This is a genomic window from Granulicella mallensis MP5ACTX8 (genome assembly GCF_000178955.2).
In the GTDB taxonomy this organism is placed as follows: Bacteria; Acidobacteriota; Terriglobia; order Terriglobales; family Acidobacteriaceae; genus Granulicella; species Granulicella mallensis.
On record NC_016631.1, the window covers coordinates 3,389,297 to 3,504,639 of the forward strand.

Below are 115,343 nucleotides of genomic sequence, written 5' to 3' on the forward strand. Positions count from 1 at the left end.
GCCGGTAGCTGAAGTACAAGATCACCAACAACGTCAGAATGAATCCAAAGATGGGCAACAGATAATGGGATACGCCCAGGACACCCAGGGGAATCAGAAGGGTCATGGCCGCTTCCGGTCCATATGCCGCACTGGTAAGTCCATCCAGCCCGAAGATCGGGACTCCTGCCGCTACGCCAATGTGCTCGTCGTGTTCGGCACTGGTCGCTAGCGGTTTTCCAAACAGAACATCAAAAATGCTCATGCCTCACTAAACCTCGGGTGCCCGCAGGGCACACCGATAAATATCCTACGCTAGGTTGTCAAACCGCTTGCATACGGAAACAATTTTTATCGGCTTTTATTCTGCAGATCGCCCCCAGCAGCCCCCAACTCTCCTCAAAACCCAGGCTTTTTTGAACCATCGAGCGGTTCGGCGATAATCCTATCTATGCCGACTCTCTACGACCTCCCGCTCACGACCCTCTCCGGCTCCCCCACCACCCTCGCCGACTTCTCCGGCAAGGCCCTGCTGATCGTCAACGTCGCCTCCCGCTGCGGACTTACCCCCCAGTACACCGATCTCGAAACCCTCTATCAGCAGTTCAAGGACAAGGGGTTCGTAATCCTCGGCTTCCCCGCCAACGACTTCGCAGGCCAGGAACCCGGCTCCAATCAGGAGATCGCCAAGTTCTGCTCAACTGACTATCCCGTCACCTTCCCCGTGTTCGCCAAGATCGCCGTCACCGGCCCGGAACAGCACCCGCTCTACGCCGAGCTCACCTCGGCCGCGCCCGAGCATGTCGTCAACGACGCAGGCTTCCGCGGCAACATCTCCGGCTACCTCAAGTCCCAGGGCCTCCCCGAGCCCGCACCGCTCCCCGCCGTCCTCTGGAACTTCGAAAAGTTTGTCGTAGGCCGTGACGGCACCGTCATCGCCCGCTTTGCCCCCGACATGCTCCCCAGCGATCCCCGCATCGTCAGCGCAATCGAACAAGCCCTGTCCAATTAGGACAGGGGGAGGCTGCGTCCCAGCCTGCTCAAGTTACGTCTTCTTTTTAACACTGAAAATTTGTTGCTTCAGAGAGGATCACCTGCACCATGCTCACCAGGACCTTGCTCCTTGCGTCTGTCTTCGCTGTGGCGTTGCCCGCGTTCTCGCAGACACCTATCCGTATCACCGCAGACCTTACCGAAGCCCCACGCAAGCTCTACCACGCGGAGATTGACCTCCCGGTCAAGCCCGGACATCTCACCCTCACCACCCCCCAGTGGATTCCCGGCAACCATCGCCCCACCGGCCCGGTCGAGGACATCACCGGCGTCGTCTTCACCGCCAACGGCAAGACCCTGCAGTGGCGTCGCGATGACGTCGATCTCTACGCGTTCCATCTCGAGATTCCCGCCGGAGTGACAAGCCTCCACGCGCACCTCGACTGCATCGTGCTGGCTCGCGCCTCGGACAAGATCGCCGTCCTCGAGTGGGAGAAGCTGCTGCTCTACCCCGCCAACGTTCCCGTAGCCAAGATCTCCATCCAGCCCAGCGTCACCGTCCCGGCCGGATGGGGCATCGGTACGGCACTGCAGCCCACCGGCAACTATGACCCCAACGCCAAGGTCGGCGGAACCACGGAGTTCCACGCCACCACGGTGGAGCAGCTGGAAGACTCCCCCGTCATCGCCGGTGAATACTTCCACGAGTTTGCGCTCGCCCCCGAGGTCACGCCGAAGCACTACCTCGACGTCGTCTCCGACGAGCCCAACGACTCCAACCTGCGCCCCGAGTTCCTGCAGGAGGTCTCCAACCTCGTCCGCGAGGCCGGTGTTGCCTACAACTCACGCCACTACAACGTCTACCACTTCCTGCTGACGCTCTCCGACGTCGCCGGCGGTGAAGGCCTGGAGCACGGCCAGTCCTCCGACAACGGAGTCGACGAGCTCGCCTACTCCGACGCACACCATCAAGCAGGGGATGCCGACCTGCTCGCCCACGAGTTCACCCACTCCTGGAATGGCAAGTATCGTCGCCCCGACAAGCTCTACCAGACCAACTTCTCCGCCCCGGAAGTCGGCGAACTGCTCTGGGTCTACGAGGGCATGACGCAGTACATGGGCAATGTGCTCGCCGCACGTTCCGGCCTCAAATCCCAGGCACAGTACCGCGACAACCTGGCCGCCTCGGCCGCTTCGCTTGACTACAAGAGCGGCCGTAACTGGCGCTCCACCGACGACACAGCACTCGCCGCCAGCGTCCTGCGCAGCAACAGCCCCGTATGGTCCAACTGGCGCCGTGGGCAGGACTACTACCAGGAAGGCGAGCTGCTCTGGCTCGACGCCGATACGAAGATCCGCGAGCTCACCAACGACCAGAAGTCTCTCACCGACTTCTTCCACCTCTTCCTCGCGAAGGGCGGCAACACCGGCCCGTCGATCGTGACCTACAACCGGGCCGAGATCATCGCCGAGCTGAACGAGGTGGTGAAGTTCGACTGGGCAGGCTTCCTGCACGAGCGTGTTGACCTGGTAAACGAGCATGCCGACTTCGCCGGGATCGAGCGCGGCGGCTACAAGATCGTCTATCAGGACCACCCCTCCGACACCGAGCACATGGGAGGCGGCAACCGCCGCTTCTCAGGCCCCAACGTCTGGTACTCGCTGGGTCTGCGTCTGAATGCTGAAGGCGTGATCTACGACGTACGCTGGGGAGGCCCTGCGGACAAAGCCAAGCTGGCCCCCGGCCAGAAGCTGATCGCCGTCAACGGCCACGTCCTCAGCTCAGAAAGCCTGCACGAGGCGCTCGTAGCAGCCAAGTCCAATACAACAGAACCGATCCACTTCCTGATGCAGACCGAGAGCTACATCAAACCAATCGACGTCGACTACCACGACGGCGAACGCTTCCCGGCAATGGTCCGCGTCGAGGGCACAAAGGACTACCTCGACGAGATCACCTCGCCGCTGACCAAAGCACCTGCCGGCGATGCCGCCAGCAAGTAACAACCTGACTGAATACCACCCGGGTGCCCCATCCTCGACGCGCGTTCTTTGCGCGGCAGGGTGGGGTATCGTTTGCGGTAGCAAACGACCGCTCTCCTTCATTTAGGCACAATCGCCTCACCCGCACTCGAACATTTGCGGGCGAAACGGTGGAGTGGTGAGATCCAAGCTCACCCCACTTCACCTACTCCCCTGCCGACACAACGCCCCTCACGGCCTCAGCGATCACCCCATCCGCCGTCTCACCCAAATCCTTCGAGTCCAGCAACGACTCCATCGCCCGCCCAATCAGCAACAGCAACGGCGCAGGCCCGCAGGCAAGCCCAGCCAACTCCGACAGCCTGCAAGCCGCATAACTCTGACGCGGCGTCGCCGCCTGCGAGATCGCACAGCACGGCGTGTTCGCCGAAACGCCCGCGGCAGCAAGCTCCCTCGAAATCCGTTCGGTATCCCGGCCCGGCATATAGAGAACGAGCGTAGCGTCCTCCGGCAGCGGCCCCGCCCAGATCGGCGCAGCCTCTGTCTTATCCGCCGCATGATGTCCCGTGCAGAAGATCAGTTTGGATGCGCTCTTGCGATCCGTAAGCGGCAACGACAGCGCGGCTCCCGCAGCAAACGCCGCAGTCACGCCGGGCACCACCTCAAAGGGAATCCCCGCCGACCGCAGCGCCGCAATCTCTTCTCCCGCACGCCCAAAGACCAGCGGATCGCCGCTCTTCAGCCGCACCACGGATTGGCCCGCCTTCGCCGAGTCGATCATCAGCGCATGAATCCCGGCCTGGGTAATACGCGGCCGTCCACAACGCTTGCCGACGCTGGTAATCAGCGCATGGCGATGCACTAGCGCCAGCACCTCATCCGGCACAAGGTCGTCATGGAAGACGACATCCGCCGACTCCAGCAGCCGCAGCGCACGCACCGTCAAAAGCTCCGGATCACCCGGCCCTGCGCCCACAAGATAAACAGTTCCCTTCACCGCCTGGGTCATCACAAAATCTCCTCAGCAGAAAGGAATCCCTGTTCCTGCGCGTGCTGCCGCGCTCTCATCCGCGATGGACAGCCGTCATAGCCGCAGACTTCGCGCTGCGCCAACTCATGCAGCAACAGCTTCCGCGGCTCGCCAATCGGTTCCACCGCCGTCACCTCACGCCGCAGACGGCCAAGCTCCGCCAGCCAATCCCCGGTATCCAGCGGCAACTGCGCGTTGATCTCCTTGCGCAGCCGCTGCGCCAGCGCGGGGCTCTCGCCGGCAGTAGAGATAGCGATCTGCAACTCGCCGCGCCGCACCACCGATGGAAAGTAGAAGTCGCAGAACGGAGGATCGTCGACCGCATTGCAGAGAATATCCGCCGCATTAGCCTCGGTAAAGACCGCACGATTCACCGTCGGCGTTGCCGTAGCAGCCACAGCAAGAAACGCTCCAGCCAGATCGCCAGGCGCATACTCACGCCGATGCCACTGAAGCTCCCCCGCCTCAGCCCACTCTTGAACGCGCGGCAACGCCTCGGGAGCGATGACCGTAACCCGTGCCTCGGCAAGCAGAAGGCTCTCAATCTTCGACTCGGCGATGAGGCCCGCGCCGACGACGACGCAAGGCCTGGCCGTAAGTTTGAGGAAGATCGGAAAGAGACTCATCGTTGCATCCTTAGCCTACGTTCGCCGGAACACGGCCCGGCGCGGGATCGCGCTCGACCGCCGAAACCACCGCTCCCGCAAGCTGTGCCCGCAGATCCTCATCGCTGGTCCTGCGGAAGTAGCTGCGCAGACTCTCACCCTCCGCACGCGTCGACAGATACCCACGCAGCAGACGTTCGATAGCCTCCGGGCAGTCCTCTGCCGTAGCGCGATAGCCGATCTGGCGCGCAATACCAGCATATTCGCCCACCGCCCCGCCGACGCAGAAGTAGTAGGCATCCACCATCTTGCCGTCCTTCTTGATCTTCTTGCCCTCCAGGCCGAGGTCCGCGATCCAGCTCTGGCCGCAGCTATTCGTGCAGCCCGTCACATGCAGCCGCAGCTGCTGGTCGAACTCCGGAAGGCGCTCTTCCATCTCTCCGACCAGCCACTTCGTGAAACCCTTGGTCTCGGCAATCGCCAGCTTGCAGAACTCCGTACCGGTGCAGGCCACGGCGCCGCGATAGAAGACCGTCGGCTCAACCTGCAGGCCCAGCCCGGTGATCTCCTGCACCAGCGCGGGAATCTTCGCATTCGGAATGTTGACCAGCACAATGTTCTGTCCGATCGTGGCGCGCAACTGGCCATCGCCATAGGTCTCGCTCAGCGAAGCCAGCGAGTGAAGTTGATCGGCCGTAAGCCTGCCGTTCAGTACCGTCGCTCCAACGTAGCTCAGGCCTTCCTGCTTCTGGCGATGCACGCCAACGTGGTCGCGATAGAGATCCTTCGCAATTGGCCCTTCCTCGCACGGATCGAACTTGAAGCCCAGCTTCTCTTCGATCGCCGCCAGCATCGTCTCCGCGGTCCAGCCATTGCGCATGAACAGGTACTTGATGCGCGCACGGGTGCGGTTCTCACGCAGCACTTCCTGTTCGCGGAAGATCTCGCAGACAGCCTTGACAGCGTCATAGGCCTTGTCTTGCGGGATAAACGCATTCATGCGCACCGCGAGATGCGGCTCGGTCGAAAGGCCTCCACCGACGCGCAGGCTGTAGCCAATCTCTTCCTTGCCATCCTTCACGCGCTTCAGCGCAGTCAGCGCAACGTCGTTGATCTCCGGGTAGCTGCACCAGAGCGGGCAACCGGTCACCGTAATCTTGAACTTGCGCGGCAGGTTATAGAACTCCGGGTTCGCCGTCAGCTTGTGCGCAATCTCCACCGCCAGCGGAGAGGCATCGATCAACTCATCGGCATCGAGCCCGGCAAGCGGGCAGCCCGTCACATTACGGACTACGTCACCGCAGGCGCCCTTGGGAGAAAGCCCAATCGCCGTCAGCGCGTCGACAACCTCAGGCAGCGACTCGATCGTAAGCCAGTGCAACTGGATATTCTGGCGCGTCGTAATGTCGGCGATGCCCCGCGCATACTTCGCGGTGATATCGGCGATCACGTGGAGCTGCTTCGCGGTCAGCATGCCGTTGGGCAGGCCGATGCGCATCATGAAGTACTCGCTGGCCTTCCCCTCGCCGCCGACGCCGCCGGTCACACCGACGCCATCGCCCTGCGTGTAAACGCCCCACCACTTGAAGTACGTCCCGGTCCACTCCGGCAGTACGCTGTCGCGGCCTTCACTGGCAAACTGCCGCACCTCATCCCAGGCATTCCAGGGATTCTTCTCACGCTTCAGGCGTTCGACCTTCTGGGCTTTGGTCTCTTTGGGCGCGGCTACGGGCGTCGCGGGGGTTGCTGTGTCGCTCAAGTCTGTTCTCCAGGTCAGGAATCAAAGCAAAAAGGCCCACGAAGCTTTTCGTGGGCACTTAGGGAAATCGTCAATCTGTGCTCGCTATCGAGCAACCAATATCGACGCCCCGGTGCCGGGGCAAAGACAACAGGTTGCGATGCGCGAAAAGCTCATACCACTAAGGGTAACGGGAATGAGCGCTGGAAGCAAATTCTGTCTGACCGCCGTCTGGCTTTTGTCTTTGCCGTTGCTTTTCTGGTTTGTCATTCCCGAAGGGAATCTGCTTCTGCTTCTGCTTCTGCTTTTGCTTTTGCTCTTGCTTTTCTGGTTGTCATTCCGAGCGCAGCGAGGAACCTGCTTCCTCCCGTTCTTCCCCAGCACCGCCACCGCTCTACCCCAACCGCGCCTCTGCCTCTTTCGTCGCCTCATAAATCTGCTCAAACGACTCAATCGCGTACAGCACCTTCTGCATATTCCCGGTATCGACTTTCTCTTCCAACACCTGCTCCAGGTTGAAGTCCCGAATCTCAAGCCCGGCAATCCGCTCAACCACCTGCGTGCACTCCCCATGCGACGAGATCAACCCGCTGCCATAGACCTTGATCTCGCCCCGCTCGCGAATCACACCGAACTCCACCGTGAACCAGAAGAGCCGCCCCATGCGCTCCAGGGCATCCGCACTCGTCAGCGCCGCGCAGACCTTGCCATAGTGCTCCAGAAAGTCCGCAAAGACCGGGTGCGCATGCATCGGCACATGCCCAAAGACGTCATGGAAGATATCGGGCTCCGGCGTGTACTCCATCGACTCCCGGCTGCGAATCCACGTCGTCGTCGGAAACATGCGCGCGGCCAGCATCTCGAAGAAGGCATCGGCCGGCAGAAACCCGCTCACCGGGGTCGACTGCCATCCCGTACGCGGCTGCAGCCGCTTGCTTACCGCCGTGAGATCCGGCAGTTGATCGGCCTGCAGCCCAATCTGGTGGAAGCCATCGAGGTACTCCGCGCAGGCGTGCTGCACTAACTGCGGCATGCGCCGCAACACAAGTTCGCGCCAGATATCATGCTGCTCCGGCGTGTAGCCGGCCCAGTCCTGCTGGATGAGAAACGGTTCTGCGGCGTGAAGCTTCGTGGGGGTCGGAATAGCGGCTACGGACATGAAAACTCTCCTGCGAACCCCGAGCAACCCGGCACCCCTTCAAGGTGCGCCAGCGCTGTCTCCAGCTCGACCCACTATAAGAGCAGATAAGTTAACGAAAAGACAAGCCCAGAGACATCAGACCGACGACAGATCCGCGCCCCTGGCCTCCCGCCCAAATCCCGTCGCCAGAGCCACCAACAGCCCCACCAACAGCACCGTCAGCGCCATTACCGGCGTCAGCCGTCCGTCAAAGTAACGCGAGGCAAGCGCGGCCTGGAAGTGGCCATTCTGCGACGAAATAAGATTGCCAAGCTGATACGCCAACCCCGGAAAGAGTGCCCTTACCTGCGCCGGCGCAAGCTCATTCAGATGAACCGGGATGATTCCCCAAGCTCCCTGCACCATGAACTGCATGACAAAGCCGCCCAACGCGAGCATCGCCGCCGTATGGCTCCACGCCCAGAGCGGGATCACAGGAATCGCCAGCAGCGCCGCGATGATGATCGTGCGCCGCCGCCCATAGCGCTCCGAGAGCGCACCACAGCAGATGCCTCCCAGCAGCGCGCCGATGTTGCCGATGATCGCCACCATCGAAGTCGTCTGCGGCGTCAGGTGATGATCGTGCTTCAGAAACGTGGGATACAGGTCCTGCGTTCCGTGGCTGAAGGACGTGAACGCCGTCATCAGAAGAACCAGAAACAGAAACAGCGGCATGTGCTTCAAGATCTGCTGGAAGACCGAGCCAAGCGAGTGCGGCGCAGTCCCAAGAGATTTGCGGCGGCTCGCCTCCCAGGACGGCGACTCCGCCACACCCGAGCGAATATAGAACACCAGCAACGAAGGCAGTGCACCGATCAGGAACATCACACGCCAGTTGGTCAGGTACCCATGCCCATGCAGATGCGGAAAGACCAGCCCATAGACCGCCGCCGCCAGCAGGTTCCCTGTCACATAGCCCTCCTGCAGAAGCCCTGAAAAGAACCCACGGTTCTCCGCAGGAAGCGTCTCCAGCGCCAGCGCCGCGCCCACACCCCACTCACCACCCATAGCAATTCCGAACAGCGCACGAGTGATGAGAAAGATGTGGAACGTAGGCGCAAAGGCCGAGGCCACTTCAAAGACCGAGAAGCAGATGATATTGATCATCAGCGTAGGCCGCCGCCCAAACCTCTCTGCCAGCAGACCAAACAGCAGCGCACCCAGCGGACGCATGCAGAGCGTCCAGGTCAGGCTATACGCCACCGTCTCAAGGTTGACGTGGTACGACGCCGCCACCGAGTCCAGGCAGTACGTAAGGATGAAGAAGTCGAAGGCATCAAGCGTCCAGCCAAGAAAGCATGCCGTAAAAGCACGGCGCTGCGTAGTGGTAAGGGAACGGAAGGGTTGCAGCAGCGGCATCGAGCGTCCTCAGGAACCTGTCTAACAACTTACCCTAGCTCTTGTCTATGCTTCAGCTTTTCTTTCTACCTCTACTTTGCCTTTATCTTTGCTTCTGCCTTTGCTTTTCTGGTTGTCATTCCGAGCGCAGCAAGGAACCTGCTTCCACCCGTTTTTCGCCCGTACCACCACAGACGTTTATGTAGCCGCTCAAACACAGCGCGCGCCCCCCGGCGCTTCAGCGTCGGGGCGACGGAGGCAGGTCTCGGAATCAGGACAAGCAAGCCCCGCGCTCTTCCAAGAAACCCCTGTGGTCATCAAGAGCTTTTCCATTCTTACATCTTGACCACGCTGCTTTGTCGGTGTTGCAATTCACCTGCAACAAGGCATTTCCAACCTCGCTACACAGAGTGTGTTGAAAGCTGTCACAAGCCTGTTGATGACCTCAAAGGAATAGCGAATCGCCCATGCCGAAGAAACTTGTTCTCACAATCTTCGTACTACTCTTCGAGTGCATTCCCGCCAACTCTCAACAGGCCTCGTCCACGCTCAACCAAAGAGAAGAAATTAAACTCTCTTCCCTGCGTTCTGAATTAATCAGTTACCGCGCCGTCACCGGCTATGGCGAATTTTACGTTCTAACGGGTCCCAATCAATACACAGCTGTGGACCTCGACGGCCACACGCATGTAGCGCTGGATACATCCATGGTTCCCGGAACGATTACCAGGGACTCCTCAGATCTTTTCGTAATCAATCTGAGCCCGGTGCCCGGCCGCGGTGTCTTAGCTACAGTCAACTGGAACGAAATTCACCCTCCCGGGCAAACAGATCAGCGACTCCCCGACACCCGCTCGGGGATACTGCGCTTTGATGAACATGGTCAATACAAGGATCTCATCGAACTACCTGATACCGGCTTCAGTCCGGCGAAGGTGGCTCAATTCAGCAACTCAGAGGGCTTCCTCGCAATGGGGTACGACGAGCACGCCAGGCTTCATGTCTCCTTACTCGATGCTCGCGGCCAGATGAAGGTGCTCGACATATTGCCCTGGCTGAACTCCGAAGCAAAGCCAGCCTCTGGACCCAATAGAACGAGTGACATAAAACAGGCTTCCGACAAACAAATCAACCAGGCTGCGATGGATGCGGGTGCCATGCAGATCGTAAGCGGAGATGACGACTCCATCTACCTCTACAGCCCCCAATGGGGCGCTAAATTCATCTGCGTGCATCCTACCGGAACGGTTTCGGAGATCAAGATCGAGGGCAAGTCCGATACCGCCTCAGAGATGTTTCCTCTGGCCATGATCGTGGATCATGGCAATGTCTATCTCGATCAGGCGGCGCTGCCGACGAATGTCCCTGAAAAGAAAAATGGACTTAACCATTTCGTGCTCAACGCCTACAACGCGGCAAATGGGGCTCTATTGAAAACGTATAGCCTCGACACCCCCTTCGCTGGCACTCCGGTAGCGTTAGGGCCTACGGACCTGTACTTTCTGAACGCAGCAGTAGTATCCGGGCAGCTCAGCTTTTCCTTAATCCGTGCGTACCCATAAGACGATTCGAAGAACTAACCCCCTCCCCAAACCAACCCCGCCGAACTCCCAACCCACGTCCTATCGCGATTATGATCGACTCCCATCATCAACCCGCGCCCCATCCTCACCAGGCTCATCATCGGCACCATGCTCTTCCCCTCCGGCCATACATACAGAATGCGAACCTCGGGCTGCGTCGGCCCTTCGGGAGTCTGAATCACGGGCTCAAAGTGCATCCGCTGCTGCAATAGATAATTGTGCCGCTCAACAGGCGGCACAGCCGCAAGATCGGCATCCGTCGGCGCAAACTGAATCCCCTTGCCCGCAAACGAATACAGCGGCTTGAACACCCACTCGCTGCGATCCTCCGGCAACCGATCTCGTCCCACACCCGCATACCAGTCATCCAGAAATATCGCCGGCGGCACCGTCGGATGGTCCAGGTGCGGCAGCGAAAACTTGCTCACCCGGAAGTACCAGTTCGGATGCCCCGCCCACTCCACCTCAAGCTCATCGCGGTAGTCGAAGGGCAACACAATCCCCTTCCGCTCCAACTCATCGACAATCACGCGGTTATAGATGCGATGGATCGGAACCAACTGCCCCGTGCTCTCCTCACGATAGAAGAGCTTCTTTCCCTGCTTGATGAGCTTGGCGACGTCCACCGTCTTGATCCCCAGCCGCTGCTCATGGACGCGAAAGTCCGGCAGAGTCTTCTGGATCTCCGGTGCAATCTCTGCCAGCACTACATTCCGCGGATCGTGCCTGCCGACAATCACCTCACGCAGCAGCGACCAATAGCCCGTCTCGTCCAGCCCCCCGAGGAAATAACGAAGCTCGCGATCCAGCCCATAGACCTCGATATATGCCCGCGACAACTCCGCCTGGTAACCGAAGAGCGAAGGAAACGCCTGCATCTCCACCAGCTTCGGCTGCATCCGCCCCCACTCGTCGCGCACCAGTCCGAAGTCGACAGCCATGAAATGCGGATGTGCATCCTCGTGTGGCACGCGATACGCCGCAGGAACCGTCGCCGCCGAATCCCGCATGTAATGAACATTGCCCAGCAACTGCGAAGTCAGCTCAACACCCGCATGCACCATGCGCTCCATCAACTCCGAAGAGAAGAAGCACGGCGTCTCGGCCACACGAAACTCTATCTGTGTCTGCGTTCGCTCGTTCAGCCGCTGTAACAACTCGGCATACTTCGCCTGCGTGAAGCGCGCGTTGAAGTCACTGCGAAAAGGCTCGATCATCAGGTTCAGCTCAGCTTACATCGCAACGACAAATCCAGAACAACCCTACTCACAAAATCGTCATCCTGAGCGAAGTCACTCGCGCACTTTGCGAGTGACGCAGTCGAAGGACCCCGAAACCTTCCATCCCGCCCAAACCGCCGGCACCTTTCCAACCTCAACCACCCCAACCGCTGCTGCCGAAGACCGCCACTCTACGCAGCAACGAGAAACTTGCCTTCACGCATGATCTGTTCTTCTCCCTCGTCCCCGCCCAGCCAGATATTGAACGAAAGCCCCACCACATCGATATGCGTCGTCGACTTCCACGGAGCTCCAGTGTGGTTTCCATAGGGATCGCCGAACGCAATATGAATCCCCGGAAACTTCTCATCCTGCAGAATATTTCCGATCACCTTCGAGACTCCAATATTCGTTCCGATCGCAAACTCACCCACACGATCCGAGTTCTCGTCGGTATGCGTATAGCTCCAGAACTCGCGCTCCAGCTCCTTGTTCGCACAGGAGACCGAAGTGATGCGGTTCTCGCTGATCTTCACCGTCAAGGGGGTATCGCGCAGAATCCCATACCGCGCGCAGAGAAAGTCCCCAACCACACCATCCACAACGAAGACGCCGTTAACCTCGCCAGGCGCGGTGAAGCACTCGCCACCCGGCAGATTGCCCCACTTCTCCGTGCTGATGATGCCGGAGGTCTTGAACCACTTATAGCTCGGGTTTAACTCCGCGCGGATGTCCGTCCCCGCAGCCGTCGTCGCCCGGACGTAAGTCGCCTTGCGCACCTTATCGAGCACCACCTGGCTCAGGCGGTCGACCGCATTGAAGTCCGCTCGCATGCCCTCCACCATCACCTCAGGGGTAATGTTCACCATGTGTGCATGACGCATGTGGCGACGGTTGACGACATCGGTCATCTGCATGCGGCTGAGCAGCTCATTCGGCTGCACCTGCACGGCGAAGATGCTGACCTGAGAACTCTCCATATCAGCGAGAACTGCCTCCGGCATCCCCTTCAACGGGCGCGGCGCGATGCGATCGACGACAAAGGCATTCCAAGTACATCCCGCATGATCGAGCTCGCTGGCAAGCGACGCCGCAATCTCCAGGCAGCTCTCATCCGTAATGAGAGTGACCTTCTCCTCAGGCTTGATCTTGAGACAGGTGACAACCGCATTGCGCGCACCCGGGGCATACTCAGCCGGAAAAGCAACGGCGCGCAGATCAGTCCCCGCAGTGGGCGCTACTTCAGTTTCGATAGCCTGCAACGTATCCAATGTCTTCATTTCTTCACCCACCATTCACACAAGGATAACGTGCCTATGACGGCTAGAACCCATCTATTTTGTAGAATTATGGGCATTTTATTTATAGAACGCCGGGCTGTTTTTACACTCAACGCCGTAACTGCTTTCCCTTCATCACCGTTGTTTGTTTTTCGTCGTTGTCGTCATCGCCGTTGTTTGTTTTTCGTCGTCATCCTGAGCGGTACGCGAAGGACCCCCGCATTCGCAGCGCCACAACAGCGCAGGACACCCCGGACATCCTTCGCCTGAAGCTTCAACTGTACTGAGTACAACCTACCTCCCGAGCCTGTCATTTCGACCGACCAACGGGAGTGGAGAAACCCCTGTATTCACAACTGCGTGTACTGCCAAAGAAACCAAGGGAATGCTGTACTCCCTGGCAAAGAAGCCTGTCGTCAGCCGCAAAGCGTGCCCTTGCTCCAGGCATCGCAAAAATAATCGAGCGATTCCCCAACCCATCCGTCCTCTCTGATAGAGGATCGCCCATCGGTATGACCAGACACAGTGTGATGATCGGTCTTTCTAAAACCTTCTGCCTCGCATCCTTGAGTCTCCTCACCCTGGTGACAACTGCAACAGGAGCACAAAGTACCCCGCAGGCGGTACCCGCTGTGCCGAAGACTCCTGCCGTCTCCACAACACCCTGGCGGCAGAGAACACTTCGCTTCTCCGAAGTGAAGCCCATTCTGGGTCTCCCCAAACAAAACGTTCGATCCGCTGCCCATTGTTCGGAGGATGGCACAACCTTCGTCGCTGTCAATGCTGAATCCACATTGCCTGATTCGCTGGCGGTACCTGAACTTTTCAGGGTCTCTCCAAGCGGTGAAGTCTTAGACATTCACCGAAAGATTCCTTTGGAGTTCACAGATATCTCAGTCAAAGACTTCTTCGTCGCCGAAGATGAGTTAGTCACACTGCTGGAAGCGGTGAAGCGCGACGAGCACGACGAGACGGCCGCCCCACGCGAAACCAGTTATTTCCTCTCGCTCTCAGATCATGACGGCGGCAATGAGAAGCTGCTGCAGCTCGACCTGAAATTCAAACCGCTCAAGGTTGCGATGTTTGGCCCCGGCGACTTCATCGTGCTGGGTTGGGATGAGATCAATCTGCAACCTGTGCTGGTTCTCCTCAAGGACGATGGAACGATCCGCCACTTCATCGATCTTGAGGATCGCTCTCACTCCGATCCTTACGCGACCTATGGATCGCTAAAGGAGGCCGAATCCTCTGCCACGGTTCGTTCTGATCTCGCGGTTCTGCAACGAACGCAATTTGTGCCCTACGGCAGTCAGGTCTTGCTTACCTATCCGGGCACGGCAAGGTCCATCCGCGTACTCAGCCCCGTGGGAGAAGACAGATCCATCCCGGTTGAACTCCCAGGAGGATTCGTCCTGCATGATGTTCTGGTCTCAGGTGCGCGCTACCCCCTGGTCCTGCGCGCACAAGTCATGGAAAGCTCCGGGCACTCTGCTTCGGCGGAAGCGAGCACCAAACCGCGACAAAGGCTATTCGAATTCGACGCTGTTCACGGCTCGTTGCTGCGGGAATTTCTGTTCGATAAACCCAACGTTGACGAGGTAACGTGCGCCGCAGCCTCAAAGCTTACGTCCATCTTTCTCGATAGCATCGCCAGCCCAACTCCTCCCGCAACGAGCCCGGGAGGCCAGCCGGCAAAAAGTGACGATGCAACCCAGCTGGTAATCGCTACCGCCACTCGCTTTCCATAGGAAATACGGAGAGGGCACTATGGTGAGTCGTTAATTTGTTGAAGAACCAGCATTACCCCATAGCGCGAAGCGCAAACCGTGACGCTTTAGCGTCGCGGGGCGGAGGGAGCCGTAGCCTTTAGGCTACGGAACAAGTGGCCAAGCAAGAATTGGGCTTTAGCCCCGGGCCTTTTGTCCGCAGCCGAAAGAAGGCCCGGGCCTAAAGGCCACATCTTTGCTAAGCCTCTATTTCCGTAGCCTAAAGGCTACGGCTCCCTCCGTCTCCCTGACTCTAAAGCGTCTCGATTTACGCTTCACGCTACGGGTAACGCTGGTTCTTCAACGAACTAGAGACTCAGCACACTAGCCTCTTCGCTACCCGGCTCTTCGCGCAGGGTGGGCGCCTTTCTTCGTTAGGCCAGCATCTCCGATGAAGATTTATACCTTGCGGTTCAAAGTGCTACCAACCGACTGCTAATCTATCTTGGCTCGGTCCCTTTCTCTCTATCTGGATTCGGCCCCTGTTCTGCATAAGCTGTACGCATAAAACCACCGTTCCGGTGTGGGAGAATTTCGTGAGCAACCATCGTCTATCTTTTTCGTCTGTGGCCACCGTACTGAGCGTGGCTTTTGCTCTGGGGCTGAGCGGCTGCTCGGCAAACTTCGGGGATGTCTCCAGTGCCGCAACGCAGACCGCGATGCACATTCAAGGCGTGGTTCATGGCGGCCAGCAGCCGCTCAGTGGCGCGCATGTCTATATGTATGCCGCCAGCACGGCAGCTTACGGCGGCCAGGGCATCGCCCCCACCTCCGGTGCTGCCGGCAATGCGTCGACCTCGCTGCTGACCGCCGCGACGGGAAACCCGGCGGATACGAATGGGAACTTCTACGTCACTACGGACACCTTTGGCGACTTCGCTATCAATGGGGCGTTCGCCTGTACTTCCGGCCAGCAAGTCTACCTCTACTCGACCGGCGGCGATCCGCAGTTGGCCGGAACAGGAGTTGCCGGCACGCCGAATCCCGCCGCCACGCTGCTGGCGGTGGTGGGCGACTGCGCCAGCTCGGCCTTTCCAGGGGTTACGTCCATATCGATGAATGAGGTCACCACGGTCGCTGCCGCGTATGCGCTGGCGGGTTTTGCCACCGATCCCCTGCACATCGGCGCTCCCAGCGCCGTAACGGGCCATGCACTCTCCGGGACCGGCCTGGCCAATGCGTTCAATACCGCGCTGAATCTCGTGAACCAGACCAGCGGCGCTCCTAATCCGACCTTGCCCCTGAACAGCAAGGCCGTCGTTCCCGTGACTACGATCAACACGGTGGCGAACATCCTGGCCTCCTGCGTCAACTCCAACGGTGTCAGCTCGTCGGGATGCAGCACGCTCTTCGCCAATACAACGTACGGCACGGTACCCGGAGACATAGCCACGGCGGCCATCAACATGGCCCAGCACCCGGCAGCCAATCTCACCGCCCTGCTCAATCTCGCCACCAACGCCAGTCCCTTCCAGCCCTTCCTCAGCGCTCCCAAGGACCTGTCCCTCGGGATCAACTACACCGGTGGCGGCGGACTGAACCACGCCTTTGGGATCGCGATCGACGGCGCGGGCAACGCCTGGGTAACTGATTTGGCAGTTGACTCCGTGACCAAGATCTCCCCCGCCGGAGAGTTCCTCTCCGGAACCAACGGCTATACCGCCGGCGGACTGAACAATCCCATAGGGATCGCAATCGACGGTACGGGCAATGCCTGGGTGATCAATGGATTAGATGGCGCCGTAGTTGAACTCTCCAGCACCGGAGCAATCCTCTCCGGGACAAACGGCTATACGGGCGGCGGACTGACATCGTCAAACGCAGCATCTTGGATCGCGATCGACAGCTCCGGCAACGCCTGGGTGACTAATTTCCAGGGTTCGTCCGTGTATGAAATCTCCAGCGCCGGAACAATCCTCTCCGGGACCAACGGCTATAGGGGCGGTGGCCTGGAAACCACAGGCGGGATCGCGATTGACGGCTCCGGCAATTCCTGGGTGGTAAATGAAGAGAGTGACTCCGTGACCAAGATCTCCAGCAGCGGGACAGTCCTCTCCGGGACAAATGGCTATACGGGTGGCAGCCTGAGAGTCCCAACGGGGATTGCGGTCGACAGCTCGGGCAACGCCTGGGTGGCGAATCAAGAGAGTGTCGCCGTGACCAAGTTCTCCAGCGCCGGGACAGTCCTCTCTGGGACAAATGGCTACACCGGCAGCTCCATAGATGAGGCAGCGGGAATCGCGATCGACGGTTCGGGCAATGCCTGGGTAGCGAATGCTGGAGGCTCCCTGATTGAACTCTCCAGCACCGGAGCAATCCTCTCCGGAACCAACGGCTATACGGGCGGTGGCCTGAACGTCCCATTTGCGTTGGCGATCGACGGCTCGGGCAACGTCTGGGTGGGAACCGAACAAGGTAACCCCGTGACCGAGCTGATCGGCCTTGCTACCCCCGTGATTACTCCGATCGTTGCCGGTCTGCCCGCTATCCCAACAACGGACGGAACCAGCAACCTGGGCACACGCCCGTAGCTTCTTCGTGGTGAGTCATTCGTTCGTTAAAGAACCAGCGTTACCCCATAGCGCGAAGCGCAAACCGTGACGCTTTAGCGTCGCGGGACGGAGGGAGCCGTAGCCTTTAGGCTACGGAATAAGGGCCAGGCAAGAATTGGGCTTTAGCCCCGGGCCTTTTGTTCGCAGCCGAAAGAAGGCCCGGGCCTAAAGGCCGCATCTTTGCTAAGCCTCTATTTCCGTAGCCTAAAGGCTACGGCTCCCTCCGCCGCCCTGACGCTGAAGCATCAGGGAACACGCTTCGCGCTGTGCTGAACAGACCATCCTTCTCTGACGAATTAATGACTCACCACTCACTCCAGGCATGGGCTGGAAAAGCATCGCACAGCGCTCATCGATCTCCCTACAACCCAACCTTCGTCTCGGCAGCCATATAGTCGACCACCGCCTTCAAATCCCCGGTCTCCCGAAAGACACGCAACTGCCGGTCAGCCCCCGAACCCTGCTCCAGCATCGTGCGAATGTAACCAATGGCATCCCGGCACTGGAGCTCATCCAGCACATCGTCAATGAACGCGAGATACTCCAGAATCAACTCCTTCTCCGGCACCTCCTGCTCTTTGCCGAAGTCGATGAGCTTCCCCGCGAGCCCGTAACGCACCGCACGAAACTTGTTCTCCATCAGCAGCGCACGCGAGTACTGGCGAAAGTCCAGATTGCGCTCGTGAAGCTGCCAGAGCTTCGCCGCCGTTGCCTGGATCAGCGCGGCAATCGCAATCGTCTCCTCGGCGCGCAGAGGGATATCGCACACCCTCACCTCGACCGTATTGAAGTACGGATGTGGACGCACGTCCCACCAGATCTTTTTGGCGTCGTCGATGCAGTTGGTCTTGATCAGCAGGTTCACATAGTTCTCGAACTCCGAGTAGCTATTGAACGTATCCGGAAGGTTGGTGCGCGGAAAGTTCTCGAAGACCTTCGCGCGATAGCTCTTGTAGCCCGTCTCCATACCCAGCCAGAAAGGAGAGTTCGTCGAGAGCGCCAGGATGTGCGGCAGAAAATACCGCAGCGAGTTCATGATGCGGATCGCCGCCTCTCGGTCTTCAATCCCCACATGCACATGCAGTCCGAAGATCAGGTTCGACCGCGCCACCAGCTGCAGATCTTCCACGACCTTGGCATAGCGCGGGTCGGGATGGATCTCCTGCGAGCGCCAATCGGCAAAGGGATGCGTCGCCCCGGCAACCAGCACCAGCCCATGCTCTTCAGCAAGACGAATCATGTTGCGGCGAAGGTCGTAGATGTCCTCCCGCGCCTCGCCGATATTGCGGCAGATGCGCGTTCCGACCTCGATGACCGACTGATGCATCTCGGCCTTCACGCGCTCTTCAAGCCGCAGCTTCCCCTGCGCCAGCATCTCCGTCGCAATATGCGAGCGCAGATCGCGGGTCACAGGATCGATGGTCTGGTACTCCTCTTCGATTCCCAGCGTGAAGGTCGGTCGCATGATTCAACCTCTGGCGAAACTAGATATTGCTCACAAGTCGAACACTGAGCTTACCGCCGTTTTTGGCCAGCGTCACTGTCACCTGGGACTCACTGAAGCCTGGCGATAAAAACTGCAGGTAATGAACTCTCGTGTTCTGCTCCGAAGAGATCGAAAATCGTCCCTGTTCATCCGTCTTGGACATCATCATGCAGCTCTTGAAACCGCGCGTGCACTCCGCGACGATCACATCGCCCATCGCCTGCCTGGCCCCACCTGCGTCCTCGGAGTAAACGGACCCGCTCAGGTTCTCGGCCCGCTGCTGCGTGTCGACCGTCTTTGTCTGACCGAAACAGGAAGCGCTCATCGCGAGCAGGCAAGCAGTCCAAAGTCCCGGCATCCACATCGTGCGTATCGTCATTGATTTCCCTTCGTTACGGCCTTTTTCGCGGCCACCTTCTTCGCTGGAACTTTCTTCGCAGCACTCTTCTTTGCCAAAGCCTTCTTCGCGGGCTCAGCGCCCAGGAAGCTCGACCAGCGCAGATCCTTCATCGGCTCCCCGGCCAGCTTCGCCTTCTTGATCGCGAGCTTCGCGACATGGTCCACGATCCACTCGAAGCTCTCTTCTCCCACCGCATGCCGGTCGGCATCGGGCGCGGGATTCATGAAGTCGATGGCGTACGGGACGCCATTCTCCACCGCAAACTCAACGGTATTCAGATCATAGCCAAGCGCGCGGCAAAGCTTCAACGCATCCTTCTTGACCCGCGCCAGCAGAGCCTTTGGATACTCCGGCGGATCGAGTACATAACGGTGCGCATGCTCCCGGCGCGGATCGTACGTCATGATCCGCACGTCCTCCTGCCCAACGACGTAGCAGCGGAAGTACTCCTGGAACTTAACCTCTGCCTGCAGCATCATGCAGAGGTCGCGCGTCTGGTCGTAGGCATGGAAGAACTCATCGCGATTGTGGACATGGTAGACATCGCGCCAGCCGCCGCCGTCGTGCGGCTTCAGGAACGCCGGAAACTTTACATACTCAAAGACCGCATCCCAGTCGAGCGGGTACTGCAGGTTGCGCATGGAGCGTTGATTGGTATCCGGCGGATAGTTCTTGTGCGGCAGCAGCACCGTTCGCGGCACGGCAACGCCAAGCTTCTCCGCCAACGCGTAGTTGAAGAACTTATCGTCAGCCGACCACCAGAACGGATTGTTGATAACCTCCGTCCCCGTCAGCGCCGCATTCTTCAGGTACGAGCGATAAAAAGGAATATCGTGCGATATTCGGTCGACGATGACGGCATAAGAACTGCGCTTAGCCATCTCAATCCCCCCGATCTCGACAAATTCCGCCCGAATGCCCTCAATCTCCATCGAGTTGATGCGCTCGACCAGAGCCCCCGGAAAAGTGTTTTCCATCCCAAACAACACGCCGATCTTCTTCACTGCCATATCCGCAATCCCCCAGAACCGATTGTCTTCGTTTATAGATAAACCTGCATCATCCTCTGCCACCAGGGCCAGTCATGCTCAGCGTTATCGCCCCACACATCGAGCCGCACCGGAATGTTCTTCGCCCTCAACTCCGTGGCAAGCCTTTCGTTGTCGTTCCAGCAGTGGTCGTGAACACCAGTCGCCAGAACATACGTGTTATGCCGCATCCGATCCAGATAGCCCGCGTCATGCAGATTCGGCAGATAATCCAGCGGCAGGTTGAAGTAGCAGTCCTCGTCGTAATAGCCACGCAGGAAGCCCTTCATATCGAACGCGCCACTCATCGAAAGCAACCCTGAAAACAGATGCGGATGCCGGAACGCAATATTGGCCGCGTGATAGCCGCCCAGGCTGCAGCCCAGCGATACCAGGTGAGGCTGATGATTGCGTTGCCGCACAAACGGCACAACCCCTTTCAGGATGTACTCCTCATACTGCATATGACGCGCAATTCTCCATCGTGGAGGTACGTCGCGGTTGTACCAGCTCTCGGCATCGACCGAGTCCACGCAAAAGAGCTGCAGCTTCCCGGCTTCGATCTTGTCCTGCACGGACGCCACCATCGCACGATCTTCAAACTCATAGAAACGCCCGCACGAGGTTGGGAACACAATCACCGGCAGACCGTCATGCCCGAACACGAGCATCTCCATCTCACGGTCTAACTCACCCGAGTACCCCTTGTAATATTCCCGTTTCATGAGCAGGCCCTCTGATACTCTGAGGCCTTACTTCTACACGAAGGTTGTGTTTTAGATTTGAACGATTCACTCATTGCTGTCTCTCCCGACTTCATGCCTCTTCCGGCGGACGATTTCGGCCTGCGTTTTGAAGGCGCCTCTACAAGCCCCGACGGTGCCCTGCCCTACGACCTTGACAGCAATCCGCGCTATCGCGTGCTCCGCGGATTTCACTCGCGATTTCTGCCCGATGACCGGGATATCTCAATCTATCTCCCGGAAGCGTATCGCACGGAGCCCCGGAGACGCTTTCCTGTCTTTTATTTACACGACGGCCAGAACCTCTTCGATGGCCGCACCTCTTACGCTGCCAACCGCACCTGGCGCGCCCACACTACCGCCGACTGGCTTACCCGCCAGGGCCTCATCGAGCCGGTCATCCTTGTCGGCATCGCCAACACCGGTGCTCGCCGGATCGCCGAGTATACTCCGACACGGGACGCCCGTCTCGGAGGCGGCGAGGGCACGCTCTACGGCCGGCTCCTGGTCGAGGATCTGAAACCCCTGATCGACCGCCGTTTCCGCACATTGCCCGACGCTGCCAATACGGCTCTCGGAGGTTCATCGCTGGGCGGCCTCATCACGCTGGTACTCGGCATGAAGTATCCGGAGGTCTTTGGAAAGCTCGCCGTACTCTCGCCGAGCGTCTGGTGGGACAACCGGAGCCTGCTGGCGCTGATGAACCCATCCCAACCCAAGCAGCACCTTCGTATCTGGCTCGATATGGGCATGTCCGAAGGGCTGCGGCACCTGCGCGACACCGACCTGCTGCACCGGCGGCTGGTACTGCGCGGCTGGCAGGATGGCATCGACCTCAAATACCTGCGCGTTCCCGGCGGAGTACACGACGAGGAAGCCTGGGCAGCGCGCTTCGACCAGGTGCTAAAGTTCCTGTTCCCTGCGGTAAAGTAGGTCTGCTCTTGCCTTTCCTGCTGCTATTTCCACAGGGAATCGGCTTTTGATTTTGCTTCTGAGGTTCCGTTCGAGCTTCGCCCTGTGCTTTTCCATTGCGGATTTGACTGAAATCCGAGATACTTAGGTGTTCGGACTTACACGTCCGCCGGCTGTGTCGATCGAAATCCACGGCTTCAGCGGCCAGCCCTGAACGACATTCGAGTTTCTTGAGAGGATTTACCCCTGTGTTGATGATTCGTTTGGCGCGCGTTGGCGCCCGCAAGCAGCCCCACTATCGCGTTGTTGTTATCGAGAAGGACCGCGCACGCAACGGTCGCTCCATCGAAGTGGTTGGCACCTACAATCCCCGCACCAATCCGGCAAGCGTCGATCTCAAGAGTGACCGCATCGCTTATTGGACCAGCAAGGGCGCTCAGTTCTCCGAGACCGTCGGCAAGCTCGTAGCTAAGTACAAGCCTGCCACCGAGTCGGCCGCCGATGCGTCCAAGCCTCTCACCCCTGCCGTTGCGCCGACCGTTGCTGCGGCTGAGCCAGTCGCCGAAACCGAGCCAATTGCTGCTGCATAGCAATTGGTGCGATATTTGTCGCACACGTCGACTTCCCAGAGGTGACTGAGTGACCGAAAAATCAGATCCCAATCCGAACAATAGCGCTATCTCAAACATGCAGTCCCTGATGCTCGAGATAGCACGAGCGCTGGTAGATGATCCCGAAGCGGTTCATGTTGACGCGTCCGATGCCGAGGGCTCCACGGTGCTTCGCCTCCGCGTGGCCCCCAACGACATTGGCAAAGTAATCGGAAAGCAGGGCCGGACAGCCCGTTGCCTGCGAACGATTCTTGGTGCCGCCAGCATGAAGCACCGGCATCGCTTTTCGCTCGATATCATCGAAGCGGAAGGCGACAAGGCCGCCCATGTCGAGTAATCCTCAGGTTCTGTAGGAGCAATGACGGATTACTCGCAACAGGACCCTTCAAAACTGGACTCCTCCTCCTCTTCCAAATGGGTCGCAATCGCTTCCATCCTGCGTCCGCAAGGACGCAAGGGTGAGGTGTTGTCCGAACTCCTGACAGATCTCACGGACCAGTTCCATGAGGGCCGTCTCGTAACGCTCGCTAAAAAAGATGCGGTACATCCCCTTCCCAGTACTGTGCCTGTAGCACTCGAAGGCCATTGGCTCCCGACCGGCAAGAATGCCGGCCGCATCGTACTGAAGCTGGCAGGCTGCGACAGCATCTCGCAGGCCGAGCTTCTCGCTGGCCAGCAGGTGATGATTCCCGCAGAAGAACTTCCAGAACTCGAGGAAGATACCTTCTACGTCGCCGACCTGCTCGATTGCACGCTGTTCAACGGCGAACAGCCCGTCGGCAAGATCATTGACGTGCAATTTGCCACGACCCCCGATGGCAAAACGCGCCTTCCCGATGCCGCTCCCCTGCTGTGCGTTGAACTCTCCGGCAGCACAGAGGAAGAAGTGGAACCTTTGTTGATTCCCTTCGTTCGCGCCCATCTGGAATCCGTCGATGTCACCGCAAAACGTATCGTGATGCATCTGCCGGAAGGGTTGATGCTAGAGGAAGACGAGTAGAGTCCTTCCTCTCTGATCCTCTACACGCTAGTCTTTACACTCTGTCTTTCTCATGCGCTTCGACATCGTCACCATCTTTCCAGAGTTCTTCGGCGGACCGCCCAACAATGGCATCCTGGGCCACGGCATCCTCGAGCGCGCCCTGCGCATCGGGCAGGCAGAGGCCCATACCCACGATCTCCGCAGCTTCACCTACGACCGCCATCGCACCGTCGACGACCGGCCCTTCGGAGGCGGCGAAGGCATGGTGCTCAAAGCCCAACCCATCTTCGAGTGCGTTGAATCTCTGGGCATCGCTCCCAAAGCCGAACGCGACACAACGCGCGAGTCCGTCATCCTGCTCTCCGCCCAGGGCAAGCGATTCACCCAGGCCACGGCCCGCCATCTTGCCAAGCTGGATCGCGTCGTCCTGATCTGCGGACGCTACGAAGGCGTGGACGAGCGCGTCAGCCAGCTGCTCTGTGACGACGAGCTTTCCATCGGCGACTACGTGCTCTCCGGCGGCGAACTCGGCGCGGCAGTGATCGTCGATGCCGTCGTCCGCCTGCTGCCCGGCGTATTGGGCCACGCCGACTCCTCGAAGTACGAAAGCTTCGGCGAGGGCGACGAACCCACCGATACCATGACCGAAGATGGCGTCCCCCGCTCCACCCACGGCTCTGGAGGCCTGCTCGACTACCCTCATTACACGCGGCCATCAGAGTTCCGCGGCACGACGATTCCCGAGGTGTTAGGCAACGGCGACCACAGCGTTATCCGCAAGTGGCGCAGGCAGGCGGCCCTCGCGAAGACGCTCGCCAATCGGCCCGACCTGTTGCCTTCAGCCGATCTCAATGACAATGACCGCGCGTTTCTGAACAAGCTCGGATTCAATCGAAAGCATTGAATCCGCTCTAACTCCACCCCATGTCGTGTACCTCACCCAGGGAGTCCTGGCGATCAGGCAGATAAACTGCTGATTTGGAAAGCGGTGTACATAGGGGACGGCCCACCCAATAACGAGGGGCTCCGGAAAAACAGGAAGAATGTGTTTGAAGCAGGGTCAGCCCTCTGCTAGACTCTGCTCGTCAGCCAGGAGCCATCATGCGACGACTCGCAATACTGCTCGTGATCACCTCCGCCACCTGCCTCTCCGCCTTGCAGGCGCAAAGCGCTCCTGCCCGCGGGCCTGACGGGAGCATGCGAACCATCACTCCAGGCATTGAGGTGCTCCCTTATCTTAACCGCCCGTTCTCAGGAACAGACACCATCGTGAAGACTCTCTCGATCGAGGGCGGAGGAACGATCACAACGTCCGAGACGTCAAAGATCGCACGAGATAGCCAGGGACGGCTCTATCGCGAACGGCATCACTTTGCAGCAGTGGATGTCGATCCAGAGAAGACACTCTACGAGTTCTACGTTCTTGATCCGATCGCTCATACGCATACCGTATGCACCATCGCGACTCATCAATGCACGCGCACAAGTTACCATCCGCGGTTTTCGTATCCAGTACAGCCAACCGGCGCCTTTGACGCAGGACGGCGTTTCCTGACAAGAGACGATCTCGGACAACAATCGATCGATAATCTCCCGGCGATCGGAACCCGCGAAATCACCACCATTGCCCCGGCAACGGTAGGAAACGACAAGGAGCTTAGCTTGTCGCGAGAGTTCTGGTACTCGCCTGATTTGAAAACGAATCTCTCTGTCATCCGGAAAGATCCGCGCGAAGGAACTCAGGCCATTCATCTCAACGTGCTATCGCGCGATGAACCCGATCCCAGCATCTTTGCTGTCCCCGCAGGCTACACTGTTCAGGATGACCTGCAGGTAACGACATCCTCCAACTGACCTGTGGATTTCCCTCTGCAAAATCGCGCAATTCGTGTAAACTGAATCCTGCGACTTTACGAAGGAATCACATCATGTCTATCCATCCGATTATGCAGAAGCTGGCTGACAAGCTCCAGCGCACCGACCTCCCCGAATTTGCTGCCGGCGACACCGTTCGCGTACAGGTCAAGATCAAGGAAGGCGACAAAGAGCGTCTTCAGGCGTTCGAGGGCATGGTCATTGCCGTCAAGAAGGGCCCCCAGGGCAGCTTCACTGTTCGCAAGATGAGCTTCGGCCAAGGCGTCGAGCGTATCTTCCCTTACAACTCGAAGGTTGTCGACAAGGTCGAAAAGATCCGCTCCTACCAGGTGCGCCGCTCGAAGCTCTTCTACCTGCGCGGTCTGCGTGGCAAGGCTGCCCGTCTGCGCGAGGTTGAGCGCAGCAAGTAAGATTTTCACCACGCTTCCCAAAAAGCGGCGGCCCTCGGGTCGCCGCTTTTCGTTTGCTCACAACAAAAATCCGCTAAACTCGAAAACAACGATGTCGGCCCTTTTCCAAATTCCAGTTCCGCCCGGCGTCACCAAAGCCACCGCCAAGCAGCAGATGCTGAAGCAGCTAATCTGCAGCGATGCCCCGGAGCAGGCCTTGCGCTACCAGGGGTTCCAGTCGATTGCAGGCGTCGACGAGGTCGGACGCGGCGCGCTCTTTGGCCCGGTCGTCGCTGCAGCAGTGATTCTGCCTGAGAAGACCGGCATCCTCGCCCGGATGGGACTCAAGGACTCCAAGCAGCTTACCCGCGAAGATCGCGAGCGCCTCGACCGCAAGATTCGCACCATGGCATTGGCCGTCGCCATCGCCGAGGTCGACGCCGCCACCATCGACCGGGTCAACATCTACCAGGCCTCGCGCATGGCTATGCTGATGGCCGTACAGCAGCTTGGAATCGCCCCCGACCACCTCATCATCGACGCCATGCGAATCGACCACCCCTGCCCGCAGACCAAGCTGTACTACGGCGATGCATTGTGCCTTTCCATCGCCGCAGCTTCGGTCGTTGCCAAGGTATATCGCGATGGATTGCTGCGCGAGTTCGACACGGTGTATCCGCAGTACGGCCTCGCCTCTCACAAGGGATACGGGACGCCGGAGCATCGCAGGGCCCTCGTCGCGCATGGCCCCTGTGAACTCCATCGCCACACCTTCGCCCCGGTTGCGGCTGTTCGACCGAAGGATGTGCCGAAAGACAGTATCGAACCCCGCGAGTTATTCCCTGCTGACGACAACACACTTTTACAGGAGGAAACATGGGCCTGAGGCTTCTCTGTGTCGTCGCACACCCTGACGATGAATGCTTCGCCTTTGGTGGTGCCCTGGCCCTTGCAGCTGCACGTGGCGTCGAGACAAGCGTCATCTGCCTTACGGACGGACAGGCTGCCACTCATCGCGGCTCTGCCACCAGCGGCAAGGAGCTCGGGGCAATGCGCCGTGCGGAGTTTGTGGCCTCCTGCAAGGTACTCGGAGTCGCGCACTACGAGTTGCTCGACTATCAGGACGCCCAGCTCGAGTTCGCAAACCTCTCCGAAGTAGCCGGAAAGCTTGTCGCTCGCATCCGCAGCTTCCGTCCGCAGGTGGTCATCACCTTTGGCAGCGATGGCGGATTGAACACGCACCCCGACCACACCGTGGTCTCTGCTGCTACGACTGCGGCGTTCCACTGGGCAGCCTCTGCGAAGCGCTATCTCGAACACGGAGAGTTGTACCAACCGCAACGGCTCTATCACCTGTCGACGAGCTACTTTCTGCCGGATCGCCCTTCCCCCATTCCTGCTCCCTGGACAGTCACGCTCGACATCAGCTCCGTCTTCGAGCGCAAGCAGGAAGCCTTCCGCGCTCACGCCTCGCAGGCCCCGCTGATGGAACGCACCAAGCCTATCTTCGAGAAGTACGGCAACGAAGAGTACTACACGCTGCTCGCCTCGCCCGTGCCGCAGCCAGCGCGGCAGTCGACTGATCTGTTCGAGGGCGTTGCAGAAATCTAACGATCAGAAGCCCTGAAGCGAGAAGACAGACGAGGTCGGAATGAAGAGAACTTTCTCCGAGAAAGCCATTGAGATCTCGCTCCTCTTTGCGCTCGTCGTACATGTCATCGCACTCTTCACCATGGCGGGCCTGCTCTTGCCCGGCGTCCCCGGCTCCGGCCTAAAAACGGTCGATCTGCGCGCCGCCTATATCGCCACGCATCCTTGGCGATGGCACCTCGGCTGGTTTCCCTGGCATCTCTGCGCGCTATCGGATCTAGCGGTCTCCCTCGCACTGTTACGACTACGATGGGTACCGAAAGCGCTGTCGGCACCCACACTGCTCCTCACATTGATCGCAGCTGCCATTGAACAGTATTTCGAGACGTTCTGGGATGTATTGGGGCCGCACCTTGCCGCTGGCGGGGGAGTTGCCTATCTCGGATTCGAGTCCAGAGTAGCCCTCCCGGTATCGGTAATAGCCGCCGTCCTCTACGCGGTCATGGCGATGGGCTGGAGTCTGTGCCTGTCCCGCTCAAGCACCTGGACGAGGACGTTGACCGGGCTCTCCGCCGTGACCTGGACGCTCCTCCTGCTCTCTTCTGCATCCCAGCTACTGCCGTCCGTCTACCGTCCTCCTACCGCTCTAACAGACGTGGGCACCGAGGTTGGTTTTGTCCTGATGGTGCTTTGGTTCCTGCTCGCGCTGAGGGCCATGTTGCGTCTCACACGAGTCACCGAGCATTAGGGGCATGGCAGAATGACCACCTTCACAAACCGAGCGGCTGGATGCCCGCCTTTCCTAACGCAACTGAAACTCCGGCGCGCCCATCACCAGCGCCGTTAACAGGTTCAGCGTGTCCGTCGAGTTCGCATTTGCGGGCTGTTGATCGATTTGTTTATCGATGAGCTGATTGGTCTGCGCCGATACCGGAGCACCGATCATCGTTCCTTCCAGCACGCGGAGCACAATATCGACTCCTGCCGGACCGGCTACAGCAGGCGCCTGCACCGATGCCGAGACCCCAACGAACCGGGCGTCCCCATGCGCTGCCTGTGCCGGGGTGCCTGCCGTCTTGGGAGCCCCACCGGCAAAGCTGCCCGCACCCGTCGGTGTCAGCAACCCCATCGCCAGTAGCTTCGGAGCGTCGAACTTCTGATTGGCGAACTTGCCATTCGTCAGTTGGTAGGCAAAGTTCAGCCGGTCGACCAAGGCGGAAGAGTTCATCCACTGATCGGCTGTCAGGTAGTAGCCCGTCGGAGGTAGCGCATAGTACATCGGCATCCCCATCGTCTTGATCGTGTTCACCAGTGCGCCAGGGTTTTGCGGCTCCGTCGCCGTGGAACGGAAGGCCGACGCCACGAACTCCACCGGGGTCTTCACCTTGTTGTGGAAGTACTGCCGCGAGTTGAACTCAGGCGAGGCGATCAGTTCGCGCAACAGGCTCTTGATATCTCCATTGCTCGATAGATATACCTTCGCCAGCCGATCGACCAGCGCGGGCGGAGGAGTATCCGCCACAAAGTGCTGGGCCAGCAACAGGCTGATGAAGTGTGCCGTCTTCGGGCTGGACGCGAGAATGTTCAACGCGGCAATGCCCTGCTTCATGCTGTCGTCGCTGGCTACGGTCTTGCCTGGCACAGACGTCGCGCTCGCTGACGCCTTTGCTACATTGCCGTTGTCGTCGATTACGTAGCCGAACCATGTCTTCGGTCCGGGCTCATGGCGTTTGGGATCGAACAGAAACGGGCCGCCCTGATTGGGGCGATCCACGCCCCACCCTGTCAAAATCGCCGAAAGCGCCGTCACGTCACTCTGCGTATAACCGCCGTTGACGCCGACCGTGTGCAGCTCCATCACCTCGCGGCCATAGTTTTCATTCAGCCCTTTGTTGCCCTTCTTCGAGTTTGGGTTCTGCGGATTCACCCCATTAGCAATAGAGTCGGGTCCAATCGACAGCCAGTTGTCGAGGTAAACCATCATCGCCGGCGACTTTGCAGTCGCCATCAGCAGATCGCGAAAGTTGCCCAGCGCATTCTTACGAATCACATCGCGCTCATAGCTGGTCGTGTACCACTCGTCAGAGTCCTTGGCGATGTAGACGTTGAAGTGATTGAACCAGAAGTCGGTCATCACCTCCTGCAACTGCCGCTCCGACAGCACATCGCGCAGGATGCGAGCCTGCGCCAGTTCACTACCGATGTTGTAGGACGAGTTCACCTGCGGCGACATGGCATTGAACGTCTCACGCTCTCTCGGCGTGAAGTCCGCAAAGAGCAGATCGTGCAGGTTGCCGCTTAGATTGCCGTTGGCAGTAAAGGCGATGCGGTCTTCGACCGGCATCTTGATCAGGGCAGCCATGCGCTGCTGCTTCGGCAGAACCAGCAGGTCTCCGGCGATCCGTGTCGCCGTCGCCTGGTCGCGTTTCTTGCGTTCGGCCTTCTCCGCATCCGTAAGCTCTACCTTGGGCTTCACACTGCCGTCAGGGTTCTTCTGGTCGCGCTCCTGGAGCAGCTTGTAGACCTGCACCTCATACACCGCGTTTAGCAAAGGATCGACAGGATACGGCACCTTGCCGTCGGCAACTGGGCCGATCTGCGCGCGGTCCGGAAAGACGGTAATCATCTGCGTGGTCGGCATGGTCAGCGTCGGATAGACAGCCAGCCTCTTGTCGAGCACAGGATCTTTGATGGTCTCGGGGCTCATCTGCTGAGCCAGCCATTGACCGGCGCCCATCGCGACCACCTGGTCGACTTCCCCGGGCCGTGCGCCGAACGTAAACCGGTCGAGCATCTGCTGTACCCGCTCACGCTGCGAGAGCGGCGTCAGCACGACAGACTTTATAGGAGGATGGGCGACAGACACATGGGGCTTCTGCGCAAACGTCTTCGCGGCCTTCTGCTGTGCCGGGTCCATCTGCGGGGTGTCGTCCGAACTCTGCATGTCCGGGTTTGCAGCCTGAGCTGGAGACATCTGCCGTTCTGCGGGAGCCATCCCCTGTCCACGCACAGCGACCGTCGGACCGCCGAGTACAAGACCGAGAAGTATCATCCGTAGTGTCATCGTCCGGAAACCCTCAACCCTAGCTTAGACCCGTTGGGCTATGCGGAAGTTGTGTTTTTAGTGGCGTGACACGGCTCTTCTCGATCGCTACATACGAACTTCAGATCCAGAAGGTCCCATAGCCGACCGAACCGCAAACACCAGGCACCCGGCAATCGCCACGACGACAGCCAACAGGACCTCACGATGAAAGTTCGGCCGCGACACCACGATATAGCCGAAGCCCGCAAGCGCAAAAAGAGGAGGCAGCGGATAGAGCCATAGCCGGAAGGGCCGTGGCATCTCAGGACGGCGCAGACGCAACAGCATCACCCCAATATGCTGCAGTACAAACTGCAGCAGGATGCGCAGAACCACCAGAGCTGCAATGACATCGGCGAGCGAGAAGAAGCAGCACACACAGGCAATCGCTCCCAGCACGAGAAGCGACACATGCGGAAACCGTCGCGTCGGATGCAGCCTTCCAAACGCAGCAAGGAAGTTGCCATCGCGGGCCGCCGCATAAGGAATCCTCGAATAGCCCAGCAGCAGCGAGAACACGCTGGCGAAGGCAGTCACCATCACCAGGAGAGCCGCCAGCTTACCCAGCAGCGTCGCGTCATGCGCTCCCAGCGACGGCGCATAGGCCACCTGCATAAACTGCGACAGCAGAGCCCTGCGAGCCTCGAGGTTCTGCGCCGCGAGCAACTGCGGCGCACCGATCACCGACAGCACGCTCGCATTCAGCGCGAGGTACAGCATCGCAACGATCCCGATCGACAACAGCACAGCGCGCGGAATCGTTCGCCCTGGGTCGCGCGCTTCCCCACCGAGGAACGTCACGTTGTAGTAGCCCCAATAGTCGTAGGTTGCAATCAGCATCGCCGAGCCAAGCCCTCCAAAGAACGCTCGGTTCGGCACAAAAGCGTGCGGAGGAAACGCAAACACCTGCGCGATGTGCCCGTGCATCAATCCCACCACTACCGCCCAGGCGATGGTCACGAGCACCGCCGACAGCAAAACGATCGACAGCACACGCACCTTCGCCAGGTTGCGATACAGCAGGATCACGGCGAGCACTACCGCGGCAATCGCGACAAAGGTCGTCGGCCCAACACTGAACACCGCGCTGTATCCGGCTAACCGCAACGTGTGGATCACGGGGGACACAGCCAGCCGTGGCACGAGGTACGTCGCATACTGGCTCAATCCGATGCAGCCGCTGGCCACCGAAAGCGGTGCAGAGAAACAGAGCTGGAAGAGAAACAGGAAGCTCAATAGACGGCCCAGCCGGCCGCGAAACATCTCGCCGAGATAGTGGTAGGTTCCTCCGGCCTCCGGCATCGCAGCGCCCAGTTCCGCCCATACCAGCCCATCGCACACAGCCAACAGCGCGCCGAGAATCCAGCCCAGCATCGCCTGCGGCCCGCCCATGGCTCCCAGCAGCAGCGGCAGCGTAATGAACGGCCCAACCCCGATCATGTCGAGCAGGTTGAGCCTTACCGCGCCGCTAAGCGTGAGCGTTCTTTCGAGCTTCGGTGCAGCGGTCTCCATTTTGCCGAGTGTATCGCGTGAGGGCTGGGTTTGCTGTTGCCTGTTTTTCGTCGTCATCCTTCTATGAAGAGAGGCGTAGTTGTCCAGGGGTATTTTGCGAACAGATTGCGTACAGACTTCTATTCGTGCTCATGGCACACAAGGGAGATTCGCTTCCCGGCCGCTCCATCTGAAGATGTCCTGTTGGGCTGGCTCCGAGGGACAGAGGATGAGCGAGCTGGCCGGGCTACCTTGCAACCGTCGCAAAATACCGTAAAGTTTTTTATTTCCAGGCGTTTTGTTTTTGCCTGATTTAGTCTTGTCGAGCGAAGATGGCTTCGTCGAAGCAGAGGCCATGGCGTAGCAGGGCCCAGAGGGCTGTGAGCAGCTTGCGTGCCAGTGCGATCAGGGCGACCTGCGCGGGTTTTCGCTGTTTGAGCTTTTTCAGCCATGCCCCGGCTGCGGGGGAGCGCCGTGCGGCCACCTGGGCTACCTGCAGCATGATCCATCGCAGCGTTGCCGATCCATGGTGTCCGATGCCGCCGCGCTTGCGCTTGCCCGCCGACTCGCGCACGCTGGGGGTCAGGCCGGCATAGCTGGCCAGCGCACGCTTGGTGTGGAAGCGCTCGATCTCACCGATCTCGGCCAGGATCACCATCGCCGAATAAGCCCCGATGCCGGGCATCGACTGCAGCCATCGGGCGCGTGCATCCTCCTGTGCCATCTTCTTCAGCGTTCTCTCCTGTTCCAGGATCGCGGCGTTCATCTGGTCGACCACCTGCAGCCAGACCTGAACTACCACCCGTGCCGCCGGGCTCAGGGCAAGCTCCGCCAGCCACGCCCGCCCGCGCTTGCCGAACACATCCGCAACGGGCTTCAGGAAGCCCTCCTGATGCAGCACCGCCTGCAGCTGGTTCTTGGCCTTGGCCCGCTGCTGGCCCAGCGTGATCCGCAGCCGGGTCAACAGCCGCACCTGCTGGGTGCGTTCGTTCGCCATCCAGGCCTCGGGCAACAGATCGGCCCGCGACAGATGCGCCAGGGTCTCGGAGTCCACCTTGTCGTTCTTCAGACGCGCACTCGCAATCGCCTTCATCCGCTGCGGATGCACCATCACCAGCCGCTCGGCTTCGGGCTGCACCGCGCGCGAACGCCGGCCAAAACCCGCTCGCCTCCACCACCACCTGCCGCGGCCCAGGCACCTGCCGCAGCCACGCCCGCAACGCCACTCCTTCGTTCACCACCTGCGACTGCTTCAACCTCTTCCCACTTGCATCTACTGCCGTCAAATAGCAAAATCGCTGATGTAGATCTACTCCTACGTGGGTCTGCATGGCGTATCTTCCTCCGGATGGATTATCTGTGCCTCGAGCACGTACCAGGAAGGTACGCCGCTCTTCATACCATCTGAGCGGTACGCGAAGGACGGTGGAATCAAGGTTGAAGTGCAACGGGTGAGAGATTACTGGAGAACTGTGACCAGTATTTGACGAAGTCGAAGGTTCCTTCTGGGAGGAAGAGTTCAGCGGGAGCTTTCCAGCCGAGGGATTTTCTGATTCTAACGTTGAGCTTCCAGGCGATTTCATCCAACTGATCTTGAGAGAACGCGGACAGATCTGTTCCGCGGGGCAGGTATTGTCGGATCAGCCCGTTGGTATTTTCAGAGATGCCGCGTTCCCATGGGGCATGGGGATGGGCGAAGTAGACATCGACCCCTGTCAGCTCGGTAAGGGTCTCATGGTGAGCCATCTCGGTGCCCTGATCGTAGGTCATGGAACGGCGTTTCTGGCTCTCGAAGCGGTTGAGGATCTTGGTGAAGGCCTGGGCGGTAGTGGCGGCTTTTGCGTTGTCCAGCTGCACCAGGGCGACGAACAGGGTGGTCCGTTCAACCAGCGTGCCGACCTGGGAGCGGTTGCCCTTGCCGATGATCAGGTCACCCTCCCAGTAGCCTGGAATCAGCCGCATCGCCACTTCGACCGGTCTCTGATCGATCAGGGTCATGTTGGGGATTGCCAGGTTACGCCTGTCTTTTTTTGCAGATCGCGATCTTCGCGCCTTGTGCCCATGGCGCAGCAGATCCAGCACGACCGAGCGGAGTTCCCCGCGGGGCATGGCATAGAGCGAGGTGTAGATGGTCTCGTGGGAGAGCCGCACCGGTTCGGGCATACGAGCCAGTGTGCGCTTGATCTGCGTCGGACTCAAGCCTTGGCGAAGATGGTCCAGCACAACCATCCATAGCGCGTTGCCCGGTTGCAGCCTCCGCCCCACAGGGGGTGAAGACCGCAGACGCCGAGCTCGACGTTCCGCCTTGGGCGCAAGATACCCGCTGGCAAGAAGCTTCTTCAACCCCGGCGCCCAGCCGTTGCGATGAAGCTCACGCATGATCGTCGACCGCGATCGACCTAAACCAGCCGCTATCAACGATGGCCGAATCCCCAAACTCAACTGCGTCTGGATCAATGCTCGCTCCGTGTACTCCAAATGCTGATACGACATAGGCAACTATCTCCTGTTCGGAAATGTTGCACTTCAACCTTGATTCCACCGACCCCCGCATTTTGTATCGCCACAGGCCCAAAGCGAAAATCCACCAATGTTAATGCCGCGTCTGTGCTACCTCAAACGCATGTCCCCATCCAAGACGCCCGAGCGTGATCTCGTGGGCTTCACCCATGCCTCGGTGCCCCCGCGAATACGGGGGTCCTTCGCGTACCGCTCAGGATGACGACGAAAAACAAACAACGACAAAAACAGACAACGGCAAAACCAGCCAACCGCACAATTGCACGAAAGGTCCCACCTCATGAGACGCTATTCTCATGAAGCTAGTCGCGTCTCTCGCCACCGCACTCTGTCTCCTGACGGCTGCAATCGTACAGTCCTCGAGTCAGACACCAGCCTTCAACGACCCCGCCAACCTTCGCGGTGAACGTGTCTCCCCGCGCGATGGCCGCGAGCTGCCTGTCGACCAGGGCGCGCGCGGCCTGGAGCAGCTACTCCGCAGACTGAATACCCGCGCCTCACTGATGCTGATCGTCGCGCACCCCGATGACGAAGATGGCGGCATGCTCACGTTCTACTCGCGCGGCATGGGCGCCCGTGTCGCCATGCTCACGCTAAATCGCGGCGAGGGCGGACAGAATGCCATGACCGGCGACTTCGAGGACGCGCTCGGCCTGTTGCGCACGCAGGAGCTGCTGAGCGCAGACCGTTACTTCGGCGTCAACCAGATGTTCGGCACCGAAGTCGACTTCGGCTTTTCAAAGACCAAGGAAGAGACCTTCGCCAAGTGGACGCACGAACGCGTGCTATACGACGCCGTACGCGCCGTGCGCCTGTACCGCCCGCTGGTGGTCGCGAGCGTCTTCATCGGCGGCGTCACCGACGGCCACGGCCACCACCAGGTCTCGGGCGAGATCACGCAGGAGGTCTTCAAAGCCGCCGCCGACCCGAAGGTCTTTCCCGACCAGATTGCAGAAGGCCTGTTGCCCTGGGCTCCGCTGAAGGTCTATGCCCGCGTCCCCATGCAGGCCATTACCTCCCAGGGCCTCTTCGACTACGCAACAGGCCAATACGCCCCCGCACGCTTCACCAACTACGTCACGGGCGAGGTCACTACGACCACCCCCTCGGCGGATGTCGTAGTGCACGAGGGTAACAAGGACAAGCTCCTCGAAGACAAAAGCTACGTTCAGTTCGCGCGCATCGGACTCGGCCTGCAGAAGTCCCAGATTGGAAACGGCATGCGCATGCCTCCGGCAGGCGTGTTCGACATCGGCTACCATCGCTACGGCTCACGGCTCGATGCGGCCCACCAGAAGGCCCACGAAGACAGCTTCTTCGACGGCATCGACATCAGCATCGAAGGCATCGCGTCACTGGCTCCCGGCGCCCCTCCCCTGCTTCGGTCAGGGCTCGCGAAGCTTAGCGCCAGCATAGCGTTCGCCACCTCCCGCTTCGATGCCGCAAACCCCAGCGCCATCGCTCCACAACTGGCAGACGCATTGCAGCAGGACGACACCCTCCTCTCCACCCTCGAAGCGGCTTCCTTTGGGAATGCCGATGAGAAAGCCAGCGTGCTGCATGAGCTGCGGGTCAAACGTGTTCAGATCAACGATGCCCTGACGATCGCACTGGGGCTCACACTCGACGCCACCACCAGTGGCGCAGACCAGACCGCAGGCTCCGCTGTTGTCGTCCTCTCCAAGTTGAGCACGACAGTCTCCACGGACCCACTGTCTGTCACGCGGGAATGGCTTCGGAGCGGAGATTCCTCCTCATCCCATGCCTCGACCCAGCCTGAACAGAGAGAGCAATCGGAGAGATTATTCTCAAGCACAACAGACGATGTCCTTCCCGATGTTCCGGGCCATGAGAGCATTCCCGACCTCACCCTCGACCGCCCCGTCACCCGTTCGCTGCACGCCACGCCTCGCGACACAACGTCTCCCACACGCCCCTACTTCTTTCGAGACTCCATCGAGACCCCGGTCTACAGTCTTCACAACCCGACACTTCGCAATGCCCCTACAGACCCACCAGCACTGACTGCCTGGGCGACCGTCAGTTTTCGCGGTGCAGCCGTTCAGCTAGGCCGTATCGTCCACGATGGCTCGCAACCGCTGAACCTGGTCCCTGCCTACAGTCTCTCGCTCTCAGCCCATGCACAGGTGGTCCCGCACGCTGAGTCAAAGGTCGCACTTACGGCCTCCCTGTCCGCCTCCTCTGCCCCGCAGAAGGCGATGACCCTGCCCGTATCTATTGGCAATCATCTCCTGCACGCGCAAATCGCACAGGTGTCCGTCCCAGGACAGGCTGACTTTCACTTCGTTCTCTCTTCCGCAATGCCTGACAGCACCACTCTCGATGCTGCCGTCACGTCCGCGGGAGTCAAGTACAGCGAAGGCTATCGCACGATAGGCTATGGGGATCTCCCACGAACTAACTACTTCACCCCTGCGTCCGACCGGCTCGTCCCAGTCGATCTCAAGCTCCCGGCACACCGCCGCATTGCCTATTTGCCCGGCACCGGCGACGATGTTCCCGAGGCCCTCACTTCAATCGGACTCAAACCAGAAATGCTCGCCGTCTCCGATCTCACCGCCGACAGGCTCAAAGACTTCGACACCGTCATTCTTGGCGTTCGAACCTACAACGCTCATCCTGACCTGCATGGCGCCCCGACCCAGGTCTTGCTCGACTTCGCCCGCAACGGCGGCAACGTCATCGTGCAGTACCAGACGTACGAGTTCACGGAATCCGATGCGCCCTATCCGCTCACGCTTGACGGTAGCGCGGAGAAGGTCATCGATGAGACAGCCCTTGTCCGGCTTCTCGACGCAAGAGCCCCATTGCTTACGACTCCCAATCGCATCGAATCAGCCGACTTCGATCACTGGATCGAAGAACGTGGCCATGGATTTCTCGAGAGCTGGGACAAGCACTATACCGCGGTGACCGAAACCCATGACCCAGGGCAAGAACCTCAACGCGGCGGGTTAGTGACGGCGCAACTGGGGAAAGGCCATTGGACCTACTGTGCTTTCGCACTCTACCGCCAACTGCCCGAAGCAGTTCCCGGCAGCTATCGCCTGTTCGCCAATATGCTTGGCCTTGCAGATCAACAGTAGTTCTCTGCCTTTGCTTTTCTGATTGTCATTCCGAGCGTAGTGAGGAACCTGCTTCCTCCCGCTCTTCGGTCGAACGGCCAGAGAGATTGGCCGGAAACTGGGTCTGGCAAAGAGCAAACAAAACGGCCTCCTTTCCAGGAGGCCGTTCAGCGTACGAACCACAGTTTAGTGGTGCGTCGTATGGTGGACAGGAGCCTTAGCAGGCGCCTTCTTGGGAACAACAGCTGCGTCTGACATCGTGATCAGCAGCGGCGATTGCGTGTAGGAAGCATAGGTTCCAGTCAGCGTGATCTTGTCGCCAACCGCAGGCACCGTCTTCAGAGGTGTTGCAAAGTTGAAGGCGAAATCAGCCGTCTTGCTCTGCACCGCATCGTCCGATACCGACACCTGCAACTGGTCGGCAGTCGCAGCAACCACAATCGTATCCGGGAACTGGGTTGACTTGCCCTTCACGGTGCCGAAGACCTTGTCTGCATCTTCCGGCTTGCCGTACTGGAGCACAAACTCCTTGTCGCTGATCGCCAGAGTCGCCAGATCAGGCGTCGTGGCAATCAGGTTCGCTACAAGATCCGCAGGCTTGGGAGCAGGCGTAATCGTTGTTCCCAAATCCGCCGGAGGCGTCAGGCTGGTCTTCACCAAGGCCTGCAGCTTGTCATAGCCGTCTTCTTTGCCGTGGTACTTTTTGTAGCAGTACGTCGCTGTCGGCTGGATCTGCGGTGCAAAGGTGCCCGCAAACGCAGCGGCACGCGTCGCGTACCAGGCGCAGTTCAGGTAATCCGGCGGTGTCGAGTTCATGTAAGACGTCGCCAGGAAGAATACATCCTGCAGCACGGGGCCAGGGGTCTGCGTCGCGTCCTGAGCGCCAGTGATCTCGGTATTGATCGCCGTGATCGCGTCCGCATAGTCCTTCTTGGACATGTCATCATCGGCGATCGCGCTTTCAAAGGTAACTGTCGCCTGCGACTTCAGCTTCTGGAAGTCGGCATCCGCCATATTTTGCGGCTTGGTGGCAGTCAGCCCCGTCTGGGCAAAACCAGCAGCCTTGTCGAGTGCAGCGGTCTTCGCTGCCGGATCGGTCAAAGCATCCGCCGCCGTCCGGCGCAGATAGGTTTCGAAGGTCAAAGCCGGAAGATTACTCGGATCGACCTGCAGCAGACGATCGGCGGCATCCAGCGTCTTCACCGGATCGTTGGTTCCGCTGTAAGCAAACATCAACTTCTGAAGCACATCCTGCTTTACGGCAGAGTTCGGATAGGCCTTCAGATAGGCCTCAAACCCGGCTGCTTTAGCGGCTGGGGTGGCTGCGGTGTCGGCATCGTTGTAAGCCTTGTACTCATCTGCCGACATCTGGACCTGTCCACCAGCCTGGCCTGCAGCAGGGGCAGGAGTGGCGGCTGGAGCGTCCTGCGCAAAGCAGGGCTGTATCACGGTTGCTGCGCCGGCTACTGCCAGCAAAGAAGCAAGTACGACCTTCTTCATAGAAAACTCCCTCAGTAAGCTCATCTTTACGATTCGTTTGATAAGACGCGGGTTGCGCCGTTAGACCGCGCCCCCAGGAATATTTGGAGCTTACGGTGGATGATGCGGATTATAGAAATGCACACGCCCTTACACAAGCTGCGGTTGCCTACTCCGCAAAGATAATGCCAACGTACAACAAAACGGCCTCCCTTCCAGGAGGCCGTTCAGTGTGCGAACCACAGTTTAGTGGTGGGTTGTATGGTGGACAGGAGCCTTGGCAGGCGCCTTCTTGGGAACAACAGCTGCGTCTGACATCGTGATCAGCAGCGGCGATTGCGTGTAGGAAGCATAGGTTCCAGTCAGCGTGATCTTGTCGCCAACCGCAGGCACCGTCTTCAGAGGTGTTGCAAAGTTGAAGGCGAAATCAGCTGTCTTGCTCTGCACCGCATCATCAGATACCGAGACCTGCAACTGGTCGGCAGTCGCAGCAACTACAACGGTGTCCGGGAACTGGGTCGACTTGCCCTTCACGGTGCCGAACACCTTGTCTGCATCTTCCGGCTTACCGTACTGGAGCACGAACTCCTTGTCGCTGATCGCCAGAGTCGCCAGATCAGGCGTCGTGGCAATCAGGTTCGCCACCAGATCCGCGGGCTTGGGAGCAGGCGTAATCGTTGTTGCCAGATCAGCAGGTGGCGTCAGGCTGGTCTTCACCAGCGCCTGCAGCTTGTCATAGCCCTCCTCTTTGCCGTGGTACTTCTTGTAGCAGTAGGTCGCTGTCGGCTGGATTGCCGATGCATACTGTCCCGCAAACGCTGCGGCACGCGTCGCATACCAGGCGCAGTTCAGGTAATCCGGCGGGGTCGAGTTCATGTAAGACGTCGCCAGGAAAAACACATCCTGCAGCACAGGACCAGGGGTCTGCGTTGCATCTGCCGGGGCGCCAGTGATCTCGGTCTTAAACGTCGTGATCGCGCCCGCATAGTCCTTCTTGGAGATATCGTCATCGGCGATGACGCTTTCAAAAACTGGCGTCGCCTGCGACTTCAACTTTTGAAAGTCGGCATCCGGCATATTTTGCGGCTTGGCAGCAGTCAGGCCCGTCTGAGCAAAGCCGGCAGCCTTGTCGAGTCCAGCGGTCTTCGCTGCCGGATCGGCTAAAGCATCCGCTGCGTTCCGGCGTAGAAACGCCTCAACGTACAGCGCCGTGAGATTGCTGGGATCGACCTGCAACAGACGATCAGCGGCATCCAGCGTCTTCACCGGATCGTTGGTCCCCTGATACGCAAACATCAACTTCTGCAGCGCATCCTGCTTTACGGCAGAGTTCGGATAGGCCTTCAGATAGGCCTCAAACCCGGCTGCTTTAGCGGCTGGTGTGGTTGCTGTATCGGCATCGTTGTAAACCTTGTACTCATCTGCCGACATCTGGACCTGTCCGCCAGTCTGGCCTGCAGCTGGAGCAGCGGCTGGGGCATCCTGAGCAAAGCAGGGTTGCATCATGGTTGCAGCGCCGGCTACTGCCAGCAGAGAAGCAAGTACGACCTTCTTCATAGAAAAACTCCTCGGTAAGCCCATCTTTACGATTCGATTGATAAGACGCGGTTGCGCCATTGAAACCGCGTCCCCAGGAATATCCGGAGCTTACGGTGGATGATGCGGATTATAGAAATGCACGTGCCCTGACGCAAGCCAATCCCCGAATGCCTCGGAAAAAGGTACTTCTTCACTCTATAGAACCAGCACCTGTAATACGAATCATCCCGATTGTCCGGCAGCGCTATTTTGCACCTTAAGCACTACATAACGGGATAACGGACTCCTTATCCACAATATCTCGTCTCAGGCGTATTGATTCGGCAGGTTTCGCCGCATACGATTCGACAAGCAGCCCAATCGCCGCACTGTTCCTGGTTGCTTAAATTTCGTGTACTTTTGACGTCCTTCGTAGGAGTTACCGCCCGTGCTCAAGCTGAAAAAAGTTCAGATCCTCGGATTCAAGTCGTTCTGTGATCGCACGGAAGTGCAACTCACCGGCCAGGGCATCGCAGCCATCGTCGGCCCCAACGGCTGCGGCAAATCCAACATCTCGGACGCTATTACCTGGGTACTCGGCGAACAGTCCGCAAAGTCTCTGCGCGGCATCAAGATGGAAGACGTCATCTTCGCCGGAACCCGTGACCGCAAGCCCACCGGCATGGCCGAGGTCTCGCTTACGCTGGTCGACCCCGAAGTCTACGACGGCGCAACACTGGCCGAAGGCGAAGCCGAAGTCTTCAGCGACGGCCCTACCCTCGTTCCCATGCCCGCTGGCGATTGGGATGAGTCTGCTCTGCGCGAACAGATCGCGCAGGAGACCGAAGACGCCGTCGCCGAGGCCCAACCCGGCACCACCTACGAAGCCGAAGCCCCGGTAGCCAAGAAGACCGAAGGCGCGAAAGCAGAGGCCACCCAGGGAGAGCCTTCGAACAACGTCGTGCTCAAGATTCGCCGCCGCAAGTTCGGCCGCGCTCCCATCCGCGCCGGTGAGATCACCGTCACACGCCGCCTGTTCCGCACCGGCGACTCCGAGTACCTGCTCAACGGCAAGATCTGCCGCCTGAGCGATATCAAGGACATCTTCATGGGCACTGGTCTCGGCGGCGAAAGCTACGCCATGATCGGTCAGGAGCGCATCGGCCAGATCCTCTCCTCCAAGCCGCTGGATCGTCGCGGCATCATCGAAGAGGCTGCCGGCATCACCCGCTTCAAGACCAAGAAGCGTCTCGCCGAGCTACGCCTCGAGAGTGCCAAGCAAAACCTCTCTCGCGTGAACGACATCTTCGAAGAGGTCACGCGTCAGATGGCCGTGCTGAAGCGCCAGGCCGCCAAGGCAGAGCGTTACGGCGCGCTGCGTGACGAACTGCGCGGCAAGCTGCGCGTCGTCCTGGCGAGCCGCCTGACACAGATGGACGCCGAGCAGTCCGCCACCGCAACCGAGATTGCGCGCCTCGCTGGTTTGATCGACACCCAGGCGGCGGAACTCGAAACCATGGATTCCGAGCACTCAGTCGGCGTCGCTCGCGGCTATGAACTGGACAGCCAGATTCGCGAAGCCGGTTCACGCGCCAACCAGAGCGCGGTCGAGCTCGAACGCATCACCGCCCGCTCGGCCTCCAACGCCGACCGCATCTCCGACCTGGCCCAGAGGATCACCTCCGGCAACGACGATCTCGAACAGGCGCGCGCGCAGATGGCCTCGCTCGCCGGAGAGCGCGAGCAGCAGCGCAGCTTCCTCGAAAATGCGACCTCCGAGTCCACCGCCTCGCGCGATGAGGCCAATGCGCAGCAGGCCCAGGCCCACGAGGCCACACGCAACGTGCTCGCCACCGAGGCCCTGACCGAAAACCAGCGCCGCAGCGCCATGCAGGTCATGCAGCGTGCGAACCAGTCGCGCAACGAACAGGCCCAGGCGGAAGCCGCTCTGGCCGGTCTCGAGAACGAAAGCGAGCGGCTCGTCGGAGAGTCGGAAGCAGCACGCGCCGAGCTGGAAGCCCTAAGCTCCCAGCGCAACCAGATCAAGATGTCGTTCGAAGGCGTCACAGAGCGCCTCAAGAAACTTGAAGCGGATATCGTAGAGCTTCGCCACACCCTGGAAGCCCGCCGCATGGAGGAGACGCAATCGCGCCGCCGCGGCGACGAGCTGCGCGCCGAGATGGCGACGCTCATGGGACGCCGCGGTTCGCTCGAAGCGCTGATCCGCGAACACAGCTACTCCACCGACACCGTGCGCAACATCTTCCGCGCCAACGCCAAGCGCGATCAGACGGGCGGCCTCGTACCCGTCGGCACGCTCGCAGACTTCCTGGAGGTCGACGGCCAGTACGAGAACGTCGTCGACGAGTTCCTGCGCGATGAGTTGAACTACATCGTCGTCAAGAGCTGGGACGCCGCCGACGAAGGCGTTCGCATGCTGCAGTCCGACGTCGCTGGCCGCGCAACGTTCCTCGTTCATCCCAACGATGCCCAGGCCAACTTCCCCCTCGCCGAAGGCATGCTCAGCAAGGCACTCACGGAGAACTCCGGCGTCGTTCCCTTGCGTGACTGCATTCGCGTGCTCGACGGCTTCGGCCGCTCGCTCGAAGTCATCCTCCCCAAGCTGCGCGAGGGCTTCGTCGCCCCCGACAGTGCAACTGCCCGCTCACTGGCACTCTCCAACCCGCAGGCATTCTTCCTCTCGCCCACCGGCGAGACCTTCCATAACGTCACCGTCACCGGAGGCCGTCCGCGCGCCCAGGGCCCACTCGCCCTCAAGCGCGAACTGGCGGAAGTACAGGCCAAGCTCGAAGGCGTAGAAGCCGAGCTCGCTAGCAATGAACAGGCCACGCTTGCACTGACACGCGAGATCGCCGAGTCGACCAGTGTGCTCGACTCCAAGAACCACGAGCGCCGCGATGCGGAGCGCGAGAGCGCCAACTCCGGCGCTGCCCTGCGCCAGATGGAAGGCGAGACGGCTCGCATCGAACGCCGGTTGCAGGAGTGGCAGCTCGCCGCAGGACGTAACCAGGACACCCGCCAGCAGAAGCAGGACCTGATCGCCCGCAAGCAGGAAGAGACAGCGAGCTTCGAAGCCGATCGCGCCAGGATCGAGCAGCAGATCGCCGAACTTACCGAGAAGATCGCTGCGTTGCGCGCCAACCGCGAAGAGCTTCAAGCCGCAGCCAGCGCCGCAGCCGCCTCTCTGGCCGGACTCGAAGAGCGCCGCCGCAACGCCAACGCCAACTTCGAGCAGACCAATCGTCTCTACGAAGGACAGGCCCAGCGCATCGCGCAGATCGAGCAGCAGATCACCAGCGCTGCTTCGGAAAAGCAGCGCCGCGAAGAGGAGACGGCTTCCCTGTCCATGCAGCATGAAGGCCTCACCGAGACGCGTGCCCAGGCACTCGCCGAAGTGGAGACCCTTACAGCCGAAGCCAGCGGGCTGCGCGTCGCGATGACAGAGTTAGATTCCCGTCTGCGCACCCTGCGCCACGAGACCGAGGCCTTGCGCGAGCAGCGTGCACAGCTCTCGGCACGCGCCGCCAAGCTCACCTCCGATCTTGAGCATCTCGAAGGCACCTGCATCAACGATCTCTCGGTCGAACCTGCGACCCTGCGCGAGGATGCCACCATCGAGCGCATCGAAGCCGAGGCCCTGCACACCGAAGACGAAGCGGCACGCGCCCTCAAGCAGCGCCTCGAAGCCATGGGTCCGGTGAACATGATGGCCCTCGAGGAGTACACCGAGACCTCCGAACGTCACGGCTTCCTGGAGACGCAACGCAAGGATCTGCTCGACTCCATCGAGAACACGCAGGCCTCCATCAAGGAGATCGACGATGTCTCGCACCTGAAGTTCGACGAGGCCTTCAAGATCGTCAACGAGAACTTCTCGACCACCTTCACCAAGCTCTTCGGTGGCGGCCAGGCCATGATGAAGCTGACCGACGAGGCGAACTCCTCCGAGAGCGGCATCGACATCATCGCCTCTCCTCCGGGCAAGAAGCTGCAGAACGTGCTGCTGCTCTCCGGCGGCGAAAAGGCCCTCACCGCCCTGTCGCTGCTGGTCGGCATCTTCCAGTTCCAGCCCGCGCCCTTCTGCGTGCTCGACGAAGTCGACGCTCCGCTGGACGAGACGAACGTAGGCCGCTTCGCACGGCTCATCGCGGAGATGTCTGAGACGACACAGTTTGTCGTCATCACCCATTCCAAGCGCACGATGGAGCAGGCCGACGTGATGTACGGCGTAACCATGCAGGAGCCTGGCGTCTCGAAGATCGTCAGCGTTTCGCTGGGCGGTCGCTCCAAAGGGCGCGAGGCACGCACGGCGGCATAAGTAACGAAAGAAAAAGCAACAGCAGCCTTTGTCGCTGCTGTTGCTTTTTTGTTGTCATTCCCGAAGGGAATCTGCTTCTGCTTTTGCCGTTGCTTTTGCTCTTGCCTTTCTGGTTGTCATTCCGAGGCGAAGCCGAGGAACCTGCTTCCTCCCGTTCTTCGCTCGCACCTCCCAATAACCATGCGGTTCAATGCCATGTAGCGATGGAAGATACCGTGGCGACACAAGCACCTCTCCGCTCGAAACAACAAACTCCAGAAAACAACACCACCATCTGCTCTATCATCTTCCGATGAACCCACTCGACTGGCTGCTCGGCATCCTGCTCGTCTACTCGATCACCCGCGCCGCGATCCAGGGCTTCTTCCGCGAGGCCTTCGCGCTGGGCGGCCTCGTTCTGGGCTTCCTGCTGGCTTGCTGGTACTACCGCGAGGCGGCGACCCATCTCACCGGCCTCATCAGCTCGTTGCCGCTCGCGCAATTCGCCGCATTTCTGCTGATTCTCATTGCCACGATGGTGATCTCCAGCCTGATCGGCAAGATGCTGCGCAGTACGGCCTCGGCCGTGGGGCTGGGTTTCTTCGATCGCCTGCTGGGAGCGCTCTTTGGCCTGCTGCGCGGCTGCCTGCTCGGCACAGCGCTCCTGATGGCTTTTACCGCTTTTTTGCCCACCGCGCCCTGGATTTCAAATTCAAAGCTCTCACCGTATTTTCTTCGCGCCGCGCATGCTGTATCCTTCGTCATGCCCTCAGACCTTAAGTCACGTCTTCACGAGGGCATTGAGCGCATCAAGCATAGGGCTCCCGATTGGATCAAATCCGCTTCCCTGCCGCACACTGATTAAGAACTTCAAAGTTCCCTAGACCACACAAGGAAACGCCGCGAGTGAAACGCGATCTCGACAACCTCGTCCTCCAGATGCACGATGCAGGCATCGCCTACGCCGATGCTGTGCGGGAATTTAAAAAGCGCTACATTCTGGAAGTACTCGCGCGCCATCGAGGCAACCAGTGCAAGGCCGCCGAAGAGCTGGGCATGCACCGCAACACCCTCAGCCGCACGCTCGTCGAGCTCGATATGGACTCCACCCAGATCAAGAAAGGTTTGCGCCGCCCACCTCGGCCTGTGCGTCCTGAACGCTCCCCGCTGCAAATTGTCTCCGGCGGACGCATTTCCGGGGGACGATAGCTCTTTTCGTTCGTCTAACTTCCATCATGCCAGGCCACAGCCATCGCCACAGTTCGCGCCGTCTCCCGTCGAACATGGCGTGCATTGCAGGACTCGGCCTCTCCGCACTGCTGTGCGCGGGGGCCTATGCGCAGGACGCGTCCAGCTCACCGGCCAGCACGCCCGCAGGCACCCTAGCAGCACGGCCCACAACGCCTGCCGCTCCGTCCACAGCCAAGCGCCCGCCCATCTCCGAAAAGCAGGCACGCCAGGCTGACGATGCCTACCTCGAAGGCGCAAGACATATAGAACATAATGATTTGGCCGCGGCCGAACAAAGTTTTGCGAAGGCCGTGGCGCTCAATCCCGAAAGACAGGAATACGTACTTTCGCTCGCCGTCACGCGTGAGCATCGGGTCTCTGAGCTGGTACAGTCGGCCGCCAAAGCACGTCTTATGGGCGACGATCAGCGTGCCGCAAGCCTGCTGGCTGAGGCCAAGGCCATCGATCCGGGAAACAACATCGTCACCCAGCACTTCGATTTTGACACCGCCCCCCAGCCCAGGGTCATCGACTCCTCCCATCTTCCCGGCGGTCATGCCGGAGCCTCTTTCGGCGGTCCTATCGAGCTGCAACCCGCTTCAGGAAACAAGAGCTTTCATCAGCATGGCAGTGCGCAGGATGTGATTCGGGCAGTCTATAGCGCCTTTGGTATCACTGTTACCTTCGACGACTCCTTCACCAGCAATACCCAGATAAAGTACGACCTCGACAACGTCAACTTCGCAGACGCGACACGCGTCCTCAAGGAGATGACGCATGTCTTCGTCGTCGCCGTGCAGCCACAGGCCGCGCTCGTTGCGAAAGACACTGCGGAAAACCGCGACCGCCTCGTCCCCCAGATCGAAGAGACGATCTACATGCCCGGCGTCAGCAGCGAAGAGATGACCGAGCTCGCCAACGTTGCCCGCAATGTCTTCGATCTCAAAAATGTTACGGCAAGCCCCACCGCCGGCGACATCCTCATCCGTGGCGATGAGGGAACGCTACGCCTTCTGAACGCAACCTATGCGGATCTCCTCGACGGCGGGTCCGACGTCCTGCTGGACATTCATCTGTACGAGGTCCAGAAAAGCAACACCAAAAACGTAGGAGCGCAACTGCCTACCTCTGTCGGCGCTTTTCCGGTTGCCTCCGAGGCGCAGAACTTGATCAGTCAGAACCAATCGCTGATTCAAGAGGCGATCGCCGCCGGCCTGCTGGTCTTGACCGGCAATCCAGGCAAGGACGCGCTGTCTGAACTCGAACTGCTCATCGCCTCCGGCACCGTCAACGCCTCTCAATTCACCAACCTTCTTGGAGTGCTGGGGCACTTCAGCGGCCTGCCGCTGGCGGGCGTCTTCCTCGGCTCCAACACCAATCTCAACCTGTCTCTAAACGCCAGCGACGCACGCACACTCGACGACATCCAGGTCCGCGCCAACGACAATCAACCTGTCAACTTCCGCGCCGGCACACGCTATCCAATCACAACGTCGACCTACAGCTCCGGTGGCTCGAATAGCCTGCCGTCTTCCCTCGCCGGCGTTAATGTGGGCGGGACAAACCTCAACACGCTGCTCCAGCAATACCTCGGAACCTCAACGGTGACAATCCCGCAGATTCAATATGAAGATCTCGGTATCACCGTAAAGACCACTCCAAGAATTCTGCGCTCCGGCGACGTCCGCCTGACCCTGGAGTTGAAGATTGAAGCGCTCGGCACCGGCTCTAACGACGGCATTCCAATTTTGACAAATCGTTCGTTAACCTCGACGATCACCGTCCCTGCCGGCAAAGAAGCGCTGCTTGCCAGCGAGATCTCGCGCGACGAATCTCGTTCCATGTCGGGGATTCCGGGACTCAATGAAATACCTGGTTTTCAGGGTACGAATGAGGACAAGGAAGTCGATACCGATGAATTACTGATCACTATCACACCGCATATCGTACGTGCCGGCGACATGCGTATTGCCAGCAAACGTCTTGCTGTGGAACACACGGCAAAACCTTCACAATAGGCTTTGCATTCTTAGTGCAACCTCGGCTATACTTGCTGAGGCAGGGCGGGAGTAGCTCAGTGGTAGAGTGCTTCCTTGCCAAGGAAGATGTCGCCGGTTCGACCCCGGTCTCCCGCTCCAAACACCCTCCTATTTGCGGTACACTTCCACAAGACAGTCAGTGTACCCTGCGCCCTGGAGTTACGGTGTAGGTTGAGGCGCGGTACCCAAGTGGTAAGGGAGAGGTCTGCAAAACCTTTATGCGTCGGTTCGATCCCGACCCGCGCCTCCAAATTGCTTATTTGCAACGACTTACAGGCCATGTAAATGCCCTCTTAATTGCCGGTTTGTCTGTTAAATGGAAACCAGGAAAAATATAAGTAATTGATTGATAATGGTTTGTCTCATTTAGCGCTTCCCCTCTAAACCTTCCCCTTCGCCCTCCAAAATAACGAAATAGCGGAGCTGGCTGCCAAATGGCTTCCATTTCATTTCCGCATGACGTGTCGCGTCACAGTGCCTGAGCACGTTCCACAATTCAGGTTTCGGCAACGGAAGACGCACCATTGGACATTTCAGAGTCACGTCTCATGATGCTCGCCTTTCGCAGTATGGATTGTTGTATCGGATTGCTCAGTTCCTAGCCGCAAAACATGGAACGCTCAATAGAGAACCTGCATTCGACGTCAAGATGCAGAGTCAGAAAGGTCGGCTTCCACGAAGTCAAACGCCTATGCTCAAAGCCGATGAGGTACCCGGTTTGCTCGCCCTACTTCAGACCAATTGGCAGGCCGAGATGGAGGATTACGCTACCTACAGGGCTTTAGCTTCGAGAGAATCTGACTCCCGCCGACGCAATGTCATGAGAGGGCTCGCCGCAGCTGAGAGACATCACGCCTACCTTTGGGCTGATGAGATCAGTGCTATAGACGGACCGACGTTGATCTATAGCGGCGATGCAAACGGACGTGCCGATCTCCTTTCCAAGGGTGTTGGAGGAATCGACGCCGAACTCCGTCAACTCAGAATCCACGAACGAAGCGAGATTGAGCGTTACAGCAAACAAACGTTGAATCTCACGAATGAGGCTTGTCAGAAGATCTTGCTCGAAGTGATCGCGGACGAGAACGATCACTACAAGACTCTGAGCGGTCTGATCCGCGCCCGCCCTCCACTCCCGGCGATGGATGGTTCTCAGGCTAGAACAGCCCTTGCGGCTCTGTTGGCCGCTCGCAAAAAGCGACATCCAGAGGCTGCTGGCTGGCTCAACGATGCCATTTACGCTGCTCACGATGGCCTGGGCTCAATCTTCGGTATCGTCTCTGGAGTCGCCGGGGCCACTCTCGGAAAAGGTCACTATGTGCTTATCGCGGGTCTCGCAGGAATGGTGGGAAGTGCTTTATCCACTGGCACAGGAGCTTACCTCACTTCCCGGAGCGAGCGGGAACTCTATGACGCTGGACTGATGCGGGAACGAAAGGCCGTTGATTACGACGAATCGGAAGCGCGCGAAGTCTTGGCGCTGAGTCTGCAGGTCCGCGGCCTTCCAGAAGATGTCGCAGGAAGGTTGGCCCACTTACTAGCTGAGAACAAAGAGGGGTTCGTGAAAGCGCTTACGCGTATCGGAGCGAACCTTTCAGAGGAAAATCTCAGCAATCCCTGGGTTGCAGCCTTGACCGGATTTACCGCGACAGCGGTTGGTGCTTTCGTTCCGATCATCCCGTTCTTCTTTTTGTCAGGTGTTCCAGCAATCGCACTCGCAGCAGTCGTCTCTTTGTCGGCCCATTTCGCAGTTGGCGCTACAAGATCGCTCATGACCGTACGGCCCTGGTGGCGATCTGGCCTTGAACTAACGGCCTTTGGAGCCGTCGAAGGTATTATCACGTTCTCCATCGGAGTTGTCTTGGGGCGATTAGTCGGTACACACTAATTGCTCGCCGAAGCCCGGACCGAAGACCTCCTACGGCTCGGACTCAAGCACAGTCAAGGTTTTCCCGGTGGAACTAGCGAGGAGAGAATCGGCGGTGACAACCAGGGTCACGCCAGGCGTGAGTACGCCGTCTAGCGCTTTACGGAAAGCATCGGGCATTGTTACTCTTGCGCGCTCTGAGGCCGGAAGCTCACGATTCCCCTCCCAGCTTTGTCCGGGAAGCGGCAATTGCAACCAATGGAATCCCTGTGGATCTACCTTCGAAAGACTGTAGGCCGTTGTTTCAGACACCGCGCCCGCGATAGTCACTGGCGCAGAGCCGATTAAAATCCCGTTGCGAAGAACAACCAATCGATGGTCTGGTGCGCTCAAGATGACAGATACAGGACCTGATAGGGACTTCTGAGGTTCCCAGATAGCGCCGCCCGCATCTTCCGCTTTCGTCGCAGCCTCGCTCTGCAATAAATCCGGAGTTGGAGCCAGTCGAGGAACTGCGTCCAAGTCAGTGATCACCACGGTCATCCCCCGCTCAGTCGTTCCGTACAAGAGCTTCGCAAAGACCAGCGGCATTCGGATGCAACCGTGTGACGCTGGATATCCGGGTAAGTTTCCCGCGTGCATCGCAACGCCTGACCACGTCAGGCGCTGCATGTATGGCATCGGTGCGGAGTCATAGAGATTGGATTTGTGATGCACCTGCTTTTGCAGGACCGTGAACACGCCCGTTGGTGTCTGATGGCCAGGCTTTCCCGTCGAAGCCGTGGCTGCGCCGATTAGAACGCCATTGCGATAGACATAGACACGCTGAGACGTAAGGCTGATCACAGCCAGTACTGATCCAGATGGTGCGACCATCGGAGCCCAAAGATACTGTCCTGGCTTTAGTGCCTGAATGCCATCCGCCAGATTCGAAGCCAAAGGGCTGGAGACCTGCTCCCATATCGATGGTGCATACGTGCTTATGGACGCAAACCCGCCGGCGACATACCAGATGAACTTTCGTCTGGATTCTCTTGATTCCACTTCACGCTCCATTCAGCTGACCAATAGATCGATATGCATTCGCAGAGCCGTGGCAAAGGCTCATTCGCATCCCTAGCAAACCAAAGCACTCACACGGTATCGAGTAGGTGCGGTCCAAGCAAGGTTTGACACCTCTGAGATCGTCCAATGCTGGCACCCCTGCCAAGATAAGTAGAACTATCGCCAGGGGGGAGCCTAAATAGAAAGCCGACGTGACGAAATCCCAGCATCCCGATAACACCCCCATTCTGAGTCCGCTCGTGGCCTGTGAGTTTCCGCAGATAGTTGAATGGCATTCCAATTCCATTCCAGCTCGTTCAAACCAGATGAGGCGAGATTTCGTCAGATGGCACATCCCTTCCGGTAGGAGAGTGCTCTAAAGTCGATATCACCGCCTTCGATGGATCGCTCTCTGCGGGTCCTTTGTGCAGCGAAATCCAACCCAACCCCGAGAGGCTAAGAGATTGCGGTCCAATACTCGTACGGGAAGGAACTCGCCGACCCGAGAAATCTTGGGTTAGACAGAATAGAGTTTCGAGCAATTGTTCGGGGCGGCAGTGATGATCAATCGATTCGTCATAGAGGTGATCGTCTAGATTCAAAGGTGACATTCCGAAGATGAGGATTCGAGCGTTCGGATAGTAGAGTCGAATTTCCTGGGCCAGCTTACTGACGATCGAAGCCCCTAGACTGCGGCTAAGAATGGCCACCCTGATGTCAGTTTCCCGTATGTCAGGTGCAGGAACCGCCTCGCTGGAAGCGGCGACACGGTAGTCAGCTGCTGAAAGTAACTGAGCTCCGGCCGCCAGTAGCCCAGGATTCGGCTCAACGATCAATATCCCTGAGGGAAGAAATGCGTATTGGTTTGAGTTGCTCTTCTGAAGTTTGCATTAATCCTCCTCGTACTCTGGATGAGTCTGTCAGACGCTTTCGTGGGAATCTTGCCTTCCGAGCTGATCGCAACTCCAATTGAGCTTTTGACTAGCTAAGAACACTGAATCATTCTCTTCTTCCTCGATGGGGGTTTATGTATCGGATTGCTCAGCGTTGCGGTGCGGCGGCATTGACTTATAAGCCGCAGTGCAAAAAGGTATATTCCCATGGCAGCAAAACCAACGGTCGAAGAGAAGTAGATTGAATCTCTTGAACAGGCGCAGAAAGCAAGGCAGTACACGGGGTATTCCGCAAAGCAGGCCGTCGCAGCCGCATAGAGAAGGAACTCGATGCGCTTCACGAATCCTACGACACAACCAAACTATGCTTGCCGGTTCTCAAAAAGCCAGCCTCGAACCAGATCGAGTACACTGACGACACCATAGAAGCAGCCGAGTCGCAAAGACTAATGAGTATCATTTTGAGCAGCTTCCATCCGCAAAACTAGAACGATGGGTCGCAACTATCCAGAAAGTTGCTCGGACGATGAAGTTCGCAGATGTTCATGAATTCGAGTCGCAGGCTCACGTTCAAAAGGTTGGCGCCGCAATCTGTCTCGCTGATCCGATAGAGCAACAGCACGTTCTGACGGCTGTAAGCGAGATGAAGATTTCAACGACGATCTTCAACGCCGAAGCCAAAGAGCTCCAACGCCTAAAGACATTCGAATTCATCGTTGCGGATCAACTCGTCGCGCAGGAACTCGTTCTTCTCTTCGAACAGGACGAAGTCGACGGCGATGGAATCAGTCCTGCAATCATCGCCGTCATTCACCAAGAACCTGAACACCCATCTAAGTCCACCCAAGTCGACTGCAACTTCGATGGATTCCTTAACTTCCCGATGAGCCAGACTGAGATCTCGACCCAACTTTCAGTGATCATGTACGCGCATTGCGCGTTTGCAAAGCGGTATTCCGCTGCATGGAGAGAACTGCATCTGAATCGAAGAATCTTCCGTTCAGTCACTACTGGTATTTCTGTTGCCAGCGCAACACTACCCGATCTTCCTCTGGTTTATGTCAACCCGGCCTTTGAGGAGATGACAGGCTATAGCCGAGCTGAAGTCCAGGGACGGAACTGCCGATTCCTTGAGGGGAATGAGCGGAGTCAGCCCGGCCTTGCGATTGTGCGGGATGCTTTGTCCAATCGCCGCAAGGGCGTCGCGATTCTAAAGAATTTCAGAAAGGATGGAACTCCGTTTTGGAATGAGCTCTCCTTGTCTCCGATTTCGGATGATAACGGTCAGCTAACTCACTATGTGGGAATTCAGACCGATGTGACCAAGCGTGTCGATCTTGAGATGGCCCTCCGTGAAAGTGAGAAGCTTGCAGCCGTGGGCCGCTTGGCGTCTTCTATCGCACACGAGATCAATAACCCTCTCACCTCCGTCATGAACCTCACTTTTCTGGCACAAGGCACAGAATGCTCGCAAGACACAAAGGACTATCTGGCTACTGCAGATCGAGAGTTGAGGCGTGTCAAACTCATCACCGAACAGTCGCTACGATTCTTCAGGCAGTCGACAAAAGCGCAGTCTACAAGCCCGGCTAAACTCCTGGAACCGATTCTCGACCTCTATCAATCTCACGCGAGCAATGCAGGGGTAAAGACAATCGTTAGAGAACGGCCAAGTCGATCCATCGTTTGCATGGAAAGCGAAATCCGCCAAGTTCTCAGCAATTTGGTGGGCAACGCGATCTACGCGATGCAGGAACACGGCGGTCAATTGTTCATTCGAAGCCGTGAGACCAGAGAGGGAAACCAAGGGCGAGAGGGACTCGTGTTCACGGTCGCAGATAACGGAACAGGGATGAGTACTGAGACCCTAAGCTGCATCTATAAGGCCTTCTTCACAACGAAGGGTATCGGGGGTACTGGCCTTGGGCTATGGATAAGCTGCGAGATTATCGAGCGTCATCGCGGGAACATCAAGGTCCGCAGTAGCCAGCGAGCCGGAGCATCGGGAACAGTTTTTCAGTTGTTCTTGCCATATCAAGGCATCGCTTCGCAAAGAGAAATTGACGACATCTCAAGGTTTTCCTAGAGGATCTGATGCGGTTTATCTCCCTGTCGGCCCGTAGAACGCTGAGTCCGGCTTCGGGGAATGGACGGCGTCTCTAAATGAAGATTCACAGGGTGCTGCCAACGCTCCATGAAGGCGGTCGCAACCGTGAGTGAAGCTTTCAGTTGTGCGGGGCTCAACAGCCCTGCATCAGTTGACGTGCTGCATCGCTCCAAATCCGTTATAAGAGTTTTCATTTCAACACCTTCACAATTTCCTACTGCGATCTGGCTTAAGTCCATCTGTGGCAAATCTGCGTTCATCTTCTTCGCAACAAACGAGTGATACTGTGCATTTGTGCTCATAGTTGGCCTCGTTCCGTTCCTCTGATCCTTTACGGCGCTGAACATTCCGACACGTATCTGCAGCTCATTTTGGGTTTCGCCTCGCACAGCCCCCCTTGGGGGCATCAGAATAGGTGTCACTTGTTCGCGACATTCATCGTGAGCTTCAGTCCAAGCTCTAACTTGGATTGACATCTGCTCAGTGGCCCGTGAACGGAAGAAGGCCCAAATGCCGCACCGGAAGCTAAAAGAATTCGATCCCGCAGCCTTTCTCGCTACCTCAGGATTAGGTCGCCGGATCGTTCACATCAAAGCCAAGGGAACTCTGTTCTCACAAGGGAGCGTTGCAGATTCTGTGTTCTATCTGCAAAAGGGGCGAGCGAAGCTCACGGTCGTGTCCAAGGCCGGCAAGGAAGCAACCATTACGCTCATCGCCGCTGGCGACTTTGTCGGGGAGGAGTCGGTCACCGCTATTGCGGGATTGCATATGTCCACTGCAACTGCAATTACCACCTGCTCTGTGCTGAAGATCGAACGGGTAGAGATGATGCGGGTCATCCACGATGAACACGCCTTTTCCGACATCTTTGTTGCTTTCCTCTTAGATCGGTCCATGCGAACCCAAGCGGATCTTGTGGACCAGCTATTCAATTCGAGCGAACGACGGCTAGCTAGAATTCTCCTGCTCATGGCGGATTTCGGGAAGCCTGGTGAGCCAGAGACAGTGATTCCCCGGATTACGCAGGAAACCTTGGCCGATATGATCGGGACAACCCGATCCCGGGTGAGTTTCTTCATGAACCGATTCCGCAAGATGGGGTTCATTGAATACAACGGCCGCATTCATGTTCACAAGTCCCTGCTCAACGTGGTTCTTCATGATCAGAGGCCAGGCGCGAACTCGATCAGCGCCGCGCTTCTTGATACGAAACGAGACAAGACAAAACCGGCAAAACGAGCGTCCGCCTCAACAAGAAAAATGATGGCCGTATCTGACGAGAGGCCTCTCGACGATGCGGTTGACTCGCCTCGACTACAACGGAGTCAAAGCAAGCGAAATGCGTATCGAATTGCTCAGAACTCATGGTCTACGGGTGGAACACTGAGACCTTAGTGCGGTAAATCGCAACGGCAACGCCGCAACGAGGAGATTTCATGAAAACTGTTGATTCGGTCGTTGCAGTCTACGACACACACGAACAAGCGGAGCACGCCATCAAGCTTCTCCAAGAGGCGGGGACCGATATGAAGACCTTATCGATCGCGGCGAAGGATACACACACGGACGAACATGTTGTTGGTTATTACAACACTGGCGACAGGATGAAGTACTGGGGAAAGATAGGCGCCTACTGGGGAGGATTCTGGGGCTTACTCTTCGGCTCCGCGATGTTCGCCATCCCGGGTCTTGGGCCCCTTCTTGTTGCAGGTCCGCTTGTCGCCTGGATTGTCGCAGGACTTGAAGGAGCTGTCGTCATAGGCGGCGTAAGCGCTCTCGGTGCAGGCCTGATCAGCATCGGCATACCGAAAGACAGCGTTGTCGAATACGAAACTGCCATCAAGAGCGACAAATTCGTTCTTATTGTCCACGGTTCGTTCGATGAAGTGAAACAGGCAGAAGAGGTGATCGAAAGCTCACGCCACAAGGCCTACACAGTTCACGGTGAAACTGTTCTCGCGTAATTCCTGCTATCCGCTGGATGGCGATACAAAGCGCCATCCAGCGACATCGTATACCCAAAGAGCATGAGCAGACATCTGCCTCAGTCTTCGACCGCATAATCATAACGCAGGATGATTGTGGAACGAGGGTTCACGATATAGGTTGATCCGCTGATCGGCACGTATTGTCCCTGATCCGCGACATCGAACGGCGACGCTAGTGACGTATCTACCACCCGGAGCCATCCAGAACTCTTCCCGCCTGTCACTGGCGGCAAATCGAATTCAAGAGTTTGCCAAAATGAATTGACCGCCACGTAACGGACCTCCCCAAGCGCCGCGTTGCGCCACACAAATGCCAAACTATGAGAGTCTGCACCCCAGTCTGGCTGGTCAAGCCGAACTCCGTGCCACTCCATCTTGTTTGCATTGACGAATCCGCCGACCTCCTTTCCGTCAAGGAACATGCCATTGTCACAGTCAAGACGGAGCCGCACGAGCAATTGGGTGAATCGGAGCATTTCTAACTTCTTCGTATCTGGTTCCCAATCGAACCAGCTGATGGGGTCATCTTGGCAATAGGCATTGTTGTTCCCGCCCTGAGTACGACGCACCTCGTCGCCCATGAGCAACATTGGAGTCCCGGTTGAAAGTAGAGCCAAAACAAGCCCATTCTTGATCTGCTGTGTTCGCAAGCGATCGATGTCTAAGCTGACATTGGCACCTTCTGTGCCACAGTTCCAACTGCGGTTGGAGTTGGTACCGTCCCCATTGAGCTCCCCGTTCGCCTCATTGTGCTTGTAGTCGTATGAGACGAGGTCGTTGAGAGTGAATCCGTCGTGGCAAGTGATGAAGTTGATGCTTTGTCCTGCCGGCCGGTCTCCAGAGCGGTAGAGATCGTAGCTTCCACTGATGCGCTCGCGAAGTTTCCAGACAGTTTCGCGATCGCCTTTCAGAAAGCTGCGAACATCATCTCTGAACTGTCCGTTCCAGTCGTTCCATCTGTCATGCCCAAATCTCCCGACCTGATACAGCCCTCCTTCGTCCCAAGCCTCAGCGATTAGCTTTGTCCCGGCCAACAGGGGCTCGGAGTCGATGTCCCAGAGAATCGGTGGGTTGCTCATGGGTTGACCCCACTCGTCGCGCGAAAGCACCGAGGCAAGGTCAAAGCGAAAGCCATCGATATGCATCTCCGATACCCAGAACTTCAGGCTATCCAAGATAAGTCTCTTGACGACAGAATGATTCGTCTTCAACGTATTCCCTGCGCCAGTGACATTGAGGTATCCCGCTCCGTCTTCATTGAGGATGTAGTACGAGCTGTTCCCTAGTCCGCGAAAGCAAGACGTCGGACCGCCATCTCCTGCTTCCGCAGTGTGGTTGTAGACGACATCGAGGATAACCTCGATCCCTGCACGATGCAGTTGCTTTACCATCTCCCGAAACTCATCAAGACAGGTCATCGGATCGCCAGACGAACTGTATCCGAGATGAGGGGAGAAAAACGATACCGGATTGTACCCCCAATAATCTGTTAGCCCAGAGGGCGCAGATTGAGGGTCGAACTGGAATACGGGCAGAATTTCGACCGCGGTAATACCCAACTTCTGAAGATGGGGGATCTTCTCAATGACGCCAAGATATTTTCCTCGGTTGGCATCCGACACACCAGAGTTTGGGTGGCGAGTAAAACCGGCGATGTGCATTTCGTAAATGATGGTCGTTCGGAATGAGTGATTGAGCGGAGCGTCACCGTCCCAGTCGAAGAGAGCCATATCCGCCACAACGCTCTTCATCGACGTTGCCGTGTTGTCGCCGGGGCAGCAGGCATTGCCGCGGCTGTAATTCTTCCCTACTGCAACCGCTTTTCCGTAGGGGTCGATGAGAATCTTCGATTCGTCGAAACGTTGTCCGTTTTTGGGGTCATTAGGACCCTCGGCTCGATACCCGTAGATCTGTCCGGCCTTCACCCCAGGGATGAAGATGTGCCAGTAGTGACCGGTTCGATTGATCGCTGGATCTAATCGGATGAATCTCTGGGAGACGAGTGCATCGACATGATCGAAGAACGAGATTGTGATACCCGTCGCGCATGATGAGAAGAGGCTGAAATTGGTACCGTCCTCCAAGAGGGAGGCTCCCAGCGGAGATGGCACGCCCTGGAGCGAGTGCGTTTTGTTCAGCGGGCGTATCGCAGTTGCAACGACGGGCGCGTCATTAGCTTTTGGATCCATTGGACGTTATCTCGATCCGGTTTTGTTCAGGCAGACTAGAACTGAGCGCTTTCGCCGCGGAGAATCGGCGTGTGGTGCCGGTGCAATCCCTCAGCGAACACAAAGATGACGGCTCCATAAAACAACTCAAATCCGCCAAGCCAGTGGGTAGCACTCCGTGTTGAAGCGTCACGATGGGTTACAAACGCTAAACCGGCACCGACTGCCACCAAGCCGGCGACGCCAAGTAGCCCTGCATAGGTCTTGCTTGCCCGGAGCTTCCATCCGAGTACTACCAGAAAACAGCCTGTGCCCAGTGCGTGCAACCCAGATAGCCATGCCAGCGACTCCGAAGAGAGCAAGAGTGTCAGTCCCACGTATGTTCCTAGCGCGGTGTCAAAGATGCATTCCGCCAGGAGAAGACGCCAAATGCCTACTTGGTGTTCAGCGGCATAGCCAGAGGCGACTCCGAGGAGAATGCCATTGCTCAGGATGTAGAAACCGAGGATGAGCCCCAGGAAGACGAACATGATCGGATCGAAGAAGATTGATCCAAACAGGCTCCCCGAATAAAACAGAATTCCTGAGAAGAGGATTGCTCCTCCGCCGCGGGCGGCGAACGCCCACCAGAACATCCCAAGTTTCTTCATCGGCTTCTCAAACTTCTGGGCCTGCGCCAAATCTGCCGCGCTCCCCGCGATCACTTCGCACCCTTGGGATCATCTTTATCCAAAATCTTCGCGCTTCGGAGAAGAAGAACCGGACACTCAGCGAGTTTAACGACTTTCTCCGCGATTGATCCGAATACCACCGGGCGCCATCCGGACATGCCGTGAGTGGAGATAACCAGCATGTCGACGTGTTCCCGTTCGATCACCATCAGTACGTTTCCGACAACATCATTACCAATTTCAACCTTGGAACTAGCTTTTATCCCCTGCCCCAAGAGATTGGAGACGAACTCAGCCATTTTTTTCTCCGACTCCTTTTCGGCATCTGCAAGAAACTCTTGATTCGGATAAAAGGAAGTAGGAAATTCAATTCCAGTGACGATCGGTAGCATTGGGATTACATGCAGAAGATAGAGTTCGGCGTGAAACAGCCGGGCCAGTTCGATTGTCGTCGTCAAGGCTGATATCGACGATGGACTGAAATCCATAGGGACGAGTATCTTTTTCGGATTGAACGTAGAACGAGTCGGCTCGATCATCTTGATCTCCAGAAGGCACATTCTTTGTGCGCAGCACTTCTATGCTCTTCCATCTCATAACCGGAAGACTGAGCAGTTTTGTACATATTCTTGGGCTTATGACGGGATCGATTGCTCTAACAAAGCTTCCCTGCCCGCGTTGTTATGCAACGCCAGAAAAGCCTTCAGAAGAACGCGCGGATCATGGTTTCCCTTGTAAACAGACGGTGGCGTCTTGTCCAACCCGAGCAGCGAGTACACAGCAGTCTGTGCGGAACGTATGGAGTACTCCACCGTGAAAACCACGTCGTCTTCTATTTCGCAAAACTGACCTACGAAGGCGAGATTTTTGGAGCGTGGAGGAACTACCGCTGGGCGGTCACCGATGGAACGCGGCAGGAACTGGCTGGTGATAAACGGCATCATGCACGGAATACATGTGCAACTGCTCAGCACCTTGTCGATCTCTGCATTAAGCCGAAGGTGTCCCATGATTTCGGTCATGATTTCGCGGCCCGTACATTCAGCCATCGGCTTTTTTACGAAGTTGCCAGGTCGGTCCACAAACAGACCATACCCCCAGAACACGTTGACATCCTCCGGCTGACCGATGAAGTGCGGCTGATGCGGCAATACAATCGACGCCAGCCAGTTCGATTCGGGAAACGTAATCAGGCCACCCTCCCCGGGAGCATTGCCTGTAGCATCCCGAATGCAATCAAAAAAAATCGGAGTGTGAAGTGTTGTCGTGAAGGATAGCCACTTCGAATCTTTTACGTGGTCGCTGAAGTTTGCAGGCCTGCCGCAATCATTCTGTCGCCTTGCAATCTTCTCCCATAACGACCAGGATCCTCCGGCTCGCGCTTCATTCAGAACAGCAGCTTGATCCATCGATCCAAAACTCGATCCCTCTGTCATGGAACCCAATGTGGCAATCACAAAATCGGATGAGGTCACCTGAATTAAGTGCGGAGCGCCAGAAGTCTCGCAATGGATCTGTTCCACCGCGAAACCATCTGAGGCGTTCGACGTAATAAGGTCCATCACGCGTGTGTTCAGGTGAAACTGAACGCCTCGCTCTTCGAGCCACCTACGCAGAGGTCGAACAAGCGAGTCGTACTGGTTGTAAACCGTTCGCATGATGCCGCCAAGCGTGTTGAAGCCGGACACCATGTGCGTGAAACGCACGAGATAGCGTTTGAACTCGACAGCGCTGTGCCAAGGTTGAAACGCGAAGGTCGTACACCACATGAACCAGAAGTCTGTCGCAAAGAAATCGGCATCTAACTGGTCGGAGATTGTCGTGCGTCCAAGCAAAGACTCCGGCTCCAACTCAAGTCGTTCGATGGTCAAGATGTGCTTTTCACTCAGTCCGAATAGAGGAGCGTTGACGCTCTTTCCTTCACGGAAGAGACGGGATCTTGATGCAGTCTTCATCGTCTTGTTCCAGGCGAAGATCTCCTCTGTCACGGACTGGCGATTGTCGAGGGTCGGAATAGAAGAGAACAGGTTGAAGGTGCAAAGATATTTGCTCTCGATCATCCGACCGCCACGCATGACATAGCCGGTCTCAGGCGTCCCGTTAGCGTCCAGACTGCCGCCGATCTTGTCGGATTCTTCGAGGATGCTGATGTCGTGCCCTTTTAGGCCTCCGTCGCGAATCAGGAAACCCGCGGCAGCCATCGACGCGATTCCTCCACCAATCAAGTACACCTTCGTGTCTTCTTGCACTCTGCGCTTGTGTGGCATTTGTTGGCCTCTTCTTTCCCTGCATCTAGAGGTTCTCAAGGCCACGAGAGATGATCTGGTTCATTTTGCACACTTCCAGTCAACCGGCTGCGAAACCGGACCTGCTTCAGAACGGAGTGAGCAAAAAGACACAGTACGGCTAGGCATTGAATGCGAGGCTCAACAGACGTGCGTTCCTATAGATGCGCGGCTGGCCTTGATCGAAAGGGACCGGCGCAAAGGAGCACATGACGAGCAGCGACACTTTGAACGTCTCAGCGTCCATCCAGAATGGAAGTTCCGCCGTCCCTTCGGAGGCTGGTGCGGGCCTATCAAGCTCACAAGCTGCAGCCGTGCTCACGCAGGACGGACCGAATGCGATGCCCGATACTTCGGCCCATCTGCTTAGGAATGCGCTTTCGAAGTTCTGGGCCCCGGTTCCCTGGCTTCTCGAAGCCTCGATGGTCTTGCAGATTGCGCTGCACAAATATGTTGAGTCTGGCATCATCGCTGCACTGCTTATCTTCAACGCTGCGCTGGCGTTTGTGCAGGAGGGTCGCGCACAAGCGACCCTTAACGCCCTGAAGTCGCGACTCGCGCTAAATGCCTCAGTCCAGCGTGACGGTGTATGGAAACTGATTCCCGCAGCGCAGTTGGTTGTTGGAGACTTGGTCAAGCTTTCGCTGGGTGGGGTGGTCGCAGCGGATGTTCATATCCTTAGTGGTTCGATCCTGCTGGACCAATCGATGCTGACGGGAGAATCTCTACCGGTGGAGGCCGGTGCTGGTGCGGATACGTTCTCAGGAGCCCTCGTCAAGCGGGGTGAAGCGACAGCCAAGGTGACGGCAACAGGTACTCGAACCAAGTTCGGGCAGACAGCCGAGTTGGTGCGAACAGCACACGTCGTCAGTTCGCAGCAGAAGGCTGTTCTAAAGATTGTGCGAAACCTTGCCTTCTTCAATGGCGCGGTCATCCTACTTATGGGTGTGTACGCTCTCACTCACTCGATGCCCTGGAGTGAGGTTGTTCCGCTTTTCCTCACAGCGGTACTCGCTGCTATCCCGGTGGGTTTGCCGGCCACATTCACATTGTCCTCAGCTATCGGAGCGCGATCTCTCGCTAAACTAGGTGTGCTTCCTACACGCCTGTCTGCGGTGGATGAGGCCGGCACGATTAATGTGTTGTGCGTGGACAAGACGGGCACTCTCACGGCCAATCAGCTTTCGGTGACGAGTGTCTTCCCACTGAATGGGTTCCAGGAAAACCAGGTTCTCGGGATTGCGGCACTCGCGAGTTCCATAGGTGGTCAAGACTCGGTTGACGCTGCGATTCGATCCGCCTCCGAGAAGAAACCGGCTTCGGATACGCCAAAGCTGGTGACATTTACAGCATTTGATCCCGCTAAGAAGACATCGGAGGCGACCGCGACGGATGCCAGAGGCCAGGCTGTAAAGATCATCAAGGGCGCCTTCGCAACAATCCTCACACTCTCCGCACCCGATACACAAGCATCTGAGGCAGCAAACAAGCTCGAAAGACAAGGGTTTCGTGTTCTGGCAGTTGCTTTCGGTCCACCAACCGCCCTACGACTGATAGGTTTGATCGCGTTAAGCGATCCGCCTCGCGGAGACTCGGCGTCACTCATCTCTGAATTGAAAACCCTCGGGGTGCGGACGGTGATGGTCACGGGAGACGCACCGGAGACGGCCTCCATTGTCGCCGGCGAGGTCGGCCTCAGTGGTGCTACCTGTCCGACGGGTCCAATCCCGGCGAGTGTTAAACCAGAAGACTATTCCGTTTTCGCAAGCATCCTTCCCGAAGGAAAGTTCGATCTTGTGAAGGCATTTCAGAAGAGTGGGCATACCGTGGGAATGTGCGGCGACGGTGCCAATGATGCTCCGGCATTGCGACAGGCTCAAATCGGGATCGCGGTTTCCACCGCAACGGATGTCGCCAAATCAGCCGCAGGCGTTGTCCTCACTGAAGCCGGTCTCAGTGGGATCGTGGCTGCCATCAAGACGGGAAGAGTCATCTTTCAGCGCATCCTCAGCTACACCTTGAGATCCACGACTAAGAAGATCGCCCAGCTCCTGTTCCTCGCCATCGGCCTCCTGATGACCGGACAAGCCGTGCTGACTCCGCTGCTGATGGTCATCGTAATGATTACTGGCGACTTTCTTTCGATGGCCTTTGCCACTGATCGGGTGAGACCCTCCGAAACTCCCAATTCCTGGGACATCGGAAAGATTACGGCGGCCGGAGCCCTTTTGGGACTTGGCTTTCTGGCGTTCTGCACGGCCGCTCTTGCTGTCGGCAGATACAGGATGCACTTGGACATCAATCACCTGCGGACGTTCTGTGTCATCGCCATCGTCTATGGCAGCCAGGCAATTACCTACGCTGTGCGTGACCGACAACATCTTTGGGGCCTGCCTCCAACGAAGTGGCTGGTGATGTCTTCTGCAGCGGATATGTTGTTCATCTCGTTGCTTGCGAATCGCGGTATCGAGATGTCCTCACTCTCACTCGCCGTCTTGACCTCGGAGTTCCTGGCAGCCACAATTTTCTTCTTTATTCTGAACTTCGTTAAAGTTCCTATCTTCAGGCGTCTGAATATCACCTAAAACGAAAGAGCTATGTGAGCAAAGCTATACAGTTTTGTATTTTCGCGAGTGCCATGCTTAATGCATGAATACACATATTCGCCATGATCTTGACCTTCTTCACACGAGCCTTCTCACCGGAAAACTACCCCGGAATCTGAGTTGGGCCGACACTGTTGACCTGATTGGGCAGATAGGCGACGTCAAGCCACATGGAAGCGACGAATTTGTCTTCACCGTGGGAGCACAGCGAGCCTTCTTCAAACATCCGCACACGCACGAACTCGGTGTCGAAGAAGTCGCGCGATTAAGGAAGTTCCTCCGGGACGCGGGCCCGGCCTTGTCGCCTGTTGAAGCCACGCAACCCTGTCGGATGGTGGTCGTGATCGATCATCACGCCGCGCATGTGTACCAGGACTTGAACGGAAAAGTCCCGGAAGCTGAGGAGACAGTTCGTCCCTACGACCCATTCGGTTTTCACCATCACCTGATCCATAAGAAAGAAGCCCACTACAAGGGCGAGCGGGTACCGGAAGAGAAATCGTTTTACGAAGAGGTTGCCAAGGACCTGCTGCCGGCGAATGAGATCGTTCTGATTGGACACGGCACCGGCAAGAGTAGCGCAGTCGATCATCTCGTGGAGTACTTGAAAGAGAATCACCACGATATCTCTCGGCATGTCATTGCTATTGAAACGGCAGACCTATCCGCTCTAACCCCTCCCGAGATCGAAGCCATCGCAAAGCGTCACATGATTACGGTCGTTTAGATCAAGATCGAACGCTTGGCTGCAGTCCCACCGATATCCATAAGTCTCTGTCGTCCCACGAAAGAAGATACAAACGAAACGGAGAAGTATGCCAATCCTCACCGCTGGAACAACAGCCCCAGAGTTCCGTCTCCACGTCACCCCGGATCAAAAGCTTTCACTGAGCGAGTTGCGCGGCAAACCCGTTGTGCTCGCGTTTTATCCCGCAGACTGGAGTCCAGTCTGCGGGGACGAACTCAGCGTGTTCAATGAGATCTTGCCGGAGCTGCTCAAGTACAGTGCCGAGCTTGTCGCCATCTCGGTAGACGGCGCCTGGTGTCACGATGCCTTTGCCAAGCATAAGCATCTTCACTTCTCGTTGCTCTCTGATTTTGAGCCGAAAGGCGATACGGCCCGCGCTTATGGTTCCTATCGCGAGGCGGATGGTGTCTGCGAACGCGCTCTCTTTGTTCTCGACAAGAACGGCGTCATCACATGGAGCTACTGCTCACCGGTGGCGGTAAGTCCCGGCGCAGACGGCATTCTGAAAGCTCTCGAAGCACTACCGAAATAGGAGGAAAAATGAGCAAACTATCCATCGGTGTATCGAAGCACGACCACCTCCAAGGCAAACTGAATGCGGCATGTAGCCTTGTCGAATATGGCGACTATGAGTGCCCGTCATGCGGAGAAGTCCAGCCGACCATCAGAAGCTTACAAGCTCATCTCGGCAACCGGATGTCCTTCGTCTTTCGCAATTTTCCCTTGCGGGAGATCCACCCGTGGGCCGAGCCCGCCGCTGAGGTGGCGGAGTTTGCCGGAAGTCAAGGTAAGTTCTGGGAGATGCACGATCTGCTGTTCGCAAATCAAGAGAGCTTGGACGAGAGTACGTTCCACGCACTCTTGGAGAAACTGGGCTTGACCGATTCGGGCCTACAACTCGCGCGATCCAGCGGAACGGCGAAAGAGAGAATCGACGCCGATTTTACTGGAGGTATCCGGAGTGGTGTGAACGGAACGCCGACCTTTTTTCTGAATGGAGATCGATACGACGGTCCCACAAACTACGAATCTCTGGTTACGCTGATGGAGCAGGTTCTCATCTCGAATGGGGATTAGGGAACAATCACGATCGATCCAGATTCGTCTTCGTTCTTCACCGCGATGAGAGCTTTGTGGGCATCTTCCAGCGAGAAGATGGTGACCTCCGGCCGAAACTGGAGTTGTCCTGCCAGCTTGAGAAAGTCCCGGGCGTCGTCGCGGGTCATGTTCGCCACACTGCGGATCTGTCGTTCACCCCAGAGCAACTTGTCGTAATCGAATGCCGGCATCTGATCCAAATGGATCGCGTTGACCGCGACAACCCCGCCCTTCCTAAGACAGCTCAGCGCACTGATCACAACCTTGCCACTGGGAGCAAAGGTAATCGCCCGATCCAACAACGCTGGAGGAACGGTATCTTCGTCTCCTACCCAAGTTGCTCCGAGCGACGTGGCGAAGTCGCGGTGTGCCCGCCCCCTCGTGACGACATAGACCTGACACTTCCAAAACTGCAGGATTCGGATGGCTAAAGCTGCAGAACTGCCAAAACCGAAGAGCCCTACCTTTTCACCGGGTATCACTCCGGCGACTCGCAGGCTCCGGAAACCGATGATACCTGCACACAGCAATGGAGCAACCTGCGCGTTGTCCAACTCGTCGGGCAGTGGATATGCAAAGTCCTCGCGAACCAGTACAAACTCCGCGTAACCGCCATTCACTGAATATCCAGTGAAGACGGGATGGTCACAGAGATTCTCCATGTGATTCTGGCAATACCAGCAATCCCCATCGACGCCACCCATCCAGGAGACACCCACCCGTGTCCCAAGGGGAAGACGAAGAGTAGCTCCTTCCACAACCTCACCAACAATTTGATGGCCCGGAATGATTTTCGGAGAGAGGGCAGGCAGATCTCCCTCGATTATATGGAGATCGGTACGGCAGACACCGCAAGCAAGCACGCGGAGAAGGAGGTGCCCTGCCATCAATCTCGGGCGTGGAACGTCCATGATCTCTACCAATTGAGCAGGGCTCGAACGATTCGAATCGTAGACAGCAGCTTTCAACTCTGACTCCGGTGGTAAGTCTGACTCCATTATGGAGGGACTGGGAGCATCCTCGGTGAAAGGATTGAGGATTACTGTGCCGGATTGCTCGCACAAACGGAGACACAAGTTCAGCTAACGGTCTAACGAAGGCATCATGCAACCACTAGGTCGCAGGTTCCGAACAACTTCACGATACATGCATGGGCAAGTGCAACCTGAGACACCGCCATGGTCGCCAAGACAATCAGCGGTGGGCAATTGCTTCGTGTCCCGTACCCTGAACATGCCCCGTCACAACTGCAAATATCGTTGGAGCGATTCTCACAACGATCATTTTCGGCAAGTATTTTGAACGACATCGATACAACCTCTATCGACATTCTCATGCCAACAGCGGCGCATGTCTGCACTATCGAAGGCAGAGAGAACAGGAAACACCAAACTATTACCCAGAGAAGCCACTGCCGAAATTTTGCCCCAGGATGTTCGATAAATGATGGCCTTCTCCCAGGGGGCGTCGACGCGGTTGCGGCCCCTTCAACTAAGGCCAATCGAGCCGGGAAGTTCCCATTGCAACTCCCCTCGATCTGGCTCTCAGTCGCTGCTCCTTCTGAAGTTCGTCCAAACGATGACTCAGGATGTTCCCCCGCCCCACCAAGGCGTCCTTCGCAGCGAGCAGGCGCTCACGTTCCTCAGCGTCAAGAAGAGACGCAAGTCTCTGTCTCAAGCGAGCGAGCTCAGCGCGTTTTCCTGCCAGGAGGGCTGCACAGCCCTGAATCTCACCCTTCAGGATTTGATCTCTCGGCCCTGTTTGTATATTCATACATTCTAATATTACTATATATTCAGCGACTGAACGGTGGCTCTACGCCAATCGCTCTCACGCGATCCATCGCTCAGGGATCAACGTACCTTCAGTTCTTAAGCGGGGATAGATTTGGGACAAAGTCAGTATTGCGATCCACGTTGCAGCGCTTTCGCACTCGAACCAAGAAGAAGATCAACGGTGCCGCCATTCGTCTACGAAGATGCCGGCTTCCTGACCCTGCAGTTTCAGAGTTGCGTCGTCCAAAGCGAAATGAAAGCGGACGACCCCGGACTGCTTACTCTCTCGTACACACGCACGATGATGGGTTTCTTGCTCCTCAATAGCTCCCCCAAGAACATCGCCATGATTGGCTTGGGCGGCGGCTCAATATCTAAGTGGTGCTACAAGGAGTTACCCGCGACCGACATCACGGTGATTGAGATAAACCCCGGGGTGATCGCGCTCAGAGAGGTCTTTCACATTCCCCAGGATGGCGATCGTTTTCACCTTGTTTGCGGAGACGGTGCAGATTACGTGGCCGAAACTTCCGACGAGCCTGAAGTCTTGCTCGTGGACGGCTTCGACTATGACGGACAGCCACCCCAACTTTGCTCTCAGACGTTCTACGACAATTGCTATCGTGCGCTTGGTCCCAACGGCATACTGGTGGTTAATCTCTGCGGTCTAAACGACCGTGTGCTGCTAGACCGCATCCAGCGCAGCTTTCCAGAACAGGGCATCGTCGTGGTTCTGCCAGAAGACGGCTCCAACAAGATCGTGTTCGCGACCAAAGGTGATAATCGGTGGCTGCTGGACGAGCCGCTGCTGCACGTTCTGACCCGCTTCGGAAACCGCACGAAGACGGAACTCTGCGAAGCTGCGAGTTCACACCTGGCTGCTGAGATACGAACGTAGTGAGAGGTTCCATGAAACTACAAATACAGCCTCGGCTCGCAGTGCGGGCCAAGATCTCTTCTTTGGGAACTTTCGTCCCGCCAGCCGTCATAACGAATGCCGATCTGGAGAAACTTGTAGAGACGACGGACGAGTGGATCGTTGAGCGCACCGGCATCCGGGAACGGCATGTAGTGGCTAAGGGGGTTGCGACCAGCGATCTCGCGGCCGAAGCAGCCAAACAATGTCTCACTCAACGGGGCGTCAACGCCAGTGACGTTGACGCGATCATCGTAGCGACCGTCACCCCGGACATGACGTTCCCATCTACAGCGTGCTTGGTGCAAACAAAAATTCCGCGCTACCAAGGCTTGGGGGTTTGATCTCTCTGCCGCCTGCGCAGGATTTATTTACGCACTACAGATGGGCGCCAAGCTGGTGGAGTCAGGAGCCCACACCAAGGTATTGGTGATAGGCGCCGATGTGATGAGTTCCATTCTGGACTACACAGACAGAGCCACTTGCATCCTTTTCGGCGATGGCGCTGGGGCGGTATTGCTGGAGCCATGCGCTGAAGGTGAAGTCGGCATGATTGATTTTCTTCATGAAATCGATGGCTCTGGAGGTCAAAGCCTCTACATGCCGGCGGGGGGATCGTTGCTGCCCACTTCAGAGGAAACGGTCAAGAACCGGCAGCACTTCGTTGTGCAGGACGGCCGGGGCGTCTATAAGTTTGCGGTGCGCAAGATGCCGGAAATAGCGACCGCCTTGCTTGCCCGCAACGCGTTAGAGACCAAGGACCTCGACTGCTTCATCCCCCCACCAAGCGAATCGACGCATCATCGAAGCGGTCGGGGAGCGTCTTGGTCTGGACAAAAAACAGATTGTTGTGAACATCGAAAACTTTGGAAACACAACCGCCGCTACCATCCCTCTTGCTATGGCATCTGCGCTGAAATCCGGACAACTCGAACGAGGCAACCTTGTTATGCTCGCCTCGGTGGGTGCCGGATTTTCTGCAGGAGCTACGCTGCTTCGCTGGGAAACGTGATTTCCGGGACAGGTTTCAGCTTTGATATATTCATACATTGCAATATAGGAATACACTCAGACCATGGCAAACGCATTAGCAAATCGGCCCAACTTCCTCGTACGCCTTCTCATGAATGTGGCAAAGTCCTTCGGGATATCGAACGCTGCGGATCGGAAACCGTCACCTGGATCTTGGAGGGAGAAAGAAGCAAACCAGCGTTGTTCGACAGGTGGTGAGGAGAAGAAGTGAGGCAGACGGTTCGATCGCTGAATGCTAATATTCAAAGACATATGAAGGCATCGAACCCCATTGAGCTCAGCCTTTTCAAAGCCGAGTTCTTCAAGGCGCTTGCACATCCGATGCGTATCCGTATCGTCGATGAACTCCGCGCCGGCGAAATTGGAGTGAATGATCTCAGCTCCAGGCTGGAAGTGGAACAAAGCACGCTCTCACAGCAGCTTGCCATTCTCCGCGCTCGCCATATTGTGAACGCCCGCAAAGAAGGCTTGAGCGTTCTCTACTCGATACGAGACCCGGAGATCTTTCGGCTTCTCGATGTGGCGAAGAAAATCTTTAATAAACACTTGGTCGGTGTTCAGGACATGCTGGCCAATCTGTAGCGAGTCGCGGCCATTCCGGTTGCCCGCGTGCATGTCCTTTGAGTGTGGCTATGATGAATGCCTTTGTCAGTATCGGAATCGGTTGGTTTTTGGGATTCGTGTTCGGGGTCGGATGCTCGCTCGTCGTACTGTATGCGATCTATCTCGGCGGATACCGGAAAGCCATAGAAGATTCTCTTCGAGCGCCCCAACCGGAAAATTACATAAGACTATGGTCCAAAGCGAAGCAATCGCTCGCGTCGCCTGCGGCACGCTGAGGTTCTCAGGACACTCACCTGGAGTTCCGCGCTGCCGCGGCTCTGATATCGTCAATCAGCGGAACGGTCGCCAGGATCACCAGAACCACGGCTAGAAACAGTGTTGCGGAAAAGCCAATGCGCTTGAATCCTATTGCCCCCACGACGCCGCCCGAGAAAAACAACAAGACGAGAGAAGATAGTAGCCACAGTTTCTTCCTGTCCGCTCTCACCATCGGCTTCGACTCGTCATGGCGCGAAGCGTTCCAATAGAAGAGTTTGCCGAGCTCTATGCCGATGTCTGTCACCATTCCCGTGACGTGAGTGGTACGAACCTCCGCGTGAGAGAGCTTCGTGATGATGGCGTTCTGAAGCCCCATGATGAAACAGAGCAGCATTACACTGGCCGGAACGAAAAGCCATTCATGATGCTCTAGGTTCCCACCCAACAATCCGAAGGCCACCATGAGCAGCGCTTCAAGCATGAGTGGAAGCGCGTATTCACTGTGCTGCTCTCTCCGGCGGCCCCAGTTGATGAGGATCGCCGAGAACCCCGCGCCCGCCATGAATGAGACGAGCGCCCCCAGCGCAGTCATCACCAATCCGACATCTCCCAAAGCCAGGTTGTCTGCCATCGCCGACACGATGCCAGACATGTGCGAGGTGTACTGTTTGACTGCTAGAAACCCTCCGGCATTCGTTGCCCCGGCGATGAACGCGAGATAACGCGCCAACTGTCTGTCGGCAGTCTGCTGTCGATGCTTTCCAGTTAGTCCGCGTAAATAGATAATTGGCATAGGCCCGCAAGCGTCCGATTGAAACCACCTGCCGAAAGGATGAGGGAGACCTTCTGGCAGGTCTCTTTCATTATATTCGTAAAGATGAATATATAAATTTTCGTACTTGCTGCAGTCTCCCTCGATAGTGTCCGGTCTTGACGCCATCTAACCACCACCATTCTGCGGCGGCCCGATCAAGCGACCGCGTCAATTCCAAAGAGACTATCTGACAAACGAGCACGGATTTCTCAATTGGTACTTTCTCAACCATGACGCGACAGCGTACGGCCTCGCCTCTGGTTTCCGCCCGGAATACTTCGCCTATCACGCATGGGCCGAGGCCAACGACTACCTGCACTCCCTGCAGACCCGCAGGAGCACCAACTGCTACACCCTTCTCTGGCGCCAACTGCGTCACACGTCTTACCTTCGACGCTTTCTCGATGGCTCTACTCCGGCGACGGCACATGGACCAGCGTGAAGTCCATCAATGAGTTGTGCTTAATTCGGCCGCGATGTCCAGACGAGAATTCAGCATAATCCCAGTTGTCGGTACCCGCAAAGGGATATGTAACACTAACCAAAGCCATCTCTGGCTTTGAACCGCCGAATATTTGGGTTCTTAAGCGCCCGAGGTAGCGTGGGTGCGGCAATCTTGAAACTTGGGTCCAAACTTGGATCCAATCGCCCCAAATACCAGCTAAAACGGTGTACTACGACGCAACACCGGACTAGAAGAATCAATACGTTATAATATCCGCTTCGGTTTCGGGACCAGGAGGTCGGAGGGGAGGTTCGAATGTTCTCGCCACGACCATCTAAAGCCCACGTTTTCAACTAGCTAGAACCACGAGGGTTGTGGCTCCAGGCTCGATTTGACTTCATTCGGGTCCAATTGCCAATTCTTCGATCCGACCCACTGCATTTCACGAGCCCCATGAGACCGCGTAAATGCGATGCAACCGGGTCACCTCCGAAGAGGTATCAGCGCAGACAGCGAATCTAACTCTACAAATAGGAGTCAGAACGCCCAAACTTTAAGGTTTCCAATAAGGGATAAAAGGGTACTAAAACCAACGATTCCTAGGTACTTCATTCGACGGAATTCGCGGTATTTTCAATGCTTTATGCGAAGGCCCCAAAACTGCAAAACCTTTATGCGTCGGTTCGATCCCGACCCGCGCCTCCAAATCTTCTCAACAACTTAGAGCGACTTATCGAAGCTGTTTTTTGCCGGGGCAGCCAATAAGCGAAAAGCTCAGATTAGTCCCCTGCGTGGGCCGCCATGGGAGCAGAAAATCCGCCCCCCAACTGCCCACTCAGCGTTGCCGCCGCTAAGTCCGCCGACGCGTCCAGAACATGCGCGTAGACCCTAAGAAGAATATCCGGACGCGAGTACCCAGGCGTTGCTGCGCTGCCTTGAGCGGAACCCGCGCCTCCACCATCTGTGTCGCCCCCCAGTGCCGCAGGAGACGCCAGGTGATGTGCGGAAGGCCGAGTTCCCTCGCGGCGGGCTGAATCACCCTGCCGAGAAGATTATCGTGCCAGATCGGACCAGACTTCATTGTCTTGCCCTTCTTAATCCGATTCGGAAACATCCAATCCTCATCCTCCGCCTTCATCCTGGCCTTCAGGGCGAGCAGACGCTCAACGCATATACCTCACCAAATCTGCCAGTAAAACCTAGCCTTTTATTTAGACAATCGCATTCTTCTTGTTCTCTTCCAACTCCACGCCACAGGTCTCCGGCAATAAGAGAACCCCGAGAGTCATGAGCAGGTAGGCAGAGACTGCGAACAGGGCGATGGCATGGCCCAGACGCATGTGGATGGCGAAGAAGCCGACCAGCGCGGGGAATAAGGCGCCTACACCGCGGCCAAGATTGTAGGAGAAGCCCTGCGCGGAGCCTCGGATGGCAGTGGGAAAGAGCTCGGTGAAGAAGGCACCCATGGGGCTGAAGGAACCGGAGGGAAAGAAGCCGAGCGGGAAGCCGAGGAGCAGGGTGGCCGTGTCGCTAATGGGGACGATGGTGTAGAGAAAGATGGTGAGCGCGGAGAACGCAGCGAAGAGGATGAGGGTGAGTTTGCGGCCGAGCCTGTCGGCGAGATGGGCGCTGACAAGGTACCCGGCGAAGGATCCAAGGATGACGACCAGGAGATAACCGCCGGTGTGGGTAACGTTAAGGCCGCGCGCGTTGAGGTAGAGCGGGAGCCAGGTGTTGATGGCGTAGTAGCCACCCTGCGCTCCGAGCGCAACCAGGGAGGCGAGCGCGGTGGTGCGGAGAATTGCGGGCGAAAAGATTTTGAGAAAAGTGAGGTTGGAGCCCTTGTTCGTTGATGGATGGTTGGCGCGGAGGATGGTCGCCTCTTTATAGATCTCCGGCTCCTGGACATTCTTGCGGACGTAGACAGCGAGCACGACGGGAGCGAGGCCTATCCAGAACATGGCACGCCAGGCCATGTCAGGCGAGAGTACAGCGAAGAAGAGTGTATAGAAGAGCGCGGCGATTCCCCAGCCGATGGCCCAGCCGCCTTGCACGGTGCCTACGGCACGGCCGCGATATTTGGCACGAATGGTTTCGCCGATGAGGACGGAGCCGACGGCCCACTCGCCACCAAAACCGAGGCCTTGCAGACCACGAATAATGAAGAGCTGATTGAAGCTGTTAGTGAAACCACTGAGAAAAGTGAAGACTGCGAACCAGAGGATGGTTAAGCGAAGGATACGGACGCGACCGAAGCGGTCGGCCGCGAGGCCGGCGAGCCAGCCACCGACGGAGGAGAGCAGTAGAGCGGAGGTGCCGAGCAGCCCGGCCTGGCCCTTGCTGATGTGCCAGATCAGAATGAGAGACGGGAGCACGAAGCTGTAGACCATGACGTCCATGCCGTCGAGCATCCAGCCTGCGAAAGTAGCGACGAGTGCGGAGCGCTCCTCGGATTCGAGTTGGAGGAACCAGAGTTTCTTGCGGGTTGGCAGGATGGTGATGCCTGGCTCACTCATGATGGATTCCTTTTTCTGAGGCGCGGTTTGGAAATTCGTGCGTTACCGGATGCTGGATTCTCTTTACCTGAGGCATTGAAGAATTCCCGCAGAAACACGGAATTCAGACGCTACCGCTTGACTCCTTCGAGAGCAAGGGCAGCACATACTGCAACGAAACGAATCACGGTAATACCCCATTCGATATTGAGTGCTACCTCTTTGCTGCTTTGACGATGTTCTTTTATAAGGGCTTCGAAAGGCTTGATCTAACTAATTTCGGGCACTCCCCAACCCCCACCACCCGGTGTTTCGAGGCGGATGAGGTCGTATTTTTTTGCGTAAATGCTGCACTTCGCAGGAAGCTTTTCAGAGGTGCCGTCGGGCCTGATGAGCAGATTGAGGCCGACCTCACCGCCCGTACCACCGAAGAGGCCATAAGGTTGAAATTTGCGGCGCTCGCTGAGTAGCGTTACTTGCGCGTCGGCTAGTAGCTCCACTTCGCGGATGAGACCGTCGCCACCCTTGAACTCGCCCGCGCCGCCTGAGCCTTTGCGATAGGAGTAGGAACGGACGCGGAAGGGATAGGCATACTCGAGTGCCTCGACGGGCGTGTTGAGGGAGTTGGTCATGTGGCAATGGATGCCGTCAATGCCGTCAATACCGGGGCGTGCACCCATGCCGCCCGCGGTCGTCTCGTAGTAGGTGAAGGGCAGATGGAAGCGCTCGTCCCAACCGCCGACGGTGAGATTGCTCATCGAGCCATAGCTCGCGGCGGGGACACGGTCGGGAGCGGCCTTGGCGAGTGCGCGTAGAAGGACATCGACGATGCGCTGGCTGCACTCCACATTGCCTCCGGCGACTGCCGCGGGTGGACGCGCATTGACGATGGTGGCGACCGGCGCGGAGACGGTGATCGCGTTCATCATTCCGGCAGTCACTGGCGCATCGTCTCCTAATAAGCAGCGAAAGACGTAAAAGCAGGCGGAGTAGGTGATGGGATAAACGGCGTTGATGCTTCCCGCCACTTGCGGGGAAGAGCCGCTGAAGTCGACGGCGGCCGACCCAGTGTCGGGATCAAAGGTGATGGCCACGGCGATGCGGATGGGATCGTCGGTGATGCCATCGGAGTCCATGAAGTCTTCGGCTTCATATCTGCCTGCGGGCATCTTGCGAAGTTCAGCGCGCACCAGGCGTTCCGTGTAGGCGAGCAGCCCGTCGGAGAGCTCGTTGACCTTGGCATGGCCGTACTTGGCAACCAAGTCTCTTAGCCGCTGCTCGCCGACGCGGCAGGCACCAATCTGCGCGTCGAGATCGCCTTCGCGTTCTTCGGGTGTCCGAACGTTGTGAAGGATGAGGGAGAGGATTTCAGTGTTGGTTTCGCCCCCGACTACGAGACGGATGGCGGGAATGCGAATGCCCTCCTGATAGATCTCGCGACAGGGACCCATGGAGCCGGCGAAGGTGCCGCCGACGTCGGCGTGGTGGGCGCGGGAGGCTGCGTAGAAGCTTGGACCGTCGACACCTTCGATGAAGATGGGAAGGACAAGCGTGATATCCGGGAGGTGTGTGCCGCCGGCGTAGGGATCGTTGAGGATGGCGATGTCACCCTCGCCGAGCTTGAGGGATTTTACAACTGCATCGACCGAGTGCGACATGGAGCCGAGGTGCACAGGCATATGGTCGCCCATAGCGATGACGCGTTGATGGCGGTCGAAGAGAGCGCAGGAGTAGTCGCGACGCTCCTTGATGTTGGGAGAGATCGAGGTGCGGCGAAGGGCGGCGCCCATCTCTTCGGCGATGGAGTGAACAGCGCTCTTGAAGATGGCGAGTTCGATGGGACTAACTGGTTGCTGCTTCATGCATGCACCTCGATCACCAGGTTCTTGAAGGCGTCGACGCGAAGGACATCGCCCGGCGGCAGGATGGTGGCGGAGCTGTATTCGGAGATAATGGCGGGACCGGAGAACGTATCGCCCGCATGGAGCTTGTCGCGTTCGTAGAGACGTGTCAAATGAGACGTGCCATCGAAGTAGACGGCGCGGGTGCCGACGAGGGCAGCGCTGCCATCGCCTTCGACAATCTCCTGCCGTGGCGGCTCGAAGGTCTCTGCCGGTGCGGCGACGCGCACGCGGATGTTCACAATATCAAGAGGTCGGCCCTCGTTCGCGAAGCCGTATCTGCGCTGGTGCAGGGCGTGAAAGGCAGGGACCATATCGGGACTATAGGGAAGATTCAACTCGTAACCCTGGCCTCGGTAACGGAGATCCACGGAGCGAAAGGATTTGCCTGCGAGACCCTCGGCTTCAAACTCGTTAAAGCCCTGCCTCTCGAGCTCGGCAAAGATTTCTTCGAGGTCTGTATCGATGGTTTGCATAACGGTGCGAGAGTATTCGCGCATGGTGTCGGCGAGCAGGATGCCTACCGCTGAGAGCGCGCCGGGCAACGCTGGAATGAGTACGCGCGGCACCTGCAGGGCGTGAGCAAGTGAGCACGCATGCAGAGGGCCTCCTCCTCCAAAGGCAACTAGGGTGAAGTCTCGGGGATCATAGCCCCGTTCGATGGAGATCACACGAATAGCCTTCTCCATGGAGGTCTCAACGACGCGCAGGATGCCGGAGGCAAACTCTTCGACGGTGGCGAGACTTCCCTTCTCCTGCTCCATGTACTGCAACATCCGATCGCGGTCGAGCGTGACGGAACCACCCATGAAGCGGTCGGTATCGAGTCGGCCGAGGACAAGATTCGCGTCGGTGACAGTGGGTTGGGTGCCACAGCCGAAGCAGATGGGACCGGGATCGGCGCCGGCAGATTCCGGGCCTACGCGCAACAGGCCGCCGGCGTCGAAGCGTGCGATGGAACCGCCGCCGGCACCTGCGGTATGGATGTCAAGCATGGGCACCCCAATGGGGATGCCGGTGAGGATCGACTCATTGCTGATGTGCGGGCCAGTCGCGTCGACAAGGAAGACATCAGTGGAAGTTCCGCCCATGTCGAAGCCGATGATCTGGTCGAATCCGGCAAGGCCTGCGAGCTTATAGGCGCCGATAACGCCCCCGGCAGGTCCGGAGAGCATGGTTCGAACCGGCTCTGCGGCGGCGATGCGTGCAGAGATGATGCCGCCCGAAGACTGCATGACCTCAAGGCGGCTCCCCGTGTAGACCTTCGCTATGTTGGCTGCGAGAGTAGTGATGTAGGAACCTACCTTGGGAGCGACATAGGCATTCGCAACGATGGTGGAGGCACGTTCATACTCGCGGAATTCGGGCAGGATGCGATGCGAGATCGAAAGAGGTAGGCCAAGGCGTTCGAGTGCTGCGGCGATTTTGATTTCGCTATCCGGGTTAGTGAAGGAGAACAAGGTCGATACGGCGATCGCATCCACACCGGCGTCCGCAATGGCAGTGACCACGATCTCCAGATCAGAGGGATCGATCGCGACGAGTAGTTCCCCGTTCGAGCTGATCCGCTCGGAGATGCCGAAACGGAGCTGCTTGGGAACGAGACATTCGGGCGCAGGCTGAAACCAGTCGTAGAGCTTCGGCCGTGCCTGGCGGCCAATCGCAATCGTGTCTTCAAAACCTTTCGTAGTCAGAAACGCAACGCGCGCTCCCTTACGCTCAAGCATGGCATTGGTGGCAACTGTGGTGCCGTGGCGAACGACGACGTCGGGATCAGGCGAAATCTTGTGCAGCCCCTCGATCACGGCTCTTCCAGGATCGGAGGGAGTTGAAAATACCTTCAGCACAACGAACTGCGAATCCTGAAAATACACAATATCGGTGAACGTTCCCCCAGTGTCGATGGCTATACGCATAGGACTTAAAACCCAGTCTTCCCCAGGAACAAGAACTGTTCCGCATATGGTTGAATCTTTAGTGTTTAACAGTTTTGCGCGGACGTGTAAGCCTTGCACGCTTGGTACGCTTTGCGCCGAGCGGCTCCGGGTTGCGGAGCCAGTCAGAATAGTCGGTGTTCATAGGATTTTCATTGGGAAGATTCACCGCCAGCAGATCGACCTTCATGCTGCGCTTCACCGTGTTTTCGAGGTGATCGCTGGCGCGGGCACGAGCTAACTCGGCATTGCCGGAACGAAGCGCACGGACGAGTTCCTGATGTTCGGCGACCAACTGCGGGCCGTAACTATCCATAACGATCACCAGATAGTAATAGCGCATGAGGCGGGTCTGCGCGTTGGTGACGATCTGGAGCAGGGACTGATTGCGGCTGGCAGCAGCGATGGAGATATGAAAGTTCTTATTCCATTCAAGAAACGTGTAGTAACTATTTCTCTCACCGACTTGATATTCGTACGTTGCCCAGCCGCTGATTTCCCTGATCTGCTCTGGGGTTGCACGCTCTGCAGCGAAAGCGGCAACCGCGGGTTCTACGACGGACTGAAGCTCACGCAGATTTCGGTACTCTTCGATCGTCAGTGGAGTGATGCTATAGCCGCGAAACGGGGTCATCTGCATCAGCGATTCGTCTTCGAGACGCCGGCAGGCCTCGCGAACGGGAGTGCGGCTTGCGGCGTAACGATCACACATCTCTAACTCCGAAATGGAGAGCCCGGGAGACAATTTGCAGGTAACGATATCCTGCTTCAGTTCCTTGTAGATGCGTTGTGCTTCCGTCATTGGAATGTACCAAGTGTATACAACAGAATCCATTCCGGGATGGTGATTGTTACAGTGTGCGAACCTATCCGTCGCGATCATTGTATGAGTAACTTTTGGGCACATACTATTTTTTTCTCGCCTCAGCACGCATAGTTTCCGGTGGCGTGACCGGCCCGTTGACAAGGTTTTCATACATAAGTGCGTAGGTGGCAATCCAATGAGTGCCGAGGTAACCGGCCGTGCCTATTTTTGTGTAACCTTCCTTGGCGGAGATGTTAGCGAATCTGCGGTAGACGGCAACACGTGGATCATCCTTCGGAAGGCCGTTGGCGATCATTTCGAAGTCAGCTGCGCGCTGATAGTTGAGGCCAACGAGATGCGCATTGGGCAGACCCTCCTCATCGGTGCCGGATCTGTCGAGATTGTCTCCGTGCATGGCATCGATCTCCTTCACGTAGCCCTGGAAGAGATCGGAATAGACCGGCGGAAGAAAGGTGTCGAGCCACTTGCTGTAGGCAGACGGATCAAGAATGCGTCCCATCAGCGCAGCCTCCGCAAGACAGGGCGATGCGAAGGTTCCAAAGACAGGTTCGGACTCCGTGGCGCAGTTCTGGTCGTTGCCGAAGAGGCGTAGCGCTGTGTCATGGATAACGGACTGGGTAGCCGTATCCCTGGTCTCCGTGGTGTAGTCGAGAACGAAGTTCATGTCGAGTGCAGTGTTGGGATGAAGTCCTACGCGGATGGGGTAATTGAGGCTGCGCAGATAAGTGATGTACTGCTCGGTCATCCACTTTGCGAGAGGCTCCAGGGTTGTGGCAACACGCTTCCCTTCAGGGTCGTCCCAGGTCTTGGCTTCTCCATAGAGCTTGAGTAGCCACGCATATCCGTAGGGCTTTTCGAAGTCGGCTTCGCGCCCTTTGAGGGCCTTGAAGTATGCAACCTCTCCATCGATATTGGATTTCTGAATATGAGTTTCGAGTTCGAGCCGAATCGCCGGCGCTACCTCAATGGTGGGGTCAGCCTTTATTAGCGACACCATCATCCAGGTCGAGTTGACCGCGGAGTGCCAATCCAGGCAGCCATAGAAGGCCCGATGCTTGTCGTAGTCTTCGAGGATCTGCTGCGCCCCCTGAGGCTGCCAGAGATAGGCCTGGCGCGTGTCGGTGGCTACGCCCAAACGGGGAGCATGCGGATGATCCTCGCAGCCTATAGGATTCGCAGCCAGGGCAAGCCGCTGCACTTCTCCGTATTCCGGAGGATTGACTGCGGGCAAGCTCTTCAGATAGTCCGCTATCTTCGCGGTATCACTGCGCTGGGCCAGCAGGGAGTGAACACCGGTGAAGCAGAGCAGGATCGATACCGTCCATAGTAAGCGCATAGGAGAGTCCTTTAGGTTGCTGATCGAGGATGGAGAGTTGGCATCATAGCGTTGCAGGTCTTACTTAGTCTGCTGCGGCGGCGTTGTCATGGTTCTTGGGCTTCTCAGGAGCGAGCGGCGCAGGTCCCTTCGCCGCGTTTTCATAGAGGAGAGCGTACGTAGCGAGCCAGTGCTGGCCCTCGTACCCCGCGTTGCCGAGGTCTTCGTATCCATGGGTTGCATTGATTGTGGCAAGGGTCTTGAAGACCGGCACGCGGGCGTCGTCCTGAGGCAAAGCATAGGAGATCAGGAGAAGATCGGTGGCGCGTTGAAAGTTCAAGGCAATCAAGTGAGACTTGTAATCCAGCTGAAGCTGCGCGTCGGCGCCTGTCGTGTTCGTATGGCTGGTATCGATCTTCTTGGTATATCCCTCGAAGAGCTTTGAGTAGACGGGGGGAAGAAAATCATCGAGCCATTTGAGGTAAGCCTGCTGGTCCATGACACGGCCCATCAAGGCCGCCTCCGTGAGGCAGGACGAGACGTCGTCAGAATTCTGGGGCTCCATGCCGGTGGGACAATCCTTATCCTTGCCAAAGAGACGAATGGCAGTAGCCTGGATTGCGGTCTTCATGGTTGTGTCTTCGGAGAGGTTTACTCCGTCAAGGGCAAGGCTCATTGCCCACGCCGTGTTGGCATCGGTTCCCACACGGAACGGGTATTTGAGATTGTAGAGATAGAAAACATAGCGTTCGGACATCCACTTGGCCAATGGCGCCAAGGCTGTCGCCATCTTTTTGGCTTCGGGTGAATCCGAAGCCTTCGTCTCGCCGTACAGCTTGAGCAACCAGGAGTATCCGTAGGGCTCCTCGAAGTTCGGCTCGGCAACGATAGCCATGGCGGCAGGTTTTGGCTGAGTAAAGAAGGCATACTCGCCGTCCATGTTGGTCTTACGGAAGTGAGTCGTCGCGATGTCCTTAATGGACCCTTCCAAAGGGAGCTTTGGATTCTGAATGAGCAACCGCATCAGCGTCCAGACAGAGCCGACGGCGTCATGCCAGTTTGAGCAGCCAAAGAAGGCGCGATTTCTGTCGTAGCTTTCGAGGAGCACGGGCATCTTTTCGTAGCCCCAGAGAAAGTAATCGTGCGTGCCAGTGTTCTCCTGCGGGTGATCGGAGCAACTGATGGCATAGGTTGCGAGGGTCTCTGTCCTCTGCTCGTCGAATACAGGCGACGTGACGGACGGAAGGGTCTTGGCATACTCGGCAACCCTTGCTGGATCGCTTTTCTGAGCCACAAGACTTGCAGAACCAGCAAGGCTAAGAATGAGGAGCCCACTTAGAATTCGCATGCATTTGTCCTTGGTGTGGGTGAGTACCGATAAGGTTGCGGGCCCGGAGGATAACATCCGGACCCACGTTCCATGACTATCTAAAAGCTGAACTGCGCTGCAAGCTCGCCGATCTGGACATTGTTGCCAGAGGTAGCTGCACCGAAGCTGTTGGTTGTGGGAGCGGTGTTGATGGTCAAGTTATTCTCAGTGCCGAAGAGATCGAATGCCTGGCCGACGATCTTCAACTGCAGAGAGTTGTGCTTGTATGCGATGACAGAGATATGGAGATCGAAGTCGTTATACCCCGTGGAGGCAATCGATTTCGGACCAAGGTTGGTAGAGAGACAGGAGCCAGTACCTGGAGCGACACCGCTTCGGCATGCCGACATGTAGGGATTGACATTAGCGTCAAGGTCGGCGCGGTAGGCATTGATCGCGGCATAGTTGATCCCGCGATTGCCCTGGTCTCGCGTGGTTCCAGGAACATACTGAGCCGTACCGTCGGCATTGGTATTTACCGGGAACATGTTTGGGCTGAGAGTAGAAGTGGTCACGCTGAATGGCAGGTTACTGCGGAGGCTGTAGATGCCGCCAACCTGGATGCGATACGGCAGATCGACAGAACCGCTGAGTACCAGCGCATTGCGTTGGTCGAATTGCGCGGGGCCCCAGTCCTCTCCAAGGTTGTTGTAGTTCGTGGGAGCCTGGTGCGGGTTGTTGTCATGAGACGAGCTAAGAGCATAGGAAGCGGTGTACATGTAACGATGGCTCAGTCTCTTGTCGAACTTGACGTAGAAGCCCTTGTACTCATTGGCCGAGGTGGAGGCATTCTGATTGATCTGATAGAAAGTGGGATCAGGTCTGGCGGTGTTGGCCGGATAGTTGGCCGGAATGTTGAGGTCATAAATCTTGTAGTCGCGCAGGCCGCGATTATAGAGACCATCGACAGAGAGGGAAAGATCCTTGCCGAGCTGGCGACTGTAGCCAAGAGAAAACTGATGCATATAGGGATTCTGCAGATACGGAGAAAGAGTAGCAACGGTCAGCGGCGTAGTCGAGCAATAGTCCGTGACGCTCAGTCCGTTATAGGGGTTGGGATAGGGCAGAACATGATTCGGTGGCGTGCCGGCAGGCGCAATGCCCGTCGTTAGCGAGATGTTGCAATTCTTGAAGTTAAGTTTTTCCGACTCCTGGAGCTCGGTCTGGATGAAGTTGTAATAGATGCCATAGCCCGCGCGGATTACATCATTCCCCTTCTTGAAGGGGTCCCACGACACGCCAACTCTTGGGCCAACGTTGTGATAGTCCCCGCGATCATGAGGATTTCCTTCGCCGGGAATCACGGGCTCAGTAGTGGTGTTCGGCGTATAGGTATCGAGGAACGAGGCGCCCCGCTGGAGATCGTAGCGGAGCCCCGCGTTGACAGTCAGGTTCGGCTTTACTCTCCAGCTATCTTCCACGAAATACGACTGCTGGGTCGAGGGCAGGTAGAAGATCTGCGGAATCGCATTCTGCGTGAATTGGTAAGGGTTGGAGAGCTTTGCCTCTGTGGCCGGAGTGTCATCAAAGGGCTGGTCGGTAAGGAAGGTGTAGGTTCCGTTCAAGTTGAGATCGTCGGAGTCGATGTAGGGGATGTAACTTACATCCGCACCGATCTTGATCGAATGCGCTCCCTTCTGGATGGTCAGGGAGTCGTTGACCTGCCAGCGAGACTCTACACCTACAGCGGCATAGTTATGCCCAAAGGAGAGGCTGGGAAAGTCATAGGCCAGCGATACATTCTGGCTATAGATCGGATTCGCAAGCTGTTCTGGCTTGGTCGGAATGGGCGTATTGTAGGGACCGAGCTCGTAGGAGATGTAGGCGTATTGAAAACGAGCCTCGTTCACCATATTGGGTTTTGGCTCCCATGTATGCCCGACCACATAGGCCTTGCGCGGAAACTCGCCATCGTAGCAATAGGCTGTGGTCTGTCCACCGCATCCATTCGCCGTGGACAACTGCCACTCTTGCGAATAGCGGAAGAATAGTTGCTGATTCGGCTTGAGGTCATCGTCGACACGAACGGTGAGGAGTTGATCGTGGCTCGGATGCTGGAAGGTTCCGAGGAGCGATGCATAGTCCGCCGCGGCGGCACTGCCAGCTGGCTCGAACAACGTCCAGGAGGTGGTGGCCTGCGTGCGCTCAAAGGCCCCGTAGTAGTGGATCCGATCCTTTAGGATCGGACCACCTATAGAGCCGCCCCACTGATTGCGCTTGTAGAGGGGAGAACCGGTATGCTCGGCCAACTCGGTGGCTTTATCGAACGAAGTGTCGGCGGTGAGAGCGGTGTCGCGATAATACTCGAAGACATCGCCGTGAATCTTGTTGGTGCCGCTCTTGGAAACGACCGTTGTGAAACCGCCCATCGCCCAGCCAAGATCGGCAGGCATGGAGGCGGTATACGTCTTGAACTCAGCCACGGAATCTTCTGGAATGTTCTGGCGCGGATCGCCTTCTTCGGTCTGCTGGTTGGACACACCGTCCCAGTAGAAGCCGTTGGCGTAGTAGTACACACCGCCTCCTGATTGCACGTTGCTATAGAAGCTGCGCGAAGCAGCCTGCGTAGTGCCCGGCGTCAGCAGCGCAAGAGCGAGATACTGCCGGTTTTGAATGGGAAGGTCTTCGATCTGAGCCTGCTCGACGACACCACCCACGTCATAGGAGGTTGTGTCCACCGCCGGCACGGCACTTTGAACCGTGATGCTCTGCGTGGCGTTACCTGCCTGCAATGTGACGTTTTGATTCACGTGATTATCCAGCTGGATGACGAGACCATTGATGGTCTCGGGCGAGAATGTGGGCGCGGTGATGGTAAGTGAGTAATGGCCGGGAGCCACGGTGGGAATACTGTAACGTCCATCCGACGCTGTGGTAACAGTGCGTTTCTCTCCGTTGTCCGTGTTCGTCAGGACTACCTGGGCTTTGACCACGATGGACCCAGATACGTCCGTGACTACCCCCTGAACGTCCGCCTGCCCGGACTGCGCGTGCATCGCGACAGCACCATTCAGGCAAAAAACGAGAGCGAGTGCGACAAGAATACCTCTGCGTAACTTCAGGACGGTCATGCTACCTCCAAAAGATATGAGTAGGACTTCGCTACGAATCCGAGAGGAGTCGCATTAGGTTTTATTTATTGGCGGGGCCGTAGCCGAGACGGCATACACGGTTTATATGCGTGATTCATTTTCTTGTCAAGAATTTTCTGCAAAATTGTTTTACATCACAAAATGACATATTTAAAGGACTTTTATTGATCTTCCTTGAAACTTTGCTCTGCACAAAGGCAGCCATCTCCCATCTTGTATACAACTTGTGTTTTTTGGGGTTATCAATTGGCAACAACTTATTGATGGGGTTTGACTTGCGCGAGACAACAGAGGAGCGCTCGGCGATGATTTCAGGCCAGCTGTACGCACGCAGCTGGGCTAAGGTTATGAGATGGGTGCGGCTTCAAAAGTGCGGAAGATCCGGACTGGATATCTCGGCCTTTCTGGGGCGACCCTCCCTCGACGATCAGCCAGCAGACTTTTCGCTGCAAACGCCAATGTCGAACAGTACGGCTATGCCTGGCATCATTGCGGTTGGCGACAGATCCAACATCCATGCCGGGCTGATCTGCGCTACTACCTCGAGAAGCTCATCCCTGCGATGGTCACGGATCTTGCAGATCTCGTAGAAGTGCCAGGGTGAAAGTACAGGCAGGAAACGTCCTTCTTGAATCGCTGCTACGACGGCATCAAGCCAGTCCCGTCGACCGGAAAGATAGATTAGGACGTTCTGATCAAGGTGTCGTCATCGCCGACGACACCTTGACTGCGGATAGACCGCATCTTGGCGTTGCTCTGAGGTGGGATATTGAAGCGCAGCGACAACGAAACGGTTACCCGCGACGATCTGGTCTATCAAAGATCTCCACGGGCAACATTCTGGGACCCGACCGCTGTCTGAAGATCGTATTCGGCCTATGCTTCTGCAGTTTGCGATTCAAGCACATCAGCAAAGGTAGCAACTCCGTCCTTGCGCCGCACTTCGGCGTCCTTCAACACCGTTGGGCTTTAGAGAGCATTACCTGCACCGCATCAACCTGTCCTATCGCGTTCAGGAACCGATAGTAGATAACTGTCGCGGCAATCGAAAAGTGAAATTGCACACCAGAACCTGCTCAATGAATATTCCGCTCGTTCACCGTTTCGAATAGCTTGTGATTGTCACGATAGTCGACAGGAACACCGATGAGCACAGGACCAGGGATATCAAAGGCTTCTTTGAGAACAGGCGCGACTTGATCGGGCGACTGAATCATCAGACCACGGGCACCAAACGCCTCTGCATACTTAACAGGATCGAGTGGGCCGAAGTCTGTTCCAGAGGACCGGCCATACTTTTGCTCTTCCTGAATAGCGACCATATTGTATGTTCCGTCAATCCAGATCATGTGAACGAGATTGGATTTTAGCCTCACTGCCGTTTCAAGCTCCATTCCCGAGAAGAGGAAGCCTCCATCACCAGAGATAGACACGACTTTCTCGGATGGACGTACCAGGGTCGCGGCGATCCCCCACGGAAGCGCAACACCAAGAGTCTGCTGGCCGTTGCTGATAAGAACTTGTCGTGCTCGGAAGCTATAGAGGTGGCGCGCCATCCATAGGTGGAAGGAACCCATATCAAGGCAAAGTGTCGTATCCGGGGTAAGAATCTTTTGCAGCTCCGAGACAAGTCGAAGGGGGTGGACAGGCGTTCCATTCAGTTCGGCCGACTCGCGCGCCAGTTGCTCACGATCCTGCGCGATCTTCGCCAATAATGCCGACATTTTGGCGTCTGGCGTCATGTGCTTGATAAGCAGAGTCAACTGACGAATCGTTGCTGCAAGATCGCCTATCAGCTCGACGGCCGGGCAATAGGAATTATCGATGTCGGCTGGTAGAGCATCGAGATGGATGAGAATGCGGCGCTGCCCCCTATTCCAGAGGGACGGCCAATATTCCACCGGGTCATAACCAATGGTGACCACTAAATCTCCCGCTTCGAGAATCTTGTCCGCAGGCTGGTTATTGATCTGTCCAACGCGGCCTCCAAAATTACTAAACAACTCGGCGGAGATAGCACCCGCAGCCTGAAATGTTCCGACGACGGGAAGTTTGCCGCTTGCGACCAGCTCGTGCACAGCTTCAGCATTCTCCGGCTTACTGGCCAGCAGACCAAGCAGAATGACCGGACGCTTCGCTTGATTGATAAGACGGGCCGCCTCTTGAATAGCAGCTTCAGCGGCCGGACCGACTCCCGAGTGTGACGGCGAGGTCAGGACCTCGCATTTTGCCGGGGAGATCATAATGTCCATCGGCAAGCTTACAAAGGCTGCTCCCGGCCGGTCCGATTCGGCACTACGAAACGCGTTTGCCATGACCTCGCCAACCGATTCGGGCGAATCGGCCTCCACGCTGTACTTTGTGACCGCCCGCATTAGGCTTACCGAATCCATCGACTGATGAATCTTCTTCAGCCGGTCAGCAAGAGGCACCGCTCCTCCAAGGGCTACCACCGGATCTCCTTCGGTATTGGCCGTCGCCAGCCCCGTCGTCAGATTCGAGACTCCCGGACCCGAAGTTGCGATAGCGACCCCGGCCTTACCGGTCATACGCCCGATCCCACCGGCAATGAAGGCCGCATTTTGCTCGTGACGGCACACGACAGTCTGGATTTGAGAATCGACCAATGTATTGAAGACCTTGTCGATCTTGGCTCCAGGAACACCGAAGACCCATTTGACTCCTTGCTGCTCGAGGGTCCTGACTACGACATCAGCACCGCTGAGCGGTGCTTCCTTCTTTTCTACGGCCATTAGGCGTCTCCCTTTTTGTGGGCTTGTTCTGCGTAAGCGAGGTCCTTCGATGGATCTTTTGTGAGGTCGGCTCGCAGGAATTCCTCGGACTCAGGAAGACTAAGGTGAAAATCAGCCAGCCGCTCTACACGCACGCGAAGATTTTTGCCGCTGCACTCCAGCAGATGACCACCTTGCGTCCTATCATCCGAGAGAAAGTGGAAGTGGTAGCCGGCGATATTAAGGGAACGGGAATACTCCGGTGCCCATATCCCCACGAGCGTCCCATCGATGTCGTGAAAATCGAACTCGGGTTGAATGGCCGCCGCCTGCGCAAGAGGGAGACCGTCCAGAGTAGCTTTCATCGCTCTCGTATGAATATGGTCGAAATGCCCGTCGACACGAACTGCATAAAAGAGATTCGCAGAATCACGATATTTGTCACATAGACTCCGGAGATCCTCAAAGCTGCTTGCCTTAGCGATGGTCTCGTCTTGATCGGCGACGAACCGAACAACAACAGCGAATGGCGTGCCGGTATCGTCCTGGATGTTTGTCACTGTACCGTTGCTGCGTACCTGATAGATGGCACCATCGAGGACCACCATCTCTCCGTCCAGATTATCGAAGGTCCCGATTCCGAAGTCCCCGTAATTCAGCAGGAGGCTCGAAGACACGGCTTTCTCATAGATCCCCTCGACAAGTGCCCCCGAAGTGGAAATCTGAAAGAGCGTATGCACCGGCATCTCAAGCGCCCTTGCGAGTGCGTTGGACACGATACGATCGATCGACTCCCCTGTGGCTTTGGACCGCTCACGAAGTGCTACCTGAAGGTGTTCCGATATTTCACAATTGAGTTTGGCCATATGGGGTCTCCGGGCAGGGTTCAGGCGATCGTGTTCTCTGTGGCAACGGATTTGCGGTGAGCTTTGAAGATGTAAAACAGCAGGTAGAGAGACGGGAAAAGGATGGCCCCTCCCAGGGAGCATGCGATTTCAATATCGACCAGGATATTGGTCGGAGCCGAGGCTGTCGCAATCGTAAGGTTTGGCCTGACTAGAAATGGAAATTGCGCTACCCCCCAACCCAAAATAATCAGCCCGACCTGAATTGCTGCTGCGATTCTTGCTCGTCGATAACGCCTCATCCAGAGTCCCTGAAATGCCACTAGCGACGCCATGGCAGCGACGACCTCGACGAGCCAAACGTATGGCGCGCGCGACAAGCCGTCTCGGATCTCCTGGGCAAAGGTGCCCGCCGCCGCATACGTAGCGAAAGCAGTGAGAAGAGAGACGAATCCTGTAAACAGAGCTCGACGGCGGAAGTCTTCCTGAAGCAGAGGGTCTTCTGCCTCAAGCGTGAGATAGCAGGCCGAAAGATAGGCAAAGAGGGACAACGAGAGCACACCTACAAGCAGAGGAAAAGGATGAAGCCAGGTATCGAGCCAGCCGTGATCCGGAACGCCATTCGTGACGACCACGGAATCACTCGATATTGCACCGATGACGATTCCCAGAAAGAGCGGCGTAACACAACTGGAAATCGAAAAAACTTTACCCCAATAGAGCTGTGTCCGGATACTACCTGTGAAGTAGGCACGAAAAACATAAGAAGAGCCGCGCAGAATGATGCCCAGCAGGATCAAAAATAGTGGGACAGCAAGTCCAACGCAGATCGTGCTGAATGCCGATGGGAATCCGGTAAACATGAGAACGATCACGAGGATGAGCCAGACATGGTTTGTCTCCCAGATAGGCTCGATTGCATTCTCGATGAGTTCCCTTTGTTGCCGTGCCCGAGGTCCCGAACAGACCAGATCCCAGAAGCCGGCTCCAAAGTCGGCACCCGCAAGAAGACAATAGAGAACGACCGCGACGAGCATGACACCAGTGAGCACGATCTGGGGATTCATACGAGTACTCCTGGACCGTCGAGTTGTTTCCTGTCGGGCTGTGCGATCACGTGTTTACCGAGAAGCCAAACCACAATGACTCCCAGAAGCAGATACACGAACGTCATGATGCTGAACACAACAGCAATGTTGGGAGTTGAGGTCACGGCGTCTTTTGTGCGCATCAAGTGATAGATAATCCAGGGCTGCCGTCCGATCTCCGTCACCATCCAACCGGCTTCCAGGGCTACAAACCCGAGCGGACTAACGAGTATCAAAGCCTTGAGAAATAGTTTTTGTTTGCTCAGCGGACCTCTCTTCCATGCAAGCCATGCAGCTACCAGGGCAAAGAGTGAGAGAAGGCTTCCGCATCCGACCATGATCTGAAAGGAGACGTGAACGATCCTGACGTTTGGCCAGTCGGCCTCAGGCTCCTGGTCGAGCCCCCGTATGCGCGCATGTGGATCGTGAAAGGCAAGGAGACTCAGACCGTCGGGGATCTCAATTGCATACTTTGTCTCGCGCTGATCAGGAAATGGGAGGCCACCGATGCGTAAAGGTGCGCTAGTCTCCGTCTTGAACTGTCCCTCAAGGCTCGCGAGCTTCATCGGTTGCTTCTGAGCCACCATGCGAGCAAGTGCATCACCGCTGATACCCTGCACGAGAACCGCGCAGCCGCCAACGGTTAATGCGATCCCAATTGCCACCTCATCAAACCGGTTCCGGCCCCGGCGCAGGAGTAAGAATCCATGTATCCCCGCAGTAGCAAATCCCGCTGCCGTATAAGCAGCCAGAACCATATGCACGGCTTCGGGGATGCCGGCAGGATTCAACATGGCGGCAAGGGGATGAATATTCTGGAACTTGCCATTCACGATGTCGAAGCCGGTTGGGGTATTCATCCAACCGTTGACCAGGGTCACAAAAATGGCCGAAACGAGCCCACTCAGGGAAACGACCACTCCAGCAAAGAGATGGAGCCAGCCGGGCACGCGATTCCATCCGTAGAGATAAATACCGAGGAAGATGGCTTCAGTAAAGAACGCAAAACCTTCCAGCGAGAAAGGCATGCCCACTACCGGCCCTGCATACTGCATAAAACGCGGCCACAACAAGCCAAGTTCAAACGACAGAACGGTACCGGAGATCGCCCCGACGGCGAAGAGGATGGTGGTCCCCTTCGCCCATCGCTTGGCAAGAAAGAGATACGCTGGATCGCCGGTAGATCGCCAACGCCACTCGGCGATGGTCATCATCAAAGGCAGGGATACGCCAATGACCGCAAAGATGATATGGAAGCCGAGCGACATCCCCATCTGGGAGCGAGCTGCAAGAAGATTATCCATGAAAACGCTCACCCCTTCAGGCGATGCTGGTTGCGCCTTCAGTTGCAGGACGCGTTAGCTCCTCAAGCAGGAAGATCACCGATCGATAGTCCTTGCCCGTCGCCAGATTCATCCCCAGTTCACAGGTTCGATTGCTGCAGATGTGCTGCTCGAATTCCTGATCCCCAATCTCGTGCACCTCTTCGGAGGTTGCGGATTTCGTCAGTTCCGGATGGAGGAATCCACGGTCTCCAGCGAAGGCGCAGCAGGTGGCATAGATGGGCGTGACGGCTTTCTTAGCCAATGCCTCTCCAACGTGCTGCAGTTGATCGACCAGCCCGAGATGGTGGAGAGCACAGACCGGATGAAGGACTGCCGACTCTACCTGATGGTGCACAGTCAGTTTTGGCAGAAGATAGTCATGAGCCCATGCCACCGAATCGAGAAGCTTGAGCTGTTTGTGGCGCTCTGCATTCTGCAATGTGAGGTACGACACAATCTCGCTCGTGATTCCGAACGTGCAGGAACTGGCGTCGCATACGACAGGAATCTTGCCTCCGTCACTCCACTCCCACATCTTCTCGACGACCAGATTTGCCATGTACTTGTTTCCATCCGCATATCCCTTCGAGTGCCAGACGGTTGCACAGCAAGTGCCGGCGAGATCGTCCGGAATCCAGAGCGGCATGCCCGCGCGAGCAGAGACCGCCACCATCGCATCCGCTATGTTCGGCCCATGCGCTTCGTCGGAACTGGCAAAGATTCGGTTGACGCAGGCGTGGAAGTAAACGGCCGCAGCATTTTCGCGTGAGGTTGGCGGAACCTTTGGAATCGCGGCTGGAGGAATGACCGGCAGCCATCCCGGCATCAGATCCTTGCTCACGACCGAGCGAGCGATCCTCAGGGCGCTCTCAGCTACCAGTGAACCTCCATATACGCTGGTAGCGATGTGGTTAAGAGTAAGAGCTGTTCTTGCTCCCACCTCTGCAAAGCCCCAGTTCTCGGCGATTTTCCCTGCAACATACTCTTCAGTTTTGTTGTGCTCTTCATGACGGAACCTCTTCATCAACATCCCAGTGTTGATTCCGACCGGACAGGCTAGCGCGCAGCTGCCATCGCCCGCACAGGTCTCGATTGCGTCATACTCGTATTGCTTCATGAGCGCTTCCGTGACGATGGAACCAACGGGCTGGCGAAGCATCTCTCGACGAAGAACGATGCGCTGCCGCGGTGTTGTAGTGATATGACGACTTGGGCAGACCGACTCACAATATCCGCACTCAATGCAGCGATCGACTTCCTCTTCCACCGTTGGCACGGTGTGGAGGTGACGTAGATGCGCTTTGGTGTCTCGGGTCAACATCACATCGGGAGAGAGCATCAGCTTCGGATCGGCCAGCTTCTTGAGCCGCCACATCATCTCAGTGAGCTTCAGACCCCACTCATGCTCGACGAAGGGCGCGATATTGCGGCCGGTCCCGTGTTCTGCCTTGAGCGATCCATCGTATTTGTCGACGACGAGTTCAACAACACCTCGAAGGAACCCGTCGAAGCGCTGTACGTCTGCTTCCGTGTTGAGGGATGGAGTGATAAGGAAATGTAGATTGCCAGCTGAAGCATGACCAAAAACAACCCCGTCATAACCATGCTTCGGGAACAGCTTCTGAAGGTCCAGCGCACCATCCGCTAGTTTGTCAGGCGGGAAACAGACGTCTTCAAGAATCAGCGACGTGCCACTCGGGCGCGCGCCACCGATTGAGGGAAGCAGTCCGCTACGAATCGTCCAGTACTGAGCGGCCAGGTGTGCGTCTCTCGTAAACTCGGCCGGCTCGAGGAGTGTGAGCCCATTCAGTACCGACTGTGCAGCTTTGGCGGCTTCCCCAAGCTTCTCCGGTGTCGGTTCCCGAAACTCTACCAGCAGCGCCGTAGCTTCGGCCGGGAGTGTCTTCCAGCGATCCGGAACACCCGGCTTTCCTTCAACTGCCCGCAGGCTGCCACGGTCCGACAACTCAGCAGCCGCGGCGCCATGAGCGATGAAAGGGGCAACTGCGGCGCAGGCCGAATGCATATCGGGAAAGACGAGGAAGGCGGTCAGGCGATACTTATCATCCAGAACGGTCTCGAAGACCCCCTCTGAAATGAAGGCGAGGGTGCCTTCTGAACCGACGAGCAGCTTGCGGAAGATCCCCAGGGGAGTCGACTCATCGAGAAACGCTCCCATGTGGTAACCCGTTGTGTTCTTGATGCTGTACTTCTTCTTGAGGCGTGCTACTAGCGCAGCATCCTTCTCGATGTCACTCTTAATCTCAAGAAGACCGGCAGCCAATGCAGGCTCCGCAAGATTGAATTGATTCTCAGCATCGGGATCGGCTGTGTTGATGAAAGTGCCGGACGGAAGCAGAAACGAAACGGATTCGAGCGTTTTATAGGAGTTCTCCACCGTGCCACAACACATTCCGCTGGCATTGTTGGCAATGACTCCGCCTACGGTCGCGACGCCTGAACTGGCAGGGTCAGGTCCGAGCCGATATCCATAGGGATGGAGAGCCAGGTTCGCTCGAAACATCACAGTTCCCGGTCTAACCCGAAGACGTTTTCCGCCATCCTCAACGGATGCTCCCGCCCAGTGCTTTCTTGCGTCAATGAGAATCCCATTTCCCTGCGACTGGCCGCTGAGACTCGATCCGGCGGACCGAATCGTAACCGGAAGCCCCTTCTCCTGCGCGTAGGCAAAGATCTTGTTCACCTCTTCGACTGTGCGTGGAGACACAACAACCTTGGGGAACATGCGGTAGGGACTTGCATCGGTCGCGTACTTCACGAGGTCGATGAGGCGTGAATGCACCTGCTCTTCGCCGATAAGTTCCGCGAGATCATCACGAAGCCACAACGGGCTGCCTAGAGCAAGTTCTTCTGGAGCCCGATCGTGGGTAGGCTTGTGTTCAACAGGCGTAATGCGCTCGGTATCGGGCTGCAAAAGAGGAAGAAGCATCGGACAATCTCCTGAAATTCGTTAGCCAGACGGCATAAGGGTAGAAACATGCAATGAATCAGACTATGGAATCAGCAGTGCTTGTTCCCCGGCGCTGGAGAGTACCTACTGCCGGAGCTGCTGAAACAGCCCGTTCTATGCTCGGTACGCTCTCCCAAGCCGTCGCCACCTCTATCGATCGAAGATCGGTATCAGGCAACGAAATCATCCTAACTACCGATTACAAGCCCGTAAATCATATGTTTCTATTAGCCCCACGGACGGACGCGTTTCGAGCCTAATACTGTGGAGGACACTGTACGTCGTCATAAGAAACAACTCCTGGGAATAAAGGGCGAGATCTGCCTGCGATCATCGCAGCAACGAGAACGTGTACGCTCTCGCCAACTGGACAGCATAAACATGGCAGCAGAGAATTACTGACATAAATGCTTATTCATACGATTTAGATGGGGTCTAACTCATCCAGATGCCAGACCGTTTTCGGAAACCGTTCGACGGGAAAGAACTCCTGCCCGCGGTTGCAGCCACACTTCAAGGAGTCGAGAACTGAGTTGCTTCTTCAAAGATCGAGCCGAAAGAGTCGCGCCGAAGCGACTCTAATAGAAACATATGATAGCCAGCCCGCTGCGCTCCTCTTACGATCATGGTGCTAACCAATGTAGCGCGCCATAGGAGGGCGAGGATCGAACATGTCAAAGCGGGCCATCATTGTTCCGATCCTGGTGCTCGGCATGGCCGCGGCTCTATTTTTCGGTATCCGCAGCCAATGGGTACGAGAAGAAGTAGGTTCTGGGGAGCAACGAACCGATGATGCGTATGTGAAAGCATTCCAGACTCCCCTAAGTACTCGCATCAGCGGTAGCGTGAAGCGCGTGGCAGCACGCGACTATCAACCAGCTAAGGCCGGCGAGCTTGTGGTTGAACTGGAAGACGCCGACTATCAGGCCGTTCTGAAGGAATCGCAAGCGGCTCTCGAGGCAGCACAGGCGGAATATTCTGCGAATCAAGATGCCAAACGAGCGGCGGACGCAAGCATTGAAGCCGCACAGGCCGGAATCGAACAGGCTCAGGCATCTGCCGACGCTGCCCAGGCGAGTATCGATGCGACCGGGGCAAGCCTGGCGCAGGCCCAATCGGAATTCGATCGCCATCAAGGCCTTTTGGAAACGAAGGCGGCAACCAGACAACAGTTTGAGCAAGCACAATCGGCAAGATTAAACTTTGTTGCAGGCCTTTCGGGTAAAAAGGCCGATCTGGCTCGGGCGCAGGCAGCCGTTAAGGCGTCCGAAGCCGGGTTATCGAGCGCAAAGCAGCAGCGTGTCTCTCTCAACGCTAAGGATCAAGGATTACTGGCCCAGATCGAGGCGAAGAAGGCCGCAATCGTTGTAGCCCAGGTGAATGTGGGCTACACCAAGATATTCTCGCCGGCAGACGGCTCTCTTGGTGAATTCCGAGTTCACCCTGGACAACTTGTAGGAGCAGGCCAACAGATTGTGGATCTGGTCCAAAGCGAAATCTGGATTGAGGCTAACTTTCGAGAGACTCAACTCGGCTACGCCAAGTCGGGTGACCCCGCAGATATCAGGATCGATGCACTTCCCTCCAAGGTTTTTCATGGACATATCCTTGAGATTGCACCAGCGAGTGGTTCCCAATTCGCGCTTCTTCCCCCCGATAATGCAACGGGAAACTTCACAAAAGTAATTCAGCGCGTACCGGTCAAGATCAGCCTTGATCAAGATCCATCTCTGACACAGTTGCGACCAGGATTTTCTGCAGAGGTTGTCATCCACCCATCGAGCGGTACAGCGAGGTAGGTCTGCCGATGTCGGATACTGCGCAAACAACCGGTACCGTCCGAACCTATCAGCCAATTCTCGGAGTGGGCGCGGTTCTGCTCGGAGCAGCCCTTGCCACCTTTCTTGGCCGCCTGTTAAGCGTTGGCGCCGGAGACCTGCGGGGTGCTCTTGGATTGGATTTCGATTCTGCTTCCTGGATAGGAACGACCTACAACATGGGGATGATGTTCATCGGTCCCTTCTCCGTGTTCCTTGGAGGACTACTGGGGCCACGCAGAGTTCTGATTGCCTGCGCCGGCATCTTCACATTGTTGTGCATCGTAGCCCCATTTGTGAGCCACTTCCCTCTTCTGCTGGCGGTGCTGGCCCTGGCTGGATTGACCGCAGGCACCTTTTATCCCCTGAGCCTGTCTTTCATCCTTCGCAATCTCCCCCAACGATACGCACTATATGGCATCGGCGCTTACGCATTCGATATCGTCGTAACAACGCATGTCGCCCACTCCTGGGAAGGGTGGATCATGCGGACATTGTCCTGGCGCTGGATCTTTTGGACAGATGCATTGCTGACGCCAGTGATGATCCTGCTCGTATTGTTTGGCATCGCACCACAGCCTCTTCCAAAGCCGAAGGACGGACAGGCACCTCCAAGCTGGAGAGGCTTCCTGTATGCCAGTGTAGGAGCCGCATTGCTCTATGGAGCGTTGGACCAGGGACAGCGAATGGACTGGTGGCGCTCCACGACCTTCGTCGCAATGGTGATTACGGGCATATTTCTTGTCCTCTGTGCGCTCATCCGTCATTTCATACGCCCCAACCCACTGATCAACTACCCCTTTCTTCGCCGACGTAACACCATCCTCCTGGCGTTCGTTCTGATCTTCTTTCGCTTTTCTCTTCTCTCGACTGTACTGGTGGTGCCAACCTATCTTGGGAATATTCAGGGCTATAACGCGGATCAGATCGGTCCCGTACTTTTGTGGCTAGCTATTCCAGAGGTTCTGGCAGGATTTCTCGCTGTTTTTCTTCTCGCACGAATCGATACCCGAATCATCCTTGGGAGCGGGTTTGCCCTCATGGGCCTCGGATGCCTCATGAATGCAAGTCTCACGTCGGCATGGTCAGGAACCAACTTTCAGCTAAGCCAATTGGTGCTCTCGCTGGGAGAAGGACTGGCGTTTAATGGCCTGGTCGGAGTTTTGATTCTCGATATTCTGAACTCAGGCGCGATGAGCAGAGGGATAGACCTTCTCACGTTCTCGGGCTTTTTCCAAACGATCAGACTCCTCGGGGGCGAGGTTGGATCGGCATATATGCAGCACTTCCTGCAAGTCCGCGAACAATTCCATTCGAATACGATTGGCTTGCATGTGCAACGAGGCGCTGCGGATAGCACTCAGCGCCTCCAGGGCCTCACTCTCGGGATGCGGGCGCAGGCTACTGGGCCAGACCAGGCTGGAGGCCGTGCCTTTGAGCTGCTCGGACTGACGATTCGGAAGCAGGCTTTCACTCTCGCCACAACGGATTGCTTTCTTCTACTGGCCTGTGCGGCTGTTGTGTGTATGGTGATTGTCTCGGCTATCAGCTCTCACAAGCTTCAATACAAGGCCCTTCTTGCATCGGCGAAAGGACAGAACGCATAGATGCTATCCAGAACAAAATACGCTGCACTCTTGATGGGGTTTCGTTGCAGGGATCGCTCTTCTCTAACAAGAGGAAGGCAGTTAAAGCGCATCGCCGCACTCATGGCGTTCTGCTTACTCGGGACTTCAGCAAAGGCGCAACAGGAGACCGCGACAGCCGAGCGGCCAACAATATCGCTTACTGTGGCCCAGGCGGTCGACCTGGCCATGCAGCATAACCGCCGCCTGAGATTAGCCAGGCTATCGGTCGACCTGAGCAAAGAGAAGCAGTCCATCGCCAAGTCGAACTACTATCCGCACATATCCAACCAATCGACCGCACTGTACGTCACCGAGCTCCAAGGAGTATCCATTCCGGCAGGAGCATTGGGCGGTTCGGCCGCGACAGGACTTGTTCCACCTCGAACCGTTTCAGTGGGACAGGGTGCTCTGGATACCTTCACCAGCGGCACAGGGCTTACCCAGCCAATCACTCAACTCCTCAAGATCCATGCTGGCGAGAAGGCCGCTATTGCCGACGTGCGAAGCGCGGAGTTTGACGAAGCAGACACCGAAAACTCCATTTCGTTGGTTGTGCATCAACTCTATTTCAATATCCTCACGCAGCAGGCGCACCTCGAGGCCGCAAAACAATCCGTTTCAGCCGCCCAAATTGCCGAAGCGGAAAGCTCCAAAGAGGTTTCCGAAGGGCGGTCGCTTGAAGTCGCAGTTCTACAGGCCCACGCCTCTATGCTGGACCAGCAACAGACCGTCTTGACGCAACAGTTGTCGATCGATGACGCGATGCTCCAACTGGACGATACCTTGGGGTTGCCTTTAGGTACACGATTGGTTCTCGATGACTCAGTGGGCGACGCTCCACAGGTTCCCGCGCGGGCCGAGGCGTATGCATCCATCTTGTCCCATAACCCGAAGGTTTTATCTGCTCAGCAAACTGTCGAAAAAGCCAGAGCGGGAGTATCTGCGGCACGCGACGCATACATCCCGGATATTACGGGACTTGCTCGGTACAGCTACCAGAGCGGCGTGCCGTTCCTGGCGCACAATTTCGGAACCTTCGGTGGAGCTATCACCTTCGATCTGTTTGACGGAGGCGCCCGGGAAGCCAAAGTAAATCAGGCAAAGATCGAATTGAAGATAGCCGACACACAATTGCAGCAGACTGAGTCCGAGATTCGCATTCAAATCTCAGCGGCCTACGACAAAGTGGAAAGACTTCAACAACTCGTTTCAGTCGTCGAAGAGGCGTATAGAGTGCGAACCGAGGTGGCACGTGTCAGCTCAGAACAAGTCGCCCATAGCGCTGCGCTCGAGTCGACTGCGGCAAAAGAAGCTGCTGCAGCCTATGACACAAAGGCCTCACTTCTGGAGGCAAAGCTTGGTCTCTTTCTAGCCACGAATGATATTCAACAAATGCTCGGCCAACGTCCCTGACATCAACAGCTCACGAACTTCCAGACTGCCCTGTCATTGCGCGGAGCTGAGACCTCAATATTGCTAACGAGTCCTCTTCCGCGCAGCCAGCGGAAGAGGACTCATCGGATAACGCGGGGTAAAGCCGTACCTTTGTTAATTTTATGCAGATAACTGTACAGATAAACTGCATATATGCAAGAATCCATGCATGGGTGATCGAGCAAGTATTTCTAAAGCCGAGCAGGTTTCCGCACTTGCAGCCGAACTTCGTGCGATCTTCGGCAAACTAAAGCGGAAGCTGCGCGAGCAAGGTGGACGAAGTGATTTAAAACCTTCACAGGTCTCTATCCTCCTCCGCCTAGAGAAGGAAGGTCCTGCCACCGTGTCGAGCCTCGCGCGAGCTGAGGGCATGCGTCCTCAGTCCATGAGCACCATCATCACATCGTTGTTGGAAGCCGGATTAGTGAAAGGCTCTCCAGACCCGAATGATGGGCGGCAGACCTTGATTTCACTCTCTCGAAAATGCGAAAAGCTGCTCAAGGAAGGCCGCGCTGCAACTCAGGATTGGCTTACAACCGCGATCCAGAAGAAGCTCTCCTCTCAGGAGCAGGAAAAGCTTGCGGCTGCCGTCAAACTGCTCACGCAACTCATCGAGGACTGATGTCCTCCTATGTAGAACTCAACGCTCATCACACCACTTCCGAGGAGAAAACCTGATGCCCGTTACAACGCTTGATCCGAAGACTTCCCTCATCGTCGTTGATCTTCAGACGGGCATTATCAACTCGCCCTTTATTCATCCCATCGCTGCAGTAATCGAGCGAACCCGTGCTTTACTGGATGCCTTTCGTCAGCATGATCTCCCTGTTGTCCTGGTCAACGTCGCTGGAGGCGCGCCAGGACGGACAGAACAGCCGCGCCGTCACTCGACCCTGCCCGAAGGGTTTAGCGATCTGATTCCAGAGTTAGGTCTCCAGTCCAGCGACATCGTAGTGACGAAGCGGACATGGGGCGCATTCGCGAGCACAGATCTCGAAGCACAATTGAAGGCGAAAGGGGTAACGCAGGTCATCGTCACTGGTATTGCGACCGGGACGGGCGTGGAGGCTACTGCTCGTCAGGCGTATGAGCAGGGATTCAATGTCACGCTTGCCCTGGATGCCATGACCGATATGCGTCCCGAAGCACATGAGTACAGCCTCGCACATGTCTTTCCCCGTCTCGGGGAGACAGGTTCAACACAGGACATTCTTGACCTGCTGGCGACAAGGAGCGCATAGCTATGAACTGGCTCCATCTTGCAGCGTATTTCTTTGGAGGTATCTTCCTGGCCAACGTCGTTCCGCATTTTGTCAGCGGCATGATGGGACAGCCCTTTCAAACTCCCTTCGCAAAGCCTCCCGGACATGGGCTTTCCTCGTCGACTGTGAACGTTATATGGGGCTTCTTCAACGCTGTCGTCGGATACCTTCTCGTGGTGCGCGTGGGCAACTTTGATTTGCGATCAACAAGGGACGTTGTTGCTCTTGCTGCCGGCGCATTGCTGATCAGTCTTCGTCTGGCTAAGCATTTTGGACAGTTCCATGGAGGCAACGCTCCGGAGCGTTCATGAAGAATCCAGTGGCGGGTGCTTTCCGCGCTCTAAGCATCTTCAATTTTCGAGTGTGGACAGCAGGCACTCTGGTTTCCAACACCGGGACATGGATGCAGCGTGTCGCTCAGGACTGGCTCGTCCTCACCCAACTGACACACCATGATGCTTCAGCTTTAGGTATCGTCATGGCCCTTCAGTTTGCGCCGCAGCTTCTCTTATTGCCCTGGACCGGACTTGCTGCGGACCATTTCAATCAACGCAAGCTTCTGATGGTCACTCAAGCGACGATGGGCGTACTAGCGCTGGCTTTGGGAATCCTGACAATCGCAGGTAGCATCCAGCTTTGGCATGTCTATCTGTTTGCGTTTTTGTTTGGCTCCGCGGCTGCACTTGATGCTCCCGTGCGGCAGACTTTCGTTGCTCAACTGGTGGGTGACGAGCATCTGCATAATGCGGTCGCGCTCAATTCGACATCTTTCAGCATCGGCCTCATGGTCGGTCCAGCCGTCGCTGGCCTGATGATCGCGAAAGTGGGAACTGGCTGGGCATTTGTAATCAATGGCCTGTCATTCGCAGCTGTCCTGATCTCGATGTCACTCTTTCGCGTATCCGAACTATATACAAGCACAAGAGCTAGACGTGCCGCGGGAGGATTTCTGGAGGGGTTCCACTATGTCTGGGCTCGCCAGGATCTCCGAGCGATTCTGGTTATGCTGTTCCTGATCGGGACCTTCGGATTCAACTTCCCTATCTTTACCTCTACGATGGCAGTCAAGGTCTTCCACACCGATGCGCGTGGCTTCGGACTGCTGTCCTCCGTCATGGCGGTTGGCCCAATTTGCGGAGCATTGATCTCCGCAGGTCGTAACAAGCCGAAGTTTGGCACCCTATTCGTAGGCTCAGCAATCTTCGGGGTCGGCTGCACCCTTGCCGCCCTGGCCCCTGGTTATTGGTGGTTCGCCGCCGCACTCGTCGTCATAGGTATTTCAGCCTTAGTGCTCACCAATGCGACTACCAGCATGATGCAACTCTCGACGGAGCCCGACATGCGAGGCCGAGTCATGGCCCTTCGCCTCGCCGTCGTACTCGGAGGCACTCCAATTGGAGCTCCGATCGTGGGTTGGGTGGCCAATCATTACAGTCCCAGATGGGCTCTTGGCGTCGGCGCATCATCGGGGTTTGTTGCAGCTCTCGTTGCTGCGTATGTTCTAAAACGAGAAGCGCAGGCTTCGCAAGAACTTACAGAGTAGTTCTGGCGCCAGAGCGTCCGTTTCCAGTCGGCGTGGAGGATGTGATTGCGGTCTACAAGGAGTTGTTGGTGTTCGGTGCCTTCGCTCTTCTCGCCATTGCGATAGATTGCGCTTTCAGATGAGGTTTTATCTATACTGTTGAACGGGTGGCACATCCGAGCCCAAGACCACTTGGATTGGCGAGTACAATCATTCATTATGACGACGGAAGCGCCCAGGATTCTGCTTCTGCGATGCGTTCAGCTTTGCTTTCTCCTGTTGTCTGCGATAAGCCCCGTCTGGGCTGTCGACCCCAGTTTCCGCATCTCTCAATACGCTCACACAGCGTGGCGGATACAGGATGGATTCCTTGAGGGAGCGGTATCCGCTATTGCCCAGACATCGGACGGCTATCTGTGGATTGGAACAGAAGCTGGGTTAGTACGTTTTGACGGTGTTCGCTTTGTCCCGTGGACTTCTCCGGATGGAAAGCAGTTGCTGTCATCCTCAATTACTGAGTTGCTTGTAGACCGGGATGGAAGCCTCTGGATTGGAACAGAAGGCGGACTGAGCCATTGGACAAAACAGCAACTCGTAAATTATCCCCTCCGGCAAGGACGCATCAATTCGATCGTTCAAGACCATAACGGATCGATCTGGGTCACGCGCTCGAGATTAATGGATGGGGGCAATCCTCTCTGTCGAGTGATTGATCTGAAAATGAAGTGTTTCAGTATGGGAACTGAGGATCTTGAGCTCGCTCGCATGGCTTTAGCCAAAGATTCCTCCGAGGCTCTTTGGATTGGCGGAACAACAATGGTTGCCCGCTGGAAACCTGATTCATCAAAAGTATTCAACATAAAGGGATTGAAAACCAGTCAACACCAAGGAGGTGTGTACGACTTGGTCGCCAACCCTGATGGCTCGCTATGGGTTGGAATGGTATGGCGTGGCCACGGTCTCGGGTTACAAAAACTCTTCCATGGCAGATTGAAGCCTCTCATTACACCCGAATTCGACAGCAGCACATTGGAAGTCGAAACGCTGTTCTTGGACCGCGAAAACACCCTTTGGATTGGAACATCGCAGGATGGAATCTATCGCTTGCACGACAACAAAGTGGATCATTTTTCCAGTGCGGATGGTCTTTCGAATGAACACGTCTACAGATTCTATGAGGATCACGAAGGCAATTTATGGGTTGCGACATCCAAAGGGCTCGACATGTTTCGCAATCTCCCCGTTGTCAGCTTCTCCACACGTGAGGGGCTGAGCATTAGCGAGGTCGACTCCGTTCTCGCCTTACAGAATGGCGGCGTCTGGGTGGGAGGGTATGAAGGATTGGATGCACTCCAGAATCAGCCGGGCTATCGCTTTCGCAAACAGAAAGGCCTGCCGGGGAAACAGGTGACGTCTATGTTGGAAGACCACACCGGCCGGTTATGGGTGGGTGTAGACAACGGGTTGACCATCTACAAAGACGGGGTATTCAAGAGCATCAACAGGCCGGACGGCCGTCCAATTGGAATGGTTACAGGCATGACGGAGGACATGCGCGGTAATGTCTGGGCCGAAACCATCGCTACGCCCAGAACCCTCTACCGCATTCAAGATCTGAGCGTCCGGGAAGAGTTTCCGGCACCAGAAGTGCCCTCCGGTAGGAAGGTTGCGGCTGACCCCAGCGAAGGAATTTGGATTGGACTCTTAAACGGCGACCTAGCACGCTTTCAGAACGGGCGAACGGAGACGTTTCGTTTTGAGCATGCTCAGGGATCGAAAGTAGAGCAGCTCTTTATAAACACCGATGGCACAGTATTCGGATCTACCGCGTTTGGACTTATCGCCTGGAAAAATGGAAAGCGACAAATTCTCACCGTTCGCAACGGACTGCCCTGCGATAGTGTACGCGCATTGATTGCGGATGGCCGAGGCGCTCTTTGGTTATACATGCAGTGTGGACTGGTCGAGATTCCAGCTACAGAGCTGCAAAAGTGGCTTGAACATTCTGACAGCGAGCTACAGCTAAGGGTTTTCGACCAGTTTGATGGGGTTCAACCGGGATGGGCGCCTTTCGTTGGTGCCACAAGAACTCCGGACGGCCGATTGTGGTTCGCCAATGGCCACCTATTGCAGATGATTGATCCCGTTCATCTGGCTGGAAACAAGGTGCAGCCGCCGGTGCAGATAGAAGATGTCGTCGCCGATACCAGGAGTTATACGCCGCTCACTAATTTGAAGCTGCCTCCCCGCACGCGTGATATCGAGATTGACTATACGGCGCTGAGTTTTGTAGTTCCCCAGAAAGTGCGTTTTCGTTACAAACTGGAGGGTCACGATTCACGGTGGCAGGATCCTGGGGCGAGACGCCAAGCTTTCTACAATGACCTTCATCCCGGATATTACAAATTTCGTGTCATCGCCTCTAACAACGACGGTGTCTGGAACCAGGATGGCGCAACCCTGGTCTTCTACATCGCGCCTGCGTGGTACCAAACGAACTGGTTTCGCCTCGCGTGCGTGGGTGCCCTTCTGCTTTTGCTATGGGCGCTGTATCAGGTCTGGCTCCAGCAACTTAAAAAGCAGTTCACAAGGGAATTGGAAGCGCGCGTCGATGAACGCACCCGCATCGCCAGGGACTTGCACGATACGTTGTTACAGAGTTTTCACGGACTGATGCTTCGCTTTCAAACAGCATCGAATCTATCCATTACTCGTCCGGCCGAAGCCAAACAAACGCTTGATAGTGCTATCGATGAAGCTGCTGAGGCAATCACCGAGGGGCGGGATGCGATTCAAGCTTTACGCTCGTCCCCTGTCGACACAGACGACATTGTCTCGGCAATCAAGGCCTTGGGAGAAGAACTTGTAACTGGTGGAACCAGCAACTATCCCGTCTCTTTTCGCATCGATGTGGCAGGTACGCCGCGGAATCTGCGCCAGGTGGTCAGAGATGAGATTTACTGGATTGCCTGTGAAGCCGTTCGCAACGCATTCCGGCACTCATGCGCGCACCAGATCACAGTGGAAATTCAATATGATGATCGTCAGTTCTCCTTGCATGTCCAAGACGACGGAAAGGGCTTTAACGGAGGAGCCGTTGACGAAGCTGCGTCCGCTGGACATTTTGGACTGCATGGGATGAGCGAACGCGCCAAACTCGTGGGAGGTGAACTGGAGCTTTGGAGTGGAGTTGAGTCGGGTGTCAACATTGCTCTGAACATTCCTGCGCCCTTTGCTTACACCCAATCTCCCGCAAACCTTCGTTCCTGGTGGTCGAAGATGCTCTTAAGGAAAGGCTCTGCGAAGAAATTATGACGACCGATCCCCGCATAATTCGGATTCTGACAGTCGATGATCACCCGACTTTTCGCCGAGGACTCGCTACGCTTGTTGCCGCAGAGCCAGACATGATTCTGGTCGCTGAGGCTTCGAGCGGTCGTGAAGCTGTACAGCAGTTCCGCGTTCACCGTCCGGATATTACTCTCATGGATCTACAGATGCCGGAAATGAGTGGTCTTGATGCGATCATTACGATTCGTAGTGAATTTCCCGAAGCGCGAATCATCGTGCTCACAACTTACATCGGGGATGTTCAGATTCTGCGGGCTCTCAAAGCAGGGGCTCGGGCTTATCTGCTTAAAAATCTACTTCATAAGGAATTGCTTGATGCAATCCGCGCGGTCTTTACCGGGAGGAAGACTTTCTCTATCGAAGCTTCCTCGGAGCTAGCCGAACATGCAACGGACGAAGCACTAACGGCAGGGGAAATCTCCGTTTTGCGCTTGATCGCTGCTGGAAATGCAAATAAGCAAATCGCAGATCAACTCTCAATCTCTGAAGATACCGTCAAAGGGCGAGTCAAAAACATCCTCTCCAAGCTTGGCGCCAATGATCGAGCTCACGCCGCTACGATCGGCATAAAGCGCGGCATTTTCGACCTGTGATGCCTGAGCCACTCGGCCCTTTTCCTCAGAGGATGAGGCGGGGCCGGTTCTCAACACTAATTGTGAGGGTATTTCGAGCGCTATCGCCATTCGGACTAGATTTGCGAGAGAATCGGCATGCATTTTACGCATAACTTTCCCGCGATGGATCTGCAATGTTACTTCACTAATTCCAAGCTCTCCCGCGGCCTGTTTGTTTAACAGACCGCTGACCACCAATTCCATCACCTCTCGCTCGCGAGTTGTCAGAGTCATGTAACGTGCCTTTAGATTCGCGATCTCAATTCTGCGTGGCCGTTCCATGCAGTCCCTATCGAGCGCCGCTCTCACCGCCTTCAGAACTGCTTGATTGACAAGAGGCTTGATCAAATAATCGACGGCACCCGCCTTTATCACGCGTACACACGATTGAATGTCACAGGTACTTGAGATGAAGACGATTGGCGGATGAGGATCTCCAGTCATTTGACTCGTTAGCGCCGCTCCATTTGCATCTGGCAAAGGTAGGCCCACAACGAGGCAACTCGGCATATCGGGTTTGGGATACTGAAGATATTGAGTCGCCGATTCAAAAGCGATGCAATCGAGGTGACTGGATACGAACAGCTCGGAGAGACTCTGGCGCGTGCTGTAATCCTTGTCCACGACAAATACAAACTGGGGTTGTGAGTTCCTCCGGGACTCCTGACCGGGTTCCGCGGGGGAACGCAAATCGTCCCGGGCAGGATAATTCCTGGAATCTCTAGAACATACAGCGAATCGTTTCACGGTAATCACGAGTGCCTCTATACAAGCCGTTCTCGTTACAGAGTCTTAGACTCTAAGATCTCGGACAAGCCCAGATCGAGTAGCCGACGGCGGCCATATTTGGGAAGATCTTGACGCCCTTTTCAGTACATCTTTGCCACTCTTTAGGGCTCATGGACGCCCCACAAAAGGATCCAGAACATCTACCTCTTTGGGCTTCGGATGTAAATACGTTTCCAACCGAAAAGATGTGCATCTATCGACCAGGCACCGGGTCCAAGCAAAGCAAGGGCTAGACACTGTGCCGCAAGAAGGATACTGATCCATCGATCTCCGCCTGGCGAGATAATTCGCCATACCTCAACAGCGGCGACAAGCATGCCTGTATTGCACGTCCATAAACCGAGGATAAGAAACAATGCCCCGATGGTGGTGGCTAGATATACGATGACAGCTTCGACCAGATGACCATCGTGCGGCGTCCACATCCTATTGCCGACTAATGCAATTCCGGCGATTACGCGCAACAGAAGAAGCCCGACTCCGGGCCAACTGCGAGTAAATGTTGAGAATAGTCGGAGCACAATCACAGACATGATGAAGCTACTTGAAATTCTTCGTAAGCCCAAAAAGGGTGGCCACAAACTACTCTTTTGGGTCAAGAACAGCGGGTGGGCTTTCGGGGACTTGATGCTCATGATCTTCTCGGCATCAGATCAGCACACTGACGAGAACATCACCCTAAACGCGTAGATGCTCTTGCCTGGGCACGTTCGGAGATCAGAACGCCAGGATGACAAAAAATGTTCATGGGCAGGGCATCAGAACTATGGGCGCAGTCCAGTTCCTTCCAGTCCCAATTCGCACGTACTCTCGCTCTCTTGAAGGCCGCATGAACTTTCCTGAGCCGCCTTTCCCATTGTGGATGATTGGCAATCTCCCGATGAGAGGGCGGATAGAAGTTTCCGTGCTGGTATTCGTCGTTAAGTCCAATACGTTAGAACATCCGCTTCCGTTTCGGGACCAGGGTGTCGGAGGTTCGAATCCTCTCGCCCTGACCATTAAAATCCCATGTTTTCGACTTGCAAGAGCTTTGAGCTTTTTGGCCCCACGTCCGATTTGGGTCCAATCGCCAAATCCGCGATTCGACCCACCGCATTTCACGCACCCAAGGAGACCGCGTACATGCAATGCAACCGGGTCACTCCCGAAGAGCACTCGGCTCTTAGGACACCCAACGTAAAAGTGAGTGCCGCAAGCTCCGAGATTTATGGCATCCAATAAGGTACAAAACCGTACTGATACCACCCTATCTGAGGCACTACATTCGACGAAAAGTCCCAGATTTATCAGCTGGTTAGATAAAACTGCCAAAACTGCAAAACCTTTATGCGTCGGTTCGATCCCGACCCGCGCCTTTAAACTCCTCTCGACATTTGGCGTGACTCATCGACGCTGCCTTTTCGCCGTGGCAGCCAATAAGGCAGTCAATTGGCGCATAAGCCCAGATTAGTCAGCCACGTGGGTTGCAACGGAAGCCAAAAATCCGCCCCCCAGACTGCCCACTCAGCATTGCCGCCAAGTCCGCCGACGCATCGAGCACACGCGCGTGGACCTTGAGAGGAATATCGGGAAGCGAGTACCCTAGTCCGCCATACGGAAAAGGCAGCCTCCTGCTAAGGCGCTTCGGGCTGCCTCCTGCAGGATCGGCAGACATGCACTCCCTCAGCCGCGTAGAGATTGAGACGCGGGTACATTGACCGGAAAAGTGCCAACGCAGACCGACGATCATAAAATGTCAAAATCATGGACACTAAGAAGCGGATGATACGCCAGGAAGCCACCCCGCTCGAGCCACAGTCGGGAAGAGGTCGACTGTTCGGACCGACAATGTCGATCTGGTGGATCGGTGGTTACGGCTTTGTCGTGTATGGTGCTCTGGCAGACCGTGGTCCTTTCGCCTTCTTGATCGATTGGCAGAATGCGATATTCGGAGGCTCGAACATGATTGCGGGTGCGCTGGTGGGCGCAGTCATCGTATTTTGGGGACCACCTCTGCTTACCCGCCTATGGCTAAGACTTCGTCCGGACAGCCCTTCGGCCGTTGCCCTCAAGCGTCGCATGGACAACGCCATGATGTCGCGTGGCGAAGCAGCAAGTTTGGCCCACGAGGGCTGGAACCGGCTCGACAACACCACTCAACAGGCACTGCTGCGCCGACGCCGCAACGGCGCGCTGGTATGCGCAGCTATTTTCCTTGCTGGATCCTGGCTCACTACTCACATCATTAGAGTCTCTGCGAACGTCGATGCCGGACGACCACTCACGCAACTGTCGCTGCAATCCATGAGCCCCATCTCCCTGGATGGCGCAAGCCACTGGGTGCATGTGGAGAACACCGCTCCTTTGACCGGCGCGACAATCGAACACGCTTACAGCATCCGTGGCGCGGCCCATCGGGACCGTTACACTCCATTGGTACCTCCGGGCTGGAATCGTGACGAGCGTATCTTCCTTGTCGAGGAAGAGGACACACTCCCTGACGATCGAACGCGCCATACTACAACCAACCCACCCGGATCGATCGAAGGGGAGATTTCCATGGGTGGTCCGAGACCCGATATCGCCCGCAGGTTTCAGAGCAACGGCTATGCGATAGGAGACTGGACCGCAGTTCTGCGACGCGTCAATACGCTGCACGGCGTCATTCCGAGCGGAGACGCGTCTCTGGTCTTTGTCGTCTGGTGGATGGGAGGCGCTGTGGTGCTGCTCAGTCTTCTCGTGGCGTTGATCGCTACCATCCAGTGCCGGAGGATAGGACGGCGTATCGCTTAGACAAACTATGCCCGTACTGCATTGCGCTGCGAAAGCTCAATCGTCCTGCGTCTCGGACTGCACCATAAACGGGAGTGCCGTGAACGTACTAAGCTCCTCCATCATGGAATCGAAGGCACGGTACGAAGTGTTGCCAACCTTTACGCTTCTCCCCAGAGTGTCGCTCTAACATCAGCTCCGCCCATTCCCTGCCTCCCCCCTGAACCTATGTTCTGGAGCAGAAGCGGCGAAGCCCGTCCTTGTGGAAGGATCACGGAAAACTTGCCGGTCGAGAAGCCCAACATGCCAGCTTCCTCATCACACCACACGGCCTAGATCGCTCCTTCGATCTGGTCTCACGAGATTTGCACGTTTGGGCCGCTGAAGCGCCTTGTCGATGCCTTTACCCTGGCCAGTGATTACTTCTCAATTTCCGGACAAGTTGAGAAGAGCTTGGGCGAAGGTTGGTGCAGGCTTCTCTTCATATGCAGCAACATTCATACGGGATTGGAACCAGGGATACGCGGGACTCGGCCCGAGTTCCTGGTAATGTTTGTTGAAATATGCCTCCACATCCTCCCCGGCAGGAACAGGATTGGGCGAATGGTCCAACACACTTCGGAAGATGGGCATCATCGTATCCACAACGCTCGGATCGACTTCGCGCCAGTATGCCAGCGAGATGCGGTCAGCACCGTACTCCATCTGGTAATGGTCGCGATTGAACGAAACGTTTCGGCAGGCCTGCCACCAGTGGCCTAGCTCATGTATGAAAATCCAGCCATGAGCTCCCTGTTCGAATTTGGCGCGCACCTCGGCTTCCTTGGCACCGGGGCCAGCAAGTTGAAAAAAGAAAGCCCTCTCTTGGGGATTGAGCAAGGTCCAATCAGAGGTGCGAATGACGTTTGTTTTGTTGTCATACTGCCCGAACGATGGGACATCCTCGACCAGAATAGTAGGAACGGGTATTGGGCAACTGAACCCGTTCGCGTGAATGCGTGCGACGAAGTTATCACGCACGGCTGTGGCTTTGGCTAAAGTTGCAGCCAATTCTCTTTCCTGGGTCTGGGAAGTCGGGGCTTGAGCAAAGAGCGCCGTTGCCACGACCATGCAATAGATCGAGGCAAAGAGAACAACGGACAAAGTGCTGGAGGAGCGGTGAGAATGATTGTGAGGATGGGTGCAGGATCGCATAGGTTAAGCCTCGTTGTTTTAGTTATAAGAGATTCAGTGATTGTGCGACAGGAGCGCGCGGATCAGTGGAGCGGCAGTCCGCCCGGTTGCATAGAGGCCCCACGCCAACGGCAGCACGACGATGGACCAGGCCAGGAGTAGCTTCGAGCGAGATGTTCGCTTTGCTTGCGAGAAGCAGGAAGGCTGCTCGCCTATGTCTGGGACAGCCCCTCTGTTGCTCGTAGAAACATTGATTTTCGTGATCATCGGATTTCACCGTTTTCCGAAGTGATAGGCTACGCCAGTGGTGATACGAAGGTTGTTTTGGTGGCCGTCTATCTTGTTGTCAAAGGTGGTCACGAAGTAGTCGACCTGCGCAACGCGGAGTGTGATTCTGCGGCTTACGTTGAACTCAACGCCGCCACCTAAGGCCGAACCAAAGACCGTCGACGAAGAGGCTCCGCCCGAGTTAGCCGGAGCCAGTCCTCCGGTTGCGCGCACTGCGCCCAGCAGCACCTGGCCGTAAGGAACAAAACGAGCATGGGGTCTGCGGTAGTAGAACCGTGGCCCCCCCAGATACGACGTCAGCGTCAGGTCGAGGCCGGTAGAATCTATCTTCGAAGCATGCACGGCTCCAACCTCGATCACTGCGGCGAACTGCGGACCGAAATGATAGGCATACGATCCGCTTCCGCCGTTCATGGAAAAACATCCGCAGCCACCCGGTGGCGCATTGGTGTGAACGTAGGTGTAGTCCAGCGCGATCTCGTTGGAGGGCTGAGTCTGCGCCATCAAGTTGACGGACGCAATCGACAGGAGCAACAGGGTAAGGAGTGAACGCATGGTCATAGGTCCTCGTTTACTGCACGGTCAGCGTGACTGTGGTGGAGTGGGTGTCCGATCCGCTGGCACCGGTCACAGTGATGGTGTAAGTTTTGGCCGACGATGGCAGCGCGAAGCCGCCGCCGCAGCCTATCGTTGACGCCGCAAGACCAAGCAAGGCCATGATGCACACGAAGTTTGTGAAGACTCTCAGGCCTTTCTTCCCGGGTCGGAATCGTTTGCCTGGGAAGAGCAGCAGCGCGGCTGCAAATACAGGAGCTGTGAAGGGCCATAGTGGAGGCCCAGTCCCGCCTGCTGCCTGCTGAATGGGAGTTTGAATCGTCATGGTCGAACTCGATCCGGCGCTTCCCGGAGTTACCGAAGCGGGCGTGAAGGTGACCGTAGCCCCGGTCGGAAGGCCGCTTGCGACGAAGGTGACTGTCTGAGTGAAGCTGCCATTGATCGAGGCGAGGTTGACCTGGTAAACCGCACTGCCTCCCGCTGTCACGGATTGGCTTGCGGGCGTGGCCGCGATGGAGAAATCCGCGGCAGCAGGTGGAGCGGTTGCGACTCCTGTGAGTGAGCTTGTTTGCGGTGAACCCGGGGCGTTGTCGCTCACCGACAGCGTGGCAGCATCTGTACCGGTTGAGGTGGGATCAAACGTCATTGAGATGATGCAGGACGCGCCCGCAGCAAGCGTGCTGCCACAGGTGCTGGTGCTTGCAAAGGCCGCGCTGTTGGCTCCCGTCAGACCGATGCCAGTAATCGTGAGCGGAGCATGGCCAGTGTTGGTCAGCGTCACGTTCTGCGTAGCCGATGTGGTCCCCGTCGTCGTCGAAAAGGCAAGCGAGGCTGGAGTAAGAGTAGCCGCTGGGGCGGATGCGGCGGTTACCGTTCCGCTGAGCGTGACTGCCTGGGGTGTGGATGGAGCATTGTCGGCGACCTGAAGCGCGGCCACATAACTGCCCACCCCTGTCCCGCTAAAACCAACGGTAATGGCGCAACTCGCACCCGCCGCCAACGAGGTTCCGCAGGTATTGGTTTGAGAGAAGGCCCCACCAGTGGCTCCGCCGATGGACACCTGGGAGATGACCAGAGCCGCGGTGCCACCGTTGGTCAGCGTCGCCACTTGCGGAGCGGGAGTGGATCCCGCGACCGTGGTAAAGCTCAGCGAAGCAGGAGTCAGAGTCACTTGCGGGGCTGCGGCGGCCGTTCCAGTGCAGGTCAAGGCGATCGAGAGCTGGGGCTCCGGCGACGGGAAGTTCGCGCCGAGGTTTGCGGAAAGAGATCCCGCTGCCGCTGGAGTGCAGGTAATCGCGATGGAGCAGCTTGCTCCCGCAGCCAGGCTGGGTCCGCAGTTGTTGCTCTGGGTGAAGGAACTGGTGTTGCTACCGAAGAATCCAAAGCTGCTGATTGACTGCGGAACGCCACCCGTATTGCTGAGGGTCGCCGTCTGCGCGGCACTCGTGGTCCCGACCGTCAGGCTGCCGAAGTTGATTGTCGCCGGTGTAAGCACGGGTTGCGGCCCTGCCGCCTGGCCCACGCCCGTACCGGTCAAACTGATGGTCTGAGTCGATGTTGGAACATTCAGAGAATTGTCGGTGAGAACCAGCGTTCCGTTATTCGTTCCCGAAGCGGTCGGCGTGAAGTCCACTGGCAGGGTGCACGCCTGGCCTGAATTGAGAGTCAGCGGCGTAAGACCATTGGGTGAGCATGTCGAGGTTGAGTCGAGCAGCCAACCCTTCGTGATAACAGGATTTGCTGGGGATGTGGCGAACGGAACATTCATCTGGAAGTTGCCGATGTCGGTCAGAATCGCTGTCTCAGGATCATCGGAGTTATCCGGAATTCCAACGTTAGTAGGAGTGGGCCAAACGAGCGCGGACTCGGAGACATTGATCTTGCGAATTCGTTCGGCTACGTAGCTTCCGATATAAATATTGCCGAAACCATCGAGAGCAATGCCGGTCGGAGAGGCAATAGCCGCAGCCGTCGCCGGACCGCCGTCGCCCGGCAAATTGACATCGTCGAGTCCAGTGCCGCCAATGGAGGAGATGATCCCGGTATCGGCGGTGACCATGCGTATATAGCTGCCCGCCGCCTCTGAGATGTAGAGGTCGCCCGCGCTGTCCACGGCCACGTAATCAGGTTCGGCCAAGCCGGCACTCGTCGCCGGGCCGCCATCCCCGCTATGCTTCGAGTCTGGCACGCCATTGCCTGCGATGGTGCTGATGTAGCCGTTAGCGGCGGTTATCACACGCACGTTACCCTGGGTTGGAGAGACGAGATAGAGATTGTCCAAGCTGTCGAAGGCCAGCGAGTAAGGGTAGACATAGGAGTCGATGGCCAGAACGCCGTCGCCGCCGGGCCCATTTCCTGCGATGGTGGTGATGGTGCCGCTGACTACGTCTACGCGACGGATGGAGAGGGAGTCGGCGATATACATGTTGTCGTGGCTGTCGAACTTCACGTCCGAAATGGCCCGGAACCCGGCGTTGACAGCGAGGCCGCCGTCGCCTGAGTCAGTCTTGGCACCGTCTCCCGCAACGGTAGTAATGATGCCGGTCGCTGCATCGACTTTGCGAACTCTGTAGTTCCCACTGTCCGCGATGTAGAGGTTGGCGGCACTGTCCAAGGAGATTCCCTCGGGATAATTGAGCTCCGCGCTGGTCGCCGAGCCTCCGTCTCCACTAAAACCTTCTGTTCCATTGCCCGCAACCGTTGTAATGATTCCGGAAGCGGCATCGATTCTGCGAACCACATGATGATAGAAATCGGCGAAGTAGACATCTCCTGCGTTGTCCAACGCCACGCCCTGCGGCTCATACATACCGGCGCTCGTCGCTGGGCCACCGTCGCCGGTGTAGCCGGAAGTGCCGTTGCCCGCAATGGTGGTGATGATTCCCGGCGTGAGCGCCGCGAGCGGGCCGACACCCAGCCCATTCAGGCCAATATTCACATTGCCAGCGCTGGTGACGGCTTGAATAGGCACGGGGCGAAGTCCCGGATAGCCGGGGCTGAAGGTGATCGAGATGGTGCAGATGGTCCCGGCTGGATTTGAAGTCACGCCATCCACAACGCAGCCGGCGACCGTGCCGACCGTGTACTCCTGTTTGCTGCCCTGAGAGACCGGCACGGTGAAGCTGGTGATGGTCTCGGCGGAGGTCGTCTGAAGCAAAAGGTTCTGCGGCGCGCTGCCGCTGGCGACATTTGTTGCCGGAAAGATGAGAGGCGATACTTCGCGGACGACGCTATTATTCACGTCAGCAATATAAAGATTGCCTGCGGTATCCAGAGCTACGCCTCCGGGTTCATTCAACCTGGCATCGACCGCCGCACCCCCATCGCCGCTAAATTCAGCGGTGCCATCGCCGGCAACTGTGGATATGATTCCCGTGGCCGCTGTGACCTTGCGAATGTTATTGGATCTGTAGTCGCCGTCGCTGATGTATAGGTTTCCGGCGGTATCGAGCGCGACCGCCTGGGGATAGGCCAGTTCAGCGCTAGTGGCAGCGCCGCCATCGCCGGAGAAGCCTCGTGTGCCATTGCCAGCAACGACGGATACCGTTCCAGTGCCCGTGGTTAGCTTGAAGACTGCGTACCTGTCGGTGTCGACAATGAAAACATTGCCTGAGCCGTCGATTGCGATACCTGATAACTGGTGGCTGAAGCCTGGGTTGGGTGTCGATGCATTGCTGATCACGGTGGTGATGATGCCAGTCGTTGCGCTGATCTCGCGAACACCAGGTTCTCCGCTATCCGTAACAAAAATGTTGTTGGCGCTATCTAGCGCTATTCCTGCCGGTTGAACCAACCCTGCATTTGTTGCTGGTCCGCCATCGCCGGAGGAGGTTACGGATCCATTGCCGGCCACCGTCGTAATGATTCCGGTGGTGGCCTCTACCTTTCGAACCCTACTGTTAATGGTGTCCGTGATATACATGTTCCCGGCAGCGTCCAAGGCAACTGCTTGGGGTTGATTCAACTCCGCGCTGGTCGCTGCTCCGCCATCGCCAGAAAAGCCTCTAGTTCCATTGCCGGCCACCGTCGTAATGATTCCAGTCGACGCCGCTATCTTGCGAACGTTATTGTTCCCGGGATCGACAATGAAAATATCGCCGGCCCGATCCACCAGAATCCCAAAAGGTATCTCGAATTTCGCGCCTGTCGCCTTACCGCCGTCCCCTGAGTCGCCTTGGGATCCCGGGGTGCCGGCCACAGTGGAGATGCTGTTTGCTTGCACCAACTGTGCGATCACTGGCCTCCATGACGCCAGGAGCACGACCATCAGTGCGAAGAAGTGCGCCGGTCGAACTGCCTTTAGGAGACCGTAGCGGAGAGAACGAGAGTGATGACGAAATATGCAGTGCGAGATCAACTGCGAGATTTCGGGGATTGACGATGGCATCAAAATTTCTCCTTGAGTTCTTCAAATGACCTTTGGCAGATCAGAAATTGGCCGGCCGGGGTGACCTGCACATGCAGACCGGATTGCTGGAGCGCGCGATGAATACTGTCTATGCCGGCAGGCGCATCTCCGTCCGCTGGTGCAACCCTGGTGATCCAGGGACTACCGCAGGTGGGACAGGCCGCCGGCGCACTCTCAGCGTCCGGTTCGCTGTCCTGGACATGGAGCGTTGAACCCTCAACCGTGATGGTCACTTCGCGGTGCCGGAATTCAATCGAGAGCCGCTTCGTTTTCTTCATGTCGTCCTTGGTGAAGCGCGATGGAGCGGGATTGTCGTTTCCGATGTTGGAAGTCAGCATTGCTATACTGGGCTCGTCTGGATCCCCTAAAATTCCGAGTCCGCTTCCCTCGGCACAACCAGTTCTCCCACGGCGGCTGAAACGGCGTCCTCAAGTCCGGCTCAATCGCCGCTCAATTCAGGCTCAATCGGCCCATGTCCTCTATTGCGAATGGTTTAATCAAGTTTGAAGAGTATGAAATTGATCGCGCCCAATGGCAGTTGAGCTGGCGG

88 protein-coding genes, 2 tRNA genes and 3 pseudogenes (2 of these 93 running past the window's edge) are annotated in these 115,343 nt (G+C 56.9%); 47 read left to right on the plus strand and 46 right to left on the minus strand.

Features of this window, described 5'->3' with window-relative positions; genetic code table 11:
- Positions 1 to 244, minus strand: the 5' portion of a protein-coding gene (locus ACIX8_RS13720) for an APC family permease (protein ID WP_014265945.1). 1,637 nt of this gene lie to the left of the window's left edge; the window shows 244 of its 1,881 coding nt (coding positions 1–244); the start codon lies at positions 242 to 244; its stop codon lies beyond the left edge, outside the window.
- A gap of 186 nt (positions 245 to 430) precedes the next feature.
- On the opposite strand from ACIX8_RS13720, the gene ACIX8_RS13725 reads away from it, so the two are divergent.
- Complete coding sequence (locus ACIX8_RS13725; RefSeq protein WP_014265946.1) at positions 431 to 991, plus strand: glutathione peroxidase; 561 nt, start codon at positions 431 to 433, stop codon at positions 989 to 991.
- 89 nt (positions 992 to 1,080) lie between these two features.
- Positions 1,081 to 2,976: a M61 family metallopeptidase gene (locus ACIX8_RS13730; RefSeq protein ID WP_014265947.1), complete on the plus strand. Its 1,896-nt coding sequence runs from the start codon at positions 1,081 to 1,083 to the stop codon at positions 2,974 to 2,976.
- Positions 2,977 to 3,160: 184 nt separating this feature from the next.
- Here the strand turns inward: ACIX8_RS13730 and cobA are convergent, their stop codons facing one another.
- The 5 genes from cobA to ACIX8_RS13755 all read right to left on the minus strand — a co-directional run bounded on the left by cobA (position 3,161) and on the right by ACIX8_RS13755 (position 8,867).
- Positions 3,161 to 3,964, minus strand: a complete 804-nt coding sequence (cobA, locus tag ACIX8_RS13735) for a uroporphyrinogen-III C-methyltransferase (RefSeq protein WP_014265948.1) — start codon at positions 3,962 to 3,964, stop codon at positions 3,161 to 3,163.
- On the minus strand, positions 3,964 to 4,611 hold the full coding sequence (locus tag ACIX8_RS13740) for a precorrin-2 dehydrogenase/sirohydrochlorin ferrochelatase family protein (RefSeq protein ID WP_014265949.1): 648 nt from the start codon (positions 4,609 to 4,611) through the stop codon (positions 3,964 to 3,966). The genes cobA and ACIX8_RS13740 overlap by 1 nt, the downstream gene beginning before the upstream one ends.
- Before the next feature lie 10 nt (positions 4,612 to 4,621).
- The gene (gene cobG / locus ACIX8_RS13745) at positions 4,622 to 6,349 is read right to left on the minus strand and encodes a precorrin-3B synthase (RefSeq protein WP_014265950.1); all 1,728 of its coding nucleotides are present in this window, start codon (positions 6,347 to 6,349) and stop codon (positions 4,622 to 4,624) included.
- A 373-nt stretch (positions 6,350 to 6,722) separates the two neighbouring features.
- The gene (locus ACIX8_RS13750; protein ID WP_014265951.1) at positions 6,723 to 7,487 is read right to left on the minus strand and encodes a phenylalanine 4-monooxygenase; all 765 of its coding nucleotides are present in this window, start codon (positions 7,485 to 7,487) and stop codon (positions 6,723 to 6,725) included.
- A 117-nt stretch (positions 7,488 to 7,604) separates the two neighbouring features.
- Positions 7,605 to 8,867, minus strand: a complete 1,263-nt coding sequence (locus tag ACIX8_RS13755) for an MFS transporter (protein ID WP_014265952.1) — start codon at positions 8,865 to 8,867, stop codon at positions 7,605 to 7,607.
- Between the two features lie 446 nt (positions 8,868 to 9,313).
- Between ACIX8_RS13755 and ACIX8_RS13760 the strand changes: the two genes are divergently transcribed.
- A complete protein-coding gene (locus ACIX8_RS13760; RefSeq protein ID WP_014265953.1) occupies positions 9,314 to 10,408 on the plus strand; it encodes a hypothetical protein in 1,095 nt (364 codons plus the stop codon).
- A 14-nt stretch (positions 10,409 to 10,422) separates the two neighbouring features.
- On the opposite strand, the gene ACIX8_RS13765 is transcribed toward ACIX8_RS13760, so the two are convergent.
- Entirely contained in the window at positions 10,423 to 11,646 is a 1,224-nt protein-coding gene (locus ACIX8_RS13765; protein ID WP_014265954.1) for a hypothetical protein, read from the minus strand.
- 194 nt (positions 11,647 to 11,840) lie between these two features.
- The gene (locus tag ACIX8_RS13770) at positions 11,841 to 12,929 is read right to left on the minus strand and encodes an aminopeptidase (RefSeq protein ID WP_014265955.1); all 1,089 of its coding nucleotides are present in this window, start codon (positions 12,927 to 12,929) and stop codon (positions 11,841 to 11,843) included.
- Positions 12,930 to 13,441: 512 nt separating this feature from the next.
- Here ACIX8_RS13770 and ACIX8_RS13775 point away from each other — a divergent pair.
- Both ACIX8_RS13775 and ACIX8_RS13780 read left to right on the plus strand, forming a co-directional pair.
- Entirely contained in the window at positions 13,442 to 14,677 is a 1,236-nt protein-coding gene (locus tag ACIX8_RS13775; RefSeq protein WP_014265956.1) for a hypothetical protein, read from the plus strand.
- A gap of 554 nt (positions 14,678 to 15,231) precedes the next feature.
- A complete protein-coding gene (locus tag ACIX8_RS13780; protein WP_014265957.1) occupies positions 15,232 to 17,226 on the plus strand; it encodes an NHL repeat-containing protein in 1,995 nt (664 codons plus the stop codon).
- 382 nt (positions 17,227 to 17,608) lie between these two features.
- Here the strand turns inward: ACIX8_RS13780 and ACIX8_RS13785 are convergent, their stop codons facing one another.
- Genes ACIX8_RS13785 through ACIX8_RS13800 form a run of 4 tightly spaced genes read right to left on the minus strand, consistent with a single transcriptional unit; the run spans position 17,609 to position 20,886 of the window.
- The gene (locus ACIX8_RS13785; RefSeq protein ID WP_014265958.1) at positions 17,609 to 18,712 is read right to left on the minus strand and encodes a carboxylate-amine ligase; all 1,104 of its coding nucleotides are present in this window, start codon (positions 18,710 to 18,712) and stop codon (positions 17,609 to 17,611) included.
- Between the two features lie 19 nt (positions 18,713 to 18,731).
- Positions 18,732 to 19,112, minus strand: coding sequence for a hypothetical protein (locus ACIX8_RS13790; RefSeq protein ID WP_014265959.1), 381 nt, complete (start codon positions 19,110 to 19,112; stop codon positions 18,732 to 18,734).
- Complete coding sequence (locus ACIX8_RS13795) at positions 19,109 to 20,137, minus strand: glutathione synthase (RefSeq protein ID WP_044178656.1); 1,029 nt, start codon at positions 20,135 to 20,137, stop codon at positions 19,109 to 19,111. Before ACIX8_RS13795 ends, ACIX8_RS13790 begins: the two co-directional genes overlap by 4 nt.
- A gap of 38 nt (positions 20,138 to 20,175) precedes the next feature.
- A complete protein-coding gene (locus ACIX8_RS13800) occupies positions 20,176 to 20,886 on the minus strand; it encodes an esterase family protein (protein ID WP_014265961.1) in 711 nt (236 codons plus the stop codon).
- 57 nt (positions 20,887 to 20,943) lie between these two features.
- Between ACIX8_RS13800 and ACIX8_RS13805 the strand changes: the two genes are divergently transcribed.
- From ACIX8_RS13805 to ACIX8_RS13850, 10 genes are all read left to right on the plus strand, one after another.
- On the plus strand, positions 20,944 to 21,837 hold the full coding sequence (locus ACIX8_RS13805; protein WP_223295334.1) for an alpha/beta hydrolase: 894 nt from the start codon (positions 20,944 to 20,946) through the stop codon (positions 21,835 to 21,837).
- A gap of 233 nt (positions 21,838 to 22,070) precedes the next feature.
- Positions 22,071 to 22,406 carry a 30S ribosomal protein S16 gene (gene rpsP / locus ACIX8_RS13810; protein WP_014265963.1) on the plus strand — a complete coding sequence of 112 codons (336 nt, stop codon included), beginning with the start codon at positions 22,071 to 22,073 and terminating at the stop codon, positions 22,404 to 22,406.
- 49 nt (positions 22,407 to 22,455) lie between these two features.
- The gene (locus ACIX8_RS25280; protein WP_317623981.1) at positions 22,456 to 22,764 is read left to right on the plus strand and encodes a KH domain-containing protein; all 309 of its coding nucleotides are present in this window, start codon (positions 22,456 to 22,458) and stop codon (positions 22,762 to 22,764) included.
- Between the two features lie 21 nt (positions 22,765 to 22,785).
- Positions 22,786 to 23,427 (plus strand): ribosome maturation factor RimM, encoded by a 642-nt coding sequence (gene rimM / locus ACIX8_RS13820; protein ID WP_014265965.1) that lies wholly within the window; start codon positions 22,786 to 22,788, stop codon positions 23,425 to 23,427.
- Between the two features lie 52 nt (positions 23,428 to 23,479).
- Positions 23,480 to 24,313, plus strand: coding sequence for a tRNA (guanosine(37)-N1)-methyltransferase TrmD (gene trmD / locus ACIX8_RS13825; protein WP_014265966.1), 834 nt, complete (start codon positions 23,480 to 23,482; stop codon positions 24,311 to 24,313).
- A 197-nt stretch (positions 24,314 to 24,510) separates the two neighbouring features.
- A complete protein-coding gene (locus tag ACIX8_RS13830; protein ID WP_014265967.1) occupies positions 24,511 to 25,263 on the plus strand; it encodes a hypothetical protein in 753 nt (250 codons plus the stop codon).
- A 74-nt stretch (positions 25,264 to 25,337) separates the two neighbouring features.
- A complete protein-coding gene (gene rplS, locus ACIX8_RS13835; RefSeq protein ID WP_014265968.1) occupies positions 25,338 to 25,694 on the plus strand; it encodes a 50S ribosomal protein L19 in 357 nt (118 codons plus the stop codon).
- A gap of 91 nt (positions 25,695 to 25,785) precedes the next feature.
- On the plus strand, positions 25,786 to 26,559 hold the full coding sequence (locus ACIX8_RS13840; protein WP_014265969.1) for a ribonuclease HII: 774 nt from the start codon (positions 25,786 to 25,788) through the stop codon (positions 26,557 to 26,559).
- Entirely contained in the window at positions 26,550 to 27,284 is a 735-nt protein-coding gene (locus ACIX8_RS13845) for a PIG-L deacetylase family protein (protein ID WP_014265970.1), read from the plus strand. The genes ACIX8_RS13840 and ACIX8_RS13845 overlap by 10 nt, the downstream gene beginning before the upstream one ends.
- Positions 27,285 to 27,324: 40 nt before the next feature.
- On the plus strand, positions 27,325 to 28,011 hold the full coding sequence (locus tag ACIX8_RS13850; protein ID WP_014265971.1) for a hypothetical protein: 687 nt from the start codon (positions 27,325 to 27,327) through the stop codon (positions 28,009 to 28,011).
- Between the two features lie 54 nt (positions 28,012 to 28,065).
- Here ACIX8_RS13850 and ACIX8_RS13855 read toward each other — a convergent pair whose 3' ends face one another.
- The 4 genes from ACIX8_RS13855 to ACIX8_RS13870 form a co-directional block, all read right to left on the minus strand.
- A complete protein-coding gene (locus ACIX8_RS13855) occupies positions 28,066 to 30,327 on the minus strand; it encodes a DUF1800 domain-containing protein (protein ID WP_014265972.1) in 2,262 nt (753 codons plus the stop codon).
- A gap of 87 nt (positions 30,328 to 30,414) precedes the next feature.
- Positions 30,415 to 31,917: an APC family permease gene (locus tag ACIX8_RS13860; RefSeq protein ID WP_014265973.1), complete on the minus strand. Its 1,503-nt coding sequence runs from the start codon at positions 31,915 to 31,917 to the stop codon at positions 30,415 to 30,417.
- 235 nt (positions 31,918 to 32,152) lie between these two features.
- Positions 32,153 to 32,977: an IS110 family RNA-guided transposase gene (locus tag ACIX8_RS13865; protein ID WP_044176752.1), complete on the minus strand. Its 825-nt coding sequence runs from the start codon at positions 32,975 to 32,977 to the stop codon at positions 32,153 to 32,155.
- A gap of 293 nt (positions 32,978 to 33,270) precedes the next feature.
- Positions 33,271 to 34,332: an IS30 family transposase gene (locus tag ACIX8_RS13870; RefSeq protein WP_014265974.1), complete on the minus strand. Its 1,062-nt coding sequence runs from the start codon at positions 34,330 to 34,332 to the stop codon at positions 33,271 to 33,273.
- 323 nt (positions 34,333 to 34,655) lie between these two features.
- Here ACIX8_RS13870 and ACIX8_RS13875 point away from each other — a divergent pair, with 323 nt between their 5' ends.
- Positions 34,656 to 37,466, plus strand: coding sequence for a PIG-L family deacetylase (locus ACIX8_RS13875; RefSeq protein WP_014265975.1), 2,811 nt, complete (start codon positions 34,656 to 34,658; stop codon positions 37,464 to 37,466).
- A gap of 165 nt (positions 37,467 to 37,631) precedes the next feature.
- On the opposite strand, the gene ACIX8_RS13880 is transcribed toward ACIX8_RS13875, so the two are convergent.
- Both ACIX8_RS13880 and ACIX8_RS13885 read right to left on the minus strand, forming a co-directional pair.
- The gene (locus ACIX8_RS13880) at positions 37,632 to 38,945 is read right to left on the minus strand and encodes a hypothetical protein (RefSeq protein ID WP_014265976.1); all 1,314 of its coding nucleotides are present in this window, start codon (positions 38,943 to 38,945) and stop codon (positions 37,632 to 37,634) included.
- Between the two features lie 225 nt (positions 38,946 to 39,170).
- A complete protein-coding gene (locus ACIX8_RS13885; RefSeq protein ID WP_014265977.1) occupies positions 39,171 to 40,481 on the minus strand; it encodes a hypothetical protein in 1,311 nt (436 codons plus the stop codon).
- 409 nt (positions 40,482 to 40,890) lie between these two features.
- On the opposite strand from ACIX8_RS13885, the gene smc reads away from it, so the two are divergent.
- The 7 genes from smc (at position 40,891) to ACIX8_RS24610 (ending at position 49,917) form a co-directional block, all read left to right on the plus strand.
- Positions 40,891 to 44,781 (plus strand): chromosome segregation protein SMC, encoded by a 3,891-nt coding sequence (smc, locus tag ACIX8_RS13890; protein ID WP_014265978.1) that lies wholly within the window; start codon positions 40,891 to 40,893, stop codon positions 44,779 to 44,781.
- A gap of 190 nt (positions 44,782 to 44,971) precedes the next feature.
- Complete coding sequence (locus ACIX8_RS13895; protein WP_223295335.1) at positions 44,972 to 45,625, plus strand: CvpA family protein; 654 nt, start codon at positions 44,972 to 44,974, stop codon at positions 45,623 to 45,625.
- A gap of 41 nt (positions 45,626 to 45,666) precedes the next feature.
- Positions 45,667 to 45,969 (plus strand): helix-turn-helix domain-containing protein, encoded by a 303-nt coding sequence (locus ACIX8_RS13900; RefSeq protein ID WP_014265980.1) that lies wholly within the window; start codon positions 45,667 to 45,669, stop codon positions 45,967 to 45,969.
- Between the two features lie 26 nt (positions 45,970 to 45,995).
- Positions 45,996 to 48,008, plus strand: a complete 2,013-nt coding sequence (locus ACIX8_RS13905; protein WP_083836678.1) for a hypothetical protein — start codon at positions 45,996 to 45,998, stop codon at positions 48,006 to 48,008.
- A 45-nt stretch (positions 48,009 to 48,053) separates the two neighbouring features.
- Positions 48,054 to 48,128: transfer RNA gene (locus ACIX8_RS13910), tRNA-Gly, on the plus strand.
- Between the two features lie 76 nt (positions 48,129 to 48,204).
- Positions 48,205 to 48,279 (plus strand) — tRNA-Cys (locus tag ACIX8_RS13915).
- Between the two features lie 468 nt (positions 48,280 to 48,747).
- On the plus strand, positions 48,748 to 49,917 hold the full coding sequence (locus ACIX8_RS24610; protein ID WP_223295336.1) for a VIT1/CCC1 transporter family protein: 1,170 nt from the start codon (positions 48,748 to 48,750) through the stop codon (positions 49,915 to 49,917).
- Positions 49,918 to 49,947: 30 nt separating this feature from the next.
- On the opposite strand, the gene ACIX8_RS13925 is transcribed toward ACIX8_RS24610, so the two are convergent.
- Positions 49,948 to 50,940, minus strand: coding sequence for a L,D-transpeptidase (locus ACIX8_RS13925; RefSeq protein ID WP_014265983.1), 993 nt, complete (start codon positions 50,938 to 50,940; stop codon positions 49,948 to 49,950).
- A 1,419-nt stretch (positions 50,941 to 52,359) separates the two neighbouring features.
- Here ACIX8_RS13925 and ACIX8_RS13930 point away from each other — a divergent pair.
- Positions 52,360 to 53,919 (plus strand): two-component system sensor histidine kinase NtrB, encoded by a 1,560-nt coding sequence (locus tag ACIX8_RS13930; protein ID WP_014265984.1) that lies wholly within the window; start codon positions 52,360 to 52,362, stop codon positions 53,917 to 53,919.
- Here the strand turns inward: ACIX8_RS13930 and ACIX8_RS13935 are convergent.
- Positions 53,916 to 54,242, minus strand: a complete 327-nt coding sequence (locus ACIX8_RS13935) for a hypothetical protein (protein WP_014265985.1) — start codon at positions 54,240 to 54,242, stop codon at positions 53,916 to 53,918. The two genes, ACIX8_RS13930 and ACIX8_RS13935, sit on opposite strands and share 4 nt — an antisense overlap.
- Positions 54,243 to 54,450: 208 nt before the next feature.
- Here ACIX8_RS13935 and ACIX8_RS13940 point away from each other — a divergent pair, with 208 nt between their 5' ends.
- Together ACIX8_RS13940 and ACIX8_RS13945 are read left to right on the plus strand one after the other, a co-directional pair.
- Positions 54,451 to 55,335, plus strand: coding sequence for a Crp/Fnr family transcriptional regulator (locus tag ACIX8_RS13940; protein ID WP_014265986.1), 885 nt, complete (start codon positions 54,451 to 54,453; stop codon positions 55,333 to 55,335).
- Positions 55,336 to 55,376: 41 nt separating this feature from the next.
- Positions 55,377 to 55,904, plus strand: coding sequence for a general stress protein (locus ACIX8_RS13945; RefSeq protein WP_014265987.1), 528 nt, complete (start codon positions 55,377 to 55,379; stop codon positions 55,902 to 55,904).
- A gap of 80 nt (positions 55,905 to 55,984) precedes the next feature.
- On the opposite strand, the gene glgX is transcribed toward ACIX8_RS13945, so the two are convergent.
- The 4 genes from glgX to ACIX8_RS13965 form a co-directional block, all read right to left on the minus strand.
- Entirely contained in the window at positions 55,985 to 58,117 is a 2,133-nt protein-coding gene (glgX, locus tag ACIX8_RS13950) for a glycogen debranching protein GlgX (protein ID WP_014265988.1), read from the minus strand.
- 35 nt (positions 58,118 to 58,152) lie between these two features.
- Entirely contained in the window at positions 58,153 to 58,746 is a 594-nt protein-coding gene (locus ACIX8_RS13955; protein ID WP_044178679.1) for a hypothetical protein, read from the minus strand.
- Positions 58,747 to 58,796: 50 nt separating this feature from the next.
- Positions 58,797 to 59,306: a universal stress protein gene (locus tag ACIX8_RS13960; protein ID WP_014265990.1), complete on the minus strand. Its 510-nt coding sequence runs from the start codon at positions 59,304 to 59,306 to the stop codon at positions 58,797 to 58,799.
- A 96-nt stretch (positions 59,307 to 59,402) separates the two neighbouring features.
- Complete coding sequence (locus tag ACIX8_RS13965; RefSeq protein WP_014265991.1) at positions 59,403 to 61,034, minus strand: oleate hydratase; 1,632 nt, start codon at positions 61,032 to 61,034, stop codon at positions 59,403 to 59,405.
- Positions 61,035 to 61,261: 227 nt separating this feature from the next.
- On the opposite strand from ACIX8_RS13965, the gene ACIX8_RS13970 reads away from it, so the two are divergent.
- The 4 genes from ACIX8_RS13970 (at position 61,262) to ACIX8_RS13985 (ending at position 65,483) form a co-directional block, all read left to right on the plus strand.
- Positions 61,262 to 63,637, plus strand: coding sequence for an HAD-IC family P-type ATPase (locus tag ACIX8_RS13970; protein ID WP_014265992.1), 2,376 nt, complete (start codon positions 61,262 to 61,264; stop codon positions 63,635 to 63,637).
- A 64-nt stretch (positions 63,638 to 63,701) separates the two neighbouring features.
- Positions 63,702 to 64,385, plus strand: coding sequence for a hypothetical protein (locus tag ACIX8_RS13975; protein WP_014265993.1), 684 nt, complete (start codon positions 63,702 to 63,704; stop codon positions 64,383 to 64,385).
- Positions 64,386 to 64,473: 88 nt separating this feature from the next.
- Positions 64,474 to 64,938, plus strand: a complete 465-nt coding sequence (locus ACIX8_RS13980; protein WP_014265994.1) for a redoxin domain-containing protein — start codon at positions 64,474 to 64,476, stop codon at positions 64,936 to 64,938.
- 8 nt (positions 64,939 to 64,946) lie between these two features.
- On the plus strand, positions 64,947 to 65,483 hold the full coding sequence (locus ACIX8_RS13985; protein WP_014265995.1) for a DsbA family protein: 537 nt from the start codon (positions 64,947 to 64,949) through the stop codon (positions 65,481 to 65,483).
- On the opposite strand, the gene ACIX8_RS13990 is transcribed toward ACIX8_RS13985, so the two are convergent.
- Positions 65,480 to 66,502: a zinc-dependent alcohol dehydrogenase family protein gene (locus ACIX8_RS13990; protein WP_014265996.1), complete on the minus strand. Its 1,023-nt coding sequence runs from the start codon at positions 66,500 to 66,502 to the stop codon at positions 65,480 to 65,482. The genes ACIX8_RS13985 and ACIX8_RS13990 overlap by 4 nt on opposite strands.
- A gap of 958 nt (positions 66,503 to 67,460) precedes the next feature.
- Here ACIX8_RS13990 and ACIX8_RS14000 point away from each other — a divergent pair.
- From ACIX8_RS14000 to ACIX8_RS14010, 5 genes and pseudogenes are all read left to right on the plus strand, one after another.
- Positions 67,461 to 68,177 carry a spermine/spermidine synthase domain-containing protein gene (locus ACIX8_RS14000; protein ID WP_014265998.1) on the plus strand — a complete coding sequence of 239 codons (717 nt, stop codon included), beginning with the start codon at positions 67,461 to 67,463 and terminating at the stop codon, positions 68,175 to 68,177.
- A gap of 11 nt (positions 68,178 to 68,188) precedes the next feature.
- Complete coding sequence (locus ACIX8_RS26410) at positions 68,189 to 68,539, plus strand: ketoacyl-ACP synthase III (RefSeq protein ID WP_317623982.1); 351 nt, start codon at positions 68,189 to 68,191, stop codon at positions 68,537 to 68,539.
- Between the two features lie 40 nt (positions 68,540 to 68,579).
- Positions 68,580 to 68,696, plus strand: a pseudogene (locus ACIX8_RS26415) (3-oxoacyl-ACP synthase); the annotation flags it as partial.
- A 328-nt stretch (positions 68,697 to 69,024) separates the two neighbouring features.
- The gene (locus tag ACIX8_RS26420) at positions 69,025 to 69,207 is read left to right on the plus strand and encodes a 3-oxoacyl-[acyl-carrier-protein] synthase III C-terminal domain-containing protein (RefSeq protein WP_317624004.1); all 183 of its coding nucleotides are present in this window, start codon (positions 69,025 to 69,027) and stop codon (positions 69,205 to 69,207) included.
- Positions 69,208 to 69,479: 272 nt separating this feature from the next.
- Positions 69,480 to 69,809 (plus strand): ArsR/SmtB family transcription factor, encoded by a 330-nt coding sequence (locus ACIX8_RS14010; RefSeq protein WP_044176761.1) that lies wholly within the window; start codon positions 69,480 to 69,482, stop codon positions 69,807 to 69,809.
- Between the two features lie 298 nt (positions 69,810 to 70,107).
- Here ACIX8_RS14010 and ACIX8_RS14020 read toward each other — a convergent pair.
- From ACIX8_RS14020 to ACIX8_RS14090, 14 genes and pseudogenes are all read right to left on the minus strand, one after another.
- Positions 70,108 to 70,842: pseudogene (locus ACIX8_RS14020) on the minus strand (YoaK family protein); the annotation flags it as partial.
- 1,316 nt (positions 70,843 to 72,158) lie between these two features.
- The gene (locus ACIX8_RS14025; RefSeq protein WP_190273665.1) at positions 72,159 to 72,389 is read right to left on the minus strand and encodes a site-specific integrase; all 231 of its coding nucleotides are present in this window, start codon (positions 72,387 to 72,389) and stop codon (positions 72,159 to 72,161) included.
- A 130-nt stretch (positions 72,390 to 72,519) separates the two neighbouring features.
- A complete protein-coding gene (locus ACIX8_RS14030; protein WP_014266002.1) occupies positions 72,520 to 73,824 on the minus strand; it encodes an MFS transporter in 1,305 nt (434 codons plus the stop codon).
- A gap of 248 nt (positions 73,825 to 74,072) precedes the next feature.
- A complete protein-coding gene (locus tag ACIX8_RS14035; RefSeq protein ID WP_014266003.1) occupies positions 74,073 to 75,665 on the minus strand; it encodes a hydantoinase B/oxoprolinase family protein in 1,593 nt (530 codons plus the stop codon).
- Positions 75,662 to 77,620, minus strand: a complete 1,959-nt coding sequence (locus ACIX8_RS14040) for a hydantoinase/oxoprolinase family protein (RefSeq protein ID WP_014266004.1) — start codon at positions 77,618 to 77,620, stop codon at positions 75,662 to 75,664. Before ACIX8_RS14040 ends, ACIX8_RS14035 begins: the two co-directional genes overlap by 4 nt.
- A 58-nt stretch (positions 77,621 to 77,678) precedes the next feature.
- Positions 77,679 to 78,440, minus strand: coding sequence for a GntR family transcriptional regulator (locus ACIX8_RS14045; RefSeq protein ID WP_044176767.1), 762 nt, complete (start codon positions 78,438 to 78,440; stop codon positions 77,679 to 77,681).
- A 106-nt stretch (positions 78,441 to 78,546) separates the two neighbouring features.
- Complete coding sequence (locus ACIX8_RS24615; protein ID WP_014266006.1) at positions 78,547 to 79,800, minus strand: DUF2891 family protein; 1,254 nt, start codon at positions 79,798 to 79,800, stop codon at positions 78,547 to 78,549.
- Positions 79,801 to 79,864: 64 nt separating this feature from the next.
- Positions 79,865 to 81,127 (minus strand): DUF2891 family protein, encoded by a 1,263-nt coding sequence (locus tag ACIX8_RS14055; RefSeq protein ID WP_014266007.1) that lies wholly within the window; start codon positions 81,125 to 81,127, stop codon positions 79,865 to 79,867.
- Between the two features lie 80 nt (positions 81,128 to 81,207).
- A complete protein-coding gene (locus ACIX8_RS14060) occupies positions 81,208 to 84,219 on the minus strand; it encodes a TonB-dependent receptor (protein WP_014266008.1) in 3,012 nt (1,003 codons plus the stop codon).
- A gap of 1,097 nt (positions 84,220 to 85,316) precedes the next feature.
- On the minus strand, positions 85,317 to 86,993 hold the full coding sequence (gene alsS, locus ACIX8_RS14070) for an acetolactate synthase AlsS (RefSeq protein ID WP_014266010.1): 1,677 nt from the start codon (positions 86,991 to 86,993) through the stop codon (positions 85,317 to 85,319).
- Positions 86,993 to 87,838 carry an acetolactate decarboxylase gene (gene budA / locus ACIX8_RS14075; RefSeq protein ID WP_014266011.1) on the minus strand — a complete coding sequence of 282 codons (846 nt, stop codon included), beginning with the start codon at positions 87,836 to 87,838 and terminating at the stop codon, positions 86,993 to 86,995. The genes alsS and budA overlap by 1 nt, the downstream gene beginning before the upstream one ends.
- A gap of 20 nt (positions 87,839 to 87,858) precedes the next feature.
- Positions 87,859 to 88,884 (minus strand): cytochrome d ubiquinol oxidase subunit II, encoded by a 1,026-nt coding sequence (locus ACIX8_RS14080; protein WP_014266012.1) that lies wholly within the window; start codon positions 88,882 to 88,884, stop codon positions 87,859 to 87,861.
- The gene (locus tag ACIX8_RS14085; RefSeq protein WP_014266013.1) at positions 88,881 to 90,209 is read right to left on the minus strand and encodes a cytochrome ubiquinol oxidase subunit I; all 1,329 of its coding nucleotides are present in this window, start codon (positions 90,207 to 90,209) and stop codon (positions 88,881 to 88,883) included. Before ACIX8_RS14085 ends, ACIX8_RS14080 begins: the two co-directional genes overlap by 4 nt.
- A 16-nt stretch (positions 90,210 to 90,225) precedes the next feature.
- Entirely contained in the window at positions 90,226 to 93,180 is a 2,955-nt protein-coding gene (locus ACIX8_RS14090) for an FAD-binding and (Fe-S)-binding domain-containing protein (RefSeq protein WP_014266014.1), read from the minus strand.
- 692 nt (positions 93,181 to 93,872) lie between these two features.
- Here ACIX8_RS14090 and ACIX8_RS14095 point away from each other — a divergent pair.
- From ACIX8_RS14095 to ACIX8_RS14135, 10 genes and pseudogenes are all read left to right on the plus strand, one after another.
- Entirely contained in the window at positions 93,873 to 95,000 is a 1,128-nt protein-coding gene (locus ACIX8_RS14095; RefSeq protein ID WP_014266015.1) for an HlyD family secretion protein, read from the plus strand.
- An 8-nt stretch (positions 95,001 to 95,008) separates the two neighbouring features.
- Complete coding sequence (locus tag ACIX8_RS14100) at positions 95,009 to 96,625, plus strand: MFS transporter (protein ID WP_014266016.1); 1,617 nt, start codon at positions 95,009 to 95,011, stop codon at positions 96,623 to 96,625.
- A 183-nt stretch (positions 96,626 to 96,808) separates the two neighbouring features.
- Positions 96,809 to 98,059: a TolC family protein gene (locus tag ACIX8_RS14105; RefSeq protein ID WP_190273666.1), complete on the plus strand. Its 1,251-nt coding sequence runs from the start codon at positions 96,809 to 96,811 to the stop codon at positions 98,057 to 98,059.
- A gap of 190 nt (positions 98,060 to 98,249) precedes the next feature.
- Positions 98,250 to 98,702 (plus strand): MarR family winged helix-turn-helix transcriptional regulator, encoded by a 453-nt coding sequence (locus ACIX8_RS14110; protein WP_014266018.1) that lies wholly within the window; start codon positions 98,250 to 98,252, stop codon positions 98,700 to 98,702.
- A 55-nt stretch (positions 98,703 to 98,757) separates the two neighbouring features.
- Positions 98,758 to 99,321 carry an isochorismatase family protein gene (locus tag ACIX8_RS14115; protein ID WP_014266019.1) on the plus strand — a complete coding sequence of 188 codons (564 nt, stop codon included), beginning with the start codon at positions 98,758 to 98,760 and terminating at the stop codon, positions 99,319 to 99,321.
- A gap of 2 nt (positions 99,322 to 99,323) precedes the next feature.
- Entirely contained in the window at positions 99,324 to 99,653 is a 330-nt protein-coding gene (locus ACIX8_RS14120) for a hypothetical protein (protein ID WP_014266020.1), read from the plus strand.
- Entirely contained in the window at positions 99,650 to 100,885 is a 1,236-nt protein-coding gene (locus tag ACIX8_RS14125) for an MFS transporter (protein ID WP_014266021.1), read from the plus strand. Before ACIX8_RS14120 ends, ACIX8_RS14125 begins: the two co-directional genes overlap by 4 nt.
- Positions 100,886 to 101,083: 198 nt before the next feature.
- Positions 101,084 to 101,293, plus strand: a pseudogene (locus ACIX8_RS26555) (two-component regulator propeller domain-containing protein); the annotation flags it as partial.
- A 66-nt stretch (positions 101,294 to 101,359) separates the two neighbouring features.
- Entirely contained in the window at positions 101,360 to 104,179 is a 2,820-nt protein-coding gene (locus tag ACIX8_RS14130; protein WP_223295561.1) for a sensor histidine kinase, read from the plus strand.
- Positions 104,176 to 104,808, plus strand: a complete 633-nt coding sequence (locus tag ACIX8_RS14135) for a response regulator (RefSeq protein WP_014266023.1) — start codon at positions 104,176 to 104,178, stop codon at positions 104,806 to 104,808. The genes ACIX8_RS14130 and ACIX8_RS14135 overlap by 4 nt, the downstream gene beginning before the upstream one ends.
- Here the strand turns inward: ACIX8_RS14135 and ACIX8_RS25285 are convergent.
- Both ACIX8_RS25285 and ACIX8_RS26560 read right to left on the minus strand, forming a co-directional pair.
- Entirely contained in the window at positions 104,692 to 105,585 is an 894-nt protein-coding gene (locus ACIX8_RS25285; protein WP_014266024.1) for a response regulator transcription factor, read from the minus strand. The genes ACIX8_RS14135 and ACIX8_RS25285 overlap by 117 nt on opposite strands.
- 706 nt (positions 105,586 to 106,291) lie before the next feature.
- A complete protein-coding gene (locus ACIX8_RS26560) occupies positions 106,292 to 106,549 on the minus strand; it encodes a PGN_0703 family putative restriction endonuclease (RefSeq protein WP_396248607.1) in 258 nt (85 codons plus the stop codon).
- Positions 106,550 to 107,361: 812 nt separating this feature from the next.
- On the opposite strand from ACIX8_RS26560, the gene ACIX8_RS14145 reads away from it, so the two are divergent.
- Positions 107,362 to 108,390, plus strand: a complete 1,029-nt coding sequence (locus ACIX8_RS14145) for a hypothetical protein (protein ID WP_014266028.1) — start codon at positions 107,362 to 107,364, stop codon at positions 108,388 to 108,390.
- 405 nt (positions 108,391 to 108,795) lie between these two features.
- Here the strand turns inward: ACIX8_RS14145 and ACIX8_RS14150 are convergent, their stop codons facing one another.
- The 5 genes from ACIX8_RS14150 to ACIX8_RS14170 all read right to left on the minus strand — a co-directional run bounded on the left by ACIX8_RS14150 (position 108,796) and on the right by ACIX8_RS14170 (position 115,131).
- Positions 108,796 to 109,479, minus strand: a complete 684-nt coding sequence (locus ACIX8_RS14150; RefSeq protein WP_150110607.1) for a hypothetical protein — start codon at positions 109,477 to 109,479, stop codon at positions 108,796 to 108,798.
- Between the two features lie 117 nt (positions 109,480 to 109,596).
- Entirely contained in the window at positions 109,597 to 109,809 is a 213-nt protein-coding gene (locus ACIX8_RS26675) for an MFS transporter small subunit (RefSeq protein WP_044176781.1), read from the minus strand.
- A gap of 6 nt (positions 109,810 to 109,815) precedes the next feature.
- Positions 109,816 to 110,391, minus strand: coding sequence for an outer membrane protein (locus ACIX8_RS14160; protein WP_044176784.1), 576 nt, complete (start codon positions 110,389 to 110,391; stop codon positions 109,816 to 109,818).
- Positions 110,392 to 110,401: 10 nt separating this feature from the next.
- On the minus strand, positions 110,402 to 114,772 hold the full coding sequence (locus ACIX8_RS24620) for an NHL domain-containing protein (protein ID WP_014266031.1): 4,371 nt from the start codon (positions 114,770 to 114,772) through the stop codon (positions 110,402 to 110,404).
- On the minus strand, positions 114,772 to 115,131 hold the full coding sequence (locus ACIX8_RS14170; RefSeq protein ID WP_014266032.1) for a hypothetical protein: 360 nt from the start codon (positions 115,129 to 115,131) through the stop codon (positions 114,772 to 114,774). Before ACIX8_RS14170 ends, ACIX8_RS24620 begins: the two co-directional genes overlap by 1 nt.
- 134 nt (positions 115,132 to 115,265) lie before the next feature.
- On the opposite strand from ACIX8_RS14170, the gene ACIX8_RS14175 reads away from it, so the two are divergent.
- Positions 115,266 to 115,343: the 5' end (the start) of a winged helix-turn-helix domain-containing protein gene (locus ACIX8_RS14175; protein ID WP_014266033.1), read on the plus strand. It continues 2,304 nt past the right edge of the window; 78 of the gene's 2,382 nt are visible here — the first part of the coding sequence; its start codon is at positions 115,266 to 115,268; its stop codon lies off the right edge, out of view.

Excerpts from the sequence above, each read along its gene's own strand:
- ACIX8_RS14080 (WP_014266012.1), bottom strand. The coding sequence starts at position 88,884 with ATGAATCCCCAGATCGTGCTCACTGGTGTCATGCTCGTCGCGGTCGTT.
- ACIX8_RS14115 (WP_014266019.1), top strand. The coding sequence starts at position 98,758 with ATGCCCGTTACAACGCTTGATCCGAAGACTTCCCTCATCGTCGTTGAT.
- ACIX8_RS13965 (WP_014265991.1), bottom strand. The coding sequence starts at position 61,034 with ATGCCACACAAGCGCAGAGTGCAAGAAGACACGAAGGTGTACTTGATT.
- ACIX8_RS13870 (WP_014265974.1), bottom strand. The coding sequence starts at position 34,332 with ATGTCGTATCAGCATTTGGAGTACACGGAGCGAGCATTGATCCAGACG.
- ACIX8_RS14095 (WP_014266015.1), top strand. The coding sequence starts at position 93,873 with ATGTCAAAGCGGGCCATCATTGTTCCGATCCTGGTGCTCGGCATGGCC.
- ACIX8_RS13930 (WP_014265984.1), top strand. The coding sequence starts at position 52,360 with ATGAAGTTCGCAGATGTTCATGAATTCGAGTCGCAGGCTCACGTTCAA.
- ACIX8_RS13830 (WP_014265967.1), top strand. The coding sequence starts at position 24,511 with ATGCGACGACTCGCAATACTGCTCGTGATCACCTCCGCCACCTGCCTC.
- ACIX8_RS14060 (WP_014266008.1), bottom strand. The coding sequence starts at position 84,219 with ATGACCGTCCTGAAGTTACGCAGAGGTATTCTTGTCGCACTCGCTCTC.
- ACIX8_RS14160 (WP_044176784.1), bottom strand. The coding sequence starts at position 110,391 with ATGACCATGCGTTCACTCCTTACCCTGTTGCTCCTGTCGATTGCGTCC.
- ACIX8_RS13730 (WP_014265947.1), top strand. The coding sequence starts at position 1,081 with ATGCTCACCAGGACCTTGCTCCTTGCGTCTGTCTTCGCTGTGGCGTTG.
- ACIX8_RS14040 (WP_014266004.1), bottom strand. The coding sequence starts at position 77,620 with ATGCGTATAGCCATCGACACTGGGGGAACGTTCACCGATATTGTGTAT.
- ACIX8_RS14110 (WP_014266018.1), top strand. The coding sequence starts at position 98,250 with ATGGGTGATCGAGCAAGTATTTCTAAAGCCGAGCAGGTTTCCGCACTT.
- ACIX8_RS14025 (WP_190273665.1), bottom strand. The coding sequence starts at position 72,389 with ATGAAGTCTGGTCCGATCTGGCACGATAATCTTCTCGGCAGGGTGATT.
- ACIX8_RS14125 (WP_014266021.1), top strand. The coding sequence starts at position 99,650 with ATGAAGAATCCAGTGGCGGGTGCTTTCCGCGCTCTAAGCATCTTCAAT.
- ACIX8_RS14090 (WP_014266014.1), bottom strand. The coding sequence starts at position 93,180 with ATGCTTCTTCCTCTTTTGCAGCCCGATACCGAGCGCATTACGCCTGTT.
- glgX (WP_014265988.1), bottom strand. The coding sequence starts at position 58,117 with ATGGATCCAAAAGCTAATGACGCGCCCGTCGTTGCAACTGCGATACGC.
- ACIX8_RS13840 (WP_014265969.1), top strand. The coding sequence starts at position 25,786 with ATGTCGGCCCTTTTCCAAATTCCAGTTCCGCCCGGCGTCACCAAAGCC.
- ACIX8_RS13750 (WP_014265951.1), bottom strand. The coding sequence starts at position 7,487 with ATGTCCGTAGCCGCTATTCCGACCCCCACGAAGCTTCACGCCGCAGAA.
- ACIX8_RS14100 (WP_014266016.1), top strand. The coding sequence starts at position 95,009 with ATGTCGGATACTGCGCAAACAACCGGTACCGTCCGAACCTATCAGCCA.
- ACIX8_RS24615 (WP_014266006.1), bottom strand. The coding sequence starts at position 79,800 with ATGCGCTTACTATGGACGGTATCGATCCTGCTCTGCTTCACCGGTGTT.
- rpsP (WP_014265963.1), top strand. The coding sequence starts at position 22,071 with ATGATTCGTTTGGCGCGCGTTGGCGCCCGCAAGCAGCCCCACTATCGC.
- ACIX8_RS14010 (WP_044176761.1), top strand. The coding sequence starts at position 69,480 with ATGAAGGCATCGAACCCCATTGAGCTCAGCCTTTTCAAAGCCGAGTTC.
- ACIX8_RS13770 (WP_014265955.1), bottom strand. The coding sequence starts at position 12,929 with ATGAAGACATTGGATACGTTGCAGGCTATCGAAACTGAAGTAGCGCCC.
- rplS (WP_014265968.1), top strand. The coding sequence starts at position 25,338 with ATGTCTATCCATCCGATTATGCAGAAGCTGGCTGACAAGCTCCAGCGC.
- ACIX8_RS13875 (WP_014265975.1), top strand. The coding sequence starts at position 34,656 with ATGAAGCTAGTCGCGTCTCTCGCCACCGCACTCTGTCTCCTGACGGCT.
- ACIX8_RS13975 (WP_014265993.1), top strand. The coding sequence starts at position 63,702 with ATGAATACACATATTCGCCATGATCTTGACCTTCTTCACACGAGCCTT.
- ACIX8_RS14030 (WP_014266002.1), bottom strand. The coding sequence starts at position 73,824 with ATGAGTGAGCCAGGCATCACCATCCTGCCAACCCGCAAGAAACTCTGG.
- ACIX8_RS13850 (WP_014265971.1), top strand. The coding sequence starts at position 27,325 with ATGAAGAGAACTTTCTCCGAGAAAGCCATTGAGATCTCGCTCCTCTTT.
- ACIX8_RS13845 (WP_014265970.1), top strand. The coding sequence starts at position 26,550 with ATGGGCCTGAGGCTTCTCTGTGTCGTCGCACACCCTGACGATGAATGC.
- ACIX8_RS13985 (WP_014265995.1), top strand. The coding sequence starts at position 64,947 with ATGAGCAAACTATCCATCGGTGTATCGAAGCACGACCACCTCCAAGGC.
- ACIX8_RS13935 (WP_014265985.1), bottom strand. The coding sequence starts at position 54,242 with ATGAGCACAAATGCACAGTATCACTCGTTTGTTGCGAAGAAGATGAAC.
- budA (WP_014266011.1), bottom strand. The coding sequence starts at position 87,838 with ATGGCCAAACTCAATTGTGAAATATCGGAACACCTTCAGGTAGCACTT.
- ACIX8_RS13960 (WP_014265990.1), bottom strand. The coding sequence starts at position 59,306 with ATGATCGAGCCGACTCGTTCTACGTTCAATCCGAAAAAGATACTCGTC.
- rimM (WP_014265965.1), top strand. The coding sequence starts at position 22,786 with ATGACGGATTACTCGCAACAGGACCCTTCAAAACTGGACTCCTCCTCC.
- alsS (WP_014266010.1), bottom strand. The coding sequence starts at position 86,993 with ATGGCCGTAGAAAAGAAGGAAGCACCGCTCAGCGGTGCTGATGTCGTA.
- ACIX8_RS14150 (WP_150110607.1), bottom strand. The coding sequence starts at position 109,479 with ATGGTCGTGGCAACGGCGCTCTTTGCTCAAGCCCCGACTTCCCAGACC.
- ACIX8_RS14135 (WP_014266023.1), top strand. The coding sequence starts at position 104,176 with ATGACGACCGATCCCCGCATAATTCGGATTCTGACAGTCGATGATCAC.
- ACIX8_RS13940 (WP_014265986.1), top strand. The coding sequence starts at position 54,451 with ATGCCGCACCGGAAGCTAAAAGAATTCGATCCCGCAGCCTTTCTCGCT.
- ACIX8_RS14035 (WP_014266003.1), bottom strand. The coding sequence starts at position 75,665 with ATGAAGCAGCAACCAGTTAGTCCCATCGAACTCGCCATCTTCAAGAGC.
- ACIX8_RS14145 (WP_014266028.1), top strand. The coding sequence starts at position 107,362 with ATGGACACTAAGAAGCGGATGATACGCCAGGAAGCCACCCCGCTCGAG.
- ACIX8_RS13860 (WP_014265973.1), bottom strand. The coding sequence starts at position 31,917 with ATGACGACGAAAAACAGGCAACAGCAAACCCAGCCCTCACGCGATACA.
- ACIX8_RS13990 (WP_014265996.1), bottom strand. The coding sequence starts at position 66,502 with ATGGAGTCAGACTTACCACCGGAGTCAGAGTTGAAAGCTGCTGTCTAC.
- ACIX8_RS14170 (WP_014266032.1), bottom strand. The coding sequence starts at position 115,131 with ATGCTGACTTCCAACATCGGAAACGACAATCCCGCTCCATCGCGCTTC.
- ACIX8_RS13790 (WP_014265959.1), bottom strand. The coding sequence starts at position 19,112 with ATGACGATACGCACGATGTGGATGCCGGGACTTTGGACTGCTTGCCTG.
- ACIX8_RS13905 (WP_083836678.1), top strand. The coding sequence starts at position 45,996 with ATGCCAGGCCACAGCCATCGCCACAGTTCGCGCCGTCTCCCGTCGAAC.
- cobA (WP_014265948.1), bottom strand. The coding sequence starts at position 3,964 with ATGACCCAGGCGGTGAAGGGAACTGTTTATCTTGTGGGCGCAGGGCCG.
- ACIX8_RS13760 (WP_014265953.1), top strand. The coding sequence starts at position 9,314 with ATGCCGAAGAAACTTGTTCTCACAATCTTCGTACTACTCTTCGAGTGC.
- ACIX8_RS14045 (WP_044176767.1), bottom strand. The coding sequence starts at position 78,440 with ATGACGGAAGCACAACGCATCTACAAGGAACTGAAGCAGGATATCGTT.
- ACIX8_RS13740 (WP_014265949.1), bottom strand. The coding sequence starts at position 4,611 with ATGAGTCTCTTTCCGATCTTCCTCAAACTTACGGCCAGGCCTTGCGTC.
- ACIX8_RS13765 (WP_014265954.1), bottom strand. The coding sequence starts at position 11,646 with ATGATCGAGCCTTTTCGCAGTGACTTCAACGCGCGCTTCACGCAGGCG.
- ACIX8_RS14085 (WP_014266013.1), bottom strand. The coding sequence starts at position 90,209 with ATGGATAATCTTCTTGCAGCTCGCTCCCAGATGGGGATGTCGCTCGGC.
- trmD (WP_014265966.1), top strand. The coding sequence starts at position 23,480 with ATGCGCTTCGACATCGTCACCATCTTTCCAGAGTTCTTCGGCGGACCG.
- ACIX8_RS26410 (WP_317623982.1), top strand. The coding sequence starts at position 68,189 with ATGAAACTACAAATACAGCCTCGGCTCGCAGTGCGGGCCAAGATCTCT.
- ACIX8_RS13980 (WP_014265994.1), top strand. The coding sequence starts at position 64,474 with ATGCCAATCCTCACCGCTGGAACAACAGCCCCAGAGTTCCGTCTCCAC.
- ACIX8_RS13895 (WP_223295335.1), top strand. The coding sequence starts at position 44,972 with ATGCCATGTAGCGATGGAAGATACCGTGGCGACACAAGCACCTCTCCG.
- ACIX8_RS13880 (WP_014265976.1), bottom strand. The coding sequence starts at position 38,945 with ATGAAGAAGGTCGTACTTGCTTCTTTGCTGGCAGTAGCCGGCGCAGCA.
- ACIX8_RS14055 (WP_014266007.1), bottom strand. The coding sequence starts at position 81,127 with ATGCGAATTCTAAGTGGGCTCCTCATTCTTAGCCTTGCTGGTTCTGCA.
- ACIX8_RS24620 (WP_014266031.1), bottom strand. The coding sequence starts at position 114,772 with ATGCCATCGTCAATCCCCGAAATCTCGCAGTTGATCTCGCACTGCATA.
- ACIX8_RS13785 (WP_014265958.1), bottom strand. The coding sequence starts at position 18,712 with ATGCGACCGACCTTCACGCTGGGAATCGAAGAGGAGTACCAGACCATC.
- ACIX8_RS13725 (WP_014265946.1), top strand. The coding sequence starts at position 431 with ATGCCGACTCTCTACGACCTCCCGCTCACGACCCTCTCCGGCTCCCCC.
- ACIX8_RS13955 (WP_044178679.1), bottom strand. The coding sequence starts at position 58,746 with ATGAAGAAACTTGGGATGTTCTGGTGGGCGTTCGCCGCCCGCGGCGGA.
- ACIX8_RS13885 (WP_014265977.1), bottom strand. The coding sequence starts at position 40,481 with ATGAAGAAGGTCGTACTTGCTTCTCTGCTGGCAGTAGCCGGCGCTGCA.
- ACIX8_RS13800 (WP_014265961.1), bottom strand. The coding sequence starts at position 20,886 with ATGAAACGGGAATATTACAAGGGGTACTCGGGTGAGTTAGACCGTGAG.
- ACIX8_RS13970 (WP_014265992.1), top strand. The coding sequence starts at position 61,262 with ATGACGAGCAGCGACACTTTGAACGTCTCAGCGTCCATCCAGAATGGA.
- ACIX8_RS13855 (WP_014265972.1), bottom strand. The coding sequence starts at position 30,327 with ATGACACTACGGATGATACTTCTCGGTCTTGTACTCGGCGGTCCGACG.
- ACIX8_RS14120 (WP_014266020.1), top strand. The coding sequence starts at position 99,324 with ATGAACTGGCTCCATCTTGCAGCGTATTTCTTTGGAGGTATCTTCCTG.
- ACIX8_RS13945 (WP_014265987.1), top strand. The coding sequence starts at position 55,377 with ATGAAAACTGTTGATTCGGTCGTTGCAGTCTACGACACACACGAACAA.
- ACIX8_RS13775 (WP_014265956.1), top strand. The coding sequence starts at position 13,442 with ATGACCAGACACAGTGTGATGATCGGTCTTTCTAAAACCTTCTGCCTC.
- ACIX8_RS26675 (WP_044176781.1), bottom strand. The coding sequence starts at position 109,809 with ATGATCACGAAAATCAATGTTTCTACGAGCAACAGAGGGGCTGTCCCA.
- ACIX8_RS13755 (WP_014265952.1), bottom strand. The coding sequence starts at position 8,867 with ATGCCGCTGCTGCAACCCTTCCGTTCCCTTACCACTACGCAGCGCCGT.